At 72.0% G+C, this 115,343-nt stretch carries 97 protein-coding genes, 2 tRNA genes and 1 pseudogene (1 of these 100 running past the window's edge); 46 read left to right on the top strand and 54 right to left on the bottom strand.

Going from position 1 to position 115,343, the window contains the following annotated elements:
- On the top strand, nucleotides 1–62 hold the 3' end of the coding sequence (crgA, locus tag ABZ805_RS06615; protein ID WP_224958829.1) for a cell division protein CrgA. It extends 205 nt beyond the left edge of the window; 62 of the gene's 267 nt are visible here — the last part of the coding sequence; the start codon falls outside the window, past its left edge; the stop codon is at nucleotides 60–62.
- A gap of 137 nt (nucleotides 63–199) precedes the next feature.
- Complete coding sequence (locus tag ABZ805_RS06610) at nucleotides 200–610, top strand: PH domain-containing protein (RefSeq protein WP_358435341.1); 411 nt, start codon at nucleotides 200–202, stop codon at nucleotides 608–610.
- A 3-nt stretch (nucleotides 611–613) separates the two neighbouring features.
- Here ABZ805_RS06610 and ABZ805_RS06605 read toward each other — a convergent pair whose 3' ends face one another.
- Together ABZ805_RS06605 and ABZ805_RS06600 are read right to left on the bottom strand one after the other, a co-directional pair.
- Nucleotides 614–1,522, bottom strand: a complete 909-nt coding sequence (locus tag ABZ805_RS06605; protein WP_358435338.1) for a rhomboid family intramembrane serine protease — start codon at nucleotides 1,520–1,522, stop codon at nucleotides 614–616.
- Nucleotide 1,523: 1 nt separating this feature from the next.
- Nucleotides 1,524–2,078, bottom strand: a complete 555-nt coding sequence (locus ABZ805_RS06600) for a peptidylprolyl isomerase (protein WP_224958834.1) — start codon at nucleotides 2,076–2,078, stop codon at nucleotides 1,524–1,526.
- Nucleotides 2,079–2,204: 126 nt separating this feature from the next.
- Here ABZ805_RS06600 and ABZ805_RS06595 point away from each other — a divergent pair, with 126 nt between their 5' ends.
- A complete protein-coding gene (locus ABZ805_RS06595; protein ID WP_358435334.1) occupies nucleotides 2,205–2,780 on the top strand; it encodes a hypothetical protein in 576 nt (191 codons plus the stop codon).
- Between the two features lie 84 nt (nucleotides 2,781–2,864).
- Nucleotides 2,865–3,365 (top strand): SRPBCC family protein, encoded by a 501-nt coding sequence (locus ABZ805_RS06590; RefSeq protein WP_358435332.1) that lies wholly within the window; start codon nucleotides 2,865–2,867, stop codon nucleotides 3,363–3,365.
- Nucleotides 3,366–3,410: 45 nt separating this feature from the next.
- Here the strand turns inward: ABZ805_RS06590 and ABZ805_RS06585 are convergent, their stop codons facing one another.
- Together ABZ805_RS06585 and ABZ805_RS06580 are read right to left on the bottom strand one after the other, a co-directional pair.
- On the bottom strand, nucleotides 3,411–4,640 hold the full coding sequence (locus ABZ805_RS06585; RefSeq protein WP_358435329.1) for an aromatic acid/H+ symport family MFS transporter: 1,230 nt from the start codon (nucleotides 4,638–4,640) through the stop codon (nucleotides 3,411–3,413).
- A 154-nt stretch (nucleotides 4,641–4,794) separates the two neighbouring features.
- Nucleotides 4,795–5,712, bottom strand: a complete 918-nt coding sequence (locus tag ABZ805_RS06580) for a GntR family transcriptional regulator (RefSeq protein WP_358435327.1) — start codon at nucleotides 5,710–5,712, stop codon at nucleotides 4,795–4,797.
- A 156-nt stretch (nucleotides 5,713–5,868) separates the two neighbouring features.
- Between ABZ805_RS06580 and ABZ805_RS06575 the strand changes: the two genes are divergently transcribed.
- Nucleotides 5,869–7,107 (top strand): FAD-dependent monooxygenase, encoded by a 1,239-nt coding sequence (locus ABZ805_RS06575; protein WP_358435324.1) that lies wholly within the window; start codon nucleotides 5,869–5,871, stop codon nucleotides 7,105–7,107.
- 734 nt (nucleotides 7,108–7,841) lie between these two features.
- Here the strand turns inward: ABZ805_RS06575 and ABZ805_RS06570 are convergent.
- The gene (locus ABZ805_RS06570) at nucleotides 7,842–8,597 is read right to left on the bottom strand and encodes a GntR family transcriptional regulator (RefSeq protein WP_358435321.1); all 756 of its coding nucleotides are present in this window, start codon (nucleotides 8,595–8,597) and stop codon (nucleotides 7,842–7,844) included.
- Between the two features lie 288 nt (nucleotides 8,598–8,885).
- Here ABZ805_RS06570 and ABZ805_RS06565 point away from each other — a divergent pair, with 288 nt between their 5' ends.
- Genes ABZ805_RS06565 through ABZ805_RS06550 form a run of 4 tightly spaced genes read left to right on the top strand, consistent with a single transcriptional unit; the run spans nucleotide 8,886 to nucleotide 12,183 of the window.
- Nucleotides 8,886–9,296, top strand: coding sequence for a hypothetical protein (locus tag ABZ805_RS06565; RefSeq protein WP_358435318.1), 411 nt, complete (start codon nucleotides 8,886–8,888; stop codon nucleotides 9,294–9,296).
- Between the two features lies 1 nt (nucleotide 9,297).
- Nucleotides 9,298–9,705, top strand: a complete 408-nt coding sequence (locus ABZ805_RS06560) for a hypothetical protein (protein ID WP_358435315.1) — start codon at nucleotides 9,298–9,300, stop codon at nucleotides 9,703–9,705.
- A complete protein-coding gene (locus tag ABZ805_RS06555; RefSeq protein WP_358435312.1) occupies nucleotides 9,702–11,060 on the top strand; it encodes a replication initiator in 1,359 nt (452 codons plus the stop codon). The genes ABZ805_RS06560 and ABZ805_RS06555 overlap by 4 nt, the downstream gene beginning before the upstream one ends.
- Nucleotides 11,053–12,183 carry a tyrosine-type recombinase/integrase gene (locus ABZ805_RS06550; RefSeq protein WP_358435310.1) on the top strand — a complete coding sequence of 377 codons (1,131 nt, stop codon included), beginning with the start codon at nucleotides 11,053–11,055 and terminating at the stop codon, nucleotides 12,181–12,183. The genes ABZ805_RS06555 and ABZ805_RS06550 overlap by 8 nt, the downstream gene beginning before the upstream one ends.
- Nucleotides 12,184–12,218: 35 nt before the next feature.
- On the opposite strand, the gene ABZ805_RS06545 is transcribed toward ABZ805_RS06550, so the two are convergent.
- The 11 genes and pseudogenes from ABZ805_RS06545 to dnaA form a co-directional block, all read right to left on the bottom strand.
- Nucleotides 12,219–12,291: transfer RNA gene (locus ABZ805_RS06545), tRNA-Ala, on the bottom strand.
- A 124-nt stretch (nucleotides 12,292–12,415) separates the two neighbouring features.
- Nucleotides 12,416–12,523, bottom strand: a pseudogene (locus ABZ805_RS06540) (DLW-39 family protein); the annotation flags it as partial.
- Between the two features lie 72 nt (nucleotides 12,524–12,595).
- Nucleotides 12,596–12,669 (bottom strand) — tRNA-Ile (locus ABZ805_RS06535).
- Between the two features lie 95 nt (nucleotides 12,670–12,764).
- Nucleotides 12,765–13,562 carry a DUF3566 domain-containing protein gene (locus ABZ805_RS06530; protein ID WP_358435308.1) on the bottom strand — a complete coding sequence of 266 codons (798 nt, stop codon included), beginning with the start codon at nucleotides 13,560–13,562 and terminating at the stop codon, nucleotides 12,765–12,767.
- Nucleotides 13,563–13,594: 32 nt separating this feature from the next.
- Nucleotides 13,595–16,090, bottom strand: coding sequence for a DNA gyrase subunit A (gene gyrA / locus ABZ805_RS06525; RefSeq protein ID WP_358435305.1), 2,496 nt, complete (start codon nucleotides 16,088–16,090; stop codon nucleotides 13,595–13,597).
- Between the two features lie 148 nt (nucleotides 16,091–16,238).
- Nucleotides 16,239–18,212, bottom strand: a complete 1,974-nt coding sequence (gyrB, locus tag ABZ805_RS06520; RefSeq protein WP_358435302.1) for a DNA topoisomerase (ATP-hydrolyzing) subunit B — start codon at nucleotides 18,210–18,212, stop codon at nucleotides 16,239–16,241.
- A 345-nt stretch (nucleotides 18,213–18,557) separates the two neighbouring features.
- Nucleotides 18,558–19,139: a DciA family protein gene (locus ABZ805_RS06515; RefSeq protein WP_358435300.1), complete on the bottom strand. Its 582-nt coding sequence runs from the start codon at nucleotides 19,137–19,139 to the stop codon at nucleotides 18,558–18,560.
- A 102-nt stretch (nucleotides 19,140–19,241) separates the two neighbouring features.
- Nucleotides 19,242–20,417, bottom strand: a complete 1,176-nt coding sequence (recF, locus tag ABZ805_RS06510) for a DNA replication/repair protein RecF (RefSeq protein WP_358435298.1) — start codon at nucleotides 20,415–20,417, stop codon at nucleotides 19,242–19,244.
- A gap of 115 nt (nucleotides 20,418–20,532) precedes the next feature.
- Nucleotides 20,533–21,486 (bottom strand): phosphogluconate dehydrogenase (NAD(+)-dependent, decarboxylating), encoded by a 954-nt coding sequence (gene gnd / locus ABZ805_RS06505; protein WP_358435418.1) that lies wholly within the window; start codon nucleotides 21,484–21,486, stop codon nucleotides 20,533–20,535.
- Between the two features lie 43 nt (nucleotides 21,487–21,529).
- Nucleotides 21,530–22,654 carry a DNA polymerase III subunit beta gene (gene dnaN / locus ABZ805_RS06500; protein ID WP_358435295.1) on the bottom strand — a complete coding sequence of 375 codons (1,125 nt, stop codon included), beginning with the start codon at nucleotides 22,652–22,654 and terminating at the stop codon, nucleotides 21,530–21,532.
- 1,811 nt (nucleotides 22,655–24,465) lie between these two features.
- Nucleotides 24,466–26,340: a chromosomal replication initiator protein DnaA gene (gene dnaA, locus ABZ805_RS06495; RefSeq protein ID WP_358435292.1), complete on the bottom strand. Its 1,875-nt coding sequence runs from the start codon at nucleotides 26,338–26,340 to the stop codon at nucleotides 24,466–24,468.
- Nucleotides 26,341–26,959: 619 nt separating this feature from the next.
- Here dnaA and rpmH point away from each other — a divergent pair.
- From rpmH to ABZ805_RS06455, 8 genes are all read left to right on the top strand, one after another.
- Nucleotides 26,960–27,103 (top strand): 50S ribosomal protein L34, encoded by a 144-nt coding sequence (rpmH, locus tag ABZ805_RS06490; RefSeq protein ID WP_224957024.1) that lies wholly within the window; start codon nucleotides 26,960–26,962, stop codon nucleotides 27,101–27,103.
- A gap of 10 nt (nucleotides 27,104–27,113) precedes the next feature.
- Nucleotides 27,114–27,644 carry a ribonuclease P protein component gene (gene rnpA / locus ABZ805_RS06485; RefSeq protein ID WP_358435288.1) on the top strand — a complete coding sequence of 177 codons (531 nt, stop codon included), beginning with the start codon at nucleotides 27,114–27,116 and terminating at the stop codon, nucleotides 27,642–27,644.
- Between the two features lie 19 nt (nucleotides 27,645–27,663).
- Entirely contained in the window at nucleotides 27,664–27,987 is a 324-nt protein-coding gene (yidD, locus tag ABZ805_RS06480; RefSeq protein WP_358435285.1) for a membrane protein insertion efficiency factor YidD, read from the top strand.
- On the top strand, nucleotides 27,987–29,000 hold the full coding sequence (yidC, locus tag ABZ805_RS06475; RefSeq protein ID WP_358435282.1) for a membrane protein insertase YidC: 1,014 nt from the start codon (nucleotides 27,987–27,989) through the stop codon (nucleotides 28,998–29,000). Before yidD ends, yidC begins: the two co-directional genes overlap by 1 nt.
- A 34-nt stretch (nucleotides 29,001–29,034) precedes the next feature.
- Nucleotides 29,035–29,583: a R3H domain-containing nucleic acid-binding protein gene (locus ABZ805_RS06470; RefSeq protein ID WP_358435279.1), complete on the top strand. Its 549-nt coding sequence runs from the start codon at nucleotides 29,035–29,037 to the stop codon at nucleotides 29,581–29,583.
- A 322-nt stretch (nucleotides 29,584–29,905) separates the two neighbouring features.
- Entirely contained in the window at nucleotides 29,906–30,616 is a 711-nt protein-coding gene (rsmG, locus tag ABZ805_RS06465; RefSeq protein ID WP_358435277.1) for a 16S rRNA (guanine(527)-N(7))-methyltransferase RsmG, read from the top strand.
- Between the two features lie 143 nt (nucleotides 30,617–30,759).
- Nucleotides 30,760–31,617, top strand: coding sequence for a ParA family protein (locus ABZ805_RS06460; protein ID WP_358435274.1), 858 nt, complete (start codon nucleotides 30,760–30,762; stop codon nucleotides 31,615–31,617).
- Entirely contained in the window at nucleotides 31,614–32,639 is a 1,026-nt protein-coding gene (locus ABZ805_RS06455) for a ParB/RepB/Spo0J family partition protein (RefSeq protein WP_358435271.1), read from the top strand. Before ABZ805_RS06460 ends, ABZ805_RS06455 begins: the two co-directional genes overlap by 4 nt.
- A 278-nt stretch (nucleotides 32,640–32,917) precedes the next feature.
- Here the strand turns inward: ABZ805_RS06455 and ABZ805_RS06450 are convergent, their stop codons facing one another.
- Together ABZ805_RS06450 and ABZ805_RS06445 are read right to left on the bottom strand one after the other, a co-directional pair.
- The gene (locus ABZ805_RS06450) at nucleotides 32,918–33,868 is read right to left on the bottom strand and encodes a D-alanine--D-alanine ligase (RefSeq protein ID WP_358435268.1); all 951 of its coding nucleotides are present in this window, start codon (nucleotides 33,866–33,868) and stop codon (nucleotides 32,918–32,920) included.
- An 82-nt stretch (nucleotides 33,869–33,950) separates the two neighbouring features.
- Nucleotides 33,951–35,315, bottom strand: a complete 1,365-nt coding sequence (locus tag ABZ805_RS06445) for a PLP-dependent aminotransferase family protein (RefSeq protein WP_358435265.1) — start codon at nucleotides 35,313–35,315, stop codon at nucleotides 33,951–33,953.
- A 269-nt stretch (nucleotides 35,316–35,584) separates the two neighbouring features.
- Between ABZ805_RS06445 and ABZ805_RS06440 the strand changes: the two genes are divergently transcribed.
- On the top strand, nucleotides 35,585–36,205 hold the full coding sequence (locus ABZ805_RS06440; RefSeq protein ID WP_358435263.1) for a GNAT family N-acetyltransferase: 621 nt from the start codon (nucleotides 35,585–35,587) through the stop codon (nucleotides 36,203–36,205).
- 46 nt (nucleotides 36,206–36,251) lie between these two features.
- Here ABZ805_RS06440 and ABZ805_RS06435 read toward each other — a convergent pair whose 3' ends face one another.
- The 9 genes from ABZ805_RS06435 to ABZ805_RS06395 all read right to left on the bottom strand — a co-directional run bounded on the left by ABZ805_RS06435 (nucleotide 36,252) and on the right by ABZ805_RS06395 (nucleotide 47,450).
- The gene (locus ABZ805_RS06435; RefSeq protein ID WP_358435260.1) at nucleotides 36,252–37,409 is read right to left on the bottom strand and encodes an N-acetylmuramoyl-L-alanine amidase; all 1,158 of its coding nucleotides are present in this window, start codon (nucleotides 37,407–37,409) and stop codon (nucleotides 36,252–36,254) included.
- Between the two features lie 270 nt (nucleotides 37,410–37,679).
- Complete coding sequence (gene trxA, locus ABZ805_RS06430; protein WP_358435257.1) at nucleotides 37,680–38,006, bottom strand: thioredoxin; 327 nt, start codon at nucleotides 38,004–38,006, stop codon at nucleotides 37,680–37,682.
- A 44-nt stretch (nucleotides 38,007–38,050) separates the two neighbouring features.
- On the bottom strand, nucleotides 38,051–39,058 hold the full coding sequence (gene trxB / locus ABZ805_RS06425) for a thioredoxin-disulfide reductase (protein ID WP_358435254.1): 1,008 nt from the start codon (nucleotides 39,056–39,058) through the stop codon (nucleotides 38,051–38,053).
- Between the two features lie 117 nt (nucleotides 39,059–39,175).
- Entirely contained in the window at nucleotides 39,176–40,054 is an 879-nt protein-coding gene (locus tag ABZ805_RS06420) for a hypothetical protein (RefSeq protein ID WP_358435252.1), read from the bottom strand.
- Entirely contained in the window at nucleotides 40,051–40,659 is a 609-nt protein-coding gene (gene sigM, locus ABZ805_RS06415) for an RNA polymerase sigma factor SigM (protein WP_358435250.1), read from the bottom strand. The genes ABZ805_RS06420 and sigM overlap by 4 nt, the downstream gene beginning before the upstream one ends.
- 113 nt (nucleotides 40,660–40,772) lie before the next feature.
- A complete protein-coding gene (locus ABZ805_RS06410; RefSeq protein WP_358435247.1) occupies nucleotides 40,773–42,350 on the bottom strand; it encodes a protein kinase family protein in 1,578 nt (525 codons plus the stop codon).
- A gap of 280 nt (nucleotides 42,351–42,630) precedes the next feature.
- Nucleotides 42,631–44,547, bottom strand: coding sequence for a murein biosynthesis integral membrane protein MurJ (murJ, locus tag ABZ805_RS06405; protein WP_358435244.1), 1,917 nt, complete (start codon nucleotides 44,545–44,547; stop codon nucleotides 42,631–42,633).
- A gap of 72 nt (nucleotides 44,548–44,619) precedes the next feature.
- Nucleotides 44,620–46,899 carry a DUF6049 family protein gene (locus ABZ805_RS06400; protein WP_358435241.1) on the bottom strand — a complete coding sequence of 760 codons (2,280 nt, stop codon included), beginning with the start codon at nucleotides 46,897–46,899 and terminating at the stop codon, nucleotides 44,620–44,622.
- Nucleotides 46,896–47,450 carry an NUDIX hydrolase gene (locus tag ABZ805_RS06395; RefSeq protein ID WP_358435238.1) on the bottom strand — a complete coding sequence of 185 codons (555 nt, stop codon included), beginning with the start codon at nucleotides 47,448–47,450 and terminating at the stop codon, nucleotides 46,896–46,898. Before ABZ805_RS06395 ends, ABZ805_RS06400 begins: the two co-directional genes overlap by 4 nt.
- An 87-nt stretch (nucleotides 47,451–47,537) precedes the next feature.
- Between ABZ805_RS06395 and ABZ805_RS06390 the strand changes: the two genes are divergently transcribed.
- Both ABZ805_RS06390 and ABZ805_RS06385 read left to right on the top strand, forming a co-directional pair.
- On the top strand, nucleotides 47,538–49,130 hold the full coding sequence (locus tag ABZ805_RS06390; protein ID WP_358435235.1) for a CCA tRNA nucleotidyltransferase: 1,593 nt from the start codon (nucleotides 47,538–47,540) through the stop codon (nucleotides 49,128–49,130).
- A gap of 291 nt (nucleotides 49,131–49,421) precedes the next feature.
- A complete protein-coding gene (locus ABZ805_RS06385) occupies nucleotides 49,422–49,994 on the top strand; it encodes a YqgE/AlgH family protein (protein WP_358435232.1) in 573 nt (190 codons plus the stop codon).
- Nucleotides 49,995–50,060: 66 nt separating this feature from the next.
- Here ABZ805_RS06385 and ABZ805_RS06380 read toward each other — a convergent pair whose 3' ends face one another.
- The gene (locus tag ABZ805_RS06380; RefSeq protein ID WP_358435229.1) at nucleotides 50,061–50,456 is read right to left on the bottom strand and encodes an SdpI family protein; all 396 of its coding nucleotides are present in this window, start codon (nucleotides 50,454–50,456) and stop codon (nucleotides 50,061–50,063) included.
- Between the two features lie 226 nt (nucleotides 50,457–50,682).
- Here ABZ805_RS06380 and leuS point away from each other — a divergent pair, with 226 nt between their 5' ends.
- From leuS to ABZ805_RS06365, 3 genes are all read left to right on the top strand, one after another.
- Complete coding sequence (leuS, locus tag ABZ805_RS06375; protein WP_358435226.1) at nucleotides 50,683–53,598, top strand: leucine--tRNA ligase; 2,916 nt, start codon at nucleotides 50,683–50,685, stop codon at nucleotides 53,596–53,598.
- Nucleotides 53,599–53,814: 216 nt separating this feature from the next.
- The gene (locus ABZ805_RS06370; RefSeq protein WP_358435223.1) at nucleotides 53,815–55,779 is read left to right on the top strand and encodes an acyl-CoA dehydrogenase; all 1,965 of its coding nucleotides are present in this window, start codon (nucleotides 53,815–53,817) and stop codon (nucleotides 55,777–55,779) included.
- Between the two features lie 237 nt (nucleotides 55,780–56,016).
- Nucleotides 56,017–56,487: a CAP domain-containing protein gene (locus ABZ805_RS06365; protein WP_358435220.1), complete on the top strand. Its 471-nt coding sequence runs from the start codon at nucleotides 56,017–56,019 to the stop codon at nucleotides 56,485–56,487.
- Nucleotides 56,488–56,856: 369 nt separating this feature from the next.
- Here ABZ805_RS06365 and ABZ805_RS06360 read toward each other — a convergent pair whose 3' ends face one another.
- Both ABZ805_RS06360 and ABZ805_RS06355 read right to left on the bottom strand, forming a co-directional pair.
- Nucleotides 56,857–57,360: a DUF4232 domain-containing protein gene (locus ABZ805_RS06360; protein ID WP_358435217.1), complete on the bottom strand. Its 504-nt coding sequence runs from the start codon at nucleotides 57,358–57,360 to the stop codon at nucleotides 56,857–56,859.
- A gap of 142 nt (nucleotides 57,361–57,502) precedes the next feature.
- Nucleotides 57,503–58,234: a TetR/AcrR family transcriptional regulator gene (locus tag ABZ805_RS06355; protein WP_358435214.1), complete on the bottom strand. Its 732-nt coding sequence runs from the start codon at nucleotides 58,232–58,234 to the stop codon at nucleotides 57,503–57,505.
- A 189-nt stretch (nucleotides 58,235–58,423) separates the two neighbouring features.
- Between ABZ805_RS06355 and ABZ805_RS06350 the strand changes: the two genes are divergently transcribed.
- Nucleotides 58,424–58,747: a mycoredoxin gene (locus ABZ805_RS06350; protein WP_358435211.1), complete on the top strand. Its 324-nt coding sequence runs from the start codon at nucleotides 58,424–58,426 to the stop codon at nucleotides 58,745–58,747.
- Nucleotides 58,748–59,567: 820 nt separating this feature from the next.
- Here ABZ805_RS06350 and ABZ805_RS06345 read toward each other — a convergent pair.
- Nucleotides 59,568–60,197, bottom strand: coding sequence for a hypothetical protein (locus ABZ805_RS06345; RefSeq protein WP_358435208.1), 630 nt, complete (start codon nucleotides 60,195–60,197; stop codon nucleotides 59,568–59,570).
- A gap of 412 nt (nucleotides 60,198–60,609) precedes the next feature.
- Between ABZ805_RS06345 and ABZ805_RS06340 the strand changes: the two genes are divergently transcribed.
- Nucleotides 60,610–62,247 (top strand): putative PEP-binding protein, encoded by a 1,638-nt coding sequence (locus ABZ805_RS06340; RefSeq protein WP_358435205.1) that lies wholly within the window; start codon nucleotides 60,610–60,612, stop codon nucleotides 62,245–62,247.
- Between the two features lie 168 nt (nucleotides 62,248–62,415).
- On the opposite strand, the gene ABZ805_RS06335 is transcribed toward ABZ805_RS06340, so the two are convergent.
- The 7 genes from ABZ805_RS06335 to ABZ805_RS06305 form a co-directional block, all read right to left on the bottom strand.
- Nucleotides 62,416–63,177 (bottom strand): BTAD domain-containing putative transcriptional regulator, encoded by a 762-nt coding sequence (locus ABZ805_RS06335; protein WP_358435202.1) that lies wholly within the window; start codon nucleotides 63,175–63,177, stop codon nucleotides 62,416–62,418.
- Between the two features lie 116 nt (nucleotides 63,178–63,293).
- A complete protein-coding gene (locus ABZ805_RS06330) occupies nucleotides 63,294–64,814 on the bottom strand; it encodes a hypothetical protein (protein ID WP_358435199.1) in 1,521 nt (506 codons plus the stop codon).
- Nucleotides 64,815–65,066: 252 nt separating this feature from the next.
- Entirely contained in the window at nucleotides 65,067–65,231 is a 165-nt protein-coding gene (locus tag ABZ805_RS06325; RefSeq protein ID WP_358435196.1) for a hypothetical protein, read from the bottom strand.
- A gap of 79 nt (nucleotides 65,232–65,310) precedes the next feature.
- Nucleotides 65,311–65,469: a hypothetical protein gene (locus ABZ805_RS06320; protein ID WP_358435194.1), complete on the bottom strand. Its 159-nt coding sequence runs from the start codon at nucleotides 65,467–65,469 to the stop codon at nucleotides 65,311–65,313.
- 126 nt (nucleotides 65,470–65,595) lie between these two features.
- Nucleotides 65,596–65,775, bottom strand: a complete 180-nt coding sequence (locus ABZ805_RS06315) for a hypothetical protein (RefSeq protein ID WP_358435191.1) — start codon at nucleotides 65,773–65,775, stop codon at nucleotides 65,596–65,598.
- A gap of 287 nt (nucleotides 65,776–66,062) precedes the next feature.
- On the bottom strand, nucleotides 66,063–66,743 hold the full coding sequence (locus tag ABZ805_RS06310) for a response regulator transcription factor (protein WP_358435189.1): 681 nt from the start codon (nucleotides 66,741–66,743) through the stop codon (nucleotides 66,063–66,065).
- Nucleotides 66,740–68,035, bottom strand: coding sequence for a DUF5931 domain-containing protein (locus tag ABZ805_RS06305; RefSeq protein WP_358435186.1), 1,296 nt, complete (start codon nucleotides 68,033–68,035; stop codon nucleotides 66,740–66,742). The genes ABZ805_RS06310 and ABZ805_RS06305 overlap by 4 nt, the downstream gene beginning before the upstream one ends.
- A 278-nt stretch (nucleotides 68,036–68,313) precedes the next feature.
- On the opposite strand from ABZ805_RS06305, the gene ABZ805_RS06300 reads away from it, so the two are divergent.
- Nucleotides 68,314–69,510, top strand: coding sequence for a GGDEF domain-containing protein (locus ABZ805_RS06300; RefSeq protein ID WP_358435183.1), 1,197 nt, complete (start codon nucleotides 68,314–68,316; stop codon nucleotides 69,508–69,510).
- A gap of 120 nt (nucleotides 69,511–69,630) precedes the next feature.
- Here ABZ805_RS06300 and ABZ805_RS06295 read toward each other — a convergent pair whose 3' ends face one another.
- Nucleotides 69,631–70,914: an AI-2E family transporter gene (locus tag ABZ805_RS06295; protein WP_358435180.1), complete on the bottom strand. Its 1,284-nt coding sequence runs from the start codon at nucleotides 70,912–70,914 to the stop codon at nucleotides 69,631–69,633.
- Between the two features lie 250 nt (nucleotides 70,915–71,164).
- Between ABZ805_RS06295 and ABZ805_RS06290 the strand changes: the two genes are divergently transcribed.
- On the top strand, nucleotides 71,165–72,217 hold the full coding sequence (locus tag ABZ805_RS06290) for a hypothetical protein (RefSeq protein ID WP_358435176.1): 1,053 nt from the start codon (nucleotides 71,165–71,167) through the stop codon (nucleotides 72,215–72,217).
- 142 nt (nucleotides 72,218–72,359) lie between these two features.
- Nucleotides 72,360–73,721, top strand: a complete 1,362-nt coding sequence (locus ABZ805_RS06285; RefSeq protein ID WP_358435173.1) for a hypothetical protein — start codon at nucleotides 72,360–72,362, stop codon at nucleotides 73,719–73,721.
- 79 nt (nucleotides 73,722–73,800) lie between these two features.
- Here ABZ805_RS06285 and ABZ805_RS06280 read toward each other — a convergent pair whose 3' ends face one another.
- Nucleotides 73,801–75,144, bottom strand: coding sequence for a glycosyltransferase 87 family protein (locus ABZ805_RS06280; protein ID WP_358435170.1), 1,344 nt, complete (start codon nucleotides 75,142–75,144; stop codon nucleotides 73,801–73,803).
- 307 nt (nucleotides 75,145–75,451) lie between these two features.
- Between ABZ805_RS06280 and ABZ805_RS06275 the strand changes: the two genes are divergently transcribed.
- Nucleotides 75,452–76,300 (top strand): diguanylate cyclase, encoded by an 849-nt coding sequence (locus ABZ805_RS06275; RefSeq protein WP_358435167.1) that lies wholly within the window; start codon nucleotides 75,452–75,454, stop codon nucleotides 76,298–76,300.
- 40 nt (nucleotides 76,301–76,340) lie between these two features.
- Here the strand turns inward: ABZ805_RS06275 and ABZ805_RS06270 are convergent, their stop codons facing one another.
- Nucleotides 76,341–77,438 (bottom strand): inositol-3-phosphate synthase, encoded by a 1,098-nt coding sequence (locus ABZ805_RS06270; protein WP_358435164.1) that lies wholly within the window; start codon nucleotides 77,436–77,438, stop codon nucleotides 76,341–76,343.
- Between the two features lie 792 nt (nucleotides 77,439–78,230).
- Here ABZ805_RS06270 and ABZ805_RS06265 point away from each other — a divergent pair.
- From ABZ805_RS06265 to ABZ805_RS06255, 3 genes are all read left to right on the top strand, one after another.
- On the top strand, nucleotides 78,231–78,635 hold the full coding sequence (locus ABZ805_RS06265; protein WP_358435415.1) for a DUF5318 domain-containing protein: 405 nt from the start codon (nucleotides 78,231–78,233) through the stop codon (nucleotides 78,633–78,635).
- Between the two features lie 102 nt (nucleotides 78,636–78,737).
- The gene (locus tag ABZ805_RS06260; protein ID WP_358435161.1) at nucleotides 78,738–82,241 is read left to right on the top strand and encodes a transglycosylase domain-containing protein; all 3,504 of its coding nucleotides are present in this window, start codon (nucleotides 78,738–78,740) and stop codon (nucleotides 82,239–82,241) included.
- Between the two features lie 142 nt (nucleotides 82,242–82,383).
- Complete coding sequence (locus ABZ805_RS06255) at nucleotides 82,384–83,979, top strand: glycosyltransferase 87 family protein (protein WP_358435412.1); 1,596 nt, start codon at nucleotides 82,384–82,386, stop codon at nucleotides 83,977–83,979.
- On the opposite strand, the gene ABZ805_RS06250 is transcribed toward ABZ805_RS06255, so the two are convergent.
- Nucleotides 83,955–85,274, bottom strand: coding sequence for a glycosyltransferase 87 family protein (locus ABZ805_RS06250; protein WP_358435409.1), 1,320 nt, complete (start codon nucleotides 85,272–85,274; stop codon nucleotides 83,955–83,957). The genes ABZ805_RS06255 and ABZ805_RS06250 overlap by 25 nt on opposite strands.
- Nucleotides 85,275–85,397: 123 nt before the next feature.
- A complete protein-coding gene (locus ABZ805_RS06245) occupies nucleotides 85,398–86,168 on the bottom strand; it encodes a deoxyribonuclease IV (RefSeq protein WP_358435159.1) in 771 nt (256 codons plus the stop codon).
- Nucleotides 86,169–86,400: 232 nt separating this feature from the next.
- Here ABZ805_RS06245 and ABZ805_RS06240 point away from each other — a divergent pair, with 232 nt between their 5' ends.
- The 6 genes from ABZ805_RS06240 (at nucleotide 86,401) to dnaB (ending at nucleotide 92,253) form a co-directional block, all read left to right on the top strand.
- The gene (locus tag ABZ805_RS06240) at nucleotides 86,401–87,390 is read left to right on the top strand and encodes a hypothetical protein (protein WP_358435156.1); all 990 of its coding nucleotides are present in this window, start codon (nucleotides 86,401–86,403) and stop codon (nucleotides 87,388–87,390) included.
- A gap of 163 nt (nucleotides 87,391–87,553) precedes the next feature.
- Nucleotides 87,554–87,919: a 30S ribosomal protein S6 gene (gene rpsF / locus ABZ805_RS06235; RefSeq protein WP_224962174.1), complete on the top strand. Its 366-nt coding sequence runs from the start codon at nucleotides 87,554–87,556 to the stop codon at nucleotides 87,917–87,919.
- Nucleotides 87,920–88,018: 99 nt separating this feature from the next.
- Complete coding sequence (locus tag ABZ805_RS06230) at nucleotides 88,019–88,507, top strand: single-stranded DNA-binding protein (RefSeq protein ID WP_358435153.1); 489 nt, start codon at nucleotides 88,019–88,021, stop codon at nucleotides 88,505–88,507.
- 47 nt (nucleotides 88,508–88,554) lie between these two features.
- Nucleotides 88,555–88,794 carry a 30S ribosomal protein S18 gene (gene rpsR, locus ABZ805_RS06225; protein ID WP_184484100.1) on the top strand — a complete coding sequence of 80 codons (240 nt, stop codon included), beginning with the start codon at nucleotides 88,555–88,557 and terminating at the stop codon, nucleotides 88,792–88,794.
- An 88-nt stretch (nucleotides 88,795–88,882) separates the two neighbouring features.
- Nucleotides 88,883–89,335 carry a 50S ribosomal protein L9 gene (gene rplI / locus ABZ805_RS06220; RefSeq protein WP_358435151.1) on the top strand — a complete coding sequence of 151 codons (453 nt, stop codon included), beginning with the start codon at nucleotides 88,883–88,885 and terminating at the stop codon, nucleotides 89,333–89,335.
- Between the two features lie 557 nt (nucleotides 89,336–89,892).
- Nucleotides 89,893–92,253, top strand: a complete 2,361-nt coding sequence (gene dnaB / locus ABZ805_RS06215; protein WP_358435148.1) for a replicative DNA helicase — start codon at nucleotides 89,893–89,895, stop codon at nucleotides 92,251–92,253.
- 26 nt (nucleotides 92,254–92,279) lie between these two features.
- Here the strand turns inward: dnaB and ABZ805_RS06210 are convergent, their stop codons facing one another.
- Genes ABZ805_RS06210 through ABZ805_RS06200 form a run of 3 tightly spaced genes read right to left on the bottom strand, consistent with a single transcriptional unit; the run spans nucleotide 92,280 to nucleotide 94,138 of the window.
- Nucleotides 92,280–93,038 (bottom strand): 2-phosphosulfolactate phosphatase, encoded by a 759-nt coding sequence (locus ABZ805_RS06210; protein ID WP_358435146.1) that lies wholly within the window; start codon nucleotides 93,036–93,038, stop codon nucleotides 92,280–92,282.
- Between the two features lie 55 nt (nucleotides 93,039–93,093).
- Nucleotides 93,094–93,600, bottom strand: coding sequence for a DinB family protein (locus tag ABZ805_RS06205; RefSeq protein ID WP_358435143.1), 507 nt, complete (start codon nucleotides 93,598–93,600; stop codon nucleotides 93,094–93,096).
- A gap of 52 nt (nucleotides 93,601–93,652) precedes the next feature.
- Entirely contained in the window at nucleotides 93,653–94,138 is a 486-nt protein-coding gene (locus ABZ805_RS06200) for a GNAT family N-acetyltransferase (RefSeq protein ID WP_358435141.1), read from the bottom strand.
- Between the two features lie 203 nt (nucleotides 94,139–94,341).
- On the opposite strand from ABZ805_RS06200, the gene ABZ805_RS06195 reads away from it, so the two are divergent.
- Nucleotides 94,342–96,141, top strand: coding sequence for a hypothetical protein (locus tag ABZ805_RS06195; RefSeq protein WP_358435139.1), 1,800 nt, complete (start codon nucleotides 94,342–94,344; stop codon nucleotides 96,139–96,141).
- Between the two features lie 41 nt (nucleotides 96,142–96,182).
- Here the strand turns inward: ABZ805_RS06195 and ABZ805_RS06190 are convergent, their stop codons facing one another.
- Both ABZ805_RS06190 and ABZ805_RS06185 read right to left on the bottom strand, forming a co-directional pair.
- Nucleotides 96,183–97,670, bottom strand: coding sequence for an alpha/beta hydrolase (locus ABZ805_RS06190; protein ID WP_358435136.1), 1,488 nt, complete (start codon nucleotides 97,668–97,670; stop codon nucleotides 96,183–96,185).
- 117 nt (nucleotides 97,671–97,787) lie between these two features.
- On the bottom strand, nucleotides 97,788–98,435 hold the full coding sequence (locus tag ABZ805_RS06185; protein ID WP_358435134.1) for an HAD family phosphatase: 648 nt from the start codon (nucleotides 98,433–98,435) through the stop codon (nucleotides 97,788–97,790).
- A 264-nt stretch (nucleotides 98,436–98,699) separates the two neighbouring features.
- Here ABZ805_RS06185 and ABZ805_RS06180 point away from each other — a divergent pair, with 264 nt between their 5' ends.
- The 4 genes from ABZ805_RS06180 (at nucleotide 98,700) to ABZ805_RS06165 (ending at nucleotide 103,433) form a co-directional block, all read left to right on the top strand.
- Entirely contained in the window at nucleotides 98,700–99,926 is a 1,227-nt protein-coding gene (locus ABZ805_RS06180) for an MFS transporter (protein WP_358435131.1), read from the top strand.
- Nucleotides 99,927–100,179: 253 nt separating this feature from the next.
- The gene (locus tag ABZ805_RS06175; RefSeq protein ID WP_358435128.1) at nucleotides 100,180–102,240 is read left to right on the top strand and encodes a PhoX family phosphatase; all 2,061 of its coding nucleotides are present in this window, start codon (nucleotides 100,180–100,182) and stop codon (nucleotides 102,238–102,240) included.
- A gap of 124 nt (nucleotides 102,241–102,364) precedes the next feature.
- On the top strand, nucleotides 102,365–103,048 hold the full coding sequence (locus ABZ805_RS06170; RefSeq protein ID WP_358435125.1) for an SDR family oxidoreductase: 684 nt from the start codon (nucleotides 102,365–102,367) through the stop codon (nucleotides 103,046–103,048).
- 52 nt (nucleotides 103,049–103,100) lie between these two features.
- Entirely contained in the window at nucleotides 103,101–103,433 is a 333-nt protein-coding gene (locus ABZ805_RS06165; RefSeq protein WP_224960536.1) for a YnfA family protein, read from the top strand.
- A gap of 69 nt (nucleotides 103,434–103,502) precedes the next feature.
- On the opposite strand, the gene ABZ805_RS06160 is transcribed toward ABZ805_RS06165, so the two are convergent.
- Nucleotides 103,503–104,039, bottom strand: coding sequence for an OmpA family protein (locus tag ABZ805_RS06160; protein ID WP_358435122.1), 537 nt, complete (start codon nucleotides 104,037–104,039; stop codon nucleotides 103,503–103,505).
- A gap of 330 nt (nucleotides 104,040–104,369) precedes the next feature.
- On the opposite strand from ABZ805_RS06160, the gene ABZ805_RS06155 reads away from it, so the two are divergent.
- The gene (locus tag ABZ805_RS06155; protein WP_358435119.1) at nucleotides 104,370–106,214 is read left to right on the top strand and encodes an acyl-CoA dehydrogenase; all 1,845 of its coding nucleotides are present in this window, start codon (nucleotides 104,370–104,372) and stop codon (nucleotides 106,212–106,214) included.
- An 81-nt stretch (nucleotides 106,215–106,295) separates the two neighbouring features.
- Here ABZ805_RS06155 and ABZ805_RS06150 read toward each other — a convergent pair whose 3' ends face one another.
- The 5 genes from ABZ805_RS06150 to ABZ805_RS06130 all read right to left on the bottom strand — a co-directional run bounded on the left by ABZ805_RS06150 (nucleotide 106,296) and on the right by ABZ805_RS06130 (nucleotide 113,544).
- Entirely contained in the window at nucleotides 106,296–107,330 is a 1,035-nt protein-coding gene (locus tag ABZ805_RS06150; RefSeq protein WP_358435116.1) for a zinc-dependent alcohol dehydrogenase family protein, read from the bottom strand.
- A 122-nt stretch (nucleotides 107,331–107,452) separates the two neighbouring features.
- Entirely contained in the window at nucleotides 107,453–109,921 is a 2,469-nt protein-coding gene (locus tag ABZ805_RS06145) for a VanW family protein (RefSeq protein ID WP_358435113.1), read from the bottom strand.
- Nucleotides 109,922–110,069: 148 nt separating this feature from the next.
- A complete protein-coding gene (locus ABZ805_RS06140) occupies nucleotides 110,070–110,390 on the bottom strand; it encodes a co-chaperone GroES (RefSeq protein WP_224960526.1) in 321 nt (106 codons plus the stop codon).
- Nucleotides 110,391–110,440: 50 nt separating this feature from the next.
- The gene (locus ABZ805_RS06135) at nucleotides 110,441–112,342 is read right to left on the bottom strand and encodes an NHL domain-containing thioredoxin family protein (protein ID WP_358435110.1); all 1,902 of its coding nucleotides are present in this window, start codon (nucleotides 112,340–112,342) and stop codon (nucleotides 110,441–110,443) included.
- A gap of 635 nt (nucleotides 112,343–112,977) precedes the next feature.
- On the bottom strand, nucleotides 112,978–113,544 hold the full coding sequence (locus ABZ805_RS06130; RefSeq protein WP_358435107.1) for a hypothetical protein: 567 nt from the start codon (nucleotides 113,542–113,544) through the stop codon (nucleotides 112,978–112,980).
- Nucleotides 113,545–113,647: 103 nt separating this feature from the next.
- On the opposite strand from ABZ805_RS06130, the gene ABZ805_RS06125 reads away from it, so the two are divergent.
- Both ABZ805_RS06125 and ABZ805_RS06120 read left to right on the top strand, forming a co-directional pair.
- Nucleotides 113,648–114,469, top strand: a complete 822-nt coding sequence (locus ABZ805_RS06125) for a DUF2243 domain-containing protein (protein ID WP_358435104.1) — start codon at nucleotides 113,648–113,650, stop codon at nucleotides 114,467–114,469.
- Nucleotides 114,466–115,236 carry a cytochrome c oxidase assembly protein gene (locus ABZ805_RS06120; protein WP_358435102.1) on the top strand — a complete coding sequence of 257 codons (771 nt, stop codon included), beginning with the start codon at nucleotides 114,466–114,468 and terminating at the stop codon, nucleotides 115,234–115,236. The genes ABZ805_RS06125 and ABZ805_RS06120 overlap by 4 nt, the downstream gene beginning before the upstream one ends.
- Nucleotides 115,237–115,343 lie beyond the last annotated feature (107 nt).

Genomic DNA, 115,343 nt, shown 5'->3' with positions numbered 1-115,343 from the left:
ACTTCGCGGTCGGGTTCGCGTTCATCATCGTCGGCCTGCTGATGACGATGCGGTGGCGCTGAGGCGCTCCCCCGTCCGGGGCGGTGCGGTTCACGCGCACGGGCGGCCGGGTAGTCGAACCACACGCGTGTAACTCATCCCCAGTGTGGACAACTCCTGTGGATAACTCGGTTCGGCCCAGGTGCGGGACACTGCGGAGGTGGAGGTGAACACCGTGCGCGAGTGGTCCGCTCCCCTGGGCCTGGTCACCTGCGGGTGGGCGTTGGCGGCGTGCAGCGCCGTCTGGTGGTGGCTGTCCGAGACGTCGTCCGACCGCCTGTTCGTCGGGCTGCTCGTGGTGGTGCTGGTCGTCGCCGCGGGCAGCGGCAGCCTGCTGCGCCCTCGGCTGCGCGCCGATCCGTCCGGGATCGCGCTGCGCGGCTTCACCGGCACCAGGCACCACCCGTGGCCGCAGGTGCGGGTCGAGGTGCGGTCGCGGCAGCGCTTCGGCCTGAGCACCTCGACGCTGGAGCTGGACACCGACTCGGGTGAGCTGATCGTCCTCGGGAAGCTGGACCTCGGCGAGGACCCGCGGGACGTGGCCGACGTCCTGGACGCGCTGCGCGGCTGACGCTCAGCCCTGGAAGCAGCGGTCCGCGATGCAGTGGATCGGCCCGAGCGACAGGTCTCGCGTCACCACCGCCACGACCAGCACCAGCAGCAACCCGCCGAGCGCCGCGGCCTGCACCGGCACCCGGCGGTCCCGCGGCGCGTACACCAGCGCCGCGGTCGCGGCCGCGCCCAGCGCCAGCCCGCCGAGGTGCCCGAGCAGCGAGATGCCCGGGATGGAGACGCTCAGCACGATGTTCAGCACGATCACGATGAGCACCGGCCGCAGGCTCACCTTCAGCCGCAGCGCCGCGACGGCGATCCCGCCCATCAGCCCGTAGACCGCGCCGGACGCACCGGCAACCGGCTGGTCGACCGCGCCGAGCAGGAACACCAGTGCGCTGCCGCCGAGCAGCGACAGGAAGTAGACGGCGGTGAAGCGCAACCGCCCCAGCACCTGCTCCAGGTCCCGCCCGATGATCCACAGCGCCACCATGTTCATCAGCAGGTGGATCAGACCGATGTGCAGGAAGCCGGAGCTCACCAGGCGGATCCACTGCCCGCCCGCCACGCCCACCGGCCACAGCGAGAACTGGTAGAAGAGGTCGGATGCCGCGTTGCCCTGGACGCTGCCCGCCTGGAACGCCGTGGCGGCGAACGCCAGCACGTTCAGCACGATGAGGACCGGCACCACGACCGGCTTCGCGCCGATCCGCGCGCCCGCGACGGTCACCGCTTCCCGCCCACCGCGCGAGCTCTGCGCCAGGCAGTCCACGCAGTGGTAGCCGACGGAGGCCTCGCGGAGGCAGTCCGGGCAGGCCGGGCGCTCGCAGCGCGCGCAGCGCAGCCCGGTCGGCCGGTCCGGATGGCGGACGCACCCGGGCAGGGGCGCCGCTTCCTCCGGACCGGCCGGCTGACCGGGTGGAACGCTCATGTCACTCGCCGAGCTCTACGGAGACCTTCTCGATGACGATGTCGGTCAGCGGGCGGTCCTGCGCGCCGGTCGCGGTGTGCGCGATGGCGTCCACGACCTCGCGGGACTCCTGGTCGGCGACCTCGCCGAAGATGGTGTGCTTGTAGTTGAGGTGCGGCGTGCGCGCGACCGTGATGAAGAACTGCGAACCGTTCATGTTCGGCCGGCCCGGGTTCGCCATGCCCAGCACGTACGGCTTGTCGAACTGCAGCTCCGGGTGGAACTCGTCGACGAACTCGTACCCGGGGCCGCCACGGCCGGTGCCGGTCGGGTCCCCGGTCTGGATCATGAAGCCGTCGATGACCCGGTGGAAGATCACGCCGTCGTAGAACGGGCCGGAACGCTCTCCGCGGGCGTTCGGGCTCGTGTACTCCTTGGTTCCTTCGGCGAGCCCCACGAAGTTGCCCACCGTTTTCGGCGCCTGGTTCGGGAAGAGGTTGATCCGGATGTCGCCCTGCGAGGTGTGCAGGGTCGCGGTCACGGTCTTCCCGACGAGCGATCCGTTGTCTTCAGCCACACGCCCATCCTGCCATCGGAAAGCGGGAACCACGTGCCTGGGTGCAGTATTGGTGGTGATCGTCGCGTGCCGGATACGGTTCGGCACGGCAGGACGACCGGTGAACGCCGGCCAAGGAGGCACACGATGGACGAGGTGGAGGCGATGGCCCGAACTGGAGAGAACGTGGGCAGGGCGGTCGGCACGGGGGTGCGCACCGCGCGCGAGAGTGCCGTCCGAGCGACCAAGTACGGTCGCGCCGCGACCAAGCAGGCGATCGCCCGCGCGGAGCAGGAGCTGACCGAACGCGGTCTGGCTCCGGAGCACCTGCCCGAACTGCTCGCCCAGAAGGCCACCGGGCTCTCCCGCGATGACCTCGCCGAGCGCGGCCGCAAGGCCCGCAAGCAGTGGGAGAAGACCCGCAAGGACTGGGACAAGAAGACCGCGAAGTCCCGCAAGCGGCTGACGAAGAACGCCGAGCAAGCCCGCAAGGAGCTCGCGAAGAACGCCGAGCAGGCGCGCAAGGAGCTCGCGGCCCGCATCGACCCGGCGCCGAAGTCGCGCCGCAAGTGGCCGTGGGTGCTGCTGGTGCTGGCCGCGGTCGGCGGGGTGGCCGTGGTGGCGCTGTCGCGCCGCCCGGAGGAGCTGCCGATCGCCGAGGCCGAGGACTTCCCGACCCACGAGGACGGGTTCCCCGAGGCGCGTCCCGACTCGGATCGCTGAGCACGTGCCGACGCGGCGGTGCCCTCCGGGGTGCCGCCGCGTTCGCGTCTCCGCACCCCGCCCGTGCGGCGTACTGTTGATCTAGTGACTCATGACGACACCCCCCGGTTGGAACTGCACCACTCGACCTCCGTCGCCGCCGCGCCGGAGCAGATCTACCCGCTGATCAGCGATATCACCCGGTACGGCGAGTGGAGTCCGGAGAGCGCCGGCGGCGAATGGCTGTCCGGCACCCCCGGCGCGGTCGGTTCCCGGTTCCGCGGGGACAACGACAACGGCGAACGCACCTGGTCCAGCGAGTGCGAGGTGCTCGCCGCCGAGCCCGGCCGCCGCTTCGCGTTCGGCGTGCTGCCCGGTTCCGAGCGGCCGGACAACTCCGTGTGGTCCTTCGAGGTCGAGCCGGAGGGCTCGGGTTCCCGGCTCACCCAGCGGTACGTGATGCAGGTGCTGCCCGGGCCGATCCAGGAGTTCCTCTCCCAGCAGGAGGACGGCGGTGCCCAGTTCGTCGAGCACCGCACCGAGCAGCTGAAGGACGCGCTGCGCCAGACCGTCGACGGCATCAAGCAGGCCGCCGAGCGGGGCTGAGCAGGCACCGGTGGCGCCGTGCGGGAGCGGCGCCACCGCGTCCCGTCAGGCGGACCGCTCGGTGTCGGTCCCCCCGACCAGCGCGATCCCGATGGCACCGAGCACGCCCACGGCGGCGAACGCGTAGAAGCCCCACGGGTAGGCGACCCCCGCGGTGAGCAGCGCGCCGCCGAGCAGCGGCCCGCAGATCGCGCCGAGCCGCCCGACCCCGGCCGACCAGCCGAGCCCGGTGGCGCGGTTCGCCGCCGGGTACAACCGGCCCACGTAGGCGTAGACGAGCACCTGCGCGCTGAACACGAAGCAGCCGGCCACGAACACCGCCGCGTACACGCCGACCTCGGGCAGCCGGATGCTCAGCACCGACAGGAACAGCGCCGCCGCGGCGAACCAGCCGATCGTCACCGGCCCGATGCGCCTGCGGTCGGCGACGACGCCCGCGACGACCAGCCCGAGGACCGCTCCCAGGTTCAGCGTCAGCAGCAGTCCCAGCGCGGCGCCGAGCGGGTACCCGGCGACCCGCATGATCTCGGGCAGCCAGGTGTTGAGGCCGTACACCAGCATCAGGCCCATGAACGACGTCACCCAGAACGCGAGGGTGGGGCGCGCGAACCCGTCGCGGAACAGCCCGCGCACCGCGCTCAGCCCGCCGCGGAGGCCCGCGTTCTCGGCGTCCACCGCCTCGAACTGCCGGGACTCCGGCAGGTAGCGGATCATCAGCGGCACCAGGACCAGCGCCGGTCCCCCGCCGAGCAGGAACATCCACGGCCAGCCCAGGGTGGGCAGCACCAGGATGCCCAGCACCGCGGTGAGGATGGCGCCGGCGTGGTAACCGGTCATGACGGTGGTGGTGGCGCCGCCGTTGCGCCCGGGCTTCGAGTACTCGGTGACCAGCGCGATGGCGATCGGCACGCAACCGCCGAGCCCCAAGCCCGCCAGGAAGCGCAGCAGCGAGAACACCAGCACCGAGGGCGCCACGGCGCACACCGTGGTGAACAGCGAGAAGCTGATCACCGAGAAGATCAGCGCCGCCCGCCTGCCGACGACGTCGGTGAGGGTGCCGATGGCGAGCGCCCCGATCGCCATGCCGAGCAGCCCCAGCGTGGAGGCCAGCGAGGCCGTCGTCGGGGTCAGGCCCCACACGTGCTGGTCCAGCAGCACCGGCAGCACGCTGCCCAGGACGACCAGGTCGAACCCGTCCAGCAGCACCGCGCACCAGCACAGCGGCACGACCCAGCGCGCGCTCGCGGCGGGTCCGGCCTCGTTCGCGACAGCCACGTCGGCCTCCTAAACGATCTTCCGGTGCTGTTGCCGACGCATAGTGCCCGCCTGCGCGCGGCGCATCGCTCCCCGGCTTCCGCTCACCGAAAAGGAGCAGTCGAAGCGGCCGGCGGACCGGGCCGCGACTGCGGCGATCAGCCCGCGGCGCTGCTCATCTCCCGGCGACCAGGGCGGCGAAACCGTCGAGGTGCCGGGCGAGGCCGTACTCGAACAGCTCCGCCAGGTCGTCGGCGGCGCCCTCGGGGACCGCCGCCAGCAGCGGGAACCGGGTGCCGTCGACCGCGAGCCCCGCCCGGGACCGCTGCGCGCTCCGCCACCGGCCGAGCGGGAGGCCGGTGCGCTGCTCCGCGTCGGTCTCCGCCGCCATCGAGGAAGCGGAGGCGAGCACCAGCGAGTGCAGCGCCAGCGCCTCGTGCAGCCGGGTCCGCGGCGGCAGCCCGAGCTCGGCGAGCACGCCGAGGATCCACTCGGTGTGCGCCATGAGGTGCGGCGCGAAGGACGGCCGGGTGAGCGAGATCGCCCTGGGCAGCCAGAGGTGCGCGCGGCAGAGCTCCCACTCGGCGCGGGCGGCGAGCTCCAGCTTCGCGCGCCAGCCCGGCGGGCCGGTCGCGGGCAGCGGGCACCCGGCGAAAGCGCGGTCGGCCATCCGCGCCACGAGCTCCTCCTTGTCGGCGACGACGCGGTACAGCGACATCGGGCCGATCCCGAGCTGGGCGGCGAGCCGCCGCATCGACACCGCGTCGAGCCCCTCCGCGTCGGCGATCGCGATGGCCGCGTCCAGCACCGTCGCCCGCCTCGCGTGCGCGCGGCGCTCCGGGGCCGCGGGAGCGGCAACCGCGCGGGCGCTCACCACCGTGCCCGCGCCGACCTTCGGCTCCACCAGGCCCTCCTCTCGCAGCAGCGCGGCCGCGCGGGTGGCGGTGGCGATGGCGACCCCCCACCGCTGCGCGAGCTGCCGGATGGAGGGCACCCGGTCCCCCGGGCGCAGCTCGCCGGAGCGGATCCGGGCCCGCACCTCCCCCGCGATGACCCGGTACGGCGGTCTCGCTCCCCGCCCCGTCGATGCCACATCGCCCTCCCCCGCGCCTCGCACGCCCGTCACCGTACTAGGTCACTTCATGGTCCGGGTCAGTGCACTTCTCCGCCTGGAAGCGCGTGAATTCGCCGTTGTCCGCGTTAAGTTGGCGCCTGATCGATACACCGTACGCATTCGAGGAGAACACCCATGCGCAACCACACCGTCCTCATCGCCGGGGCCGGGATCGCCGGACCGGCGCTGGCGCACCAGCTGCACCGGTACGGCTTCCGACCGACCGTCGTGGAGCGCGCCGCCGCTCCCCGCTCCGGCGGCCACATCGTCGACGTCCGGGGCACCGCCCGGACCGTCGTCGAGCGGATGGGCCTCGTCCCCCGGATCCGCCAGGCGCACACCGGCGCGCGGGGCATGGCGTTCGTCGGCGCGGACGGGAAGCGCGTCGCCGAGCTGGGCACCGACGTGTTCGGGCACTCCGGCGGGCCCGTCGCCGAGTTCGCGCTCCGCCGCACCGACCTCGCCCGGATCCTGCACGAGGACGTCCGGGACGACGTCGAGCACGTCTTCGGCGACTCGATCACCGGCGTCGACCAGCGCGAGGGCTGCGTCCGGGTCACCTTCGCCTCCGGCGGGACGCGGGAGTTCGGGCTGCTGATCGGCGCGGACGGCGTCCACTCGGGCGTCCGCGAACTGGTCTTCGGTCCCGAGGAGCGGTACCTGCACGACCTGGGCTGCGCGGTGGCGCAGTTCTCGACGCGGACCGAGCTGGACCTCGAAGGTTGGCAGCTGATGCACACCGCCGTCGCGGGCGGCGGGCGCCCGGGACGCACGGCGGGGCTCGTGCCGCTGCCCGAGCCGGGGCGGGTGCTGGCCGGGTTCTTCTGGCGCTCGGCCCCCGACCCGGGGCTGCGGCACGACACCGCCGCGCAGCGGGACCTGGTGGCACGCACTTTCGCCGGGGACGGCTGGCGGGTCCCGGAAATGCTGGCCGCGCTGCCCGGCGCGACGGACTTCTACTTCGACCGCATCGGGCAGGTCCGGGTGAACGGCTGGGCGCGCGGTCGGACCGCGCTGCTCGGCGACGCGGCGTACTGCGCCTCGCCGATGTCGGGGATCGGCACCAGCCTCGCGCTGGTCGGGGCGCACGTGCTGGCCGGGGAGCTCGCGGCCGCCGACGGCGACCACCACCGCGCCTACCCGAGCTACGAGCGGGCGATGCGCGAGTTCGTCGACCGGGCCCACGCGTTCGCCCAGGGCGCCGGGGAGGGTGGCCTGATGCCCGAGTCGCGGCGGCAGCTGCGGATGCGCAACCGCTCGGTCCGGCTGGTGCGGCACCTGCCGAGGCGCCTGGTGGCCCGGGGCATGGAGCGGGTCGCGAACTCCGTCGAGCTCCGGGACTACCCGCAACGGGCGCTGCGCCGAGTGGCGTGATCCGGGCATGAAAAAAGACCAGGTCCATCGACCTGGTCTTGCGGGGTGGAGACGAGGGGAATCGAACCCCTAACCCCCGCCTTGCAAAGGCGCGCCGACCGGGGCGGCTACCAGGTGCGGAACTGGGTTCGCCCTGGTCAGCGCGTCAGGTGATACCGGTCGTTTGTTGTTGTTAGTGGTCGCTTACGGCTGCCATGTGCCCCGGCCGTGCCCCGTGCGCGTCCGGGGCTTTGGGGTCTCCACGTACGGGGCTGCTGCCCTCATCCCGTCGACCTGGCGAAGCCCGATCAGGTCGTGTCAAGGGTGCAACATCCGCTGTCACGCGACGTGCGCCACCAAGCTTGCACCCTTGACGCGGCCTGATAGCCCTTGTGGAGGTCGTCGGGATGAGGGCACCCGGCACCGCCTCACAACCGCAGCTAGCGTGCAAGCCCCCTCCATCCTGTTGGCCTGCCGTCCGGCGAGGACATCCTTCCTTCGACTCGCCGCGCCGCTGACGGTTCGTGCGCTCTTGCTCGGGTTCGTGGTCCCCGGCCACCTGCCTTCCATCTTGCGCCCCGGACGCCGGGGGTCGCCGGGACCGGCCGCCAGGCCGCATGCCCGGCGCGCCCCCGGCTTGGCCGGGGCTGGCATACAGCAGGCAGGCGGCCCCGGAGGGGCCGCCCTTGATTGAGTAGAGAAACTTTGAACACGTGCGCCACATGGCCCTGACCAGCGACGTAGGCGGGATCATCCTAATCGGACTCTTCGACCGGGATGCGGTAGACGAGTTCGTACCGGTCGCTGGGCACGACGATGTCGCACGTTTCGAGGGGTGTCTCAGCCTCGAAGTGCGTCCGGAGGATGGCGAACACCTGCACGTTCTCGGGAATGCCCAACTGCTCGGCTTCGTGATCACGTGCGGTGCGTGCGGTCACGTTCTCATCAACGTGGGTTGCCCGGCGTCCGATGTGGTCCATCCTCGCGATGACACCGACGACGGGTCCTTCTTCAGGAAGCTCGATATCGGTTCCGCCGGTGATGCTGAGCGGTTCGTACGAGGTCGAGACCTGGATGGGCTTGCCGTCGGCGAAGTACCGGTAGCTGGTCCGCATGACCTGGTCACCAGGGGTGATCTTCAGACGCTCGGCAACGACGGGGCTAGCGCTCTCCCGTACGGTCTCAAACTCCCAGTCAGCACGCTTGCCCGCCGAAGAGGCATCGGACGCGAACGGGGGTTGAGCCTGCCGCCTGTACCGGTTGCCCGTACGGCGGCGCAGCGGCTCCCCGACTCGCACGAAGCTGCCCTTGCCGGGGTGGCTGTAGATCAGCCCTTCGGTCCGCAGTACGCCGATCGCCATCTTGGCGACGGTGCGCGACACGTCATGAGCCGCCATCAGCTCTGACTCGGAGGGGATCTTGGCCCCTGAAGCAAGGCGCCCGTCAAGGATCTGCTGACGGAGTTCGTCGGCGATCTGAAGGTAAGCCGGTTTGCCCTCGAAGTTGACCATTACCCCTCCTTTCGGCCTGGTGTACCTGCTACATCCTGTCAGGTTCCAAGCCCGTTCGGCACCGCCCCTTGTGAGCACCGCCTATACCTAGTACATTAGGTGTATCAGGCAAGAGGGTAAGCCTGCAAACAGCAAAAAGCCCCCAACGGCGGCAACCGTTGAGGGCTTGAGACTCAGGTGGGCGGCAACCCACAGAGCCGATACGCACGTAGCAAGTGCCCGTTGAGGGTATCGCGTGTTGGCGTCGTGTGGCTAGTCCGCCCGCCGGTGATCAGCCGGAGGTGTGGCGTGACTGCTGTGTTGGAGAGGTCGGCCGGTCCGTCGTTGACGGAGGTCGAGTACGTGACGTCTTTTCGGTTCACCGACGTGTCCCCTCGTTCGGGACGTGCGTTCGGGCGGACCTTGTTCCGGGACCTGCCGGAATTCATGCAGGACATCGTGGAAGACCTGGGTGTGCGCCCGGCGGAGTGGGACGCGCTGGTCCGCGAGGGCGCGGCGGTCGAGGTGACCGGCGGCGGCCGGTACGGCATCCCGCGTCGTGCGGCGTCGGTGCTCCGTCGGATGACCTGGAACGGCAAGCCTCGTTCGGCGCGAGCGTGCCCGGACTGCGACGGAACGTGCGTGGACATCGACCCGGACGGCTCGGTCACCGGCGTGGTCGGTACGCCGATGATCTGCTCTTGCACGGGGGTGTACTGAGATGGCGCCCCGTATGGAGCCGTTCCGGTTCGGTGACGAGAACCCGTTGACCGGTACGCCGTTCTACCGCTGCTGGTTCCGTGACCTGCCCGCATCGGTGTGCGACGTGGTCGAAACCCGGTTGGGGATGAACCGGGAGTTCTGGTCCGGGCTGGTCGAGACCGGCGACATGCCGGAGTTCGTCGACCCGGACGAAGTGCACTACCGCGACACCGCCTCTCCCCCGGTCGGTGAGCCGTTCCGGTTGGACGGGGCCAACCCGCTGAACGGGAAGCGCTACGCGCATTCGCTGTACCGGGAACTGCCCGCCGACGCGGCCCTGACCGTGACCGGGATGTGGGGCTATACCTCGGAATCGTGGGATGAGTTTGTCACCGACGAGTTCCCCATCCCGGTGGTGATCGCATGACCGCCACTGTGGACACGCGGGCGTTGGTCGGGTCGCCGCTCTCGGAGGAGCAGCGGTTCGACATTCACGCGCGTGGCTTGCGGGGCAAGGGGTTCCGGGAACTTGTGCGGTCGGTGCGCGGCTGCTCGAAGCCGGTGTGGCTGGCCGGGTCGTGGCGCGTCGAACAGCCCGGCGGACAGGCCGCGGTCGTGCTGGATGAGCGCACCGGCGGCATCGCGGTCTCGTGCAACAACCGCCGTGAATCCGTCTGCCCATCGTGCGCGGCCCGCTACGCCGGGGACGCCTTCCAGCTCGTGCGGGCTGGGCTCTCCGGTGGGAAGGGGGTACCGGAGACCGTGGAGCAGAACCCGCGTCTGTTCGTGACGCTGACCGCCCCGTCATTCGGGCCGGTCCACACCCGTTCGACCACCCCGCGCGGACGGGTCCGCCGGTGCCGGTGCGGCGAGTCCCATCACGAGGCCGATTCCCGCATCGGCGGGCCTGTGGAACCGGACTCGTACGACTACACCGGCGCGGTGGTGTGGAACGCGCACGCCGGGGCGTTGTGGCACCGGTTCCGCCTCGCGCTCTCCCGTCTGATCGCGGCCTCGCTCGGCATCCGGGTCACCGATATCCCGGCCACGTTCCGGGTCTCCTACTCGAAGGTCGCCGAGTACCAGCGGCGCGGCCTGGTGCACTTCCACGCCGTAATCCGTCTCGACGGGCCCGCCGGACCACATAGCCGGCATCCCGCCGGGATCACCACGGACACGCTCGCCGACTGCATCCGAACCGCTGCCGCCTGCTCGTCGGTGGAGGTAGAGGCCACCGACACCCACGGGCCGGTCACCGTCGCCTGGGGCGAACAGGTCCAGATCGACCCCATCACCAGTGATCCCGAGAGCGAGGAAGGCGCTTCGGGGCTGGGGTCGAAGGTCGCCGGGTACATCGCGAAGTACGCCACCAAGGGCACCGGGGCCACCGCGGGCACCGATACCCGCATCCGCAACGAAACCCACATCGAAGAACTGCCGGTCTCCACGCACCACCGGGCGATGATCCGCACCGCCTGGCAACTCGGCTACCGCAGGTGGGCGCACATGCTCGGCTTCGGCGGCCACTTCCTGACCAAGTCCAAGGAGTACTCCACCACCTTCACCGCACTACGCGGCACCCGCGCCGAACACCAGCGCGCCGCGCACCTCGACGCGCTCGGCATCGCCGACACCGACGACGTCGTGATCGTCAACGACTGGGCATTCACCGGCATCGGCTGGCGCAACCAGGCAGAACGCGAGATCGCCGAAGCCGTCCGCGACAGTCACCAGTACAACCGCCACCGCTACGCCGCCGATGGCGGTGACGAACGTGGCTGACATCGACGACCGCTGGCACCGGAAAGGCCCTGACGGCGCCCAGCACCGCACCGACCGCTACGGCGTCGGCGCACGCTGGCTCCTGCGCTGGCGGGAACCGGACGGCACCCAACGCAAGAAGTCCTTCCGCCGCAAGACCGACGCTGAGCAGTACGCCACCACCGTCGAACACGGCATGATGTCGGGCTCCTACATCTCCCCCGGCGCCGGGAAGATAACCGTCGGCGAGTGGACAGCGCAGTGGCTCACCGCGCAAGCCCACGTCAAGCCGACCAGCCGGAACCGCTCGGAAGGGATCGTGCGGACGCATGTCCTGCCCAAGTGGGAGCGGGTGCGTCTCTCGGACGTGAGTCACGCGGCGGTTCAGGGCTGGATCGGCGAACTCGGTGCGGGCCTGGCTCCCGCGTCGGTGGCGAAGGTGCATCGCGTGTTCTCGCAGGTGATGGGCTGGGCGGTTCGGAACGGTCGGCTTGCCAGCAACCCGGCGGAGGGCGTGAACCTGCCTCGCGTGGTCACGACGGACCACCGCTACCTGAACCATGACCAGGTGGCACGCCTCGCCGATGCCTGCGAACCGAACGGGCTGGTGATCCGGCTCCTTGCCTACACCGGCTTGCGATGGGGTGAGATGGCGGCACTGCGCACGGCGAACGTGGACCTAGATCGCCGCCGCATCCGTGTCGCTCAGTCGGTGACGGAAGTAAGCGGGCGCTTGGAGTGGGGAACGCCGAAGAACCATGAACGACGCTCTGTCCCGCTCCCCCGCTTCCTCGCCGATCAGCTCGCGAAGCACCTGGGGGGCAAGGCCGCTGACGATCTCGTGTTCGCCTCGCCCAAGGGTGGCGTGCTGCGGGTGCGGAACTTCCGCCGTGCGGTGTTCGATCGGGCCGTTCGCGAGGTCGGTCCCGCCGGGTTCCACCCGCACGAACTTCGACACACGGCGGCTTCGCTGGCCATCGCGTCCGGCGCGGATGTGAAGCTCGTTCAGCAGATGCTCGGGCACAAGTCCGCGACGATGACGCTGGACCTCTATGGCCACCTGTTCCCGGACCGGCTGGACGACCTGGCCGACCGCATGGACGCGGCCGTGAGTGCCCCGGATGTGCCCCAGAGTGGATCATGAAAAAAGACCAGGTGCTGTGACCTGGTCTTTCGCGGTGGAGACGAGGGGAATCGAACCCCTAACCCCCGCCTTGCAAAGGCGGTGCTCTGCCAATTGAGCTACGTCCCCGTTCGGCGCCTCAGCGCCTGGCCGCCGGTGCCCGGTGCTCCCGGTCCGATGTCCGCTCAGCGGAGGTTCGGCGCGAGCTCCCGGGCGACGACCGGATGGGCCGGAGTTCGGCTCACACCTCGCCGGCGGTGGCCTCGCGCCAGAGGTCGGCCTCGGCCTTGGCTGCGCGGTTGCGGCGGACGACGAACAGAACGGCACCGGCAACGACGGCGAGTGCGAGAAGCTTCTTCATTTCCGGTCGCCTCCTAGAACGGGGCACCCGCAGAACCGCGGGCATCGGGAGAACATCCTTGAACAGGAAGGGTGGGCCTAGAAGGACTTGAACCTTCGACCTCTTCGTTATCAGCGAAGCGCTCTAACCGCCTGAGCTATAGGCCCTTGGTGTGACTCGAAGATTACACGACCGCGGAGCGAGTCCACGCAGGGGGGTCCCGGCGGGGTGGCGACCGGTTCCGGCCGCCACCCCGGTCCGGTCACTCCCGCTCGGACAGCGTGACTTCCACGCCCCCGGCGAAGTCGGCGGCCACGTTGTAGATGAACGCGCTCACCGTCGCCAGCGCCGTGAACAGCACGATGTTGATCGCCCCGATGATGGAGGCGACGCCGAACACGCGGCCCGCGCTGATCAGTTCTTCGCTGGCGGCGTCCTCCGGCGAGGTGAGCTCGGTGAACGTGCCGTTCAGCGAGTCCCACACCCCCATGCCGTCGAGCACCCCGTAGAGCACGGCGACCGCGATCATCCAGACGAAGAACATCGCGACGCTGAGCACCAGTGCCAGCTTCAGCACCGACCACGGGTCGAGCCGCTTGACCTGGAGGCTCGCCCGTCGCGGTCCCCGGCTGGGCCTGCGGGCGCTGGTGGACTGCGCGCCCGGCCGTGCGGCCGCGCCGAAGTTCACCGCGGTGCGCCCGTCAGCGCCCTGCTTCGGGATCTCGGTCCGCACGGTCTCCTGGTCGTACCCCGGCTTCGGGATGCCCTGGGTCTGCGCGGTGTCGAGCCCGGACTGGGATTCGTCGGAGCTGTCGGCCCCGGCCCCGCTGCGCTGCCACGGCGGCGGCGTCTCGGTGCCCTCGAAGGTCTCCGAACCGTTCGGCGTCGAGCTCGCCTCGCCGTTGCCGTCGGCCGCGGTCGACGTGTCGCCGTCGCCCTCGGTCGCAGCGGTCTGCCCGGTCATCACCGAGGTGTGCTGGGAGTTCTGGCCGTTGGTCGGTTCGGCATCCTGGTCACCCGGGTGCCCGTCCGGACGCTCCGGCTTCTCGGAAGATGTCACGAGAGATCCTTCATGATCGTCATCGGCGGTCGCTACTTCGTCGGCTCAGGCCCGGCGGCGTCCGGATCGGCGGCCTCGTCGGCGCTGCGCGCGATGGCCACCACCGAAGTCCCGTCGCCCAGGTTCATCAGACGCACCCCCTTCGTCTGCCTGCCTGCCTTGCGCACCTCCTTGGCGGTGGTCCGAATGACGCCGCCGGTGGAAGTGATCGCGTAGAGCTCATCGTCCAGGTCGACGATGAGCGCCCCGACAAGCCTCCCACGTTTGCGGTCGTACTGAACGGTGAGCACACCCTTGCCGCCGCGGCCCTGGACCGGGTAGTCGTCGATCTCCGTCCGCTTGGCGTAACCGCCGTCGGTGGCGACCAGGACGAACCGGCCGGCCCGGACGACGCCCATCGCGAGCAGTTCGTCGCCGGCGTTGAACCGCATGCCGAGCACGCCTGAGGTGGCGCGTCCCATGGGGCGCAGCGCCTCGTCGGTGGCGTGGAACCGGATCGACTGGCCTTCGGCGGAGACCAGCAGCAGGTCGTCCTCCTCGGAGCACAGCACCGCGCCGACCAGCTCGTCCTCGTCCTTCAGGTTCACCCCGATGAGTCCACCCGAACGGTTCGAGTCGAAGTCGGTGAGCCGCGACTTCTTCACCAGGCCCGCCTTGGTGGCCAGCACCAGGTACGGGGCGGCGGTGTAGTCCTTGATCTGCATGACCTGGGCGATGTGCTCGTCCGGCTGGAAGGCGAGCAGGTTCGCCACGTGCTGGCCGCGGGCGGTGCGGTTCGCCTCGGGCAGCTCGTAGGCCTTCGCCCGGTACACCCGGCCCTTGTTCGTGAAGAACAGCATCCAGTCGTGCGTGGAGCAGACGAAGAAGTGCGAGACGATGTCGTCCTGCTTGAGCTGCGCGCCCTGCACGCCCTTGCCGCCGCGCTTCTGCGCGCGGTACAGGTCGGTGCGGGTCCGCTTCGCGTAGCCGGTGCGGGTGATCGTGACGACGACGTCCTCGTCGGCGATGAGGTCCTCCATCGAGACCTCGCCCTCGTAGGGCACGATCTTGGTGCGGCGGTCCTCGCCGTACTTCTCGACGATCTCCATGAGCTCGTCGCGGATGATCTGCCGCTGGCGCTCCGGCTTCTCGAGGATGTCCTTGTAGTCCTCGATCTCCAGCTCCAGCTCGGCGAGCCGATCGGTGATCTTCTGGCGCTCCAGCGCGGCGAGCCGCCGCAGCTGCATCTCCAGGATCGCGTCGGCCTGCACCTCGTCGACGTCGAGCAGCCCGATCAGCCCGGTTCGCGCCTCGTCCACGGTCGGCGACCGGCGGATCAGCGCGATCACCGCGTCCAGCGCGTCCAGCGCCTTGACCAGGCCGCGCAGCACGTGGGCGCGCTCCTCGGCCTTGCGCAACCGGAAGCGGGTGCGCCGGACGATGACCTCGATCTGGTGCGTGACGTAGTACCGGATCACCTGGTCGAGGCGCAGCGTGCGCGGCACGCCCTCGACCAGCGCCAGCATGTTCACGCCGAACGTGGTCTGCAGCTGGGTGTGCTTGTAGAGGTTGTTCAGCACCACCTTCGGGATCGCGTCCCGCTTCAAGGTGACGACGATGCGCATGCCGCGGCGGCTGTTGGACTCGTCGGCGATGTCCGAGATGCCGGTGAGCTTGCCGTCGCGGTGCATGGCCGCGATGTTCTCGATCAAGTTGTCCGGGTTGACCTGGTAGGGCAGCTCGGTGACGACCAGCGAGGTGCGGCCCTTCGCGTCCTCCTCGACGGAGACGACGGAGCGCATCTTGATGGAGCCGCGGCCGGTGCGGTACGCGTCCGCGATGGCGTTGGTACCGAGGATCAGCGCCCTGGTCGGGAAGTCCGGCCCCTTGATCCGCTTGATCAGCTCTTCGAGGAGCGTCTCGTCGTCGACCTCGGGGTTCTCCAGCAGGTAGACCACGCCGTCGGCGACTTCCCGCAGGTTGTGCGGCGGGATGTTCGTCGCCATCCCGACCGCGATGCCGCTACCGCCGTTGACCAGCAGGTTCGGGATGCGGGCCGGGAGGACATCCGGCTCCTGGGTCCGACCGTCGTAGTTGTCGGAGAAGTCGACGGTGTCCTCTTCGATGTCGGCGAGCATGTGCATCGCCAACGGCTTCAACCGCGACTCGGTGTACCGCATGGCGGCCGCCGGGTCGTTGCCCGGCGAACCGAAGTTGCCCTGCCCGTCGATCAGCGGGTGCCGCATCGCCCACGGCTGCGCCAGCCGCACCAGGGTGTCGTAGATCGCCGAGTCGCCGTGCGGGTGGTAGTTGCCCATCACCTCGCCGACGACGCGGGAGCACTTCACGTAGCCCCGGTCCGGGCGGAACCCGGAGTCGTACATCGCGTACAGCACGCGGCGGTGCACCGGCTTGAGGCCGTCCCGCACGTCCGGCAGGGCGCGCGCGACGATGACGCTCATCGCGTAGTTGATGTAGGAGTTCTGCATCTCCTGCTGGATGTCGACCGGTTCTACGCGGCCGTGTTCCGGCGGCAGGATTTCCGTCACGAGTGGAGGTTCCTTTCAGGCGGGTGGGGCGGGTTCCCGCGCCGGCGCGACGCGGGCGAGCCTCCGCGGAGCTCGCCCGGGTCGCGGCGTGCCGGGCGCGTCGGCCCGGCGACGGCGGTCGGTCCCGTCCGTGCTGGCGGGTCCGGGATCAGACGTCGAGGAAGCCGACGTCCTTGGCGTTGCGCACGATGAACGAGCGGCGCGCTTCGACGTCCTCGCCCATGAGCACGCTGAACAGCTCGTCGGCGGTCGCGGCGTCGTCCAGCGAGACCTGCATGAGCAGCCGGGTGTCCGGGTCCATGGTGGTCTCCCACAGCTCCTGCGGGTTCATCTCGCCGAGGCCCTTGTAGCGCTGGATGCCGTCGTCCTTCGGCAGCTTGCGGCCGGCCGCCGCACCCGCCTCCAGCAGGCCGTCGCGCTCGCGGTCGGAGTAGGCGAACTCCGGCTCCGAGCGCGGCCACTTGATCTTGTAGAGCGGCGGGCGGGCCAGGTAGACGTGCCCGTTCTCGATCAGCGGGCGCATGAACCGGAACAGCAGGGTGAGCAGCAGGGTCCGGATGTGCTGGCCGTCGACGTCGGCGTCGGCCATCAGCACGATCTTGTGGTACCGCAGCTTCGACAGGTCGAACTCGTCGTGGATGCCGGTGCCCAGCGCGGTGATGATCGACTGGACCTCGTTGTTCTTGAGGACCTTGTCGATCCGCGCCTTCTCCACGTTGATGATCTTGCCTCGGATCGGCAGGATCGCCTGGAAGCGCGACTCCCGGCCGTCCTTCGCCGAACCGCCCGCGGAGTCGCCCTCCACGATGTAGAGCTCGCACTCGTCGGGCTGGTTGGACTGGCAGTCCTTCAGCTTGCCGGGCAGGCCGCCGATGTCCATCGCGCTCTTGCGCCGGACCAGCTCCTTCGCCCGCCGGGCCGCCATCCGCGCCTGCGCCGAGCCGACCGCCTTGTTGATGATCGTCTTGGCGTCGGCGGGGTTGCGCTCGAACCAGTCGTTGAGCCACTCGAAGGACGCCGTCTGCACGAACGACTTGACCTCGGTGTTGCCCAGCTTCGTCTTCGTCTGGCCCTCGAACTGCGGCTCCCGGACCTTCACCGACACGATCGCGGCGAGGCCTTCGCGGACGTCGTCGCCGGTGAGGCTGCCGTCCTTCTCCTTGAGGAGCTTCTTCTCCTTCGCGTAGGCGTTGACCACGCGGGTCAGCGCCGAGCGGAAGCCCTCCTCGTGGGTACCGCCCTCGTGCGTGTTGATCGTGTTCGCGAAGGTGTAGACCGACTGGTTGTAGCCGGAGTTCCACTGCATCGCGACCTCGACCTCGACGCCGGTGCCGGAGGCGCTGAAGGCGACGGCCTTCTTGTGGATCGGCTCCTTCGTCGCGTTGATGTGCTTGACGAAGTCCTCGAGCCCGCCCGGGTAGTGGAAGGTCCGCTCCTTCGCGCGCGCCACCTGGCCGCCCGCGTCCTCGCCGGACTCGTCCTCGTCGGCGATGCGCTCGTCGCGCAGCACGATGGTCAGCCCCTTGTTCAGGAACGCCATCTCCTGCAGGCGCCGGGACACCGTCTCCGCGTTGTAGCGGGTGGTCTCGAAGATGTTCGGGTCCGCCCAGAAGGTGATCGAGGTACCGGTGCGCTTGGTGCCCTCGCCCTTCTTCACGTCGCTGACCGGCTTGGAGTCCTCGTACCGCTGGCGCCACACGCTGCCGTCGCGGTAGATCTCCGCTTCCAGCGCGGACGAGAGGGCGTTCACCACCGACACGCCGACGCCGTGCAGACCACCGGAGACGGCGTAGGAGTCGCCGCCGAACTTGCCGCCCGCGTGCAGCACGGTGAGCACGACCTCCAAGGTCGGCTTCTTCTCCACGGGGTGCATGTCCACCGGGATGCCGCGGCCGTCGTCGGTGACGCGGACCCCGCCGTCGGCCAGCAGGGTCACCTCGACGGTCGTCGCGTAACCGGCCATCGCCTCGTCGACGGAGTTGTCCACCACCTCCCACACGAGGTGGTGCAGGCCGCGCTCACCGGTGGAACCGATGTACATGCCGGGACGCTTGCGGACGGCTTCCAAGCCCTCAAGCACGGTGATGGACGACGCGCTGTATTCGTTCTTCTTCGATGCCACGGGCCTCGGTGTCTCCTCGAACCGGCAATGTGTCTGGGTGGCCCGGCCGCGTCGGCGACCGCCTGCGGCGCCCGCGCACGGGCGCCGACCACGGCGGGCGCGGCTCGTCGTCCGGTCCTGGGAACGGCCGCGACCGGCGGTCGGAGCGCGGTGCGGACGTGCGGACCGGGCGTCCGGCGGCGCAGGACGCCGCACCCACCCCGACGATTCTACTGGGTGTCCCCGACAGGAGTGCGGCAAGGACACCCCTGAATTCCTCACAGAGCCGAGAACTCGGATCGGGACACCATCCGAGACCCGCGAGCGCGTCCGCGCGGCTCCTGCGCGGGCTCGTCGAGCCTCGGCTCAGCCGTAGGTGTCCCGCGGCCCGCGGCCCGGGACGTGCCGGGGTCCGTGCCGCCAGCTCGGCGCCGCAGGCCCCTGCACCTTGATCTTGCGGACCACGCCCTTGCCGACCCCGTCGGCGATGCGCTGCAGGATCTGCCGCTGCAGCAGGCGCAGCTGGGTGGCCCACGCCGTCGACTCGGCCTGCACCGTCAGCTCCCCGTCGGAGAGCGCGACCGGCTTCGTGTGCTCGGCGATGTCCCCGCCGACCAGGCCGTTCCACCGCGCGAACACCTGACCGCCGGAGAGCCGGTCGTTCCAGCCGTGCTCGGTGGCCAGCCGGGAGGCCAGCCTGCCCAGCGGCTGCGGGTCGCGTTCGTCCGCACCCGGCCCCGACCAGCGGCGCCGCCGCCGGGAGCCACCCGAGCCGAGCACGCTGCGCCGGGTGCGGCGCTGCGCCTTCGACTTCTCCTTCGCCGCCTGCAGCGCGGCCCGCGCCAGATCCGATCCGTGCAGCTCAGCGCCGTCCGAACCGGTCGCGGGAAGGTCCGCCGGACCGGTCGCGGCGGTGTCCGCTCGCTCCGCGCGCTCGCCCGATGTCATCGAGTTATCCACACCATCCACAGCCTTATCCCCAGTTGTGGGTAACTCCGGGGGATGACGTTCACCCTGCGTGTGCCGCGCGCACCGGAGGCGACCGGGAGCTCACTCGACACGGCGCACCTCCCCGTCGCGGACGTCGAAGCGGGTGCCCTTCAGCTCCTCGGGCACGTCCTCCCCCACCGCCGCGGTGACCAGCACCTGCTCGGCACCGCCGACCAGTTCGGCCAGCCGCGAACGGCGCCGCCGGTCCAGCTCCGCGAACACGTCGTCCAGGATCAGCACCGGCTCGGCGCCATCCTCGGTGAGCAGGTGGTACGAAGCCAGCCGCAACGCCAGCACGAACGACCACGATTCGCCGTGGCTCGCATAGCCCTTCGCGGGCAGCTCGCCGAGCACCAGTTCCAGGTCGTCGCGGTGCGGCCCGACCAGCGACACCCCGCGCTCCAGTTCCTGCGGCCGCACCCGTTCCAGCTCCGCGAGCAGCGCGGACTCCAGCTCGGCCCGGTCGGCGCGCTCACCCTGCGGCACCCCGTACCCGGCGGGCAGCGAGTCGCCGAGGCTGCTGCGGTAGCGCACGTCCGCGACCCGCCCGGACGGCGCGCTGTCCGTCCCGGTCTCCGCCACGCTGGCATAAGAGCTGGTCACGTGCGGGGCTAGGTCCGCCACCAGGTCCAGCCGGGCCGCCAGCAGCTCGGCGCCGTGCGCCGCGAGGTGCCCGTCCCAGACCTCCAGGGTCCGCAGGTCCGGCGCCGGACCACCCCGGCGCGCCGCGCCCGCCGACTTCAGCAGCGCGCTGCGCTGCCGCAGCACCCGCTCGTAGTCCGAGCGCACTCCCGCGTACCGCGGCGACCGCGACACCAGCAGTTCGTCCAGGAACCGGCGCCGCTCCCCCGGGTCCCCGCGCACCACCGCCAGGTCCTCCGGCGCGAACAGCACGGTGCGCAGGATGCCCAGCACGTCGCGCGGTTTGCCCGGGGCGCCGCGGTTGATCCGCGCCCGGTTCGCCTTGCCCGGCGTGATCTCCAGGTCGACCAGCAGCTCCCGGCCGCCGTTGACGACCGCAGCGCGCACGAACGCGCGCTGCGCGCCGTAGCGCACCAGCGGCGCATCGCCGGACACCCGGTGCGACCCGAGCGTGGCGACGTAGCCCAGCGCCTCGACCAGGTTCGTCTTGCCCTGGCCGTTGGACCCGACCAGCACGCTCGCCCCCGGCTCGAAGGCCAGGTCGGCCTGCGGCCACGAGCGGAAGTCGGTCACTTGCAGATGTCGGACGTACACAGCGCTCCACGGGATCTGGTCGCGCGGACGGCACCCGCACGACCGGGCGCGCGGTGAGGTGACCCGCGCGGAGTCACCTCACCGACATGTCACCTTGTCGACACGGCGACCCGGATCAGCCCTCGTTGGTCTCCACCGCGTGCCCGCCGAACTGGTTGCGCAGCGCGGCCACGGCCTTCATCGCGGGCGAGTCGTCCTGGCGGGAGGCGAACCGGGCGTAGAGCGCGGCGGTCATCACCGGGGTCGGCACCGCGTGGCGCACCGACTCCTCCACCGTCCAGCGGCCTTCGCCGGAGTCGGAGACGTAACCGCGCAGCTTCTGCAGCTCCGGGTCGTCGTCCATCGCGCGCACCAGCAGGTCCAGCAGCCAGGACCGGACCACGGTTCCCCGGCTCCAGGCCTTGATCGTCGCGGGCACGTCGGTCACCACGTCGGAGGCGGCGAGCAGCTCGAAGCCCTCGGCGTAGGCCTGCATCAGGCCGTACTCGATGCCGTTGTGCACCATCTTCGCGTAGTGCCCGGCGCCGACCGGCCCGGCGTGCGCGAAGCCCTCCGCGCGGGGGCCCTCCGGCCGCAGCGCGTCGAAGATCGGCATGGCGCGCTCGATGTCGGCGGTGTCGCCGCCCGCCATCAGCCCGTAGCCGTTGGTCGCGCCCCACACGCCGCCGGACACGCCGACGTCGACGTACTTCACGCCGTGCTCGGCGAGCAGCGCCGCGTTCGCCTGGTCCTCGGTGAACTTGGAGTTCCCGCCTTCGATGACCAGGTCACCCGCGGAGAGCACCTCGGCGAGCGCCTCGATGGTCTGCTTGGTGGGCTCGCCGTGCGGGACCATGATCCACACGATCCGCGGGCCGGTCAGCCCGCCCGCCAGGTCGGCGATCGAGGCGACGTCGCTGACCTCTTGGTTCCGGTCGTAGCCGATGACCTCGTGCCCGGCGGCCCGCAGCCGCTCGCGCATGTTGAAACCCATTCGGCCGAGACCCACAAGTCCCAGTTGCACCGGATCTTCCCCTTCGAGACTGGTTGTTGCCCGGGCCGGCCGTTCGGACGCGGCCCGGTGCCGCACGTGATCGGCGCCCGGGCGGATCGCGGCGGGCACCGGGACCACCTCAGCCCGGCAAGCGCACCGGCATCAGCAGGTAGAGGTAGCCCTCGACCACCTCACCATCCTCCCCGACCGGCTTCAGCAGCGCGGGGCGGTTGGATGTGGTGAACAGCATCTGGGCGCGGTCGGTCTTGAGCGCGCCCAGGCCGTCGAGCAGGTACGTCGGGTTGAAGGCGATGGTCAGGCCCTCGCCGTCGAGCTCGACGGGGAGCTCCTCTTCGGCGCTGCCCTCGTCATCGCCACCGGCGGTGAGCCGCAGGCCGGAGTCGGAGAACTCCAGCCGCACCTGGGTGCCGCGCTCGGCGACCAGCGACACGCGCTTGATCGCCTCGACAAGCGGGGCCACGTCGATGATCGCGGTGGCCGCGGTCTCGGACGGCAGCAGCTGGCGGTACTTCGGGAACTCCGCGTCCAGCAGCCGGGTGGTGTTCCGCCGGGTCGAGCCGGACAGGCCGAGCAGGCCGTCGCCGGACGCCAGCGAGATCTCCACCTTGGCGCCGGAGCCGCCGAGGGTCTTCGCGGACTCGGCGAGCGTCTTGGCCGGGACGAGGATCGCGGTGTCGGCGATCGACTCGTCCGGCTCCCAGGTGAACTCGCGCATCGCGAGCCGGAACCGGTCGGTGGCGACCATCGTCAGCCGGTCCGCGTTGATCTCCATGCGGACGCCGGTGAGCATCGGCAGCGTGTCGTCCCGGCCGGCGGCGACCGCGACCTGGGCGACGGCGGCCGAGAACAGGTCGCCGGGGACGGCACCCGCGCGCTCCGGCATCGCCGGGAGCTCGGGGTAGTCCTCGACCGGCATGGTCGGCAGGCTGAACCGCGAGCTGCCGCAGGTGATCGTCACCCGCGAGCCGTCCACGGTGATCTCGACGGGCCGGTTCGGCAGCGACTTGGTGATGTCGGCCAGCAACCGCCCGGAGACCAGGGTCTTGCCGGTGGAGTCGATGGAGGCCTCGGTGGTGACCTGGGCGGAGACCTCGTAGTCGAAACCGGAGATGGTCAGCGCTTCGCCGGAGCTCGCGTCCAGCAGCACCCCGCCCAGCACCGGAACCGGCGGCCGCGACGGCAGGCTGCGCGCGACCCAGGCGACGGCGTCGGCAAGACCGTCACGTTCCACGCGGATCTTCATCGATGTCCTTTCGGTTTCGGCCGAAGCCGGGTGCCGGGGAGAACGCTGCCGGCGCCGTGGGGGCGGCCGGTTCCGGGAGTGCTGTCGGTGCGGGGCTGTCGAGGTCGGTGTCCCGTTGCGTCGCCCGGGGTGCGCGACCGGAGGGCGGCACCTGGCGCGGGGCGCATCGGAACCCGTCCCACGAGAGGCCACGAGCACGCGGCTCCGGATCGGCCGTCGCGGGAGTTCCACCGTAGAGCGTTCGTCGCGATCGCCGCATCCGGGTCCTGGCTCTCGAAGCGTTCGTTCCGGGCCACCTCGCCGCGGTTGTCCACTTGTCCACCGCCCCTCTCTCTTCTTTTTTTCTTCATTCAAAAGAAAAGAAAGAGAGCAGTAGTAGTAAGGGTTGTGGGTTGTGGGGATAACCCCCGTTTTGGCTGTTCACGACACCTGGACAGCTGTGGATGGGGACTGGGGGTAACCGGTGGATGGGCTGAACGAGTCGTGGACAACTTCTGACCGACCCGAAGTTGTCCACATCGAGGCCATGTTGTCCACACCGCCATCCACAGCTGAACCCCCAGTTGTACCCAGCCCCTGCGGATGAGGGCTCCCTTTTCGGGCCTCCACCGATCGGGGTGTGGGCAGATCTGTGGGTTTCCTGTGTCCAACCGGGGTACGGCCTGTGGGCAGGTCGGCGATGGTTGTGCACAGGCTGTGCACGGATTGGGGAAAACTCCAGCTCAGGCCTGGGGATGGCGAAGCTGTGGACAGGTCGGCCTCGCGGCGGGTTTTTTGCCGGGGGTGAGGGCAAGGCCACTGCCCCTGTGCAGAAAAGTCCGCGCGATCCACAGCCCGATCCACCGGTTCGAGGCGCTCCGGTGGCCGACGCGGAGCTCGCAGGGGCGTTGGAGCGGCGAAATCCGTGCGGTGGGCGACCGGTTGTGCGCAGAGCGAGCGGAATTCGAGTTCTCCACAGGCTGTGCACGGCCGCCGGCACGCTCCCGAGGCGCGTCGCGACCGGATCCGGGTGCGGATTTTTCTGCGAGCGGCGGGTGCCGGGAGCCGACCGGTGCGGCAGAAAGGTTCGGCGAGCGGCTCGCGGTGGTCGCCGACCGGGGAGGTGCGGTGGTCCCGGCCGCGGACCGCGGCAGCGCGGTGCGGTCCGCCGCGGTGCCGCGAACGCCGCGACGCGGCGGACCGGTGATGGTGCGGCCACTGGTGGCGGCCGGCAGTGGCGGCAGCGCGATCGGGCGGTCGGCTTCGGCGCGGAAAGTCCGGTGCGCAGGTCCGAGGCGGAGGGCCTGGTGGGCAGGATCCGGCGCGGAGGGCCCGGTGAGATGCGGTGATCGAGCGCGGGGCCCGCGGGCCGGAGCAGCGGTCGCGCTGGTGCCCGGTGGGTCGGCCCGCGGAGATCTCGCGGGATCTTTCTGGCGCGGTAGCCGGGTCGGGTCCCCGGGGTGGGACAGAAAGGTTCCGCGCGTTCGGCCGGGAGGCCGGGTCCGGTCGCCGCCAGGTGGACCGGGCGTCCGGAACGGCCGGAGACGCGGTGCGAGCGGTGCGAGCGGTGCGAGCGGATCAAGCGCGGCGCCCCGGTCACCCCCGGGCTTCGCGCGCTACCGGGCGCGGACCGTCCACTCCCCCGTCCCCGCCGTCCCCAGCCGAGGGGTCGCCGGCCCGCCGATGTCGGCAGCGCCGACGAACCGCCCGCACCGCAGCGACTACCGGCCACTCGCTAATACGATTGAAACGTACGCCTCAGCAACAGGACGCAGCACGACCAAGTCGATCAGAGAGTCGCCTGACCTGCGTGAATGTCGGAAGGGGCGACCTCAGCCGCGAGACTGCTGCTTGATCCGGGACGTCAGTTCCTGCACCTGGTCGTACACCCGGCGCCGCTCGGCCATCTCCTTGCGGATCTTCTTGTCCGCGTGCATGACCGTCGTGTGGTCCCGGCCGCCGAAGCTCTGCCCGATCTTCGGCAGCGAGGAATCGGTGAGCTCCCGGCACAGGTACATCGCGATCTGCCGCGCCTGCGCGAGCGCCTTCGTCTTCCCCGGCCCGCACAGGTCGTCGATCGTCACCGCGAAGTACTCGGCGGTGACGCCCATGATGGTCGGCGCCGTGATCTCGGGCGTAGCCGAATCGGGGATCAGGTCGCGCAGCACGATCTCCGCCAGCTGCACGTCCACCGGCTGCCGGTTCAACGAGGCGAACGCCGTCACCCGGATCAGCGCGCCTTCGAGCTCCCGGATGTTCCGCTCGATGCGGGCGGCGATGAACTCCAGCACCTCGGCGGGGGCCGCCATCCGGTCCTGCGCCGCCTTCTTCCGGAGGATCGCGATCCGCGTCTCCAGCTCGGGAGGCTGGATGTCGGTGATCAGGCCCCACTCGAACCGGGTGCGCAGCCGGTCCTCCAGCGTGCGCAGCCCCTTCGGCGGGCGGTCCGAGGACACCACGATCTGCTTGTTCGAATTGTGCAGCGTGTTGAAGGTGTGGAAGAACTCCTCCTGGGTGCCTTCCTTGCCCTCCAAGAACTGGATGTCATCGACCAGCAGCACGTCCACGTCGCGGTAGCGGCGCTGGAACGCCACCTGCCGGTCGTCGCGCAGCGAGTTGATGAAGTCGTTCGTGAACTCCTCGGTGGACACGTAGCGCACCCGCATCCCCGGGAACAGCCGCTGCGTGTAGTGCCCCACCGCGTGCAGCAGGTGCGTCTTGCCGAGCCCGGACTCGCCCCAGATGAACAGCGGGTTGTACGCGCGCGCCGGTGCCTCCGCCGCCGCCACCGCGGCCGCGTGCGCGAACCGGTTGGACGCGCCGATCACGAAGGTGTCGAAGGTGTACTTCGCGTTCAACCTGGTCTGCGAGGTCGGCGGGCCGTTCTTCGGTGCGGTGAACGGCTGGCCCTGCTGGTGCTGCTCGGTGTGCTGGCCGCGGCCGAAGGTCGGCCACACGTTCGCCTCGGTCGGAGTCGTGTCCTCCTGGTCGGCGGACTCGTCCTCGACGTCGGCCTCGTGGTCCTGGTCGGCGGGGGATTCCGGCGCCGACGGCCACTTCTGCTCCGGGGCGCGTTCCGGTTCCGGCTGGTAGTCGGCGTACTGCTGCTCGGAGCCGTACTGCGGTTCCGGCGCGTACGCGGTCTCCGGAGCGCCCCGGGAGTCCAGGGAGTACGGCACTTCCGGCGGGTACGAGGTCTGGTGGGAGTACTGCGCACCGACCTGCTCGTTCGGCAGCGAGCCGCTGATCGAACCGCCGTGCGCGCCGTTGCCGAACGCCTCCGGCCGCCGCGGCTGCGCCGAGTAGTTCGACGGTCCGGTCGCGATGTACGGGGAGGAGTCGTAGGCGATGCCGAACGTCGTGGGCCGCTCCGCGGGTTCGCCCGTGCGGGCCGGTGGCTCCGGGCGGGCCTCGGGAGCGGCGATCGGGCGGGTCGGCGCGGGTACCGCGGTGTCCACCTTGACGGCGAGCGACACCTCGCGGCCCAGCCGGCGGGACAGCGCGTCGGTGATCGGATCGCGCAGGGCGCGCTCGATCGCTTCCTTCGCGAAATCACTGGGGGCGGCTAGCAGTGCCGTACCATCCAGCAGGCCGATCGGGCGGGTCACGCGCATCCACGCGCGTTGTTGCGGCGACAGCGTGCCCGAGGACAACTCCAGCACCACTTCGTCCCAGACCCGACCAAGCTCGGTTTGGTGGTCGGTCACCCCTGCGCTCCCCTCACCGGCACGTGACCCGCACCGTTGACTCCCACACCTCGGCAAGTGCGGCGTCGCCGGCGCGGGGTGATGAACTCGCTCCGCGCACGCCCGGACAAGGTGTCCACAGAGTTATCCACAGCTGTGCATGAAGGTACGGCAGCGAACCTCGGACGTCCCCCCTGGGTCCCCGCCGGTACCTGCGATCCTGGTGGTGCCCTTGCGCGCCGCATCGATGCGCAGTGCGGACGGCTCCCACGCCGCCGGGCGCGCATCGCAGAAGGGACAACCTAACAAGGTCGAGATCGCCTCACAAGGCGGGTGGTCCCAGCCGTCCGGGACCGCACCGGCGCTGCTGAGACCCCCGGTGACCGAGCATCCGGGCAGGTGGCGTAGCCTCGTGCAGTCCCCCGCCGCACGAGCGGGAATGTCGCCGCGCTTGGATTTCGGCTGAAGTCCCGGCGCAGCGCGCGAGGCGCCGCCGGTGCCGCCGCGTGCAGACTCCCCTCGTACCACCGGGGGGTGAGCTCGACACGATGGCCGCTACGGCGGGCGGGGACATCTTGACCGAGCCATCGGGCCGAGCACGTGCCTGTTCCAACGGGCCTGAAGTAACGGGAGATCCACCGTGAGCAAGGGCAAGCGCACCTTCCAACCGAACAACCGTCGCCGTGCCCGCAAGCACGGGTTCCGGCTGCGCATGCGCACCCGCGCCGGTCGCGCCATCGTGTCCGCGCGTCGCCGCAGGGGCCGTGCCTCGCTGACCGCCTGATCATCGGTTCGTGCTGCCCGCGGCCGCCCGGCTGACCTCCAGCCAGGACTTTCGCCTGGCGGTCCGTCGTGGCCGCCGTGCGGGGCGCGCCCGATTGGTGGTGCACCTGCTGGTGCCGAACGCGGCGCCCCGGACCGAGGTCCGCGGCGCCGCTCCTGAGCACGTCCACCAGGTGAACCGCGCAGGCGTGGACCGGCACGACGGGACCACGGCGGCGCACCCCGCGGCCGACGAGCTAGCGGGGCGCGCCGAACCGAACCAGGGACCGCGGCCGGACTCGGACATCGAACCCACTCGGGACATCGGGGAACCGGCCCGCGTGGGTTTTGTCGTGAGCAAGGCCGTGGGCAACGCGGTGCTGCGGCACCGCGTGACCAGGCGGCTCCGGCACCTGATGCGGGACCGCCTCGCCGTGCTGCCCGCTGGCACACTGGTGGTGGTGCGCGCACTCCCCCCGGCCGCGACCGCATCGAGCAGTGATCTCGGGTCGGACCTCGACGCGGCGCTGCGCAAGCTGCGCGTGGCGCGCGGCGGTCCGTAGATGGCGCTGGAGGTCCCGGATGTCGGACACGCTGGACAGCGGTGAGCGGGTTCGTCCGAGCCCGGCCGCGTGGCTGCTGCTCGGCCCGGTGCACGTCTACCGGAAGATCATCTCGCCGCTGCTGCCCCCGACCTGCCGGTTCTACCCGAGCTGCAGCGCTTACGCGGTCGAGGCGCTGACGGTGCACGGAGCGTTCTACGGCAGCTGGCTCACCGTGCGGCGGTTGTTGCGCTGCGGCCCCTGGCACCCTGGCGGCTTCGACTACGTCCCACCCCGGCGGGACCGCTCCGGCGGGACGGTGGCCGAGCCGGGCGCAGCGCCCCGACCCCCCGCGGAGGACTAGTGCTCGACTTCATCAACTACCCGGTCTCGGCGATCCTCTGGTTCTGGCACGAGGTCTTCGGCTTCGTGCTGGACCCGGCCAGCGGGTACGCCTGGGCGCTGTCCGTGGTCTTCCTCGTCTTCACCCTGCGCGCGCTGCTGTTCAAGCCGTTCGTGCACCAGGTGCGTTCGATGAAGAAGATGCAGGAGTTCGCTCCGCAGGTCCGCGCGCTCCAGGAGAAGCACGGGCACGACAAGCAGCAGCTCGCGCAGGAGATGCAGAAGCTCCAGCAGGAGCAGGGCTTCAACCCGATCTCCGGCTGCCTGCCGATGCTGGTGCAGGTGCCGGTCTTCTTCGGCCTGTTCCACGTGCTCAACGGGTTCCGCCCCGGGGCACCTTCGAACTTCGTGTTCGGTCCCGAGGACGTCGCCTCCTTCGTCTCCGCCGACCTGTTCGGCGCGAAGCTGTCGAACACGATCAGCCAGGCTCCGGACGTGCTCGCGAGCTTCGGCACGGACCGCCTGTCGATGCTCCTGGTCGGGGTGCCGCTGATGGTCGCCGCGGCCATCGCCACCCACTTCACCTCCCGGCACTCGGTGCAGCGCCAGACGCCGGAGGCGGCGGCGAACCCGCAGACCGAGATCATGAACCGGATGGTGCTCTGGGTCTTCCCGATGTTCGCCATCATCGGCGGCCCGTTCCTGCCGCTGGCGATCCTGCTCTACTGGCTGGCCAACAACTTCTGGACCCTGGGGCAGCAGCGGATCGTCTACAGCCGCATCGACCGCGAGGAAGCGGCGGCCGCGCCGGCGGTCGTAGACGGCGCCACCGTCACCGCGCCGACCGCCGAGACCGCCGAGACCGCGGCGCTCGAGGCGAAACCGGCCGCCGCGGAAGCGGACGAGCCCGCGGCCCAGGACGCGACCGAGGCCCCCTCCCCCGCGCGCCCGGCCGCCGACGCAGACCAACCCGGTGATGCTCCCGGGGTGTTCGAAGACCGTTCCCGCGACAGTCGGCCGGACGAGTCCCGCTGACCGACGTCGCGTACCCCTGGAGAGGAGACGCCCAGTGTCTGAAACCGTGCAGGAGCCGACCAAGGTCGAGGAGTCGGCGGAGTCCACGCCGAACGCCGACCAGGAGCGCAGCAATACCGAGACGCTGCTCGTCCAGGAGGGCGACGTGGCCGGTGACTACCTGGAGCGGCTGCTCGACCTGCTGGACTACGACGGGGACATCGACCTCGACGTGGAGGCCGGTCGTGCGGTGGTGAGCATCGACGGCGGTAGCGACCTGGAGCACCTGGTCGGGTCGCGCGGTCAGGTGCTGGAGGCGCTGCAAGAGCTGACCCGGCTCGCCGTGCAGCAGGACACCGGAGTGCGCAGCCGGCTGATGCTGGACGTGGCCGGCTGGCGCGCGGGCCGTCGCGAGGAGCTCACCAACCTCGGTCGCACGACCGCGGAAGAGGTGCTGTCCTCCGGCGAGGAGACCCGCCTCCGTCCGATGACCCCGTTCGAGCGGAAGATCATCCACGACGCCGTCGCGGCGGTCGACGGAGTGCACAGCGAGAGCGAAGGCGAAGAGCCGAGCCGCAAGGTCGTCGTCTACAAGTCGAACTGACCTCCCCTCCCCCGCGACGCGCGGGATGGACCAAGGCGCCCGGTCGGGATCTCCCGGCCGGGCGCCTTCGCGTTCGGCGGATGTTCCACGTGGCACCAGGCATCGCGAACCCGTCGTGTTTCACGTGAAACCAGGCGCGGGAGCAAGACCGACTTCGGGCTGAGATGATGATGTGGGCCGCGCGGACCGCCTGATCCGAGTCCGCGTTTCACGTGAAACCAGCGCGCCGATCATCGAGCCCGTTCCACGTGAAACAACTCCGTACCGACTTGGTGGACGCGCCCCCGTTTCACGTGAAACAACGACAGCAGGGTGGAAGACTGTGACCGCAGCAGAAGGTGATCCGATCCCGGTTCCGGCGGCCGCGCAAGCGATCTTCGGTGATCGTCTTCCGGGGGCGGAGCGGTTCGCGACGATGCTCGCCGAGGAAGGCGTGCGGCGAGGATTGATCGGTCCGCGGGAACTCCCCCGGATCTGGGACCGCCATCTGTTGAACTCCGCGGTACTCGCGGAGTTGCTGCCACCGAATTGCCGTGTCGTGGACGTAGGCTCAGGGGCGGGGCTGCCGGGCATTCCGCTGGCGATCGCTTGCCCCGATGTCGAGCTGGTTCTGCTGGAGCCGATGGCTCGACGAGTGGCCTGGCTGCGGGAAGTCGTCGAGGAACTGGATCTCTCCGTCGAGGTGGTGCGTGGGCGTGCCGAGGAAGGCCCGGTACGTGATCGGCTCGCCGATCAGGACGTGGTCACCGCGCGCGCCGTGGCGCCGCTGGAACGGCTCTCGGCCTGGTGCCTCCCCCTGTTGCGTCCCGGCGGGCGGATGCTCGCGTTGAAGGGATCGACCGCGGCGGAAGAGCTGGAACGCGATGCGGACGCCGTCCGGGCGGCGGGTGGCAGCCCCGGTGAAGTGTTGTCGTGCGGCGACAACGTGCTCGATGTGCCGACGACGGTCGTCGTCGTGGAGCGGGTATCCCAGAAAGCGCCCGGTCGGCGTCGTGACGGCGGCCGTAGAGCGAGGAAGGATCGTGGACGGTGACGGAGTCGAACGGAGCGGATCGTGTTTCACGTGAAACGAAGGGGCGCGTGATGGGTTCCATGCGTTTTCCTTCTGGCGCGGAAGAACGCGGTCAGCAAGCGAGTGAAGCCTTCCCGGCGGACGGCGTGGGCTGGACTCCGATCATGGAAGAGGCTCAGCGCGCGACCCGGGTGCTGCACCCCGAGACGATGCAGCTCCCCCGCCCGGATCGGCGGCGCATCCTCACCGTCGCCAACCAGAAGGGCGGCGTCGGCAAGACGACGAGCACGGTGAACCTCGCCGCCGGACTGGCGGTGCAGGGGCTGAAGGTGCTCGTGATCGACCTCGACCCGCAGGGGAACGCCAGCACCGCGCTCGGCGTGGACCACCGGTCCGGTGTCCCCTCGGTGTACGAGGTGCTGCTCGGCGAGATCAGCATCGCGGACGCCGCGGCGCAGAGCACCGAATCGCCGAACCTGTACTGCGTGCCGGCGACGCTCGACCTGGCTGGCTCGGAGATCGAGCTGGTGTCGATGGTCGCCCGCGAGGGGCGGCTCAAGGAGGCGCTGAAGTCCGAGGCGATCGAGCAGATCGCCCCCGACTACGTCTTCATCGATTGCCCGCCGTCGCTCGGCCTGCTCACGGTGAACGCGATGGTGGCCGCGCACGAGGTGCTGATCCCGATCCAGTGCGAGTACTACGCGCTGGAGGGTCTCGGGCAGCTGCTGCGCAACATCGAGCTGGTGCAGGCGCACCTGAACCCGGCGCTGTGGGTGTCGACGATCCTGCTGACGATGTACGACGGCCGCACCAAGCTGGCGGACCAGGTGACGAACGAGGTGCGCAGCCACTTCGGCGAGCTGACGCTGCGGACGGTCATCCCGCGCAGCGTGAAGATCTCCGAAGCGCCCGGGTTCGGCAAGACGGTGCTGAACTACGATCCCGGTTCGCGGGGTTCGATGAGCTACCTGGATGCGGCGAAGGAGATCGCCGAGCGGGGTGTGGAGAGGAAGACGGCATGACCGAACGCAAGGGTGGTCTGGGGCGAGGCCTCGCGGCGCTGATCCCGAGCGGTCCTCCCGCGGAGAGCGGCGGCGGCTCCACCGGAGTCTCCGTGCGCGGCGCCGGCTTCACCCCACCCCCCTCCCCCGCCCCGGGGGACGGCGCGAGCGCGCCGGAGCCGGTTTCACGTGAAACCGGCGGCGGAACGGTGGCGGGTGCGACCTACCGGGAGGTCGTGACCGCGTCCATCACGCCGAACCCGCGGCAGCCGCGGCAGGTCTTCGACGAGGAGGCGCTGTCCGAGCTGGAGCACTCGATCCGCGAGTTCGGCCTGATGCAGCCGATCGTGGTGCGGGAGATCGAGTCCGGCCAGTACGAGCTCATCATGGGCGAGCGCCGCTGGCGCGCGTCGCAGCGAGCCGGGCTGGAGGTCATTCCCGCGATCGTCCGCGAGACGGCGGATGACGCGCTGCTGCGGGACGCCCTGCTGGAGAACATCCACCGGGTGCAGCTGAACCCGCTCGAAGAGGCGGCCGCGTACCAGCAGCTGCTGGACGAGTTCGACGTGACGCACGACGAGCTGGCGGAGCGGATCGGTCGCAGCCGTCCGGTCATCACGAACACGATCCGCCTGCTCCGGCTGCCGATGCCGGTGCAGCGCCGGGTCGCTGCCGGGGTGCTCTCGGCGGGGCACGCGCGGGCGTTGCTCGCTCTGGACGACGCGGGCGGCCAGGAGGAGTTGGCGTCGCGGATCATCGCCGAGGGGTTGTCCGTGCGGGCGACCGAGGAGGCGGTGACGCTCAAGAAGAGCGAGGGGCCGGCGAAGCAGAAGGCGGCGCCGCGGAAGCAGCTGCAGTCCCCCGGCTTGCAGGGGTTGGCGGAGAAGCTGTCCGATCGCTTCGACACCAAGGTCAAGGTCGATCTGGGCAAGCGGAAGGGCCGGATCGTCGTGGAGTTCGGTTCGGTGGACGACTTGGAGCGGCTGGCCGAGTTGTTGTTGCCGGGAGAGGCCGACAAGCTCCGCGAAATCCGGGAGGGATGACACCGGGGTCTTTCGTCACGGTGACGATCACCGTTTTGGGCGATATGACCGGATAGTCGAACGGTCACCGCTGACCCCGATCCCCCGGCACGGCGGGCCCCGGAATTGCTCGGGGCCGCAGCCGATCACTCCGACTCCGCGTACTCCGACGCGGCGGTCGGGACCTGAACGAAGAAGAGCCGCCGATGTCGCAACATCGGCGGCTCCTGCTTTCAACGGCGGATCTCCCGCGAACTCATCGAGCGAGAGACGTTCGCCGTTTCACGTGAAACATGCGCTCAGTTCCCGCGTGCGATCGCCTTCTCCACCAGTCCGGCGAACACCTCGCCGAGCGATCGGTCCGCGGCCTCCACGGCCATCGGGAACAGCGAGGTCTCCGTCAGGCCCGGCGACACGTTCACTTCGAGGAAGTGCGGCACCCCGTCCTGGTCGATGATCGCGTCGGTGCGGGACACGTCGCGCAGCCCGAGCAGGCGGTGCGCCGCGACCGCCAGCTCGCCCGCGCGGGCGGCGACGTCCGGCGCCAGGTCGGCGGGAGCCTCGTAGCTGGTGAGCCCCGCGGTGTAGCGAGCGGTGTAGTCGTACACGCCGTCGGCCGCCTCGATCCGCACCGCGGGCAGCGCCTCCGGTCCGTCCGCGGTGTCGACGACGCTGATCGCGACCTCGACGCCTTCCACGAACCGCTCGACGAGCACGGTGTCGCCGTAGGCCAGCGCGCCCACCATCGCCGAGGGCAGCTCCGAGGCATCCCGGACGACCCGGGCGCCGAGCGCCGACCCGCCCTGGTCCGGCTTCAGCATCAGCGGCAGGCCGAGCTTGGCCACCAGCGCGTCCAGCACCGCCTGCGCGCCGAGCTCGCGGAACGTGGCGTGCGGCAGCACCACCCAGTCCGGCGTGCTCAGGCCGGCGCGGGCCAGTTCGGCCTTGGCGGTCGGCTTGTCCCAGGCGCGGCGGCAGGCGCGCGGATCGGTGCCCACGTACGGGACGCCGAGCATGTCCAGCACGGACTGCACCGCGCCGTTCTCCCCTTCGCCGCCGTGCAGCGCGATGACCACGGCATCCGGCCGTTCGTCCTGGACGCGCGCGACGAGGCGGGAGTCGGCGTCCCACTCCCCCACGGTCATTCCGACGGAGCGCAGCGCGGTGGACAACCGCCTCCCGGAGCGCAACGACACCTCGCGCTCGTGCGACAACCCACCGGACAGCACGGCGACCCAACGATCGGACACTGGTCGAACTCCCCTGAAAGTAAGAGTCCACTGCGCACCGAGTGCGCAGTGGACCGATCGAATCGTGCGGCAGGACCCGAGGTTACGCCGTGTCGGGAGAGGGGGCTTCGGGCCCGGACACCGCGCGCTGCGGCACGGTGCCGAAGGTCCGCACCAGCTCCATCTCGTCGGTCAGCGTGTTCGCGAGCCTGCGGACGCCCTCCCGGATGCGTTCCGGCGTCGGGTAGCAGTACGACAGCCGCATCTGCCGGGAGCCCAGCGAGTCCGCGTAGAAGCCGGTGCCGGACGCGTAGGCGACTCGCTGCGTCACGGCGCGCGGCAGCATCGCCTTGGTGTCCACGCCTTCCGGCGCGGTGAGCCACACGTAGAACCCGCCGTCCGGCTTGGTCCAGGTGCAGCCTTCCGGCATGTGCTGTTCGAGCGCGCCGAGCATCGCGTCGCGGCGCTCCCGGTACTGCTCGCGGAAGGTCTTGATCTGGCCCTTCCAGTCGTGTGTGGCGAGGTAGCGGGACACGATCATCTGGTTCAGCGTGGGCGGGCACAGCGTCGCCGACTCGGCGGCGAGGACCAGCTTCTCCCGCACCGCGTGCGGGGCGAGCACCCAGCCGACGCGGAGCCCGGAGGCGAAGGTCTTGGAGAACGAGCCCAGGTAGACCACGTTGTCCGGGTCGAGGCTGCGCAGCGCCGGGTAGATCTGCCCCTCGAAGCCGAGCAGGCCGTACGGGTTGTCCTCCAGCACCAGGATGTCGTGCCGGCGGCAGATCTCGAGGATCTCGGCGCGGCGCTCCACGGCGAGCGTGACGCCGCCGGGGTTGTGGAAGTTCGGAATGGTGTAGAGGAACTTGATGCGCTCCCCGCGCGCGGTGACCTCGGCGATCGCGTGCCGCAGCGCCTCGGGCTGCAGGCCGTCGTCGTCCATCGCCACGTGCACGACCTTGGCCTGGTAGGCGGCGAAGGAACCGAGCGCGCCGACGTAGGACGGTCCTTCGGCGAGGACGACGTCGCCCGGGTCGCAGAACAGCCTGGTCACCATGTCCAGGGCCATCTGGGAGCCGACGGTGACCATCACGTCGTCCGGGTGACCGTTGATCCCCTCGGCGGCCATGATCTCGCAGATCTGCTCGCGCAGTTCCGGCACGCCGTGCGCGGAGCCGTACTGCAGCGCGGCCTGGCCGTCGACGGCGATGAGCCGGGAGACCTCGGCGGCGAGCGAGTCCAGCGGCAGGGCGGCGAGGTTCGGCATCCCGCCGGCGAGCGAGACGACCTCGGGGCGGCTCGCCACGGCGAACAGTGCCCGGATCTCCGATGCGGTCATGCCTGCGGTGCGCTGGGCGTAGCGGTCGCGGTGCGCGTCGAGGTTGCGCGCCGCTCCTGCCTGCTGCACCGCTGCCTCCTGCTGGGGGCCGGGCTGCTGCTGATCGGTCGGGTTGCTGCCGTGATCGGACATTCCGCGCTCCGGTGGATCGGGTGTGCGCTGTAGTGATCGTCTCCTGTTACCGCTAGGTGACGGTCGCGCGAGTCTATCTGTGCTATCGCGTCCGGCGGTGGCTTGTGTAACGGGCGCCTCGCACAAACCGGCTTGACGGTAACCCATCTCACCATTTCGGGGGACGCTGGGAAGGACGAGATGCTTCCGGCGGTCGGTGGCGTCGGCTTATCCTTGCGGCAGCCCCACCTGCCGTGCGTGGGTTCTGGCGGATTGCAGGGGAGGTCAGGGTGTCGCGACGCGTCGTAGGCGTCACGCTGGACAACCTCGACCACTTGCCACCGAAGTGCCGTCGCTGCGTGTTCTGGGAACTCGCGCCGCACATCCGGGAGCAGGCCGAGGAGTTCGGCGAGACCGGTCTCGAGAAGGAGGCCTGGGTCTCCAACGTGCTGCTGGACTGGGGGTCCTGCGGTCGGGTGCTCTACGTCGACGACGTACCCGCCGGTTACGCGCTGTACGCCCCGCCCGCCGCCGTGCCGCGGGCCTCGGCGTTCCCGTCCGGTCCGGTCAGCGCGGACGCGGTGCTGCTCACCTCGCTGCGGGTGATGCCGGACTTCGAGGACGGCGGCCTGGGCCGGGTACTGCTGCAGAACGTGGCGAAGGACCTGACGAAGCGCGGCGTCCGCGCGATCGAGGCGTTCGGGGACCTGCACGAAGAGGCCGACAGCTGCGTGGTCCCCGCGGGGTTCCTGCAGCAGGTCGGGTTCAAGACGGTCCGCCAGCACCCGAAGTGGCCGCGGTTGCGGCTGGAGCTGCGCACCGCGATCTCCTGGAAGGAAGACGTCGAAGCGGCCCTGGAACGGCTGCTCAGCACGGTGTCGGTGAAAACGGCGGAGCCGGCCCTCGGGTGAGCCGTCGAGCCCGGTGTCGCGACCGGCTCCGCGCTGCGAACGGTGCTCAGGCGCCTTCGGCGCGGGTGAGCTCGTGCCGGAGCAGGTCGTCGAAGGTGAAGGTGCCCGTCGGCTGGTCGTCCTTGCCGAGCAGGTAGAGCCGCTTCACCGCGACCAGCAGGCCCTCGGCGATGATGTCCCGGAACGCGGGGTCGAGCAGCCGCCGCCGGTCCTCCGGGTTGGTCAGGTAGCCGATTTCGGTGCGCACTGCGGGCATCCGGGTGAGGCGCAGGACTTCCCACGTCTTCGGGTGGATGCGGCAGTCGAGCATGCCGGTGCGCGCCACGATCTCGCGCTGCAGGAACCCGGCCAGCGCCTCCCCCACCGTGGACGTGGTGCCGTTGCCGGTGCCGAAGTGGAAGCTGGCGACGCCCTGGGCGGCCGGAGCCGGGTTGGCGTCCATGTGCAGCGACAGGAACAGGTCGGCGCCCGCCTCGTTCGCGAAGCTCGCCCGGTCCGCTTCCGGCGGGCAGGAGTGCGGCCCGCGGGTGATCAGCGCTTCCATGCCGGTGGCGACCATGCGGCCTTCGAGCCTGCGCGCCAGGTCCCAGGCGATGTCGGCCTCGTTGACGCCGCCGACGGCGACGCCGCGGTCGGTGCCGCCGTGCCCGGGGTCCAGCACGATGCGCTTGCCGCGCAGCAGCGGACCGGCGCGGCGCACCTTCTCCTGTTCCCGCAGGTAGACGGGACGACCACCGCGGACCTTGGGGGCGAGCTGCTTGAGCGCCCGCAGCGTGCCCGGGCCGCAGATGCCGTCGGCGTTGAGCCCGTAGTCCCGCTGGAAGCTGCGCAGCGCGTGCTCGGTCTGCCAGCCGAAGATGCCGTCGGGCCTGCCCGCGTCGAAGCCGAGTTCCAGCAGCCGCTCCTGCAGCGCGAACACGTCGTCGCCGCTGATCGGCTTGGACACCAGGTAGGCCAGCGAGCGGTCACCGAGCCGCCAGCGCGCGTCGATCAGCGCGCGGTACGTGGCGGGGCCGACGACGCCGTCGGTGATCAGCCCGCGTCGCTGCTGGAAGAGGCGCACCGCGTGTTCCACCGCTGCGTCGAAGTGCGCGGGACCGGAAGCGGTTCCGTTTGGGGGGGCCGGTAGGAGACCCAGCGCAGCAAGGGTGTTCCTGATCTCGGCAACGGCCGGACCGACGTCACCGCGGTGGAGCAGCTGCATGCACTCCTCGCTCGATTCAGGCGCCGGACGGATCCCGGCGCGTAGGACGGTCGTACTCCCCCGAATGTCCACTTTTGGGTGGAAGGGTTCGGATGCGAACCCATCGGCTCATTGTGCCTTGCCTGCATTGCAGCGGCGCTGCGGGCCGCTCGCAGCGCGCTGCGCACGGCGTGACCTCGCGCCTACCGGCGAGAACGACGAAACCCCGCGCGCCTCCGCACGAGGGCGGGGCGGGCGGGGTTCCGGCCGGTGCGACGGGTCAGCGACGCGTCACAGGTAGTCCTCCAGGTCGGACAGCAGCGCGGCCTTCGGCTTGGCGCCGACGATCTGCTTGACCGGCTCACCCTTCGAGAACAGCAGCAGGGTGGGCACGCTCATCACCTGGTAGTCGCGGGCGATCGACGGGTTCTTGTCGATGTCCAGCTTGGCGACCGTGATGCCCGGGTTCTCGGCGGCGATCTCTTCCAGGACGGGCGCGACCATCTTGCACGGGCCGCACCAGGTCGCCCAGAAGTCGACGAGAACGGGCTGGTCGCTGCCCAGCACGTCGGTCTTGAACGAGTCGGCGTCGACGGTCACGGTGTTGTTCCCGGCCATGTTCATCTCCCTCGGTGGAAATCAGCTGTCGGTGGCGCGTTGGCTCAGCGCGCTGCCGCGGTCTCGGCGGCCGGCGCGTAGCCGCCGCCCTCGTGCTCGGGCGCGACGTGCGCGGCCTCGCTCATCTCGTTCTCGGCGAGCCACCGCTCCGCGTCCATCGCCGCCGAGCAGCCGGAGCCCGCGGCGGTGATGGCCTGCCGGTAGGTGTGGTCGACGAGGTCGCCCGCGGCGAACACGCCGGGGATGCCGGTGCGGGTCGTGGGCTGCTGCACGGCGACGTAGCCCTCGTCGTCCACCTCGACCTGGTCGCGCACGAGTTCGCTGCGCGGGTCGTGGCCGATGGCGACGAACATGCCGGTCACGTCCAGCTGAGATTCCTCGCCGGTGCTCGTGTCCAGCAGCTTCAGACCGGTGACGGAGCTGTCGCCCAGCACCTCGGTCACCGCGGCGTTCGTGCGCCAGCGGATCTTCTCGTTGGCCTTGGCCCGCTCCAGCATGATCTTGGAGGCGCGGAACTCGTCGCGGCGGTGGATGATCGTCACCGAGTCGGCGAACTTGGTGAGGAACGTGGCCTCCTCCATCGCCGAGTCGCCGCCGCCGATCACGGCGATGTGCTGCTCGCGGAAGAAGAAGCCGTCGCAGGTGGCGCAGGAGGACACGCCGCGGCCGAGGAGCTTCTCCTCGCCGGGGATGCCCAGGTAGCGGGCGGCGGCGCCCATCGCCAGGACGATCGCCTTGGCGCGGTACTCGACGCCGTTGGCGGTGACCTTCTTCACCTCGCCTGCGAGGTCGATGTGCTCGACGTCCTCGGCGCGCAGCTCACCTCCGAACCGCTTCGCCTGCTCCCGCATCTGCTCCATGAGCTCGGGGCCCATGATGCCGTCCCGGAAACCCGGGTAGTTCTCCACTTCGGTGGTCGTCATCAGCGCGCCACCGAACTGCGTGCCCTCGAAGACCAGTGGCTCCAGCTCGGCCCGCGCGGCGTACACCGCGGCGGTGTAGCCCGCAGGGCCGGAGCCCACGATGATGAGGTTGCGGACGTCGTCGCTCACCGCGCCCCTTTCGTTGTCGCGTGCCGCCCGCCGCGCAGGACGCGCGAGCGTATCCGGGTCAACGCGATCCTAAGCGCCTGTGTTCCCGGCGCCGTCGGCCGTGACGAGCGCGACTCCTCAGCGTCCGCCGAGGGTGCTGTCCGAGATCGTCGCGGCCTGGTTCGGCCCGCACTCCTGGCCGACGATGAGGATGCGGAACTTCCCGATGCCGCCGCCGGGCAGCACCAGCGCCCGCGCCGGCTTGCCGTCGATGGTGACGTCCCGGGCGCCGAGCGGATTCCCGCTGGTGACGCCGTTGGCCTGCAGGCAGCCGAGCAGGCGCGCCGGATCGGTGAGCTCCCCGTACTGCTCGGAGGAGAGCGCAGGGCCGAGCTGGCTCGCGGGCAGCGTGTCGCCGCCGCGCAGCGCCAGCGGTGGCGGGCCGTCCGCGGCGGGCGTGCCCTCCGGCCGACCGGCCTGCGGGGTGCCGCCGTCCGGGGAACCACCGCCCAGGGTGGACGTGCCCAGCACGACGATCCCGGTGACGGCCGCGGCGGCGGTGATCAGGCCCGTCGTCCAGCCGACGCGCTTGCGCCTGCGGGCGCGGGCGGCCGCGAGGTCGAGCACGGGGGCCGGTTCCGGCGTGGCCGGTTCGGGCCGGGCGTTCCCGGACCAGGATGCCGCGAATCCGGCTGCCTCGGGTGCCGGTGCGGTGTCCGCCGGCCATGCGTCGAGTTCGGCGCGCAGCGCGTCGTCGAGCCTGGCCGCGACGTCCGCGGGCATCGCGGGCGACGGGACCTCCGGCGCCGGTTCCTTGAGGTCTTCGAGACCGCGGAGGTCGGAGGCGGTCGCGTCCAGCGCGGCGAGCAGCGCGCTCGCCTCCGGATCTTCCCGGAGGCGCGGCAGCAGCTGCTCGGCCGTCTCCGGATCCAGCGCACCCGCGTGCAGGTCCGCCACCAGATCCAGCGACCACGGCGGGCCTTGCGGCGTGTCGGGGCGCCGTTCTTCGCCGCTCATCGTCCCTCCCGTCGACGCTTGGCGTTGGCGTCATCTGGGACGTTCGCATCCGCACTCGGGTTCCGCAGGTGCCCCAGAAGTTTCGCCAGCTTCACCCGCCCGCGGGCGCAGCGGCTCTTCACGGTGCCCTCGGCGATGCCGAGCGCGGCCGCCGTGTCGGTCACCGAGTAGCCCTCGACGTCGACGAGGACGATCGGGGCGCGCTGCTCCTCCGGGAGGGCGGCCAGCGCTTCCTGCACGGCCATCCGGGTGTCCTGCTCCTCGATCGCGTCGCGCGGAACGGCCGGCTCGGCCGGTCCGGTGTCGGGTAACGGCACCGTCGGTCTCGCTTGGCGGCGCCGGATGCGGTCCAGGCAGGCGTTCACCACGATCCGGTGCAACCAGGTGGTGACCTGCGATTCGGCCCGGAACGATCCGGCGTTGCGGAAAGCGGAGATCATCGCGTCCTGCAGCGCGTCGGAGGCCTCCTCGTGATCGCGCATCGTCCGCAGCGCGACCGCCCACAACCGGTCCCGGTGCTTGCGGAAGAGCGCGGCGAACGCGTCACGATCGCCGTTGACGTGCGCCGCGAGGAGCTCGGCGTCCGTTCTCTCGGGGGCAGACACGGTTCAGCACTCTACTGATCGTGATACCGCCCACGAGCACCGCGCCGCGGCGGTGCGCTCCCGCGCGGGACCGGGATCGTGGCGATCCCGCGCGGGCCGAGCAGCGCGCCAGGTCAGGCGGCCGAGCCGGAGAGGGTGATCTCGTTGATCCGGCTCTGGAACTTGCCCCCGGACGGGGCGAGCTGGGTCAGCCACACGATCACGTGCTGGGTGGGCTGCGCCGCTTCGATCGGGATGGTGGTCTGCCCCGCGGACAACGTCTGCTGGCCGATCACCTTGCTGGAGTTCAGGTCGGGGCTGGTGCCGTCCGCCGCGCGGATCTCCACCACGGTCCCCGCGCTGGGCGAGTCGATGACCACTTCGCGCAGCGTCGTCGGCGACGCGAAGGTGAGCACGGCGCCCGTGCCCGTCTTGAACCCGCCGCCGAGCTGGTCGTTGTAGGAGTCGGTGGCCCAGGAGGTCGCCGGGTCGCCGTCGTACAGGTTGCCGAGCTTGCCGGGGCTGTCCGGCGTCTGCTCCACCACGAACGGGGAGCCGCCGGTGACCTTGACCGGGACGGACTGCTCCGGCGTGGGCGCGGGCTGCTGGTTGCCGTCCTCCAGGGTCACGGACGGGCCTTCGGCCTCCTGGTTGCCCGCGACCAGGCCGATCAGGTTCGCGACGATCCAGCCGACGACGAGCAGGGTGGCCACGGCGAGCGCGCCGACGCTGATCGCCAGCTTCTTGCGCTTCACCTCGTCCGGCTTGGGGTCCTGGGTGCTCCAGACCTCGTTGCTCTCCCGCGCGCCGCCGCCCGCCGGGGCGGACTGCATGACCGCGGTGGAGTTGTCCTCCTCGAAGGTGGCGTGCTGTTCGAGCACCCGGAGCACGGCGGCCCCGGTGCGGACGCCGCCGGTGGTGCCGTGCGTGTCGGGGCTGCCGAGGGCGCGCAGCGCGACCGTGGACAGCTCCAGCGGCACGGTGGGGCGCAGCGTGCGCGGCGCGACGATGGTGCCGTCCGGCCCGGTCGGCGCGGTCGGCAGCCCGTCGGGGGCCGCGTCCAGCGCCCAGCGCCCGGTCAGCAGCAGGTACAGCACGGCACCGAGACCGCGCACGTCGTCGCTGGAGCTCGCGGTGGACAGCGGTCCGGGGAAGGCCATCCGGACTTCGCCCTCCGGCGTCACCCGGATCCGCTGCGGGTGGTCCGCGCCGAGCACCAGCCCGGCGTGGTGGGCGGCCTCGACCGCCGCGGCCAGCGGCTGCAGCACCCGCGCCGCGGTACCCGGCGACAGCGGTCCCTCGGAGACGAGTTCGATCAGGTCGGTCCCGTGGGTCCACTCGGCGATGACGACGCCGAGCACCCCCTGCGGGTCGCCCGGTGCGGGCGTGACGACGTCGAGCACCCGCGCGACGCCGACGTGGTTGAAGGTGCTGGCGTGCATCGCGCGTTCCAGCGTGCGCCGCGCGCTCGACGCCGCGTCCGAGTGGGAGCGGTCCCCGGTCAGGATGGTCAGCGCGACGTCGCGTCCGAGCACACCGTCCTTGGCCCGCCACAGCTGCGCGTCGCACCGGGGATCCGCGCCGACCTTCTCCAGCAGGCGGTATCGGCCGTGGTCGAGTACCGCCCCGGGGGTCAGCTGTTCGGCGTCGTCCGCCGTCGAATCGCCCGCGTCACGTTCCGGCATCGCTTGCCTGGTCGGTTTGCTGCTCACCTTCCCTCTCCCGCTCCTCCCGCTCCAGCCGGGGGGCACTGAACACCCCCTCCCCACGGGAGAAGACTTCCGCTCCGAGGGTACGTGACGCCAATGTCAACGACGACGCAGCAGAGCGGTGAGCCGCCCGATCGCAGGCCGCAGTTCCCGCACCCGGAGCAACACCGCCGGTGCGAGGGCCGCGTGCTCCCTGGTCGGCCTCGGTCGAGCCGGGTCGGCGGCCGCCTCCCCACCGGGCGGTTCGAGGTCCGGAACCGCCCGGGGATCGGCGCCGCCGGGATCAGCGGCGGCCCAGCATCGCGTTGAGCTTGCCGATCGCGGGCTCCAGCTCCCGGACCCGGAGCAGCGCCATCAGGCCGAAGGTGATCGCGAAGCCGACGATCGTGCCCGCGAGCAGCTGCAGCCAGCCCGTTCCCGACCCGGCCTCGCCGGGGATCAGGGCGTCCACGCCGAGCACGACGCCCCAGGTCGCGAGGCCGCCGAGGACCGAAGCCAGCAGCGTCTTGCCGAGCGTGGTCAGGAAGACGCGACCTTCGAGCCGCCCGAGCCGGTGGCGCAACCAGACCTCGCCGACCACCCAGCCGACCACGAAGCTGAACGAGTTGATGAACACCAAGGCGTACAGGACCATCTCGGGGTCCTCGATCAGGCCGCACAGCAGCGCCAGCCCGACCTTGACGACGGTCATCACGACCATGATCAGCGTCGGCGTCCGGGCGTCCTTCAGCGCGTAGAACACCCGCATCTGCATCATCGTGATCGCGTAGGGCAGCACGCCGAACGCGGACACGGCCAGCGCGATGCCGATCTGCCCGGCATCGCCGCTGCTCTTGCCGACCGAGAACAGCGCCAGCGCCAGCGGGAGCCCGATGGCGCTCATGACCCCGCTGATCGGGAGCAGCGTGACCGTGGACAGCCGGTTGCCCAGGGACAGGTCGGAGACGACCTTCGGGTAGTCGTGGTCGGCGGCGGCCCCGCTCATCCGCGGCAGGATCGCGGTCATCACGGAGAACCCGATGACGCCGTACGGGAGCTGCAGCAGCATCCACACGTAGTTGTACATCGACCACACGACGGCCCTGGTGCCGACGCCGCTCATCACCATCAGGCCGATCTGGCTGACGCCGACGTAGGCCAGCATCCACAGCGCGAGGCCGCCGAACTCGTTGAGCCGCGGATCCCAGCCCCACCGCCAGCGGAACCGGAATCCGGTGCGGCGCAGCGCCGGTACCTGGATGAACGCCTGCGCGACGACGCCGAGGGTCACGCCGATGCCCAGCGTCATCAGGTGCGCGTCCGTCATCCGGACCGGGTTGATGGTGAGCTCGCCGGGCAGCGCGTAGTAGACGCAGATCGTGCCGATCACCACGAGGTTGTTGACGACGGGAGCCCAGGCCGGCGGGCTGAAGATCTGCTTGGCCTGCAGGATCGCGCTCATCAGCGCGCTGATCCCGTAGAACAGGATCTGCGGCAGCAGCAGGTAGGCGAACGCGGTGGCCAGCTCGGGATTGGCGTTGCCGCCGTCCCGGACGTACAGCCACACCAGCACCGGCGCCGCGACGACGGCGAGCGCGGTGCCGACCAGCAGCATCACCGCCGACAACGTCAGCAACCGCTGGATGTAGGACTCGCCGCCGTCGGAGTCCGACTTCTGCGCGCGCACCAGGACGGGGACGATGACGCTGGTCAGCACCCCGCCGATCAGCAGCTCGAACACGCTGTTCGGGAGGTTGTTCGCGACGGTGAAGGAGTCGTTCTCGACACCGAAGCCGATGATCAGCGCGAGCAGGATCTTCCAGCCGAAGCCGGTGATCCTGCTGATGAGGGTGGCGATCGCCATCGAACCGCTGGCGCGCAGCAGCGACTTCCCGCCGCCACCGCCGCCACCGCCGGTGGGGCGCAGCACGCGGGTCTGCTCCGCCGCCTGCTCGGCGGCCTGGTCGAGGCCGGGCTCGGGCAGCACCGCCGGGATGGGCTGCGTCTCGGCGGCGTGCCAGCCGGGCTGCGGGGCGCGGTGCGGCCCGGTCCCGGCGGGCACCGGCTGCGCGACCTGCTGCCGCGAGACCGGCGGCCCACCCGGTTCGACGCGCGGGATCTGCCGCGTCCGATCGTCGGCGGGAGGCGTGGGCCCGCCCGCGCCGGGACCGCCCGGTCCCGCCGGGTGCCGCCGTGCTTCCGCGTCGCTGTCTCGGTTCACTGCCTGTGCCCTTCACTCACCGCCTGTGCCGGCTCGCGGGGTGTCACTCCCGCGGGTGGCCGGACCAGGATGTCAGCTCGGACTGCGGTCACTTTCGGTGGTGCTGCCGGAGACCGCGGTGGACTCGGCGGCGGGCGCCTCGCCCCCGCCGGGGGCGGACCCGCCGTCGGAGCGCTCCGCCGGACCCGCGGTTCCCGCGGCCGCGGCCAGCCGGGCCCGGCGCGCCCGCAACCTGCGCAGGATGCGCCGCCCGGACAGGACCACCAGCAGCGCGCTGGCGATCGCGGTGAGCCCGACGGTGAACGGGTCGTAGGTGTAGGACTGCAGCTGGATGCGCTTCGCGGTGCCCAGCTTCGTCCCGGCCTCGGTCGTGACCGCCACGTCGACGGTGAACTGGCCCGCCCGGTGCACCTCGGTCTCCAGCCGGAAGTGCCGCCGCCCCTGCGCGGGCACCCGGATGACGCCGAGGTCGCGGGTCTCCAGCCCGGCCGTCGCGGGGATGCGCAGCCGCACCGAGACGGTCACCGGCAAGTCGTTGGTGACGGTCATCGGGATCGGCGCGTTCGACGCGGTGAGCGTGATCTTGCCGGCGAACTCGTCGAGCCGGACCTGCGAGAGCACCCCGTCGAGGGTGTCGGTGGCGACCCGCACCCAGTGCCGGGCCGCGCCCGGGTCGTCGCGCCAAGCGCTGGAGGCGCCGCGCAGCAGCCCGTTGCGCAGCGGCGTGGTGAGCGCCGCCCGGTCCAGGTCGGTCGCCGGGTCCTTCTCGCTGGAGCGGTAGAGGTCGCCGACCTTGTAGTTCTGCTCGGCGAGCTGGTCCAGCACCGGCTGCGGGATCTCCTCGGCGGCGTTCTCCGCCGGGTACGACGGCTGCGACACCGGGAGCTCCGAGGTGCTCTGCTCCGCCTCGCCGTCGCGCTCGGGCAGGCCCGCGGGCCGCACGTACCCGGCTTCGGTGAGTCCGCGCAGCCCGTCGAGCAGCGACCGCACGTCGTCCCCGCTGAGGTTCCAGCGCCGCGGCGGCGCCAGCACCGAGGTCGCGCCGTCCTGGGTGCCGAGGGTGGCGCGGAAGGCGAGCGCGCCGAGCGCGTTCTGCACGCTGGCGGTGCCGCCGCCCTCCGGCGACATCGCCGTCGTCTCGCGCGGGCCGCCGAAGTTCGGGTCCAGCGCCTCGGACAGCAGCGGGTCGATCGGCATCGCCGTCGGCCCGTCCTCGAACAGCCGGGACGGGGCGGGCGAGCCGGTGGACACCGAGGCCGGGTCGACCAGCACCGTGTCGATGCCGAGGTCGGTGAGCCTGCGGGTGAACGGCTCGTCCACCGCGCCTTCGATGGGCCACAGCACGCTGCGCCGCGGTTCGGTGGTCAGCACCTGCTTCACCAGGCCGGCGCCGTCCAGCGATCCCTTGATCAGGTCGGGCAGCCCGGCGTGCTCCAGCGCGAGCAGGTCGGAGTCGGCGTAGGGCAGCGCGAGCACGCACCGCCCGGAGGTCGCCTCGCGCAGCTTGTTCAGCCACAGCTGCGCCGAAGCCGCCCCGGTCCCCTCCTGCGTCCCGCCGTCGGCGCTGCGCACCTGGTAGCCGCGGGTCATGGCCTGCACGGTGGCCAGCAGATCGGGGTCGACGGCGAAGCACAGCCCGTTGCCCAGCGGCGATCCGGCGCCCGCGCCGTCCACCACGCCCTGCACCAGGTCGTAGAGCCTGCCGCCGGGGGTGAGCGAGGCGGCGAGCGAGTCGTCGGCGAGCACCGAGCGCTGGTCCGGTGTGCCCTCCTGCCGCATCCGCGGGTAGTCGACGATCGGCAGCAGCATCGTGATCGGCGCCGGCTGCGCCGGTTTCGCGGGCGGGGCGCCGGGCGGGGCGAGCACCGGCAGCAGGAAGCGCGACTCGCCGATGCGCGCGCGACCGCCGCCGTCGGGCTGCCCGTTCACGTTGACCAGCAGCGGGAACGAACCGGATTCGGCGATCTGCAGCGAGTCCGGTCCGGTGAGCGGCACCTTCAGCTCGAACGGGGCCTCCTGCCCCGGAGCGAGGGTGTCGATCAGCGGCCGGAAGCTGGTCTCGTTGACCGTGGCGGCGTTGCCGCGCAGCGCGTCCTGCACGGCGGGCTCCGACTGGGTCGGGTAGCCGCGCTGCACGCGGGCCTCGATGCCGTTGATCGTGCTGCCGGACCGGTTGGTGATCCGGCCGCTGATGCTCACTTCACCGGTCGTGCCCGACACCACCGATGGAGTGACTTTGGTCACTTCGAGCTGGGCCGCATTGGACCCCTGCGCGCTCGCCGTGCGGGCCGCGACGATCGGAATCCCGCTGATCAGCAGGACCGCGACCACGGCGGCTAGCAGACACCTCACCCCGGCTCCGTTCCCGTGTTCCGGGGAGTCGTGCTCCCCTGCTCGTCCGCGCCCGGCTGGGGATCTCCGAGCAGCGCGAGCGCGTGCCGCACCAGACGCCGTTCGTCGGCGTAGGCCAGCACCTCGTCCAGTTCACCTAGCGGCACCCAAGCCACCTCGGTGACCTCCACGTCCTCGTCGGAAAGTTCTCCGCCGACCGCGTCCAGCAGGAAGTGGTGCACCGTCTTGTGCACGCGCCGGTCACCGGCGACGAACCAGTAGTCGATCGTGCCGATCGCCACCGTCACCCGTCCGATGATCCCCGTCTCTTCCGCGACCTCGCGCACCGCGGTCTGCTCCGGCGTCTCACCAGGCTCGATGTGGCCCTTCGGCAACGACCACAGCAGTCGCCCCCTGCGGTCGGCCCTCCCGATGATCGCAGCGAGCCGTTCGGGCTCGGCGACCACCAGCCCTCCGGCGGAGGTTTCGTCCACGGTCCGCAGCCGTCGGCGCCGGCGGCGGTTCCGGCGCCCCGGCTGTGCGCCGCCGGAGCGGCCGGGCGACGGAGGCATGCGGCCGATGGTAATGCGATCAGCGATCGCACCGGTGGTCGAAGCGGCCCCGGAGATCGCTCGCTGAGCAGCCGATATCCTCTCCCCGTGGCCCCTTCGACGCGTGACGCCCCGGACGAGACCGACCTGCGCGCCAGCGAGCGCGAGGCCCCGCGCGGAGCGGACGAGACGCCCCAGCGCACCGCGCCCGAGGCGACCCGGCGCACCGCGGCCGGGACGAACCAGCGCACCGCGCTCGCGACGACACCGCGCACCGCCGTCGCGGAGCTGATCGAGGTCGCCCCGGTCGCCGCGGAGCTCGCCGAGCGGTTCGCCGCCGCGGGCCACCGGCTGTACCTCGTGGGCGGCAGCGTCCGGGACGCCCTGCTGGGCAGGCTGGGCACCGACCTGGACTTCACCACCGCGGCCCGCCCGGAGCAGGTGCGCGAGCTGCTCGACGGGTGGGCGGAGACCGTCTGGGACACCGGCATCGAGTTCGGCACCCTCGGCGCCTACAAGCGCGGCACCACGGTGGAGATCACCACGTTCCGCGCCGACAGCTACGACCGCGTCACCCGCAACCCGGAGGTGGCGTTCGGCGACACCATCGAGGGCGACCTGCTGCGCCGCGACTTCACGGTGAACGCGATGGCCGTCGAGCTCGGCGCCCGCGAGTTCGTGGACCTGCACGGCGGCATCGACGACCTGGCCCGCGGCAGGCTGGACACGCCCGCCACCCCGCAGGAGTCGTTCGCCGACGACCCGCTGCGGATGCTGCGCGCCGCCCGGTTCGCCGCCCAGCTCGGCTTCGAACCGGCGGAGCGGGTGCTGGCCGCGATGCGCGAGATGGCCGACGAGCTGGCCCGCATCACCCCGGAGCGGATCCAGGCCGAGCTGTCGAAGCTGCTGTGCGGCCGGTTCCCGCGCAAGGGCGTGGAGCTGCTGGTGGACACCGGGCTGGCGGAGCACGTGCTGCCCGAGGTCGCGGCGATGCGGTTGGAGATCGACGAGCACCACCAGCACAAGGACGTCTACGAGCACTCGCTGGTCGTGCTGGAGCAGGCCATCGACCTGGAGCAGGCGGCCGACCCGGACGGCGAGCCGGACCTGGTGCTGCGGCTGGCGGCGCTGCTGCACGACATCGGCAAGCCGGGCACCCGGCGGTTCGAGCCGGGCGGCGGGGTCAGCTTCCACCACCACGAGGTGGTCGGCGCCAAGATGGCGCGCAAGCGGCTGCGGGCGCTGCGCTACTCGAAGGAGATCATCGGCCAGGTCTGCGAGCTGGTGTACCTGCACCTGCGCTTCCACGGCTACGGCGACGGGCAGTGGACGGATTCGGCGGTGCGCCGGTACGTGACGGACGCGGGTCCGCTGCTCTCCCGGCTGCACAAGCTGGTGCGGGCCGACTGCACGACGCGGAACAAGCGGAAGGCGAACGCGCTGCAGCGCTCCTACGACGACCTCGAGGAGCGCATCGACCGGATCGCGGCCGAGGAGGACCTGGCGCGGGTGCGCCCGGACCTGGACGGCAACGAGATCATGCGGCTGCTGGGGCTGCCGCCCGGCCCGCTGGTGGGCCGGGCGTGGAAGCACCTGAAGGACACCCGGCTGGACCGCGGCCCGATGGAGCACGAGGACGCCGTCGCCGAGCTGTACCGCTGGGCCGCCGAACAGGGCATCGAGGTCTCCGGCGAGGCCTGATCCGCGGGCTGCGCGGCGGTGCGCGCGGGAGGTTGGCGCGGAGTGGGGTTCGCGACTCCGCCGATCGCCCGCCGCGGCAGCCGTCGAGCGCGGTCGCCTCGACATTCGGCGAGGACCGCTCGCATCGCCCCTGGTCAGAACGTTCTATTAATACTCGGACGAGATTACTGACCAGGGATGATTCGGTGGTCGCAACCAGCAGGGGTGCTCCGGCGGTCCCAGCGGCCGGATTTCGGCCGCGTTCGCGGCACGGTCACGCCGCGAGGGGCTCCGCTCTGCGATCATGCGGGAGTGGAATCAGACGCGGAGGTGGAGCCGGGGACGCTGCTGGTGGCTGCTCCGCAGCTGCTCGACGTGAACTTCCGCCGGACGGTGGTCTACATCATCCACCACCGGAGCGAAGGCACCCTCGGCGTCATCCTCAACCGGCCCAGCGAGGTCGCGGTCAGCGACGTGCTGCCGCAGTGGGCGCCGCACGCCAGCGAACCGCCCTCGCTGTACGTGGGCGGTCCGGTGGAGCAGCGCACCGCGATCTGCCTCGCCGCGCTGCGCGCCGGTGAGGACGTCCGGCGGATCAGCGGCATGGTCGGGGTGCGCGGGCCGGTCGGGCTCGTCGACCTCGACGGCGATCCGGAGGACCTGGTGCCGCGCGCCCGCGGACTGCGCTTCTTCGCCGGCTACGCCGGGTGGGACGCCAAGCAGCTCGCCGGGGAGATCGAGCGCGGCGACTGGCTCGTGGTGCCCGCGCTGCCCGACGACGTGATCGTGGCGCCGGGCGCGGACCTGTGGGGCCGGGTGCTGCGCCGGCAGAGCACCCCGCTCGCCTTCCTCGCCACCCATCCCGGCGACGTGAAGCTCAACTAGCCCCGGACACGACGAACGCCCGCGGACCGAGTTCCGCGGGCGTTCCGAACGTCGAGGTCGGCGGGGTCAGCCGCAGCAGCCGCCGGGGCAGCCGCCGCAGCCCGCGGCCACCGGGGCCGGGATCGCCTCGGCCGCGCGGTTGCCCAGCACGCCGCCGACGACCATCAGCGCGAACGCGCCCGCGATGCCGAGCACCGCGACGACGACCGCGCTGGTCACCGTGCTCAGCAGCGGCTCGGACACACCGGCCAGGACCGCCACGGCGCCACCGGCGAGCATCGCGGGCGCCGCGACCCGGTTGCCGAGTTCGAAGGCCTCTTCGCTGCGCAGCGTCGCCGGGGTGCGGACCCCCACGTAGCGGTTCGGCGGCAGCTGGCTCCGCAGTCCGCGCCACCCGATGAACACCAGCGCGGCGCCGAGTACGACGAGCAGCGCGCACAAGACCATCTGCACAGCAATCACCTGGACAGGGTACGACCGGCCCGGTCCCGGCATCCGCGCGCTACCCGGTGGGGTTCGCTGGATCACACGGCGGACCGGGGTTCCGATCGGCGGCGCTGCCCGGATCTTCCGGCCACCGGCGACCCGCCGCGCGCCTTCCGGGCGGGCCTGCGGAAAAGCGGTCGAGGGCGGGCGGCACACTGGGGGTGTGCGATCCGCGCGGTGAGCAGGGAAGGAAACGCGGTTGATGAGCGGCCAGGCAGCAGGTGCGACGAGCGAGCCGACGAGCACGTCGGGCGGGGGTGAGGAGACGCCCCGGTTCCGCTACACCGCGGAGACGGCGGCGCAGGTCGAGCAGCGCTGGCAGCAGCGCTGGGAGGAGCTCGGCACCTTCCACGCGCCGAACCCGGCCGGGCCGCTGAGCACCGGTGCCGAACTGGACGCGGCGAACAAGCTGTTCATCCAGGACATGTTCCCGTACCCCTCCGGTTCGGGGCTGCACGTCGGGCACCCGCTGGGCTTCATCGGCACCGACGTCTACGCCCGCTTCCACCGGATGCTGGGCCGCAACGTGCTGCACACGATGGGCTTCGACTCGTTCGGCCTGCCCGCCGAGCAGTACGCGGTGCAGACCGGCACGCACCCGCGCACCACGACCGAGCAGAACATCGAGCGCTACCTGCGCCAGATCCGCCGGCTGGGCCTGGGCCACGACGAGCGCCGCCGCATCGCCACCACCGACATCGAGTTCTACAAGTGGACCCAGTGGATCTTCCTGCAGGTGTTCCACGCCTGGTACGACCCGGACGCGGACGGCGGCAAGGGCCGGGCGCGGCGGATCTCCGAGCTGGAGCAGGAGTTCGCCGACGGCGTGCGCAGCACCCCGGACGGGCGTCCCTGGGCCGAGCTGGACCGCACCGAGCGGCGCGAGCTGGTCGACTCCTACCGGCTGGCCTACCTGTCCGAGGCGCCGGTGAACTGGGCGCCCGGCCTGGGCACCGTGGTGGCGAACGAGGAGGTCACGGCCGACGGCCTGACCGAGCGCGGCAACTTCCCGGTGTTCCGCCGCAACCTCAAGCAGTGGATGATGCGGATCACCGCCTACTCCGACCGCCTGGTGGACGACCTGGACCGGCTGGACTGGCCGGACAAGGTCAAGAGCATGCAGCGGAACTGGATCGGCCGCTCGCAGGGTGCCAACGTCACCTTCGCGCTGGACGGTTCCGCCGAGCGCGTCGAGGTGTTCACCACCCGCCCGGACACCCTGTTCGGCGTCACCTACCTGGTGCTGGCCCCGGAACACCCGCTGGTCGACGAGCTCACCGCCGCCGAGTGGCCGGAGGGCACCCGCGACGGCTGGACCGGCGGTGCCCCCACCCCGGCGCAGGCCGTCGCCGACTACCGCCGCACCGCGTCGACGAAGTCCGACCTGGACCGCCAGGAGAACAAGGACAAGACCGGCGTGTTCACCGGGGCGTGGGCCACCAACCCGGTCAACGGCAGCCGCATCCCGGTGTTCATCGCGGACTACGTGCTGATGGGCTACGGCACCGGCGCGATCATGGCGGTGCCCGGCGAGGACACCCGCGACTGGGACTTCGCGCAGGCCTTCGAGCTGCCGGTGGTGCGCACCGTGCAGCCCACCGCGGACCACGTCGACGGTGCGTTCACCGGTGACGGGCCGCGGATCAACTCCGCGAACCCGGCGGCCGGGCTGGACCTGGACGGGCTGGACCTGGACGAGGCCAAGCGCACCGTCGTCGACTGGCTGGCCGAGCGCGGCCACGGCACCGGCACCGTGCAGTACAAGCTGCGGGACTGGCTGTTCGCCCGGCAGCGCTACTGGGGCGAGCCGTTCCCCATCGTCTACGGCGAGGACGGCGAGCCGCTGGGCGTGCCGGAGAGCTCGCTGCCGGTGGTGCTGCCCGAGGTCGCGGACTACTCGCCGCGCACCTTCGACCCGCAGGACGCCGACAGCAGCCCCGAGCCGCCGCTGGCGAAGGCCACCGAGTGGGCCGAGGTGGAGCTGGACCTGGGCGATGGCCTCAAGCAGTACCGCCGCGACACCAACGTGATGCCGCAGTGGGCCGGTTCCTGCTGGTACCAGCTGCGCTACGTCGACCCGGTGAACGACTCCGAGTTCGTCGACCCCGCCAACGAGCGGTACTGGATGGGTCCGCGCCCGGCGAGCCACGGCGCGACCGACCCGGGCGGGCTGGACCTGTACGTCGGCGGCGTGGAGCACGCGGTGCTGCACCTGCTGTACTCCCGGTTCTGGCACAAGGTGCTGTTCGACCTGGGCTTCGTGAGCTCGGAGGAGCCGTACCGGCGGCTGTACAACCAGGGCTACATCCAGGCGTTCGCCTACACCGACGCGCGCGGCGTGTACGTGCCCGCCGAGCAGGTCGAGGAGCGGGACGGGAAGTTCTTCTTCGACGGCGAGGAGGTGCGCCGCGAGTACGGGAAGATGGGCAAGAGCCTGAAGAACTCCGTCTCCCCGGACGAGATGGCGGACGCCTACGGCGCCGACACGCTGCGGCTGTACGAGATGGCGATGGGCCCGCTGGACACCTCGCGGCCGTGGGCGACGAAGGACGTCGTCGGCTCGCACCGGTTCCTGCAGCGGTTGTGGCGCAACGTCGTGGACGAGACGACCGGCGAGCTGCGCGTCACCGAGGAGCAGCCGGACGACGAGGTGCTGCGCGCCCTGCACAAGACGATCGAGGGCGTCCGGGAGGACTTCGACGCGCTGCGGTTCAACACCGCGGTGGCGAAGCTGATCGAGCTGAACAACCGGGTCACCAAGGCGTACTCGGGTGCGGCGGGCACGCCGCGCGCGGTGGTGGAGCCGCTGGTGCTGATGGCCGCGCCGCTGACGCCGCACCTGGCGGAGGAGCTGTGGCAGCGGCTGGGCCACGGCGAGAGCCTGGCGCACGGTCCGTTCCCGGTGGCCGACGAGCGGTACCTGGTGGAGGACACCGCCGAGTACCCGATCCAGATCAACGGCAAGGTCCGCTCCCGCATCGTGGTGCCCGCGTCGGCGGGCCAGGACGAGGTGCGCGCGGCGGCGATGGCCGACGAGAAGGTGGTCGCGGCGCTGGACGGCAAGGAGCCGCGCAAGGTGATCGTGGTGCCGGGCCGGCTGGTCAACGTCGTGGCCTGATCCCGTTCCGCACGAGCGGCCCGCTCCCCCGTTCCCGGGTGGGCGGGCCGTTTCGCGTCCGCCCGGCGTGTCGGCGCGGTGGTGCGCGGCGGCTCCTCGGCAGGATCGGGAACCGCGGCCCGCGTCACGGGCGTGGTGGCGAGCGAGGTCACATGGTCGAGTTACTGACGAGTAACTAAGCTCGGCGCCGACGGCACCAGACCTGTGGAGGCTGGCATGGACATCCCGAAGACCCCCGACCGGTTCGACGCGACCGAACTGGCGACGCTGCTCGACGGGCGCTGGGCGGGAGTCCGCGCCAAGGTGCGCGAAGCCCTGGAGGGCACCGAACTCCCGCCCGGCGACCACCTCGACACCGAGGCGCACCGCGCGCAGACCCTCGAACAGCTGCACCTGCTGGTCAAGAGCGGCATCCCCGAGATCGGATTCCCCGTCGCCCAGGGCGGTGCGGGCGACGTCGGCGGCTCCGTCGTCTCGCTGGAGATGCTCGCCGGGAACCTGTCGCTCATGGTCAAGTCCGGCGTGCAGTGGGGCCTGTTCGGCGGTGCGGTCCAGGCGCTCGGCACCGAGCGCCACCACGAGCGCTACCTGCCCTCGATCATGAACCTGGACCTGCCGGGCTGCTTCGCCATGACCGAGACCGGCCACGGCTCGGACGTGCAGCACCTGCGCACCACCGCCACCTACGACCCGGCGACCGAGGAATTCGTCGTGCACACCCCGCACGAGTCGGCGCGCAAGGAGTACATCGGCAACGCCGCCCGCGACGGGCGGATGGCGGTGGTGTTCGCCCAGCTCATCACCGGTGGCGAGCAGCACGGCGTGCACGCGCTGCTGGTACCGATCCGGGACGAGCAGGGTGCGCCGATGCCGGGCGTGCACCTGTCCGACTGCGGCCGCAAGGCCGGGCTCAACGGCGTCGACAACGGGCGGATCACCTTCGACCAGGTGCGGGTCCCGCGCGAGTCGCTGCTCAACCGCTACGGCGACGTGGCCGCCGACGGCACCTACCGCAGCCCGATCGAGAGCACCGGCAAGCGGTTCTTCACCATGCTCGGCACCCTCATCCGCGGCCGGATCTCGGTGGCGGGGACCGCGGGCAGCGCCGCGAAGCTCGCGCTGGAGATCGCGCTGCGCTACGCCACCGCGCGCAGGCAGTTCGACCGGCCGGGCACCTCGGAGGAGACCGTGGTGCTCGACTACCTCGCGCACCAGCGCAAGCTGCTGCCCGCGCTGGCGAAGTCCTACGCGCTGCACTTCGCGCAGGAGCAGCTGGTGCAGACGCTGCACGACGTCTCGACCTCCGGCGACGAGCGCGCGCAGCGCGAGCTGGAATCCCGCGCGGCCGGGCTCAAGGCGGTGACCACCTGGCACGCGACGCACACCATCCAGACCGCGCGCGAGGCCTGCGGCGGCGCCGGCTACCTGGCGGAGAACCAGCTGCCGCAGCTCAAGGCGGACACCGACGTGTTCACCACCTTCGAGGGCGACAACACGGTGCTGCTGCAGCTGGTCGCGAAGGGGCTGCTCACCGACTACAAGGACCAGTTCGACGAGCTCGGCACCGTCGGCATGGCCCGCTTCGTCGCCGACCAGTTCGTCGGCACCGTCATCGAGCGCACCGCGGCGAAGTCGCTGGTGCAGCGCCTGATCGACGCGGCGCAGCGGGACGACGAGGACGCGGTGTTCGACCGCGGCTGGCAGCTGAAGCTGTTCGACGAGCGGGAGCGGCACGTGCTCGACGGGCTCGCCCGCAGGCTGCGCCGCGCCGCGGGCAAGGACGCCGACCCGTTCGCGGTGTTCAACAACGCGCAGGACCACGTGCTGCGGGCCGCGCGGGTGCACATCGACCGGGTCGTGCTGGAGGCGTTCGTCGAGGGCATCGAGCGGTGCGGCGACGCCTCGACGGCGCGGCTGCTGGAGCGGGTGTGCGACCTCTACGTGCTCAGCACGATCGAGGAGGACCGCGCCTGGTTCCTGGAGCACGAGCGGATCACGCCGCGGCGCGCGAAGGCGGTGACCGAGGCGGTGAACGGGCTCTGCCAGGGCCTGCGGCCGCACGCGGTCGAGCTGGTGGAGGCGTTCGGGCTGCCCCGCCAGTGGCTGACCGCGCCGATCGCGACGGGAGCGGAGGACGCGCGGCAGGACGCGCAGCGCGCGCACGACCGCACCCTCGGCTGATCTTCCGGAACCGGCGGCCCGCTCGACCTCGCGGTCGGGCGGGCCGCCGTCGCGCGGGCCCCTCAATTTCCGGGTCTTCGTGGATCCGACACTGCCGCGTGGTGAATCAGAGGAATTGACCTACGCCCATGTGGGTTAAAAGATCGACAGAAATTTGAGCACGGATAGTGTCTTGATCTGTGCTCTGGCGCACATATAACGGAACTATCTCACTCGCCTTGGGTAGCTTTCGGCCCCATGGCATGGACCAATTCGCAACGTTCCGTAATCGCGTCGGGCCTCGCGGCGGTGGCGCTCGGGGCCGGGCTCGCGGTTCCGGCACACGCGTTCGCCGCCGACACCGGAGAGCAGCAGCGCGTCGTCCAGCTGGTGAACGACCAGCGGGCGAGCGCCGGTTGCGGGCCGGTCACCGAAGACCAGCGGCTCACCGAGGCCGCCAACGCCCACAGCTCCGACATGACCGCCCGCGGCTACTTCTCGCACACCACGCCGGACGGCGTCACCTTCGACCAGCGGATCAAGAAGGCGGGTCACCCGTCCCCCGGCGCCGAGAACATCGCGCAAGGACAGCGCAGCGCCGACCAGGTCATGGATTCCTGGATGAACTCCGCGGGCCACAAGCGGAACATCCTGAACTGCTCGCTCAAGACCATCGGCGTCGGCGTCGACACCGGCGGCTGGGCCTGGACCCAGGACTTCGGCTACTGAGCCGACGATCCTGTCCGATTCGGACCGGAATCCGCACCACCCCGAAGAATGCGGCCCGATCGGTCCGAATCGCCGAGACCCCGGTGGGGACCGGGAAATAGGGGTGTCACACGGCGCGGCCGGGGAACCGATCCCCTCTCCCGGTTCCCCGGCCCCGCTCCTCTTGTTCCGCCGGACCGACCCCGGTTCGCTCCGAGCCCGGTCCGGCGGAACCTCGGCGGCGTTCTCGCTGCGGGATCGCGTCTCCGCCACGGGCGGCGACGCCGTCCTCGCGGGAACGCCGCCGAGAACCCGCAGGTGGCCCGGTGGTCGCTGCTCAGCGGTGTGGCCGCCGGAAGAGCGAGCGCACCCGCCGCCCGCGGGGCTTCGTCAGCTCACCGCGGGGCCGATGTTGCCGAGGTGGAGGGGGCCGTCGATCGCGCTCGGCCAGTCGACGTTGATCCCGCCGCCCTGGGGCAGGTTGAGCTGGGCCGTCGTGACCGGGGTCGGGTCGGAGGACTCCGGCGGGGCCGACACGTAGGCGACGCCGGGGTGCTGCTCGTCGATCGTGTACCGCTCCGCGGAACCCGGCTCGGGGCTGACCACCTCGACGGGCTGCTGCGCCTCGCCGTCGAAGAAGATCAGGGACGACGGCGCGCCCTCGACCTCGCAGGACACCCCCGGCTTCGCCTCGAAGGTGATCGCGAACAGCCGCCCGTCGTCCGGCGCGTGGCCCTCCGCCGCCGAGACGGTCAGGTCCCCCGGCGTGCACCAGGGGTACTCGGGGGCGTCCGCGGCGGCGGCCGCGCCCGCGGTGAGCAGCGCACCCCCGCCGACCAGGGCGCTGAGCGCGGTCGCGGTGGCGATGCGGCGGAACTTCGCAGTGCTGAGCACGTGGTGCCTCCTGGTGGTCGTCGTGCCTTCCTCGACCCTCAAGACGCGCCACGACGGCCGAGGATGTCCCCGGCCGAGCAGAAGTGAGATCCCGGACCGGCGGGCAACCGGATCGTGCCGCGCAGCGTCCTGGACCGCCGGATCACCCGATGCCGATCTCCGCGGCGAGCTCGTCGAGCTGCGACTCGTACAACCGGTCCGAGTTGACCAGCGCGAACGGGAACCGCCCGAACACCTCCAGCGCCACGTGCCCGTACAACCGCACCCACCAGCGCAGCAGCACGAACACCGCATCGGTGTCGTACGCGCTCTCGGGGACGTCCGCGGCGAAGGCGTGCGCGAGCTCCTGCCGGCTAGCGGAGAGCTCGGCCTGCAGGTCCGCCGGAGCGGCGTCGTGCCGCACCAGCGTCGTCGCCTCGGCCATCAGCGGCCCGATGACGCTCATGAACGCCGTGCCGAACCGGTCGTCCGATCGCTCGACCCCCGCCGCACCGCCGCCGGGCTCCGCGGTTTCGTCGGTCCGCGTCGCGAACACGAGCGCGAACTCCTTGGGGTGTGCCAGCGCCCAGCTGCGGAACCCGCGGCAGACCGCGTTGAGCTTCCCGCGGAAATCGGCCGGATCGACCTGCCCCAGCCGGTCGTTGAGCTCGTCCACCAGGTCGGTGCAGATGTCGTCGCCGAGCCGCCGCAGCAGGTCTTCCCGCGAGTCGTAGTAGCGGTACAGCGCGGGCGCCGTGATGCCGAGCTCGCGGGCGATGGCGCGCAACGTCACCGCGTCCCGCCCCTGCGCGATGAGCAGGGCCCGCGCGTGTTCGCGGATCTCCCGATCGGTGGCCGCACGGATGCGTTCGCGCCGAGTGCCCTGGCTCGTCATGCGGTGGCTCCATCGAGTGCTGCCGCCGGTGCTGCGCTGCGGCGCGGATCGGGGATGTCCCGGGCACCGTAACGGGTCGTACCGGCCGGACCGGCGGACCGCCCGTTTCGGTGATCAGGAATAAGCCGAGCGGCGGTGGCGTTCTCGGATCGAAGGCCAGTGGATCACCGGAGCAGGGAGGTGCGGCCGATGGGCGCCGCGGAGCTGATCGTCTACACCCGGCCGGGTTGCCCGTTCTGCACGTCGCTGCGGGCCGGACTGCGGCGCGAAGGCCTGGAGTACCGGGACGTCGACATCTGGCAGGAGCAGGGCGCGGCCGAGGTGGTCCGGTCGATCGCCGACGGCAACGAGACCGTGCCGACGGTCGTGCTGGGCGACTGGACGGCGGTGAACCCGTCGGCGTCGCAGGTGCTCGGCGCGGTGCGCGAGCACGCCCCCGAACTGCTGCCGGAGCAGAAGCCCGGGCCCGTCGCGGGCGCCCTGAACGCGCTGGGGATCAAGCGGGACCGCTGACCGGGAGAGCCTCCCGGCGCGGGGCGCGGCGCGGGCCGGGGAAGTGGACCAGGGCCGGCCGCACGGGGGGCGTCACGGCCGGCTCCTGGGGGTTGTGATCGCCGGTGGCGCGATACCGGCGAGCAGCAACTCACCCAGTCTGACGCGTGGCTGCGCCGCGCGGATGCCACTTGGTCGAGAACTACCCCCGAAAGGGTGGGAGCGCTCCCATGTTCGGTGGTTCGAGTTGCGCCGAATGCCGGGCGGTGGACGAGATCCGGGTCGTCGTGGGCCATCACGGGTCGCGTTGCCGATTTGTCGACATGTCTCCGTCTCGATTCGTTGATAGTCGATTCGGCGACTGCTCGACACGTCTCCTGCTCGGTCCGGTCCCGGTTCGGCGCCGCTCCGAGCGGTACGCCGCGTCGATCGACCCCTGCGCCGCTGAACCTGCGCCGCTGAACCGGCTCACCGGGCGCTGTCCGTCGGACCCTGCCCGGCGGGCACCGCTCGCCGGGCTCTGCTCAGCGGAGATCGCCTATCGGGCACTGCCTGATCGGGCACTGCCTGATCGGGCACTGCCTGATCGGGCACTGCCTGATCGGGCACTGCCTGATCGGGCACTGCCTGATCGGGCAACCGCCTGACCGGAGCTCGCTTCGGGTCGGCTCGACTTCGATTCGACTCCGCTTCCGGCCCCGCGCCCGGCCCTGCTCCCGATCGCGCTTCCCGTCGAGCCGCCCTCTCGCGGCGGAGCCGCGTCGCCGTGGCGGTGTGGTGACCGCAGTGTCGACACGGCGACATGTCGGCACGCTGACATGTCGCCGTGTCCGCACCGCGGTCACGCCGCCGCGGCTCGCTCCCCCACCGGCCACGCGGAACGGGGCGACGGCGCCAGCCCGGTCCCGAAGTCCTGCCTGCCGTCCTCGACCCGGCGCAGCGCGACCACCAGCGCCGCGACCACCAGCGCGGCGACGAGCTCGGGGGCAGCGGCAACGGGCAGTGGCCCGGCGGGCGCGATCGCGGCGAGCACGGCGAGGCCGACCCCGATCAGCGCGGCAACGCCGGCGCCTCCCCGCGCCGCGTCGGGCTCGACGACGATGCGGCTGGAACCGCCGGGAACACCGGAGCCGTCGGAGGGACCCGCCTCGCCGGCCGACCCGGATTCGCGAGCGGAAGCCGGTCCGCGAGCGGAACGGTGCGCGCCGCGGTCGGGGTCCGCGTCGTCGCGCACCTCCCCCGAAGACGGGGCAGCCCCGGCCGCGTGCGCGGCCGGGGTCTGCGTGGGTTCGGCGAAGCTGGTGTCGACGGGCTCGCCGGGGATCGGTGCGCCGCCGGTGCGGATCGCCGCGAGGAGCGGAATCCGGTCGGGCGCGGCCGGTCGGGCCCGTCTGCTGCCGATGGGTGACGGTCGGTCGGGTGGCGCGGCGAGGACGCCGCCGGTCGGTGTGGTGCGTTCCCCAGTGCTCACGGTTTCACCTTCGGTGTTCGTCGTGGTTTCCCCAGATGACGTTGCGCGCTGCGCGGCCGGACCGCGAAGCTGCTCCCCGAGCACGCCGAATTCGGTCCCGGGTTCGGCGAGCAGCGCGGTGATCCGGTTGCTCGGATCGGTGTGCTCGGCGAGGTCGGAAACGGGGCCTGCGATCGTGCGTGCTGTGCGCTGTGTTGCCATGAGCACACTCTGTCGGCCGAAGGGGTCCGGCGTAATCCGTATGGCTACTCATCGGTTACTCATCGGTCAGCTGAATCGCTGCTCCGTACGGGTACGTATCGGGGCGCGAATTCACCTGGCGTGCCCGTTCCAGCGGGGCATTTCCAGGCCGATCGGATGAGCCCTGCCTACGATCGAGGAGAGGCCGCAAGAGAAGGGTATGGTCTAGACCATGTCGCTGTTCACTGGTGTCGGAGTCAGCTCCGGCCGAGCATCCGGCCCGGTCGCCAGGGTCGCCGAAGCCCTCCCCGAACCGGCCGCGACCCCGGCACCCGCCGACGCCGCGGCCGAAGCGCGCCGGATCCGCCCGGCCGCCGAAGCCGTCGCGAACCGGCTCTTCGAGCGCGCCGGAGTCGTCGGTGGCGAAGCCAAGGCCGTGCTGGAGACCACCGCCGCCATGGCGCTGGACCCGGCGCTGCTGTCGCAGGCCGAACAACTCGTCACCAACAACGCGCTCCCCGCGCCGCGCGCCGTGCACGAAGCCGCCAACGGCTTCGCCGACGCGCTGCGCAACGCGGGCGGCTACCTCGCTGAACGCGTCCGGGACATCCACGACGTGCGGGACCGCGTCATCGCCGAGCTGCTCGGCGCCACCCCGCCCGGCGTGCCCGACCTGGACCGGCCGAGCGTGCTGCTCGCCCGCGACCTCGCACCCGCCGACACCGCCGACCTCGACCCGCGGCTGGTGCTCGCGCTGGTCACCGAGGAAGGCGGGCCGACCAGCCACACCGCGATCCTGGCCCGCGCGCTGGGCATCCCCGCCGTCGTGGCGGCCCGCGGCATCCTCGCCGCGGCGCCCGTCGTCGGCGTGCTCGTGGACGGCGACACCGGCAGCGTCGAAACCTCCGGTGAAACGGTGCGCACCCAGGCCGCCGAGCGCGGGCAGGGCGTCGACTGGAACGGCACCGGCGGCACGGCCGACGGGCACGCCGTGTCCGTCGTCGCCAACGTCGGTTCGGCCGCCGACGCGCGGCTCGCGGTGGACGCCGGGGCGCAGGGCGTGGGCCTGTTCCGCACCGAGTTCTGCTACCTCGGCGCGGACGAGGAACCCGACGTGCGCACCCAGCGCGCCGCCTACGCCGACGTGCTCTCCCCGTTCGAGGGCAGGCCCGTCGTGGTGCGGACCCTCGACGCGGGCGCGGACAAGCCGCTGTCCTTCCTGGACATGGGCGCCGAGCCGAACCCGGCGCTGGGCGTGCGCGGGGTGCGGGTCTGCTTCGAGCGGCCCGGCGTGCTGGACCGGCAGCTGGAGGCCATCGCCGGTGCCGAGCAGGACTCCGGCGCGAAGGTCTCCGTGATGGCGCCGATGGTCGCCACCGCCGACGAAGCGGCCTGGTTCGCCGACCGGGTGCGGGCCGCGGGCCTCGGCCGGGCCGGGGTGATGATCGAGGTCCCGGCCGCCGCGCTCACCGCGGACGAAGTGCTCGACGCCGTCGACTTCGTCAGCGTCGGCACCAACGACCTCGCGCAGTACGTGTTCGCCGCCGACCGGATGTCCGGCGCGCTCGCCGGGCTGAACGACCCGTGGCAGCCCGCGCTGCTGCGGCTGGTCGCGCTGATCGGGCAGGCCGGGCACCGGCTCGGCAAGCCCGTCGGCGTCTGCGGCGAGGCCGCGTCCGACCCGCTGCTGGCGGGCGTGCTCGCCGGGCTCGGCGTCAGCAGCCTGTCGATGGGCGCCGCCGCGGTGCCCGCCGTCGGTGCCGCGCTCGCCGCGCACCCGCTGGTCGCGTACCAGAAGGCCGCCGAGGAGGCGAAGAACGCGCCGAACGCCGCGCGCGCCCGCGAAGCCGCGTTCGCCACCCTGCAATAGCCCCGGAACGGCATCGCCGGGGTGGGGCGCGCCGCCGCACCCCACCCCGGTCACCGGCCGCGTCCCGGTGGGGCAGTACCGGGGCGCGGCCGGCGCGCCGGGCGGCGAGCTCCATCCCCAGCGGAGCCCGTCGCCCGCGGACACCGCACGGGTGCCCGGGTTCCCCCGTCAGGCCCGCACGTGGTCGCCGAGCACCGGGCGCACCAGCTCCCGCAGCCGCCGCGACGGCTCGATGCCCAGCTCCCGGTCCAGCAGCTGCTCGTACCGCCGGTAGTGGCGCAGCGCCTGCGCCGGGTTCGACTGCTTGAGCAGCACCTCGACCACCGCGCAGTGCGCGGTCTCGCGGAACGGTTCGACGACGGTCGCGGCCTGCGCCACCTCCAGCGCGGTCGCCAGCTGGCTCGACTGCACCAGCCGTTCCGCGGCGATCTCCAGCGCGTGCACCTGCAGCTGCTGCAGGCGCTCCCGCTCGGCCAGCACCCAGTCCTCGTACCAGCCGGGCAGCAGCTGGTCCTGCCGGGCGAGGGTGTGCCCGATCGCCGCCCAGTCGGCCACCGGTTCCTGCCGCAGCAGCCGCTCCCCCGTGGACGTCAGCTCGTGCACGTCCACCGAGACCTGCTCGCCCAGCCCGATCTCGGGGCCGCCGCCGACGATCGCCCCCTGCACCCGCCTGCGCACCCGCCACAGCGTGGTCCGCAGGTTCGCCAGCGCGCTCTGGTCGTCGTTGCCCGGCCACAGCGTGCCCGCCACGAGGTCGCGCTGCGTCCGCCCGCGCAGCGCCAGCAGGGCCAGCAGGCGCTGCCCGTTGCTGGATACGGCCACTCCCGCACCGTCGCACCGCAGCGACCACCCGCCCAGCAAGGTCAGCTGCAGCCGCGGTGCGGCTTGCGGTCTCGGGAGCGGGATCGGGCGCGCAGGTCCCTCGCTCATGGTTCCCCCCTTGTTCCGGCCAAGACGGGCCACACGCAGGCATGACCCGTCACCGGTGGCGTCGTGGCGGTGACGGCGCGCCGTTACACGATTACCCGGGGTGAGGTCCGCGGCGCTCACGAGAGGCGGAAACCCAGCCGGTCGCGGGTCGTCGGAGCGCGGTGCCGCGGCACGTACCGCGGGTGCTTCTTGCGGTACCAGGCGCCGATCTTGCGGCTGGTGCGGACGGCGAACGCGATGCCCCCGAGCCACGGCAGCAGCAGCACGAACATGGACAGCACCGCCAGCACCCCGGCCAGCGGATGACCGTTCGCGAACCCGGCGGCCCCGCTGAGCCAGTAGTCCTGCCCGCGCTCCAACGCCGTGCCCAGGTACCGCGGTATCCGCACGAACAGCAGCAGCACCGCGAGGAACAGCACCGGCACCACCACCGCCACCCAGCAGGTGACCAGCAGCCGCACCCGCGGGCGCAGCGCCTCCCCGGCGGATTCCCCCGGCTGCTGCTTGCCCAGCGCCTTGCGCACCATCGGCCGCACCAGCCCGAACAGGTTCGGCACGCCCACCAGATCGCCGAGGATGTAGTAGCCGTCCATCCGGATCAGCGGCAGCAGCTGCTGCAGCATCTGCATGTGGCTGAGCACGATGAACACCGCCAGCGGCGGGAAGTGCGTCGCCCAGAACAGCCCGGCCACCGCCAGGATGTAGATCGCGTTGAAGTACAGCCCGCCCAGGTCGGTGCGCAGCCGGCCCGCCCGGGTCAGCCGGTAGGCGTCGGTGACGTTGGTGAAGAACGCCGGGAAGATCAGCAGGATGCCGACGCCGATCGCCCCCGGCCGCCCACCGCCGTAGTGGCAGGCCGCGGCGTGCCCGGTCTCGTGGAACAGCGTGGAGCTGATCAGCAGCACGATCAGGAGCAGCACCTGCAGCGGATCGCCGACCGCCGAGTGGAACGCCGGGTCCAGCGAGCCGGAAGCCACCAGCACCACGTCCGCCACGAGCATCCCGGCCAGCACCGCCACCACCAGGACCGGTTGGAACAGCGGCGCGAGCACCGCGGCCAGCGGACGCACCACCTTCGCGGGCAGCAGCACGCCGCGCAGCGCCAGCGCCAGCAGCGGATCGGCGCGCGGCGCGTTCCCCACCGGTTCGTCCAGCGCGGCCACGCCGAGCGCGTGCAGCTTCTCGGCGACCAGGTAGCCGATGCCGAGCGGCGAGATCTCCCGGCCCGCGGCGGCGCTGACCCGCGCGGCGATCTCCCGGAGGTCGCGCCGGCCGTCGATGTGCGTGGCCACCTCGTAGAGCAGCTCGGACACCAGCACCATCTGCCCGTCGGCGCGGGCGATGAGGAAGCGCGGATCGGTGTACCCGGCGCCTTCGTAGCGGCCGCACAGCGAGACGCCCGCGGCGAGCTGCGGGACCGCGTGCTCGTCGACCTCGGCGGGCTCGGGTGCCTGCGGCTCCGGTGCCGGGGGTCCGGATGTCTGCGGTCCGGATGCCTGCGGTTCGGGCGTCCGCGGTTCGGGAGCCCGGGGTTCGGGAGCCTGGGGTTCGGGAGCCCGGGGTGCCGATGCCCGAGGTACCGGAGTCCAGGGTGCGCCTGCCCGGGATCCGGACGTCGGGGCTGCGGGTGTCGGCACCCCGGATGTCGGGGATCCGGCCGTCGGGGACCCGGGAGCCCCGGGCTCGGCTGGTGGCGCCTCCCGGCGGCCGGTCGGCGCGGGCGTCGCGGGCGAGCCGGAGCGGCGTCGGCTCCGCGGGGTGGACGAGGCGGGCTCGGCGGGTGCACCCGGCCCGACCTGGGTGGTTTCTGACATGGTTCCCCTCCAGGAAAACCGGCCGGGGACGGGAAAACCCCGTCCCCGGCCGGCCGGCACGTCCGATATCCGCTTTTACTCCACGTTCGTGTACTGGCCGACGATCGCCGCGGCGTCGCCGCCGAGGCTGACCGCGACGCCGACGTTCACCGGCACGACCGTGGTGACGTCGACGAGGCTGGTGGCCTCGCGGCGGGGCAGCAGCTCGGCCGACTGGTCGGCCAGCTCGAGTTCGTTCATGTCTTCTCCTTCTAGGTGGTGTCCGGTCGCGCGCCGCCGGTGTTCAACGGCGCGCGACCGGGAACTCGGTCAGGAAGGGTCACTTCTGGCCGAGGTCGATGTCCTGGTTGGCGAGCGCCACGGCGTTGCACTCGCCGCTGAGGGCGACCGCGGTGTTGGTGGCGTAGACGTCGGCCAAGTTCAGGCTGCCCAGGGCCTCGCGGGCGGGCAGCAGCTCAGCGAAGGTCTCGAAGTTCACGATGTGCTCCAAGGTGTAGAGATGGGTGCAAGACGGTCGCGGCGGCGTCGCCGCGGGAGATGACCCCGATATCCCCCATCGGGGTCACCTGGGCGGTCCGGATCAGGACCTGGTCAGTGGCTGGGATCAGCCCTTCTGGCCGAGGTCGATGTCCTGGCTGGCCACCGCCACGGCGTTGCCCTCACCGCTGATGGCGACCGCGGTGTTGGTCGCGTACAGGTCGGCGAAGTTGAAGGAACCGAGGGCCTCGCGCGTCGGCAGCAGCTCGGCGGACACTTCCAGCTCGGAGATCTCGAAAACGTTCACGGTCGTACTCCTCATCGAGTTGATGAACTTTCGAACCGCGGCCTCTTGCGCCGCTGGCCGGAAGTACGCCAGACCCGGCGTCACCGGTCCGTCACCCGCCCGTCACGGTGCGCGGCCGGCACCCGCTCGGGCGACCGGTGGCGCCCAGCCCGTCACCTGCGGTGAAACCGCGCGTTGTGCAGCGGGAAGGCCGTTCGGGGGCTGGACGCGAAACGACCCGGAGACCGATGTGGTCGCCGGGTCGGGTGAATCGGGGTGGATCTTGCGGGCGGGCTTCCCGCGGGGCGTCAGCCGGGCTCGGCGCCCGTTTCGCCGTCGGCGTCGAGGCCGTGCTCGATGGCGTAGCGGGCCAGCTCGACCCGGTTGTGCAGCTGCAGCTTGCGGAGCGTGGACTGCACGTGGTTCTCCACGGTGCGGTGCGAGATGACCAGCTTGTTCGCGATCTGCCGCGCGGTGAGGCCCTTCGCGACCTGCCGCAGCACCTCGGTCTCGCGGTCGGTGAGCTGCGGGGCCTGCGATTCGGCGCCCGGCGACACCGCCATCCGCCGGTACTCGCCCAGCACCAGCCCGGCGAGGCCCGCGGTGAACACGGCGTCCCCGGCGGCGGTGCGGCGGACCGCGTCCACCAGCTCGTCCACCGAGGCGGACTTGACCAGGTAGCCGGAGGCGCCCGCCTTCACCGCCTCCAGCACGTCGCTGTGCTCCCCGCTGGCCGACAGCACCAGCACCCGGGTCCCGGGGATCTCCTGGGTGATCTGCCGGGACGCGTCGACGCCGGAGGTGTCGCCGAGGTTCAGGTCCATCAGCACCACGTCGGGGCGCACGGTGCGGGCGATCCGCAGCGCGGACACGGCGTCCCCGCTGGTGGCCCGGATCTCGAAGCCGCGTTCGGCGAGATCCCGGGACACCCCGTCGCGCCACATCGGATGGTCGTCCACCACCATCACCGACACGTGCGGCTCGGTCATCCTTCTCCTCCTCCGCGCGGTGCCGGGTCGGCATCCCGGTCGTCCGCTCGTTCCGCGTCCGCGGCGAGCGGGGCCGGGTGCGCCGTCCGCCGGGGGAACATCTTCTCGGCCACCGATCGCGCGCGGCCGCCCGCCCCTGCGGGGGCCGAGTGCGGGTGCGGTAACCGGATCTCCCACTCGGTGCCTTCTCCCGGGGTGGTGTCCAGGGAGATCGTGCCGCCCCAGTGCCGGACCCGGCCGCGGATCGACTGGGCGACGCCCATCCGGCCCTCCGCGGCTGCCTCGGCCAGCCTGCCCTCGGCGATGCCCGGGCCGTCGTCCCGGACACTGATCACGATCTCGTCCGGCAGCTCTTCGAGCAAGACCCAAGCGCGCGCATCCGGGCCCGCGTGCCGCTCCACGTTCTCCAGCGCCTCCCGCACGATCAGCAGCACGTCGGAGCCCATCGGCTCGGGCAGCCGGACGTCGGTGGCGGGGACGGACACCTGCACCTTGCCGGTGCGCAGCACCTGGAGGCGGGCGACCAGGTCGACCTCGCCCTCCGCGTCGTGCTCGGGCGGGGCGGTGGCGACCAGCGAGCGCAGCGCGATCTCCTGCTCCCCGGCGAGGTGGGCGAGCTCGGCGGCCTCCCCGCCGAGCTCCACGCCGCGGTTGCGCACCCGCGCCAGCACCTGCAGCACGCTGTCGTGGATGGAGCGGGCCAGCCGTTCCCGCTCGGCGGTCGCGGCCTCCGCGCGCAACGCCTGGCTGAGCCGTTCGGTGGAGCGCCGGGCGGTGTCCGCGGCCAGCCCGAACAGCATGCCCGCGCCGATCAGCAGCACCGCGTCCTGGAACATCAGCGGCGTGTAGAGGTCCCGGATCGCGAAGTTGATCAGCGCGGAGATCGCGCCGGAGATACCGCCGCCGATCCAGCCCCACTGCACGCCGGCCAGCGTCACCATCGACGGCTGCCACATGCTGATCACCGACGGGGCGAGCTCCCGCATCTGCTCCTCGGTCATGATCAGCTCGTTGCCGAGGAACAGCACCGAGATCAGCACCTGGTCCACGAGCACCAGCGCGTTCGTCCGGCCGTCCCGCACCCGGAACCGCCACACGGTGAACACGGTCCAGCCGATCATGATGACGATCTCGAGCACCGCGAGCGCGGGGCGCTGGTAAGCGGGGAACTGGATCGCGAACCACAGCACCGCGTACACGAGTCCGACTGATCGGAAGAAGTTGTGCGCGCGCCACAACGGCGACCGCCCATCGGCGATCCGAACGCTCTGCGGCGCGGTGTTCTTCGGCATCACGGCTGTTCCCTCCCGATCGACCATCCTGCCGTATCGATCGAGTTCCGTGAGCCGACGATCGGTGAACACGCTCGGTGTTTGTCGTCACCGAGCGGATCTACCCGAATGGACCCGAGAGCCGGGTTTCCCCGGAAGATCGAGTTATGCCAGGCTCAGGAGTAGTAACCGATCCGGTACTTGGCTGAAGCGAGACACCGCCATTCGCGCGTTTTCGGAAAAGTCGACCGGATCAAGGACCGCTCGCCCGTCCGGGCGAGGAAGAGACGTGAGGAATCATGGCGCCGTGGCCCTTGTGGCGGCTCCGGGCACCCGCACTGATCCACGTGCTGCTCACCCAGGCCGCCGCCATCGGCCTGGTCCTCCCGGTGGTGCTGCTGAACTCGCCGCCGACGCCCACCCAGTGGTTCCGGTTCGCCATGCTCGGCGGGACCGCGGCCGCCGTCATCATCGCGACCTCGGTGACCATCCACCTGCGCAGCGGGGTGCGCCGCGACCCGTGGACGGTCCACATGGCCTACCTGGCGGCGGGTGGGCTGGTGCTGCCGCCGAACCTGCTGGTCCTGCTGCTGCTGGGCCCGGCGCTGCACGGGGTGCTGGAGGCGCGGCCGGACCCGCACCGCTGGCTGTTCGTCACGGCGTCGACGACGTTGGCGGTGTTCGCGGCCCGCTGGGTCGTCGGCTGGGAGAACCCGCGGTGGGACCCGGCGGTGATCGTGCTGGCCGGGACGACGCTGCTGGCGGTGCGGGCGCTGCTGGTGGGGATCGGGCTGCGGCTGCGCGATCCGGGGGCGCCGCGCGAGGACGTGGTGGGCGAGCCGATCGACGTGCTGCTCGGCATCGTGGCGGCCTGCTTCGGCGGCGTGCTGGGGATGGCGGTGCTGCAGCAGCCGGAGGTCGCGGTGCTGGGCGGGCCGATGCTGGCGCTGCTGGACCTGGCGGGCCAGCTGCCGCACTGGCGGCGGTCGGCGCAGCGCGACGGCAAGACCGGGCTGGCGAACGCGCTGCACTGGGACCGGATCGCGCGGGCGGAGTTGCGGCGGGCGAGCGCCCGGGACCGCGGTGCCGCGCTGCTGCTGCTGGACCTGGACCACTTCAAGCGGGTCAACGACGAGGTGGGGCACCTCGCGGGGGACGCGGTGCTGGCGGCGGTCGCGGTGATGCTGCGGGACAGCGTGCGCAAGGAGGACCTGGTCGGCCGGTTCGGCGGCGAGGAGTTCGTGGTGCTGCTCCCGCACGCCTGCCCGGAGGTGGCGCACGCGGTGGCCGAGCGGGTCCGGTTGTCGGTGGCGGCGCTGTCGGTGCCGACCCGCGACACCCTGGGGCGGCCGCGCGAGCTGACCGGGGTGACGGTGAGCGTGGGGGTGTCGACGACGGCGCGGTTCGGCTACGAGCTGCCGGATCTGCTGGTGGCCGCGGATGCGGCGTTGCTGACGGCGAAATCGTCGGGCCGGAATGCGGTGACGTTCGCCTGAGCGCGGATTCCGCTCGGCATTCGCGACGGGATTTCGGGATCTCCCGGAACGGGTCCGGGCCGGCGGGGAGCACCCCTTTCCGGCCCGGTCTCGTTTCGATTTTCGGTTGTTCGCGCGCGGTCAGCGGGAATCGGAATCGGGACCAGGCGAGTCCGCGGGACCACCGTTCGCGGATTTCCCGCCCGCGTCGTCCGCCGCGCGGTGCGAACCCGTGCCGGTGGACTTCCCCGCGCCGCTCGCCTGCTGCGCGTCCGCCTCGTTCCCGGCCGATTCCGGATTCGCCGGTGGTTCCGCCTCGTGCGGATCGGTTCCCGTCACCGGCGTCTCCGCGTCCTCGCCCGCCGTCAGCGAACGGATCGCCGAGTTCAGCACCGCCACCACCGGCACCGCCAGCAGCGCCCCGACGATTCCGCCGACCACCACGCCGGCGCTGATCGCCAGCACCACCGCCAGCGCGTGGACCTGCACCGCGCGGCCCAGCAGCAGCGGCTGCAGGATGTGCCCCTCCACCTGCTGGACCAGCAGCACGACCAGCACCACCAGCAGCGCGTTCACCCAGCCGCTGGTCACCAGCGCCACCAGCACCGCGACCGAACCGGAGGCCACCGCGCCGATGATCGGCACGAACCCGCCGAGGAACACCAGCGCGGACAGCGGCAGCGCCAGCGGCACCCCGATGATCGTCAGCCCGATCCCGATGCCCACCGCATCGGCGACCGCGACCAGCGCCGTCGCCCGCACGTACCCGACCAGGGAGGCGAACCCGCGGATGCCCGCCACGTCCACCCGGCCCCGCACGTGCGACGGCACCAGGCCGATCAGGAACAGCCACACCCGGCGGCCGTCGTGCAGGAAGAAGATCAGCGTGAACAGCGCCAGCACCAGGCCGGTGAGGAAGTTGCCGAACGTGGACGCCGTGGACAGCGCACCGCTGGTCAGCGCCGCCTGGTTCTCCTGCAGCCAGCGGGCGGCCTGCCCCAGGTACTCGTCGATCTGCTCCTCGCGCAGGTGCAGCGGCCCCTGCAACAGCCAGCCGCGGATCTGCCCGAGGCTGCGCAGGATCTCCCGCTGCAGCTCGGGGAACCCGTTGATGAACGCGTTGATCACGAAGGTGAGCACGCCGCCGACCAGCGCCAGGCCGCCGACGAGCACCACCGCCGTCGCGATCGCCCGCGGCACCCGCCGCCGCGCCAGCCAGGACACCGCCGGGGCCAGCAGCGCCGCCAGCAGCAGTGCGATGGCCACCGGGATGACCACCACGTAGAGCCTGCCGAGCGCCAGGCTCAGCACGTACACCGTGCCGAGCACCACCAGCAGGCGCCAGCACACGGCTGCCGTCACTCGCAGTACCCGCGGCACGTGGGTGGAGGCGTCCTCCGTTGGGGCGATCTTCGCGTTGGTCACCACGCCACCGTAGCCGTGACCATGCGGTTCCCGGTGGGGTCGGCGCGATCACGCATCCGCGGACGCCGGCAGGCCCGTGTCACCCGATACGGGGGCGTTCCGCGAGATCACTACCTCTGCGGCCCACCTGCTGACAGAGTGCCCGTCGGCAGTGCACGTCGATCAAGCCGCCGAACGGTCCAACCGGACCGGTCGAACGGAGGGTCGTTGAGCGGACATGCAGCCCCGACGGAAAGTGGAACCGGACCAGATGCCGGACAGTCTCCGAACAGCAGGCGGTAGCCGCGGTTGGCGGCTGCTGGCTCGCGCGCTGGTCGTCGCCGGTGCCGCGGCCGCGGGCAGTTCGGTGGGCTGGTTCGCCGGGAACGCCGGCGCGGACGCGCTGGTCGACCCGCCCGCCGCCGAAGGCGCGCACGAGTCCACATCGGACGGCACTGTCGACCTCGCGCCCGTGCGGGACGCCATCGCGCCGGAGCACCGCGCGACGCCGAACTCCGACGAGGGTGCGCCGTCCGCCGCCCACCGGGTGAGCACCGCCGTGCACCACATCGCCGCACCGCTGGCCCGCGCCGCGGACATCCCGGACGCCGACTCCGGCACCGGCACCGCACCGCGGCCGGGTTCCTCCGAAGTGGACGGTCCGGACCCCGGTCGGTTCGCCCTCGACGAACTCGCCCCGCACCACCTCGTCGGCCGGGTGGCCGAGGCACGACCGGTGTCGACCGCGCTGGACGGCGCGGGCTCGCTGCTGCGCCCGGTGCGCGGCGCGCTGACCCCGGGCCCCGGTGCCGACCGCCCCGTTCCGCCGCTGGCGGAGCTGACCCGGCCGATCACCGACGGGCTCGGCGCGCTGACCGCCCCGCTGCGGGACGCCATCGCCCCGGGCACGCCCGCGCCTCCCGCGCCGCTGCCGTCCCCGGGACCCGCCCCCGTCGAGCAGCCGCTCCCGAACCCGCTCGCTCCGGCGGCCGAGGCACCGCGGGCACCGGCGGTCTCCGCTGCCGAAGCGGCCGATGCTCCGGCCCCGGTCACCGCGCACGACGCGGGCGACGCGAGCTTCCGCGCGCCCGCCGAACCCGGCCACCGCGAGCCGTGGTCCCCGGACGGGACCGTCCCGGTGCCGCCCGCGACGGGCGGCGCGACCGGGCACACCTCCGACGGCGGCGCGGGCAACGGCGGTCTCGGCATGACCTGGCCGCTGCCCGCCGACTCGGCCGACCGCGCCGCGCTGAGCTCTCCCGGCCGATCGGATTCCGTGCTCAACGGCACCTTCGCGCCGTCCCCCGGCACCACCCCCGACTGAGCGGTGCGCCGCGGCGACGCTCGCCGCGCTCTGCGACGCACTCGTACCACCGCCGCCGGATCGTGATCGACGCATCCGAGGACGGCGCCGCTCGAACCATTGCTTTCCCCGCCCGAACGGGGAAATATCCGAAGGAGACCGCATGCAGACTTGGGCGAAGCGCGGCGTGCGTGCCGCGCTGGTCACCGGTGGTGTGCTGGCCGTGGGAACCACGATGGCCGCAGCCGAAGGCACCGGCCCGTCCCGGCCTTCCGGAGACGGGAACCACGGCAGCCTGGGTACCCGATTCGACACCGCAGATCCGGAACGGGGAGATTCCGTGTTGCCCGCGTTCGACGCCGACGGCTCCCGGCCGCAGCTGGGCGAAGCGTTCGCGTCGTACCGGAACGCCGACACCGGCCGCTACCGGGCACTGGTGCTCACCGGGAAGATCGACCCGGTGCGCGACCTGCTCCCCGCCGTCGAGCACGACATGACGCAGGAGATCCCGGTCCTGCGCGACCTGGACCCGGCGCGGCCGGACATGCAGCTCGCGGGCTGGGTCGGCGACCCGGCGACCGCGCGGCCGGCGCCGGGCGACGGACGGCACAGCCTCCGCCGCGGCGCCGAGGTGCGCACCCCCGCCGAGGGCTTCCACCGCTCGCTGAGCTGGGCGGGCCCGATCGGCGACATCGTCCGCGGCGGCCCCGGCCTCCCGGCCGAGGCGCAGGTGCCGGAGGTGACCGGCGAGCTGATCATCCCGCTGGCCGACCCGGCCACCGTGGACCCCGAGGACGGCATCGTCGCCCTGTGGGGCGGCGCGCTCGGCGCGGACGGGGCGGAGCGGTCCGCCGCGCCCGCCGCGCTCGGCACCGGACTGCTGGACGCCGCCGGCGTGGACCTCACCTCCGGTGAGCTGCCCGGTCCGGACGTCCGGCTGCACGAGGTCCCGCCGTCGCTGCTCGCGGCCGCCCTGGCCGAGCGGCCGCACGTGCCCGCGGCCCGCGCCGACCAGCTGGCGCTGGAGGTCCCGGGCGAGCACCTGGACCACCCGCAGGTGCCGCCCGCGCTGTCCGGTCCGCTCGCGCTGGAGCGCGACGGCGGGTCGCCGCTGCAGGCGCCGCTGCCGCTCGGCGGTGAGCTGAACGCGTTCGGCGGCGGGCAGCTCAGCGGCCCCACCGCCGGCGGGCTCACCGGGGCGCCGGCCGAGGTCGGTCCGCAGACCGACGACCGGCCCACCGTGTCGTTCCTGGCGGCGATCCCCCGGTTCAGCACGACCCCGGAGGACGTTCCGGTGCAGGTGGAGGTGCTCGACGAGCTCGACGCCACCACTCCGGAGCGGGACCGGATCCTGGCCAGCCCGCTGCCGCCGGAGCCGCGGGCCGCCGAGCCGGTCGGCATCGAACTGCCGGTGCTCGGCGCTCCGCCCTCGATCAACGCGGCGCAGGGGCACACGGTCCCGATCCCGGGCATCGCCGCCCAGCCGCGCGGCCTCGACGACACCGTCGAGTTCCAGCGCATCTGACGCACCGCACCGCGGCGACGAGAACGGCCGCCGGACCCCAGTGGTCCGGCGGCCGTTCCGCGTTCGGGGGCCTGCGCGATCAGGCGGGAGTGGAGGACACCCGGGGTTCGTCGTCGGGTTCGATGGTCCGCTTCCCGAGCCGGTGGGTGCGCCACAGGCCGTAGGCGTAGTAGGCCAGCAGCGCCAGCCCTAGGTACACGTACGCGTTGCCGACGAGGTGCTCCAGCGGGTTCCAGTGCAGTTCCCGCCCCTTGCCCTGCGGCACCTTCCACATCGGCCCGAGCGTGCACAGCGAGGCCGCCAGCCCGGAGATCATCAGCAGTCCCCAGTCGGCCCGCCGCACCGCGGCACCCGCCAGCAGCACCACCGCCGGAATCGCCCACACCCAGTGGTGCGACCAGGAGATCGGCGAGATCAGCAGCGACAGCAGCCCGTTGAGCGTCACCGCCATCGGCAGGTCCTGCTGCCGCAGCGCGTGCACCATGCCCGCGATGGCCAGCGCCAGCACCACCAGCGTCACCAGCACGAGCACCATCGGCACGTTCCCGACGCCGAGCTTCGTCAGCGCCGACCGCAGCGACTGGTTGCCCGCGTACACCGAGGCGTTGCCGGTGAAGGTGGGGCCGAAGGACACGTTGCCGGTGGCCATCACCTCCTGCGTCCAGTACTTCCTGGTGCCGTCGAAGGCCAGCACGAGTCCGATGAGGACGGTCCCGGCGAAGCCGAGCGCCGCCATCGCGATCGGCTTGAAGTCCTTGCGCAGCAGGAAGAACAGCAGGAACGCGGCCGGGGTGAGCTTGATCCCGGCGGCGATGCCGATCAGCAGCCCGCGCGGGTACGGCGTCTTCTGCCCCGGCCCGGTGCGCCACAGGCAGTCGACCGCGACCAGCGCCATCAGCACCAGGTTGATCTGCGCGTAGGTCAGCGTCTCCATGACCGGTTCGGACAGCGTCGCCAGCGGCAGCACCACGCCGGTCCACAGCACGACCCGGTCCCGCTGCCCGCGCAGGAACGTGGAGGCCCCGAGCACCAGGTACAGCGTCACCAGCAGCGCCACGTGCGACACCAGCATGATGATCGACACGGCCACCAGCTTGGAGACCAGTCCGAGCGGGGCGAACAGGATCGCCGCGAACGGCGGGTAGATGAACGGCAGCTTCAGCCCGGACTGCGTGGCGGGCAGCGGGCCGTACATGTCCTTGCCCTGGAGCCACGCGCGGGCGCCGAGCCGGTAGACCTCGCCGTCGATGTGGTCGTGCGGGCTGATCGTGGAGACCAGCAGCACGGCGAGCAGTTCGGCGACGCCGATCGCGATCAGCAGCCTGCGGTTCTCCCTGGCGAGGTCGCGGATCACCTCGCCGAAGGGTCGTCGCGTCGCGTCATCCGGTCCGCTCACCGCCACGAGGGTCACCGTCCTGGTCATCGATGCGGGGGTGCCGCCGAGCGCCGACGGCCGTGGCCCAGCGTAGAGGCAGCCCTTGATCGGGCCGGAGCCCGGCGGAACCGGAGCGGCTCGCAGGGCGCACCGCAGTCGAAGATCATCCGCCTTATGGACCCGTCGTTTCCCGCATCGGGTGGCGCTTCGGACTTGACCCGGGTAGTTGCTGACGCAGCGTTATTCGCGCTCCGTAAATACCACCATTACGGGTGGTAGTGATGCTCTTGAATTCAGACCTCTCAGCAGAGGAGAGTCCAGTTGACTGCTCCGTTTGGTGGGGAGGAGGGGCCGAATGAGTGTCCTGGACGTGACCGCGCCATCCCAGCTGCCGCCGATCTGGGACGAGCTGATCACCGGATTGACCGTGGGCGTGCTGCTCACGGACGAGCGCGGCCAGGTGCTCGCCACCAACGACGTCGCCGCGGACCTCATGCAACTGACGAAGTCCGATCTGCTCACCGGTGCGAGACCCAGCGGCTGGAAGGTGCGCGACGACACCGGTGCCGCGATGCCGGACTGGTCCGAGCTGGCCGGGCAGGTGCTGCGCGCGGGTTCGCCGCTGTCCACCCCGATGGTCGTCGAGCGCGGCGGTCACCCCACGCGGCTGTGGGCTGACTACCACGCGGTGCGCGCCCAGGGGAAGCGGCGCGTGCTGATCCTGCTGCAGGCCGTGCAGACCGACGTCTCGCACAGCCGCGGCCTGCTCGACCCGCTGACCGGGCTCCCCGGCCGGGCGCTGCTGCTGGACCGCCTGGAGCAGTCCCTGGTGCGCGCCCGCACCCGCGGGATGCTCACCACGCTGGTGCTGCTCGACGTGCACCGGCTGGCCGCGTTCAACACCGAGCACGGCTTCGCCAGGGGCGACGAGCTGCTCGGCACCCTCGCGGGCCGCCTGCGGCAGGGCATGTCCGACGAGCACACCGTCGCCCGCTACGGCGGCGACGAGTTCGCACTGGTCGCCGACCACCCGAACGGCAACGGCGAGGCCATCGCCCAGCAGGCCCGCCGGATGGCGAGCTGGCCGATGCGGATCGGGCCCACCAGGGTCCGGCCGAACCTGCGGGTCTCCTGGGTGACCACCAACGGCAACGCCACCGCGCACGCCGTGCTCTCCCGCGCCGAGCAGCAGCTCCAGCGCTGAACGTCCCCGCCGGGCCCGAGGCCTGGCGGGGACCGTCGCGTCAGCTCTCGACGTCGCCCGAGATGAAGTCCTCCACGGCCTGGTAGGCCGCCGAGTCCGAGTACTGCTCCGGCGGCGACTTCATGAAGTACGAGGACGCGGACAGGATCGGGCCGCCGATGCCGCGGTCCTTCGCGATCTTGGCGGCGCGCAGCGCGTCGATGATGATCCCCGCCGAGTTCGGCGAGTCCCACACCTCCAGCTTGTACTCCAGGTTCAGCGGCACGTCGCCGAACGCGCGCCCCTCCAACCGGATGTAGGCCCACTTGCGGTCGTCCAGCCACGGCACGTGGTCCGACGGGCCGATGTGCACGTTCCGCTTGCCCAGGTCGCGGTCGACCTGCGAGGTGACCGACTGGGTCTTGGACTTCTTCTTGGACTCGAGGCGCTCGAGCTCCTTCATGTTCAGGAAGTCCATGTTGCCGCCGACGTTGAGCTGCATCGTGCGGTCCACGTGCACGCCGCGGTCCTCGAACAGCTTCGTCAGCACGCGGTGCGTGATGGTGGCGCCGACCTGCGACTTGATGTCGTCGCCGACGATCGGCACGCCCGCCTCGGTGAACTTCGCGGCCCACTCCGGGTCGGAGGCGATGAACACGGGCAGCGCGTTCACGAACGCCACCCCGGCGTCCAGCGCGGCCTGCGCGTAGAACTTGCCCGCGTCGTCGGAGCCGACCGGCAGGTAGGACACCAGCACGTCGACCTCGGCGTCGCGCAGCGCCTGCGCCACGTCGACCGGGGCCTCGTCGGACTCGTCGATCACCTCGCGGTAGAACCGGCCGAGCCCGTCGAGGGTGTGGCCGCGCTGCACCTGGACGCCCAGCGGCGGGACGTCGGCGATCTTGATGGTGTTGTTCTCGCTGGCCACGATGGCCTCGGAGAGGTCCCTGCCGACCTTCTTGGCGTCCACGTCGAACGCGGCCACGAACTGCACGTCGCGCACGTGGTAGTCGCCGAACTGGACGTGCATCAGGCCGGGAACCCGGGTGTCCGGGTCGGCGTCGGCGTAGTACTGGACGCCCTGCACCAGCGATGCCGCGCAGTTGCCCACGCCGGCGATCGCCACTCGAACCGCGCCCTCGCGGCGGTCTGTGCTCATGGCAGGGTCCTCCTTGTAGGTCATGTGTCGTCGTCCTTCTTCCCGCTCGCCGGTGCCCCGGGGTTCCCGGGGTCGCGCGAGCAGCCGGATCGGCCGGATCAGGCCCGGCCGGGCCGTGGTCTGGGAGTGGCCCGTCGCGCGGATGCTGCGCGCGGGTCGCGGCGGGGGTGCGGCGACGTCGGCGTCCCCCGCCTGGGCAAGCCGACGACCGGTGTCGACCGGTCACCGCGGGCTCCCGCTGCCCGCGACTCCCGGGACGTGCACCGGTGTCCTCTTCGACAACCACCGGACCGGACGCGCTGTTCCCGCGGATCCGGCGAGTTCGCCGCGCTGCGCCCGAATGGTCCGATCAGCGACGTGGGGCCGGTCACGTTCCGGCGGCGCGGCCCGGCGCGCAGCTCGCGAGCGGTCCGTTTGGTCCCGAGACCATCGGTGCCGCCGGATTTCAAGATCAACCCGGGGTGCGGTGGCGTCCCGGCCGTCCGGTAGAACATCTCGCAGCGAGCTCCCCGGCCACCTCGGTCGCCGTGCGGAGATCGTCGCAGTTCCGACCCGGTGCGCCGGGCCCGCTGCGGGAAGCCGGGCATGGCGAGTTCGCGCATCCGCACCTCCCGCGCCCGAGCCGTCCCCAGCCGTACTTGCCCGAGAAAGGAGTATATCTTCGGCGCTTCCCCGGTCAGCGCAGGTAGAGACCAACCACGCTGCTCACGACACCGCAGGTCACGCGACGGAAACGGGCGCTGCCCCTAACGGCGCATGGAGCACCGGCACCGGACACGTACCCTGTTCCTCGTGCGGACCCAACGGCAAGTGGTGGATTACGCGTTGCAGCGCAGGTCGCTGCTGGCGCAGGTCCACGCTGGCCGAGTCGGGGTGATGGAGGTCTGCGACGCGAACCCGTACCTGTTGCGGGCGGCGAAGTACCACGGCGAGCCCAGCGAAGTGACCTGTCCGGTGTGCCGGAAGGAACCGCTCACGCTGGTGTCGTGGATCTTCGGCGAAGAACTGAAGCACGCATCGGGGTCCGCCCGCGGTCCCGATGAGCTGGAACGGTTGGCGGCCTCGATCGCGGAGTTCACCGTGCACGTCGTCGAAGTCTGTCGGACGTGCAGTTGGAACCACCTGGTGCAGTCGTACGTCCTCGGAACCGGTGACTTGAACAACCGCCGCCCCCGGCGCAAGACTGCGGCCGAGTGAACCGGCCGTGAGAACGAGCAGCACCGCCCCGCGCGAAGCGGGGCCACCCCGACGTGAATGCATCACCTGGCGTCGCACGACGCCTGTCCTGGAGGCCAACTCGTGAACGACGAGCGTGACGACCCAGCTCGTGGCCGCCACTCCCGGCAGCCCGACGGTCGCAACCCCGGTCCCCCCGACGACCGGGCCACGCCCCCCTCGTCCCGGCAGCAGGGTCCGCGTCCGCAGGGCCCACCGCCCCCGGGCGGTACTCCGCCGGGCGGTCGGCCTGCCGGACCGCAGAACCCCGCGAACCAGCCGCCCGGTGGGCAGCGTCCGGGGGCGCAGCAGCGTCCGCCGGGTCCGCCGCCGGGCGCTCCGCAGAACCCGCCGCCGCAGAACCCCGGCCAGCAGAACGCCGGCCCGCAGAACCCGGGCCAGCAGCGCCCCGCCGGGCCGCCGCCCGGTCCGGGCGCGGGTCCGTGGCCCGGTGAGGGGACGCGCCAGCAGCAGCCCCCGCAGGGCCGTGCGCGGCAGGGCGGCGACCAGCCGAACTGGCCGGGCGAGGGCCCGCGCGGTGACCAGGACGCCGAGGCGCCGTCCGAGAAGACCGGGGCGTGGGTGCCGTCGTTCGACGACGAGGACGACGCCCCGACCGGGAAGCGCGCCGCCGACTCCGGCGGTGGTCGCAAGCTCGACCTGCCGACCTCGTTCACCAAGCAGCCGCCGCCCGCCGCGGACCAGCGCACCCAGCGCCAGCCCGGTGCAGGTCAACAGGCTCCGGGTCAGCAGGGCCCAGGCCAGCAGGGCCCGGGACAGCAGGCTCCGGGCCAGCAGGGAGCCGCGCAGCAGGGCGGTCCCGCGACCCCGGACGAGCAGCACACCCAGCAGTTCGGGCCGCCGCAGCGACCCGGCCAGCAGCCCACCCGCCAGGTGCCCCCGCCGCCGCCCGGTGGCCAGAGCACCCGGCAGGTCCCGCAGCCCGGTGGCAGGCCCGCACCCGGTGCGGTCCCGCCCGGTGAGCGGCCGACCGAGAACATCCCGCAGACCCCCGGGGACGGCAAGGACCAGGGCCGCGGTCGCGGCCGCGGTGGTGCCGTGGCCGGTGGAGTCGTCGGCGGCGTGGCCGGTGCGGCCGCGCTCGGCGGTGCGGCCGCCGCCGCGGGCGGTGGCGCGGCAGGTGCCGGCGCAGCGGGCGCGGCAGGAGCGGGAGCGGCGGGTGCCGCCGGTGGCGCGAACGGTGATGCGCCGCGCGAGCCGCAGCTGCTCACCCACGAGGCCACGCAGAGCTCGTACGACTACTACTCGACGAACGACGCGTACTCCGACGACGGCCGCTACGACGACTACGACGACGGGTACGACGACGGCTACGGGAACCGCGGACATGGTGACGACGGATTCGGCCCCGACGACGAGCCGCTCGACCCGGATGACGAGTTGAGCGCCCGCAAGGCGAAGCGGAAGAAGATCTGGCGGCGCATCCGCCGCACCTGCTACGTGGCCGCCGGGGTGATGCTGCTGCTCGGCATCGGGACGTTCGCCTGGGGCTACACCATGTGGGAGGTCCCGAACCCGGAGGAGATCGCCAGCCGCACCGAGCAGACGATCATCATCAACTCCGCGGACGGCAAGGAGCTGACCCGGGTGGAACCCGAGGGCGGTTCCAAGACGATGATCCGGGACCTGGACGAAGAGGTCTCGAAGCCGATGCGCGACGCCACGGTCGCCGCGGAGGACGCGTCCTTCTACACCAACCCGGGCTTCTCCATCCGAGGCATCCTGGTCGCGGTGTACAACCAGATCGGCGGTGGCGCCGGTGGTGGTTCCACGCTGACCCAGCAGTACGTGAAGCTGGCGCTGGACCAGGACGAGTACTCGATCACCCGGAAGATCAAGGAAGTCGTCGTCGCCTACAAGGTGACCAACCAGCAGTCGAAGGACGACATCCTCAAGGCCTACCTGAACACCGCGTACTACGGCCGCGGTGCGAACGGCATCCACTCGGCGGCGGAGGCCTACTTCGGCAAGCTGCCGAAGGACCTGGACCCGAGCGAGGCCGCGGTCCTGGCCGGCATGGTGCAGCGCCCCACCGACAACGACCCCCGGGTCGACCCGGAGCAGGGGCAGTGGCGCTGGGAGTACGTGGCCGACCAGATGCTGAAGAACAACTTCGTCAGCAAGGACGTCCGCGCGAGCATGCAGCTGCCCGTCACCCGGGAGCGCGATGCGTGGAAGAGCAAGCCGGAGGGCAACGCCTCCCAGCTGCACATCCGCAAGCAGGTCCTCGCGGAGCTGGAGCGCGAGGGCTACAACGAGCAGGCGCTGACCCTCGGCGGCTACACGATCACCACGAACATCGACTCGAACGCGCAGCGGATGGCCGAGGACGCGGTCCGGAAGGTGACGCAGGGCCAGCCGCAGAACCTGCGCACCTCGCTGGTCGCGGTCGACCCGAAGACCGGTGGAGTCCGGGCCTACTACGGCGGCGGTGACCAGGTGTACTTCGACTACGCCGCCTCGCCGCAGCCGCCGGGTTCGTCGTTCAAGCCGTTCGTGGTGATGGCCGGTCTGGAGAAGGACTACGGCATCGGCGAGTACTACGACGGCAGCGACCACCAGCCGATCCTGGGCACCACGTTCGGCAACGCGCCGGGCTCGGTGTGCGACGACCCGAAGCACTGCGGTGTCCGCGAGGCCATGAACAAGTCGGTGAACACCGTGTTCGTGAACATGGCCGCGAAGTTCCGCACCACGGCGGTGCGGGAGGCCGCGATCCAGGCGGGCGTCCCGGCCGAGTACGACGGCGAGCCGACGCTGCAGAACAAGGACGGCGGCGTCGACGCCGGTATCGCGCTGGGCGCCTACCCGGTGCGGGCGATCGACATGGCGGCCTCGTACGCGACCTTCGCGAACGAGGGCAAGCAGGTCCACCCGCAGTTCGTGTCGAAGATCCAGAACGCGGTGAAGACCGAGGAGTTCGCGCCGGAGCCGTCCAAGCCGGCCTTCTCCGACAGCGCCTCCGAGAGCAAGAACCTCGCCGCGAACGTCATCCAGTCGATGATCGGCGTGGCCGAGCACTCGAAGCTGCCGCTGGACAAGGACCGGCCGGTGGCCGCGAAGACCGGTACCCACCAGTACTTCGACACCGAGAAGAACCAGAACGCGTGGATGATCGGCGCCACGCCGCAGCTGTCCACCGCGGTCGGCATGCTCGCCGACGAGGACGGCAAGCCGGTGCCGGTGGAGCAGTCCAACGGGAAGATCATCTACGGCAGTGGCCTGCCCGGCGACATCTGGCAGGAATTCATGAACGAGTACCACAAGAACCTGCCGGTGGAGCAGTTCCCGAAGGCCAGCCCGATCGGCCAGTTCGAGCAGAAGCTCCCGCCGCAGCCGACGACGACGAGCGAGCCCCCGCCGCCGCCGACGACCTCGGAGCTGCCGCCGCCCACGTCCGAACAGCCGACCACCAGCGAGAGCGAGACGTCGGAGAGCGAGTCCGAGGGTTCCGACCCGTCCGACAACTGCGGCTTGTTCGGCTGCCCGCCGGGGCAGGGCGACGACGACGATGACGGGCCCGGCGGCAACGCCGTCGGACCGACCCGCGGACGCGACGGAGAATGATCCCGGCCCGCACCGGGCGGCGCGCGACGCCGCCCGGTGCGGGCGTGGGAGAACCGTCCGCACGTCGTAGCATCCGGGCGTGTCCACGAAGCCCGAGCACGCCGGTCCCGAGCCCGAGGAGCCCGACAAGGTGAGCGCGGCAGTGGACGGCGACTCGCTGGACGCGGCGGACCGGATCGCACCGACCTGGACCGAACCGGTCGCCGCGGCGGCCTCCCGCCCCTTCGGCGGCCCGCTGGGCAGGCACGCGCAGGTCGGCAGGCAGTGGTTCTGGACCCCGCTGCGCGTGCTGCTGCTGCTGGCGATGATCACGCTCGCCGCGGCCTGGTTGTTCAAGGCGCCCTGCCTGCAGACCTACGACACCTCGCAGGGCACCCAGCTGGACTGGCGGGCGAACCGCCAGTACACGGCGATGTGCTACTCCGACATCATCCCCCGCTTCGGCATGGGCGACCTCGCCCCCGACGGGGTGTTCCCGTACAAGACGCCGTGGACCGCAGCGCCCGGGACACCGCCGGAAGAGCAGCACTACATGGAGTACCCGGTGGTCACCGGGGTGTTCCAGTGGATCAACGCGAAGATCACCGATGGCTGGTCGACGCTGTCCGCGCTGGGCTGGCTGCCCCCGGTGATGATCACCGTCCTGTACTTCAACGTCACCGCGTTCTGGCTCACCGCGGCCTGGCTCGTCGTGGTGTGGTCCGCGATGCGGCTCGCCGCGCGCCGCACCTGGGACGCGGCGCTGGTCGCGCTGAGCCCGCTGGTGTTCGTGCACGCCTTCACCAACTTCGACGCCATCAGCGCCGCGCTCGCCACCACCGGGCTGCTGGCCTGGGCGAAGCGACGACCGTGGCTCGCCGGGGTGCTGATCGGGCTCGGCGGCGCGGCGAAGCTGTACCCGCTGCTGCTGCTCGGTCCGCTGCTCGTGCTGTGCCTGCGGGCGGGACGCCTGCGCGACGGCGGACGCGCGCTCGCCGGGGCCGCGGTCGCCTGGCTGGTGGTGAACCTGCCGATCCTGCTGCTGTACCCGGTCGGCTGGGGCGAGTTCTACCGGCTCAACACCACGCGCGGGGCCGATCCGGATTCGCTGTACAACGCGCTCGCCCACTTCACCGGCTGGGCCGGGTTCGACGGGCAGCTCGCCGCGGGGCAGTCGCCGGTGGTGCTCAACTCGGTGGCGCTGGGGCTGTTCGTGCTGGCCTGCGCCGCGATCGGCTGGCTCGCGCTGGCCGCGCCGGTGCGCCCCCGGCTGGTGCAGCTGTGCTTCCTGGTGGTCGCCGCGTTCCTGCTGACGAACAAGGTGTGGAGCCCGCAGTACTCGTTGTGGCTGGTGCCGCTGGCGGTGCTCGCGGTGCCGCGCTGGCGGTGGCTGCTGAGCTGGATGGTCGTGGACGCGGCGATGTGGGCGCCGCGGATGTACTACTACCTGGGCACCGGCAACAAGGGGCTGCCGGAGGGCTGGTTCCTGGGCGCGGTGCTGGTCCGCGACCTGCTGGTGGTCGCGCTGTGCGCGCTCGTGGTGCACGAGGTGCTGCACCCGGCCGCGGACCGGGTGCGCCGCGCGCTCGGCCCCGCGGGCTCGCACGGGGCGGACGCGGTGGACGACCCGTCCGGCGGATTCCTCGACGACGCCCCGGACCGCGTCGTGCTGCCCTGGCCGCGCGGCGCCGCGCGCCGGATGGGCGGCTGGCTGCGGACCGTCGGGCCCGGGGTTCAGCGCGGCGAACGCGCGAGCTGAACCGTCCGCTCCACATCGGACTCCGGCGGCGATTCGTCCTCGTCCACCGTGGACGTCGACCGGAGAAACGCCGGGAACAGGCCGACCAGCAGCGCGGCGCGCCCCCACACCCCGATCATCAGGGCTTGGGCGGTGAACCCGTCGTCGATCCCGCCGCCCTCGCCCAGCCAGCGGAAGATGCTGATGCCCATCGCGAGGTCCGCCACCAGGTACGCCACCACCCAGCCCCAGCGCACCCGCAGCAGCACGAAGAACGGCAGCAGCCACAGCACGTACTGCGGCGAGTGCACCTTGTGCAGCAGCAGGAATCCGCACAGCACCGCCGCCGACACCTGGATCCACGGGTAGGTGCCGGTGCGCCGCCGCAGCCACTCGCCCGCCGCGCACGCCGCCGCGAACGACAGCAGCACCGCCACCGGCGAGACCACGCCCATCACCTGCTGGAACCCGTCGGCGTCGGCGAAGCCGCGGGAACCCCAGTACCAGATGGAGTTCGTGCTCAGGTCCACCTTCCGCGCGGACTGGAACTCGAACGACGCCCACCAGCCCTCGAAACCGGCCAGCGCGAACGGCAGGTTCACCAGCACCACGGTCCCCGCCGCAGCGCCGAGCACCGCCAGCGCGCCGCGCACGTCGCGCCGCCTCCCGGCGGGCAGCTCCGCACCACCGCGACCACCGGTGAGCACGTGCAGCGCCAGCGGCAGCACGAACAACCCCGGGTAGACCTTGAACGCGAACCCGGCTCCCAGCAGCACCGCGCCCCAGACGCCGCGGGTGCGCAACGGCGCTCCCCCGCGGTGCACCACGTACACCGCGGCCACCGCGCACGCCACCACCGGCAGGTCCCAGTTGTGGAACGCGTACAGCACCAGCGGCGGGCTCAACGCCCACAGCAGCGCCCGGTGCCCGCTCAACCGGCCCAGCCACCACGCCACCGCCACCCCGAACGGCGCCATCAGCAGCGCCGACGCGGCGAGGAACCCGGCGTCGGTGTGCACGGCCAGCGCGCCCAGCCAGATCAGCAGGCCGGACAGCACCGGGTACTCGACGACGCCGCCGTGCAGCGAACCGTCCTCGTCGATGCCGCCGTGCACGTACGGGAAGACGTGCCGGTCGATGTCCCGGCCCACCCACAGGTTCTGCACGTCGGAGTAGCAGACCTCCGAGTACGCGCGTTCCTGGTAGGCCGGTTCCGAACGGCCCCACTGGTCGAACTCGGGTCCGGTGCAGCGGGCCTTGTTCGCCCAGCCCGCGGCCAGCGCCAGCGCGGTGAGCAGGCACAGCAGCCCGAGCATCCCGGCGGTGAGGTGCCGCCCCGCGCGGCCCGGAACGGGCCGGGAACCGGCGAGCTGCTCGCGCATCGGCGTCCTCCCTGCCGGGCCCTCGCTGTCCGCGCCGACCCTAGCCGCCGGTGCGGATCACCCGCGCACCTTGTCCCGCAGGAAGCCGATGTCCGCGGCCTGCCCGTCGCCGGGGGTCTCCACCACGACCGGCGCTCCGGCGGTCTCGCACACCGCGACCAGCGCGTCCGGGTCGATCTCGCCCGCGCCGATGTTCGCGTGCCGGTCCCGGGAGGAGCCGAACGCGTCGCGGGAGTCGTTGAGGTGCACCAGGTCGATCCGCCCGGTGATGCCCTTGACCCGCTCCGCGATGCCCGGCAGCTCCTCGCCCGCCGCGTGCGCGTGGCAGGTGTCCAGGCAGAACCCGGCGCCGAACTCGCCGACCGCGTCCCACAACCGGGAGAGCACGTCGAAGCGGCGCGCCATCGCGTTCGCCCCGCCCGCGGTGTTCTCGATCAGCACCGGCACCGCGAACCCGCCCTCGTCGGCCTGGCGCTCGAACAGCTTGCGCCAGTTCGCGATGCCCTCGGCCGGGTCGTCGTCCTTGGTGACGTGCCCGCCGTGCACCACCAGGCCGCGGGCACCGACCTCGGCGGCCGCCTTCGCCTGCTGCGCCACGGCCTTGCGGGACGGGATGCGGATGCGGTTGTTCAACGACGCCACGTTGATCACGTACGGCGAGTGGATGAACACCGCGAGCTCGCCGTCGCGCAGCTCCGCGGCCTGCGGGTGCGGCTTCGGGGCCTTCCAGCCCTGCGGGTCGGACAGGAAGAACTGCACGACGTCCGCGCCCCGTTCCTGGGCCGCGGTGATCGGATCGTCGTCCCAGACATGAGCACCGATGAGCATGTCCGCAGGGTAGTCACCCGCCGGTCGGCCCGTGCCGCGCGGCGGGCCCGCCCGACCCGTCCGGCGCTGCTCCGAAGCGGTGGCGCAATCGGGTTCTCAATCGTTCAGGTTTCCCAAGATGCGGATTTGGCGAAGTTTTCGTGTGCGGGCCGTCACCACTTGCCAGTGGGACACGTTATTTTCCTTAGAAGTGGTGAACGGGGATCACGGGGCCGTGCAGCGGGGAGGAACCATGAGTGACGAAGCCATGCGTCCAGGCGAAGGCACGAAACCGCAGGTGAATCCGCTGCTGCGCCGTGCGGCGCGCACCGGGTTCGGCCGGGTGCTGGCCGCCGGGACCGTCGGTGCCTTCGTCACCGCGAGCAGCCTGCTCGGCGCGGGGACCGCGAGCGCCGCGGGTTCCGTCGTCCTCGACCAGTGCGCGGGCACCACCGAATCGAGCGAGTACGGCCAGACCATCCTCGCCTCGCCGAACACGCTGGACGCGAAGGTGCGGCAGGGGACGCTGCTCGTCTTCCCGTTCGGCTTCGACGTCGCCGACCAGGCCGTGCAGGAGTTCAAGAGCGGCGGGTCGATCACGCTGGGCACCGTCACCGAGGAGAAGCAGAAGTTCTCCGGCAAGACCCTCGCCCAGGAGTTCACCCCGCGCATCGACGGCCTGGCCGCGCTGCAGGGCCGCGGCGCCGAGGTGAGCAAGCACGTCCGCAACCTCGCCGCCCTCGGCTGCCTCGGCGCGAGCGTCACCGGGCACGAGAAGCCCGCCCCGCCGCCGCCCGCGCCCGAACCGGACCCCAGCGAGCAGCCCGCACCGCCGACGAACACGGCGCCCGCGCCGCCGAGCACCGGCGTGCAGCCGGCGCCCGGCACCACCGCTCCCGGTGTGCCCGGGTACCCGACCGGCGCCCCCGTCCTCGTCGCGCCGCCCGGCTACGCCACGGGCGCGCCCGGCCTGCCCGGCCAGCTGCCGCCGTGGGCGCAGGCCCAGTTCGGCGCCGCCCCCGGCTTCTCGCCGAACATCGGCGACCTGCGGGAACAGGCCGCCGCGAAGGAGCGCGAGCAGGCCGAGCAGGCGGCGCGCGACGAGGTCCGGGCCGCGGGCAAGGCCGAGGCGCTGCCGATGAGCCAGGGCGACCGGGTGGCGTTGCCGGTGCTCATCGCCGCGATCTCGCTCGCCGGGGTCACCGCGGCCCTGGTCCGCACCTGGGTGCTGCGCCGCGCCTGATCGCCGGCGGCGAGCCGCCCGCGCCGCACCTGATCGCCCGCGGCGCGGTGGTACCCACCTCACCGGACCGTCGGACCTGGTTGCTAGCCTTGCCGGGTTCGTGAAGGACCCTCCTGCCACGGAAAGTCCGTGGCCGTGAGTCCACAGGAGGTGAGTGGTCTTCATGCGTCATTACGAGCTCATGGTCATCCTCGACCCGAGCCTGGACGAGCGCACCGTGCCTCAGTCCCTGGAAAACTTCCTCAAGGTCATCCGCAACGACGGTGGCAGCGTCGAGAAGCTCGATGTGTGGGGCCGTCGCCGGCTCGCCTTCGAGATCGAGAAGCAGGCCGAGGGCATCTACGTCGTCGTGGACATCAACAGCGAGCCCGCCTCGATCAAGGAGCTGGACCGCCAGCTGAACCTGAACGAGACGATCCTGCGCACCAAGGTGCAGCGGCGCGTCGCCGAACCGCGCAAGGAGGCCCGCGTGGCCCGCGCGGCCGCGAAGGCGACCAAGCACGCCAACCGCTCCGAGGCCTCGGCCTGAGCGACCGCGACCGGATCAGTCCGGTCCGTTGGCGGCGATCCGCACTTCAGGTGACCCGCATTTCAAGAGACCCCGCATGTCAAGGACGGAGTCCAGGCGATGGCCGGTGAAACGGTAATCACGGTGGTCGGCAACCTCACCGCCGACCCGGAGCTGCGCTTCACACCTTCCGGTGCAGCCGTGGCGAACTTCACGATCGCCTCGACGCCGCGCACCTTCGACCGCCAGTCCGGCGAGTGGAAGGACGGCGAAGCGCTGTTCCTGCGCTGCAACATCTGGCGCCAGGCCGCGGAGAACGTGGCCGAGACGCTGACCCGCGGCATGCGGGTCGTTGCGCAGGGCAGGTTGCGCCAGCGTTCCTTCGAGACGAAGGAAGGCGAGAAGCGCACCGTCGTCGAGCTCGAGGTCGACGAGATCGGGCCCTCCCTGAGGTACGCGACCGCCAAGGTGAACAAGGTCAGCCGCGGTGGCGGCGGCGGTGGTTTCGGTGGTGGCGGCGGCCAGTCCGCGCCTGCCGACGACCCGTGGGGTTCGGCTCCCCCCGCCGGTTCTTCCGGCGGCGGGTTCAGCGACGAACCGCCGTTCTGACGCCCGCGCGCTCACTCGACTCGAATTAGCTTTCCAGGAGGAAGACCATGGCCAAGGCGCCTGTGCGCAAGCCTAAGAAGAAGGTCTGCGTGTTCTGCAAGGACCGCGCTGCGCAGAGCATCGACTACAAGGACACGACGCTGCTGCGCAAGTACATCTCGGACCGCGGCAAGATCCGCGCCCGTCGGGTGACCGGCAACTGCAGCCAGCACCAGCGCGACGTCGCCATCGCGGTGAAGAACGCCCGCGAGATGGCGCTGCTGCCCTACACCTCGACCGCCCGCTGATTCGAGACCGCTCGTCCGGCCCGCGCTGCTCCGGCGCGCGGTCCCGGATGTCCGCGGTCTCGTGAGAGACGCTAGAAGGAGACACGTCGTGAAGATCATTCTGACTGCTGACGTGACCGGCCTGGGCGAGTCGGGTGACATCGTCGAGGTCAAGGACGGCTACGCGCGCAACCTGCTGCTGCCGCGCGGCCTGGCCATCGTCGCCACCAAGGGCGCGCAGAAGCAGATCGAGACGATCCGCCGCACCCAGGAGGCGCGCCGGGTCCGCGACCTGGAGCACGCCCAGGAGCTGAAGGCGCAGCTGCAGGACCTCGGTCCGGTCACGCTGAACGCCAAGGTCTCGGCGCAGGGCAAGCTGTTCGGTTCGATCACCGCCGCCGATGTCGTGGCAGCGGTGCGCAAGGCCGGTGGCCCGAACCTGGACAAGCGCACGGTGGACCTGCGCGGTCACATCAAGGCCCTCGGCAAGCACGGGGTCGACGTCCGGCTGCACCCCGACGTCAAGGCGTCGGTGAACGTCCAGGTGTCGGCCGCGAGCTGACCCGGTACGCGTTCGTTCGGCGGGAGTCCGGGCTTCCCGGGCTTCCGCCGATGCGTCCGGCCGCCGCGCTGGAGCGTTCGGCGCCGGTGGGTTCCGCTGTCCGGCGGGCGGCGATGATCACCCGTTCGCCAGCTTGACGGTGACGGAACTCGTTCGTGCGCCGTCGACTTCGACACGCCGAACGAGCAGTTTCCCCGCGACACGCCGCGGGTTTTTCAACAGATTTCTCCACAAGCAGTCCACAAGGGCTGACCTGTGCTTTTCGGATGATCTTGGTCGGTTGTCCCCAGGTTGTCCCCATCTGTTCCGCCGAGTTGTACACAGGTATCCGCGACTTGTCCCCAGCTGTCCACAGGTTGTCCCGATAGTTGTCCACAGCTCGGTTTGCCTGGTCCATGCGAGCGATCTAGCTTCCCCCACGCGCCCGCGCGTGACGGATCGTGATCGGCCGGTGCGTTCCGGCCGGCTCCCGCACCGGGGACGCCGTCGTGGATCGCGCGACCAATAAGGCCGCCCGCAGCGGTGGCGGGTGACGGTGTCGGAGGTGACGGGTACCCGTGGCGTTGGCAGACGAACGAGGCGCACAGCCCGCGTCGAACGGGGACTCCGGCTTCGAACGCCAGCCCCCGCAGGACTTGGCCGCGGAGCAGTCCGTGCTCGGCGGCATGATGCTCAGCAAGGACGCCATCGCCGACGTCGTCGAGGTGCTGACCCCGAACGACTTCTACCGGCCCGCGCACCAGTCCATCTACAACTGCGTCCTCGACCTGTACGGCCGCGGCGAACCCGCGGACGCGATCACCGTGTCCGCCGAGCTCGAACGCCGCCAGGAGCTGCAGCGCATCGGCGGCGCCCCCTACATGCACACGCTGATCGCCAGCGTGCCGACCGCGGCGAACGCCGGCTACTACGCCGAGATCGTCGCGGAGAAGGCGGTGCTGCGGCGCCTGGTCGAAGCGGGCACCCGGATCGTGCAGCTCGGCTACCACGGTGCCGAGGGCTCCGCGATCGAAGAGGTCGTGGACCGGGCGCAGGCCGCCATCTACGACGTCACCGAGCGCCGCACCAGCGAGGACTACGCCGCGCTGGAGGACCTGCTGCAGCCGACGATGGACGAGATCGACGCCATCGCCTCCCGCGGCGGCGAGTCCCAGGGCATCCCCACCGGTTTCGTCGACCTCGACGAGGTCACCAACGGGCTGCACGGCGGACAGATGATCATCGTCGCGGCGCGACCGGGTGTCGGCAAGGCGCTCGCGCTGGACACCCCGCTGCCCACCCCCGGCGGCTGGACCACGATGGGCGAGGTCGCCGTCGGCGACGAGCTGATCGGGCTGTCCGGGCAGCCCATCCGGGTGGTGCGCGCGACCGAGGTGCTCACCGACCGCCCCTGCTTCGAAGTCGAGTTCTCCGACGGCGGCGTCCTCGTCGCCGACGCCCAGCACCAGTGGCGGCTCTCCGACGGTCAGGTCCGCACCACCGCCGAACTCGCCGCCGCAGGCACCGACCACGAACTCCCCGCGCACACCGGCCTCCGGCTGCCGCAGCGCGAGCTGCCCGTCGCGCCGTACGCGCTCGGCGTGTGGCTCGCCGCGGGCGACGAGTCCGGGCAGGTGCGCGGCGCGCCGGAACTGCTGGAGCAGGCCGGTCTCGCGCACGCCGCCGAACCCGCGGACGCCGAGGTCACCACCGTCGGCGCCGTCGTCGAATACCCGGCCGAGGAGGGCGCCGCGGAGCCGGACGCCCCGAAGCCCGAGTTCGGCGTGGACATCCCCGCCGCGCTCGCCCGGTTCGGTTCCTGGGACGACCACGACCTGCCACCCGCGTACCTGCGCGCCAGCGAGGAGCAGCGCCGCGCGCTGCTGGCCGGGCTGCTCGACGCCGCCGGTTCCGTCGACGCCGACGGCAGGCTGCGGCTGGAGATCAGCGAGCCGCTGTCGGTGCGGGTGCGGGAGCTGCTGCTCGGCCTCGGCTACACCTGCGGCGCCCGGATCGCCGACTCCGCACCCGGCGGTTTCGACCGGGTGGCGATCGTGTTCGACAGCGGACCGGACGAGGTGTTCCGGCTGCCCGCGAAGAACTCGGAGCACAAGGAAGCCAGGCAGGACCGCGTCGAGCCGCCGCGCCGCATCGTCGCCCTCCGCGAAGTGCCGAGCGTGCCGGTGCGCTGCGTCGAGGTCGACGCCCCCGACCACCTGTACCTCGCGGGCCGCGGCATGGTGCCCACGCACAACTCCACGCTGGGCCTGGACTTCGCCCGCACCGCGTCGATCAAGCACGGCCTGGCCAGCGTCATCTTCTCGCTGGAAATGGGCAAGACCGAGATCGTGATGCGCATGCTCTCCGCGGAGGCCCGCATCCGGCTCGGCGACATGCGCGGTGGCCGCATGACCGACGACGACTGGACGCGGCTCGCGCGGCGGATGAGCGAGATCAGCGAAGCGCCGCTGTACGTGGACGACTCGCCGAACCTCACCATGATGGAGATCCGGGCGAAGGCCCGGCGGCTCAAGCAGCGCGCCGACATCCAGCTGGTCGTCGTGGACTACCTGCAGCTGATGACCTCCGGCAAGCGCGTCGAATCCCGGCAGCAGGAGGTCTCGGAGTTCTCCCGAAACCTCAAGCTGCTCGCCAAGGAGCTGGAAGTCCCCGTCGTCGCGATCTCCCAGCTGAACCGAGGTCCCGAACAGCGCACCGACAAGCGCCCGCAGCTCTCGGACCTGCGTGAATCCGGTTCCCTGGAGCAGGACGCGGACATGGTGATCCTGATCAACCGGCCGGACGCGTTCGAACGCGACGACCCCCGGATGGGCGAGGCCGACCTGATCCTGGCCAAGCACCGCGCCGGCCCCCAGGCCACCATCACCGTCGCCCACCAGCTGCACTACAGCCGCTTCGTCGACATGGCCCCGGAATAGGGCGTGCCGCACCGGCGGCGGCCGGATCAGGCCGCGGTGAAGCTCTCCTCGCGGAGGAGGGGCACCGCGATGCTCGCATCGACCTCGGCGGCGATCTCGACGTCGTCGGCGAAGCCCCCGTCGACGAGTTCCCGCCCGCTCGCGCTCGCGCGCAACCGCGCGGGCAGGTCACCGGCGACCGCGCGGTGGGCGGCGGCCGCGGAGAACGCCTCGGGTGAGAACGACCCGAAGCCCTGCGCGTCGAGCGCGGCGAGGTAGGCACCGGCACCCCAGAGGTCCTCGACGGCAGGGCGCAACGAACCGTCCGGCCAGCGCTCACCAGCGGCGATGACCGACACGGACGCTCCGCGCACCGCGGCGAGCCGGTTCCTCGTCCACTCCGCGGCGGCGGTGGCGTTGCGCAGGCTGACGCCGATCAGGGTCGTGCCGGTCGCGGCGACGTCCTGCGCGATCGTCGATCCGTTCGGCGACGGGAGGACGAGCCTGCGGACCGGGCCGGCGGCTCGGATGGTCCCGGCGGAGAGGCTGATCCGCCCCGGCCGCGCCGCCGACCGGCCCACGGCCAGCACGGCGTCGCGGTCCTGCGCGAACCGCTCGGCGCGCTCGTCCCGCCAGCGGAAGGGGAAGACCTCGATCCCCCGGTCGACCGCGACGGTCAGCGCGGTGGTGAAGGACAGCACGTCGACGACGGCGACCAGGTCGGATGCCCCGGCCAAGGTCTCGGCGCCGACCGGCCCCCAGTCGAACCGGGCCGACCAGGGCTCCTGCGCGTGCGGATTCGCCATGCAGCGGACGATAACGAGGACACCTCGCTCGCGAGCGGCGTTCCGGAATGGCCGGTCAGGCGCCGGTGGTGCCGTCGATCGCTTCGCGGAGGAGGTCGGCGTGGCCGTTGTGCCGGGCGTACTCGTGGATCAGGTGCAGCAGCACCAGGCGCAGCGAGACGTCGGTGCCGGAGCGCGGGTCGCGGGCCACGACGTCGAGGGACTCGGCTTCGCGCTCGATGCGGCGGGAGTGCTCGACCTCGGCGCGCCACGCGGCGAACGCCTCCGCCCCGGTGCACCCGCTCGGGTCGTAGGCGGCCTGGAAGTCGCCGTCGGCGGACCACACCAGCGGGACGGCCTCGCCCGCGATGGTGCGGCGGAACCAGGCCCGCTCGACCTCGGCCAGGTGTCGCAGCAGGCCGAGCAGGCTCAGCTCGGACGGCGGGGACGCCCGCCTGCGCAGCTCCTCGTCCGCGAGGCCGTCGCACTTCATCGCCAGCGTCGCCCGGTGGAAGTCCAGGTAGGCGCGCAGCATCGGTCGTTCGGCGCCGGTCGTCGGCGGGGCGGGACGTTCGGCGGGCACGAGCACTCCTGGATCAGGACGAGGGATCAGAACCGGGGATCAGAACCGGGGATCAGAACGGGCAGTACATGACGTGCAGGCCGATCCGGCCCAGCTCGGGGTGCTCGAACGCGCCGGGCACGGTGCCGATCACCGCGAAGCCGAGCCGCTCGTAGAGCGCGACGGCCGACCGGTTCGACTCGACGACCGCGTTGAACTGCATCCCCGCGTAGCCGGCGCCGCGCGCCCAGGACAGGGCGTCCCCGCACAGCCCGCCGCCGACGCCTCGGCCGCGCGCCTCCGCGGCGACCATGAAGCTCGCGGTGGACACGTGCGCGCCCGGTCCTGCCCGGTTCGGCCCCATCTTGGCGGTGCCCAGCACCCGCCCGTCGACCTCGGCGACGGTGGTGCGGCCCGGCGGCCGTTCCAGCCAGAGCTCGCGGGCCTGCTCGGCGGACAGGTCCCGCTCGTAGCAGAACGTCTCGCCCGCGCGCGCCACCTCGCGGAGGATCGGCCACACCTCGGGCCAGTCGGCCTCGACGAACTCCCGGATCCGCATGCGGCGAACGCTAGTGCGGCCCGGGTGGGTGAACAATCGGTTTTCCGCCGCTCGTCCGATCGCCGTGACCTCGGACGACCGCGCCGCGGGCGAACACCGGGCGCACCGGGCCGACACGCCGGGGCACGCGCTGCCGGAGTGATCAACGTCCGCTCCCTACCCTCGATGCACATCCGGTACCGGTCGCGGCGAAGGGCGAACTGATGCGCACCGTTTTCCTGCACGGTGAGGTGGACGGCTTCGCCGCCTCCGCCGCCGCGCTGTCCGAGCGGTTCGGTGCGCGCCCCGACGCGCCCGACCTGCTCGGCGTGCTGCTGCGGGACAAGTGCGCGCGGGACGGGCTGCTCGCCCGCTGGACCGCGCCCGACCTGGTGCGGGTGCTCACCGAGGTGGTGCCCCGGCACCTGGTGCTGCCCCGCTGGGCGGCGGTGCCGGAGCTGCTGCACGAGTGGGTGGACTTCCTCGCCGGGGAACGGCTGCTGATGGCCGGCAGCGATCCGGTGTCCGCGCTGCACGCGGCGATCGACGAGGCCCGGCCCGCCTTCCTGGCGGCGATGGCCGAACCGGCCGAGTGGGGGCCGGAGAAGTTCTGGTCGCTGGCCGCTCGGGAGCACGGCGTCGACCTCGGCGCGGAAGGCGCGTTCGCCCGGTTCGTCGCCGCGGTGGACGACGGCGAGATCGAGCTGGACCGGGCCGTGCTGCGCACCGTCGAAGAACGGGCCGACCGGGAACCGCTGCCCGTCCCGGTGCACTGGCTGCCACCGATGCGCATCCCCGACGGTGCGACGCCGGACGCCGAAGCGGCGGGCACTCCGATCATCGCGCGGATGGCCGCGCTGCTGCGCTGGACCGGCACCGGCCGCGAGCTCGGCGACGGGGCGGAACTGGCCGCGGCGCTGGACTGCGAGCCGGACCTGGCACCGGCCACCGCGGCGTGGGCGGACCGCGCGCACCTGGTGCGGGTCCTCGACGGCCGGGTGGTGCGCAGCGCGATCAGCACCCCGCTGCTGGCCGAACCGGGCGTGCTGTGGACGCGGCTCTGGCAGTCGTTCGTGCTGCTCGACGAGGTCGGCGGGGCGGACGCCGAGCTGCTGGACGGGCTGCTCGACGGAGAGGACGCGTTCCCGGAAGTGGTGCAGGCGGTGCTCAGCGCGCTCTACACCGACACCGGCGCGGTGCCGGTCGAGCAGGTGGTGGGCCTGGTGCTGCACGCGATCACCGACCGGGCCGACGCGCGGCCCGCGGTGGCGCGCGTGGTGGACCGGGTGCTGCGGCTCTGGGAACCGCTGGGCGTGCTGCGCCGCTACCGCACCGAGCTGCCGGAACTGCTGGAGCGGATCGAGGCGTTCGCGCCCGGCTCGGCGGACCGGACGGTGGTGGAGCTGCTGCCGCTGGGCGTGTGGGCCGCGCACGGCTCGCTGCGCGGGTACGGGTTCATCGCCCCGACGCTGGAGGAGGCGGTGGCGCTGCCCGCCGAGGTGGTGGTGCTCGCGCTGCCGGGCGGCCCGCCGGACGTGGTGGGCGAGGTCGTCGCGGGCTGGGTCGGGCTCCGCGGCCGGGCGGCGGCCGCCGTGGAACTCGCCGACCTGCTGCGCCGCGTCGACGACCCCGAGGTGCGGCTCGGCGCGCTGTGGCTGCTGGAGCACACCGGCGACGAAGGCGTGGCCGCGGTGCGCGGGCTGCGCGAGGACCCGGTGTGCGGGCCCGCCGCCCGGATGTGGCTGCGGGTGCGGCCGACCGAGCGGGACGTGGAGCTGCGCGACGGGGACGAGCTGGTGGTGGCGCTGGACGCGATGGCGGTGACCGCGCGCGAGGACTCGGCCGCGTTCCTCGCCGACTTCCGGACCCGCACCACCCCGGACCAGCTGGCGGTCCTCGACGGGATCGCCCGGACCGGGGACGCGCGGGCCGACGTGGTGCTCGGCGTCGTCGCCGCCGAGCACCCCGACGAGCAGGTGTCCACCGCGGCCCGGGAACGCCTGGACCGCTTGAACACCGCCTGATCCGGCCTGGCGGTCCACCCGCCCGGCCGGACCGGGGACGATCAGCCGGCGGCCGGGCAGGACAGGTCCTGGGCCGGGCGCTCCCCGGCCACGAGGAACGTGGTGGCCACGTCCAGCACGCAGGCGTTGCCGCCGAGCACGTAGGCGCCGTGCCCGGCCTCGTCGGCGCTGACCAGCCGTGCGCGGTCGCCGAACTTCTCCCGGAGCAGCTCGCCGCCGCGGTGCGGGGTGACCGGGTCGCGGCGGTTCTGCACGATGAGCACGTTCTCCGGCCCGTCGGCGCGGACCGGCACCCGCGGTTCGGCGGGCTCGTGCGCCCAGAACGCGCAGGGCAGCACGTTCGCGGCGGCCGCGCCGAACAGCGGGAACTCCGCCCGGTCCGCGGCCACGTCGCGCCGGTAGGTCTCGACGTCCTCCGGCCAGGGGACGTCGTTGCAGGTCACCGCGAGGAACACCGACAGCGAGTTGTCCAACGCCGAGGTGTCCGATCCGGCGAGTTGCTGCGCGCGCACCGCGCCCTCGTCGGAGTCGCGCAGCGACTGCCAGAGCTGCGCGGTCCGGCCGTAGGTCGATTCGGCGTACAGCCCGACGAAGGTGGCCAGCCGGAACTGCGCCCCGTCCACCCCGGCGAACGGGTGGGCGTCGAGGCGTTCGGCGAGGTCGAAGTAGGTGCGCCGCACCTCCTCCGGCGTGCCGCCGAGGCCGTAGGAGTCGCCGCGCTGCGCGACCCACGCCGCGAAGTCCGGGAAGGCCTGCTCGGCGCCGAGCGCGAACCGGCGCATCCCGTCCCGGTCCAGCGCGGTGTCGCCGATGTTGCTGTCCAGCACCACCCGGTCGGCCCGCTCCGGGAACATCGAGGCGTACGCGGCGCCCAGCGCGGAACCGTAGGACGCGCCGTAGAAGCTCGCCTGCTCCTCGCCGAGCGCGGCCCGGATCCGGTCCAGGTCGCGCGCCATGTTCGCGGTGGTGAGGCTGCTCAGCCGCCCGTCGTCGTGCTGGTCGCACTGCTCTGCGATGACGCGCACCTCCTCGGCCCGCTCGGTGACCGGGGCGTCGTCCGCCGCGTACGGCGGGATGTTCCCGTAGCGCGCCTGCTCGTCGGTGAAGCCGCAGCTCACCGGGGAGGAGTGGCCCACTCCCCTGGTGTCCATCCCGATCAGGTCGTAGGAGTCCAGCACGCTCGCGGGCAGACCCCGGCTCGCCAGATCGGCGCCGAAGGACAGCCCGGAGCCGCCGGGCCCGCCGGGGTTGAGCAGCAGCACGCCGCGCCGCTGCTCGGGGTGCTGGCTGGCCAGCCGCGAGATCGTGAGGTCGAGCTGCGCGCCGTCCGGGTCGGAGTAGTCCACCGGCACCGGCACCACGGCGCACTGCACCGGTAGCGGGTCGGTCACCACGTCCGCCGGGCACGGCCCCCACTCCAGCTCCGGCGCGGTGTTCTCGGCCGACGCCGGTACCGCCAGCAGCGAGCCCGCGAGGCCCGCCGCGATCAGCGCGGCCGCACTCCGGGCCGCGCTCCGCTTGAGATCCATGTCCTGCCCCTCATCCCTCGGTGTTCTCCCGAGAGCACTCAACGGCGTGTCCCAGGGGCAGGGTCAACGGGTCGGGGGCGGAGTTGCTCCGTTCGGCCGCGGGCGCTCGGCCGGTGGTCAGCCGAGTTCGTCGAGGGCGGCGGGGAGTTCGGTGATGTCGCCGAGCACGCGGTGCGCGCCGGCGAGGGCGTCCTCGGCGGGCGGGAAGTGCGCGTTGGGCACCGCGAACACGGTGGCTCCGGAGGCGGTGGCGGCGCGCAGCCCGTTGCTGGAGTCCTCGACGGCGGCGCAGTCGGCGGCGGAGGTGCCGAGCAGCCGCGCGGCCTCCAGGTACACGTCGGGCGCGGGTTTGCCCCTGCCGACCTGCTCGCTGGAGAGGGTGGCGCCGACGGTGAGGCCGGTGCTGTCCAGGAACGCCTGGATGATCCGCGGCGGTGCGGAGCTGGCGATGGCGGTGGGGAACCGCTCGGCGACGCGCCGCAGGGTGTCGGCGGCGCCGGGCAGCACGGGCGCGTCCGCGGCGTAGACGCGGGCCATCTCGGCGATGACCCGCTCGGCGGCGTCGTCGGCGGTGAGCTGCGCGCCGAGGTCGTCGACGAGGTAGCGGGCCCACTCCGGGGTGCTCATGCCCTGCATGGCCCGGGTCGCGTCGTCGGTCCACCGGCCGCCGTGGGCGGCGACGACGTCGCGGCGGATCCGGTCCCAGAGTTGTTCGGAGTCGACGAGGACGCCGTCGAGGTCGAAGAGCACGGCTGCGGGAGTCACGTCGCCGATCGTAGGAGCCGGGGCGCGGGCGCGTCCCGCTCGGTGGTGCGGCGGTGGTGCAGGAGTGGTGCGGCGGTGGCGCGCCGGGCGGGTTGCTCCGGTCGCGGCGTCGCACTGCTGCGGATGGAGCCGTCCGGGCTGTGTGCCTGCTCATGACGGCTGGCCGGAGAACCACCAGAAAGTTAGCATTGCGAACGAACTACCCGGTGGGCGGCACGCGCGAGGCGGAACGGCTCACCCCGAGATGCTGAGGAGTGGCGGCCGATGAGCGGCACGCACGACGTCCGGTTGCTGGACGTCTTCAAGGGCCAGCCGAAAGCGGTGTGGATCACCGCGTTCGCCGCGGTCATCGCTTTCATGGGCATCGGCCTGGTCGACCCGATCCTGCTGTCCATCGCCCAAGCCCTGAACGCCGGACCCGAGCAGGTCACCCTGCTGTTCTCGTCCTACCTGGGCGTGCAGGTGGTGGCGATGCTCGTGACCGGCGCGTTCAGCGCCCGCTTCGGGCCGAAGCGCACCGTCGTCACCGGACTGGTGCTGATCGTGCTGGCCACGCTGGCCTGCGCGGTCGCCGGTTCCATCGGGCAGCTGGTGGCGCTGCGCGCGGTGTGGGGCCTGGGCAACGCGTTCTTCATCGCCACCGCGCTGTCGGTGATCGTCGGCGCGGCCAGCGGCGGCCAGCAGGCCGCGATCCTGCTCTACGAGGCGGCGCTCGGCATCGGCCTGTCCACCGGGCCGCTGCTCGGCGCCCTGCTGGGCGACATCTCCTGGCGCGGGCCGTTCGCGGGCACCGCGGTGCTGATGGCGATCGCGCTGGTGCTCTCGGCGGGCTTCCTGCCCGCCGACGACAAGGACCCGGCGACGCGGCCGAAGGTGCGGCTGCTCGACCCGCTGCGCGCCCTCGGGCACGGCGGCCTGCTGCGCACCGCGCTGGGGTCCGCGTTCTACACGGCCGCGTTCTTCGTGGTGCTCGCGTGGGCGCCGTTCGTGCTGGAGTTCGGGGCGATCGCGGTCGGCCTGGTGTTCTTCGGCTGGGGCCTGTGCGTGGCGGTGGCGGGCGTGACGCTCGCGCCGAAGCTCGCCGCCCGGTTCGGCGACGCGGGCGGCACGGTGCTCGCGGTGCTGCTGTACGCGGTGCTGCTGCTGGTGATGGCGGTCGGGTCGAAGCCGGTCGTGGTGGTGGCGGTGATCCTCAGCGGTATCGCCTCCGGGCTGCTGAACACGCTGTTCACCGGGACCGCGATGAGCGTCAGCGACGCGCCGCGCTCGGTGGCCAGCGCCGGTTACAACTTCTGCCGCTGGTTCGGCGGCGCGGTCGCGGCGACGCTGGTCGGGCACGTGGCGGACTGGTTCGGTTCGCCGCACGCGCCGTTCGCGGTGGCCGCGGTGCTGTGCGTGGTCTCGGCGGGCCTGCTGCTGGTGGACCTGCGCAAGCGGACCGATCCGCACCGCGTCCCGGCCGAGGCGGCCGTCGTCGGCGAGGAGTTCTGACCACCGGCTGAGCAGCGGACCGCTCGCACCACCTCGGGTGGGCGAGCGGTCCGCTCGCGTCGCGGGCCGTGCCGCCGGATTCCCCTTGCGGAGGGTGATGGGGTGCCGCGGTCCAGCGGTGCGGTGGAAGGGCTCCAACGGGTGTCCGACGACCGAGCGTCATGAGTTCGGGTGCTGTTCACCTGCACGTCCAGGGGACCTCGCCTGATCGGCATAGCGTCCAGGTGTTCCTGACTGACACCTGGAGGTCCGTGTGTCCACCCGACCGGACGGCGGGCGGGTCGTCCCGCTGCCACTGCTGTCGAACCACTCCGCGCGCCGGGCGTCGGCCACCTGCAAGTACCGCTGCGGCAACGCCTGCGCGCACGACGCGCCGAACACCTCGGGCAACGGCTACTTCGGCGACGTCGTGGCGAGCGTCCTCGACCGCCGCGGCGCGCTCAAGGCGGGCGGCGTGCTGGCGCTGGCCATCGGTGGCGCTTCCGCGCTGTCCGGCACGGCCGCGGCGGCTCCCGCGCAGGCCGCGCACCCCACCGGCCGGCCGGTGCCGGGGACCGACTTCGCGCCGGTCGCGCCGAACCAGGAGGACCGCATCACGGTCCCCGAGGGCTACGCGCAGGGCATCGTGATCCGCTGGGGCGATCCGCTCGTCGACGGCGCCCCCGAGTTCGACTTCCACCACCAGTCGGCGGCGGCGCAGGAGCAGCAGTTCGGCTACAACAACGACTTCGCCGGGTTCGTCCCGCTGGACGGCAGCGGCAGGCGCGGGCTGCTCGTGGTCAACCACGAGTACACCACCGAGTCGCACATGTTCCCGGACTACGACGAGGAGAACCCCACCGAGGAGCAGGCCCGCATCGCCTGGGCCGCGCACGGCCTGTCCGTCGTGGAGGTCGCGAAGGAGCGCGGCGCGGGCCTGGTCGCCCGGCGCGGCCGGTACAACCGCCGCATCACGCTGAACACCGAGTTCGAGGTGCGCGGTCCGGCCGCGGGCAGCGACTTCCTCAAGACCTCCGCCGACCCGACCGGCACCCGGGTGCTCGGCACCCAGAACAACTGCGCGGGCGGCGTCACCCCGTGGGGCACGATCCTGTCCGGCGAGGAGAACTTCCACCAGTACTTCGGCCACTCCGAGCTGATCACCGAGCCGGTCGCGGCGGAGCGCTACCGGCGCTACGTCATCGGCACCGGCGAGACCGACCGCAAGTGGGAGCGCTTCGACCGCCGCTGGGACGTGTCGCAGGAGCCGAACGAGCCGCACCGCTTCGGCTGGGTCGTGGAGATCGACCCGAACGACCCGACGTCCACCCCGGTCAAGCACACCGCGCTGGGCCGGTTCAAGCACGAGGGCGCCACCATCCAGATCGCCGAGGACGGCCGGGTGGTCGCCTACTCCGGGGACGACGAGCGCTTCGAGTACATCTACAAGTTCGTCTCGAACGGCCGGTACAAGCCGGGCCGCAGCGCGCACGCGCGGCGGCACAACTCGGCGCTGCTCGACGACGGCACGCTCTACGTGGCGCGGTTCCGCGGCAACAGCCCGGCCGAGGAGATCGACGGTTCGGGCGCGCTGCCCGCCGACGGCCGCTTCGACGGCACCGGTGAGTGGTTGAAGCTGGTCAGCGGGAACGAGTCCTTCGTGCCCGGCTTCACCGCGGAAGAGGTCTACGTGTTCACCCGGCTCGCCGCCGACGCGCTCGGCGCGACGAAGATGGACCGGCCGGAGGACATCGAGCCGAACCCGGTGAACGGCCGCGTGTACTGCGCGCTGACGAACAACAGCAACCGCGGCTCCGCGGACAACGCCCCGGTCGACGAGGCCAACCCGCGGGTCGGCAACAAGCACGGGCACATCCTGGAGTTCGCCGACGACACCGCGGGCACCCGGTTCCGCTGGAACCTGCTGCTGGTGTGCGGCGACCCGAACGATCCGGGCACCTACTTCGGCGGCTTCGACAAGGCGCAGGTCAGCCCGATCTCCTGCCCGGACAACGTCACCTTCGACCGGTTCGGGAACCTGTGGATCACCACCGACGGCAACGAGCTCGGCTCGAACGACGGGCTGTTCGCGGTGCCGGTGGACGGGCCGGAGCGCGGCAAGGTGAAGCAGTTCCTGACCGTGCCGGTGGGCGCGGAGACCTGCGGGCCGGTGGTCCTCGACGACCTGGTCACGGTCAACGTGCAGCACCCCGGTGAGGACGCCGAGGACGCCCAGCACCCCACGTCGCACTGGCCGGACGGCGGCACCTCGCAGCCGCGGCCGTCGGTGGCGGTGGTGTGGCGCGAGGACGGTGGTGCGATCGGCGTGCGCTGATCGCATCCGCGAGCGCGGGGGCCTTCCGAACACGGGAGGCCCTCGTTGCGCTCTCCCCCGGCATGCCCGCCCACCGGGCGCCCGGGCCATCGTGCGCGCGCGTGCGACGGATACGATTCAGACCATGTCTGAACGTCCGATCGCCCTGGTCACGGGTGCTTCCCGCGGCATCGGGGCGGCCACCGCCCGTGCCCTGTCCGAGACCCACGACGTGCTGCTCGGCGGCCGGGACGGCGCGGCGCTGCAGGAGTTGGCGGCGGAGATCGACGGGGCCCGTCCGTGGCCGGTGGAGCTGACCGATCCGGACGCGGTGGCGGCGGCGGTGCAGGACGTGGCGCGGCTGGACGTGCTGGTGCACAGCGCGGGTCTGGTGGAGCTCGGCGCGGTGTCGGACGTGTCGGTGGACTCGTGGCGGCGGACGTTCGAGCTGAACCTGTTCGCGGTCACCGAGCTCACCCGCCTGCTGCTGCCCGCGCTGCGCGCGTCCGCCGGGCACGTGGTGCTGATCAACTCGGGTTCGGGGCTGAACGCCAAGCCGAACTGGGGTTCCTACGCGGCGAGCAAGTTCGCGCTGCGCGCCTTCGCCGACGTGCTGCGCGCCGAGGAGGCCGCGAACGGCGTCCGGGTGACCTCGGTGTTCCCCGGCCGCGTGGACACGGACATGCAGCGCGGCATCGTCGCCGCCGAGGGCGGCGAGTACCGGCCGGAGCGCTTCCTGACGCCGGAGTCGGTCGCGGGCCCGGTCTGCACCGCGGTGCGCGCCACCGCCGACGCCCACCTCACCGAACTGGTCGTCCGCCCCTCCTGACCCGGCCGCGGTCGCGCGGAGCGGCGCTGCCGGTCCGGGCTAGCGTGCCCGGGTGACCGTGCTCCGTTCGATCGTGCTGTTCGCGCTCGCCGCCGTCGCCGAGATCGGTGGTGCCTGGCTGGTCTGGCAGGGGGTGCGCGAGCACAAGGGCCTGCTGTGGATGGGCGCCGGCGTGCTCGCGCTGGGCGCCTACGGGTTCGTCGCCACCTTGCAGCCGGACGCGAACTTCGGCCGCATCCTCGCCGCCTACGGCGGGGTGTTCGTGGCGGGTTCGCTGGCGTGGGGCGTGCTGCTGGACGGGTTCCGGCCGGATCGCTGGGACCTGGCGGGTGCGGCGCTGTGCCTGGTCGGCGTCGCCGTGATCATGTACGCCCCGCGCGGCTGAGCCGGGTGCGGACGCGCGAACGGGAGGGAGCCGACGGGCGTCCCTCCCGTTCCTGGTCGATCGTCGCCGCTACTGGACGCTGATCGTCGCGTGCCGGTCCTGCTCGGTGCCGCCTTCCGCGGTGCCCTTGCCGACGACCTCCAGGCGTTCCTGGGGCACGCCCGCCTCGGTGAACTTGTCGGCTACGGCCTGCGCGCGCTGCTGGGACAGCTCTTGGTCGGTCGGCGACGGGTTGCCGGTGTCGGCGACGTAGCCGGTGACGGTGAACTTCAGCTCCTGCGGTGCCGACTTCGCCAGTTCGGCGGCCTTCGTCGCGGTCTGCTCGCCCTGCTGGGTGAGCTTCGCGCTGTCGGCGTCGAAGGTGATCGGGCTCTGCTTCAGGGCCTCGTCGATCTGCTGCTGCAGCGCGGCCTTCGCGGCCGCGGGGTCCGGTGCGGCCGGCGGCTGCTGCTCCGGCTGCTGTTGCTGCTGCTGGGCGGGCGGTGCCGGTGGCACCTCGCCCTCCTGGCCGCCCTGGCCCTGGTGGTCGCCGCCGCCGGAGCAGCCTGCGAGGAGCGCGACGAGCGCGGCCGCCGCCACGCCGTAGGGGGCTGTTCTTCGATCCATGCCGACCTCCGCGAATCGGGCTCGCCGGGCGCGGCGCGCGTGGGTGCGCCCGGTGCGTGGGTCCCTCCATTGGATGTCGAGGTGGAGATCCGGGCAGGTCGGGCTCGCGGGTCCCACGCGATCGCGTGAAGCCGTCCGGGTTGCGCGATCGGCCGCGCGTCGGGCGAGATGCCCGGTTCGACGCATGTCACAGGGCCTTCCCGGTGGTTTCCGGCCCACCCGCTCGACAGAAGTTACTGCGGGGTAATACTCTGGAGTTACCGACGAGTAAGGCCATGTCCGGAGAGCGGGGCCGGCTCGGATCATCAGTGCGGAGAGGGAGCCTGCGAAATGGGCCACTACAAGAGCAACGTCCGCGACCTCGAATTCAACCTGTTCGAGCTCTTCAAGGTGCAGGACCGGCTCGGCACCGGGGCGTTCGAGCAGTCCGACGAGGACACCGTGCGCGGTGTGCTCAGCGAGCTCAACGCGCTCGCCACCGGACCGCTCGCCGAGTCCTTCGCGGAGGGCGACCGCACTCCGGCGAAGTTCGACCCGAAGACCCACTCGGTCACGCTGCCGGAGTCGTTCAAGAAGTCCTACCAGCAGATCCAGGACGGCGAGTGGTGGCGGCTGGGCCTGGCCGACGAGATCGGCGGCTACGGCATCCCGCCGACCGTGCAGTGGGCGACCTCCGAGCTGATCCTCGGCGCCAACCCGGCCGTGTACATGTACATGGCGGGCCCGCAGTTCGCCGGGATCGTGCACAAGAACGGCACCGAGGAGCAGCGCGCCTGGGCCGAGCTGATGATCGAGCGCGGCTGGGGCGCCACCATGGTGCTGACCGAGCCGGACGCGGGTTCCGACGTCGGCTCCGGCCGCACCAAGGCCGTCAAGCAGGCCGACGGCAGCTGGCACCTCGACGGCGTGAAGCGGTTCATCACCTCCGCCGACCAGGACATGACCGAGAACATCATGCACATGGTGCTGGCCCGCCCCGAGGGCGACGGCGTGGAGAGCAAGCCCGGCACCAAGGGCCTCAGCCTGTTCCTGGTGCCCAAGTTCCACTTCGACGCCACCACCGGTGAGCCGGGCGAGCGCAACGGCGCCTTCGTCACCAACGTCGAGCACAAGATGGGCCTGAACGCCTCCGCCACCTGCGAGCTGACCTTCGGCCAGCACGGCACGCCCGCGCAGGGCTGGCTGCTCGGCGAGGTGCACGACGGCATCGCGCAGATGTTCCAGGTCATCGAGTACGCCCGGATGATGGTCGGCACCAAGGCCATCGCCACCCTGTCCACCGGTTACCTCAACGCGCTGGAGTACGCCAAGGAGCGCGTGCAGGGCGCCGACCTGACCAGGGCCACCGACAAGACCGCCCCGCGCGTCACCATCACCAACCACCCCGACGTGCGCCGCATCCTGCTGCTGCAGAAGGCGTACGCGGAGGGCCTGCGCGCGGTGTACCTGTACACGGCGACCTACCAGGACCAGATCGCCCAGGGCAAGTCCACCGGCGAGGACGTGACGCTGGCCGAGCAGGTCAACGACCTGCTGCTGCCGATCGTGAAGGGCGTCGGCTCGGAGCGGGCGTACGAGAACCTGACGCTGTCGCTGCAGACCCTCGGCGGCTCCGGCTACCTGCAGGACTACCCGATCGAGCAGTACATCCGGGACGCCAAGATCGACAGCCTGTACGAGGGCACCACCGCGATCCAGGCGCAGGACTTCTTCTTCCGCAAGATCGTCCGCAACAACGGCGCAGCGCTGGGCCACCTCGCCGCCGAGGTGCAGAAGTCGCTGGAGGCCGAGGGCGCGGACGACCGGCTCAAGGAGGAGCGCGCGCTGGTCGCGAAGGCGCTGGACGACGCGCAGGGCACCCTGGGCGCGGTCTTCGGCTTCCTGACCTCCGCGCAGGAGGACGTGAACAACATCTACAAGGTCGGCCAGCACGCCGTCACCGTGCTGATGAGCATGGGCGACCTGCTCATCGGCTGGCTGCTGCTGCGCCAGGCCGAGATCGCGCTCGCCGCGCTGGACGCGGGCGCCTCGGCGAAGGACCAGCCCTTCTACCAGGGCAAGGTCGCGGTGGCCCGCTTCTTCGCGAAGAACGTGCTGCCGGAGCTGACCGGCCGCCGCAAGATCGTGGAGAACGCGGACAACTCCATCATGGAGCTGGACGAGTCGGTGTTCTGATCCGGCGCTGGACCGGCGCGGGCGTCCCCTTCGGTGGTGGGGGCGCCCGCGCCCGTTTTCACGACCGGGCGGTTCCCCCGGTCAGACCCGCACCAGCGCTTTGAGCGCCTTCCGGTCGGCCATCGCCCGGTAGGCGTCCGGCACCCCGTCCAGGTCGGTGACGTGGTCGAACACCCGGCCCGGCCGGACCGCGCCGGAGAGCACGTCCGGCAGCAGCTCCTCGACGTAGGCGCGCGCCGGGCACACGCCACCCCCGATCCGCACGTTGCGCATGAACAGCTCCCGCAGGTCCAGGCCGCCGCCCTCCTGCGGGACGCCGACGTAGCCGATCGCGCCGCCGTCGCGGACCAGGCGGGTCGCGGTCGCCATCGACTCGGCCGTGCCCACGCACTCCAGCACCGAGCGCACCCCTTCGCCGCCGGTCAGGTCCCGCACCCGCTGCACGGCCTCGTCGCCGCGCTCCGGCACCACGTCGGTCGCGCCGAACTCGCGGGCCAGCTCGGTGCGGTCCTGGTGCCTGCCCATGATGATCAGCTGGTCGGCGCCGAGCCGGGCCGCCGCCAGCACCCCGCACAGGCCGACGGCCCCGTCACCGACCACGGCCACCGAACCGCCCCGCCGCACACCGGCGGACACCGCGGCGTGGTGGCCCGTCGGGAACACGTCGGCCAGGGTGAGCAGTGACGGCAGCAGCGGATCGTCCTGCTGCACCGGCAGCGGCACCAAGGTCCCGTCCGCGTGCGGCACCCGCACCGCCTCGCCCTGCGCACCGTCCTCGCCGGGGGCGCCGTACACCCCGCCCGACGGGCAGGACGTCTGCAGCGACTCCCGGCAGAACTCGCAGGTGCCGTCGGAGAAGGTGAACGGCGAGACGACCAGGTCGCCCGGCCGCACCGAGCGCACCTCGGACCCGACCTCCTCGACCACGCCGAGGAACTCGTGGCCGATCCGCTTCCCGTCCTCGTCGCGCTCCATGCCCTTGTACGGCCACAGGTCGCTGCCGCACACGCAGGTCAGCACCACCCGCACGACCGCGTCCGTCGGCTCCCGCAGCGCCGCGTCCGGTACCTCTTCCACGTGCACGTCGCCCGCGCCGCGGATCACGGTGGCTCGCATCGATGGCTCCCAGTGTCGGGTTCGTCGTTCCCCCGCCGGGTGCCCGGCCGCGGCGCGATCGATGCCTCCGAACGCGGACGAGGCCCCTCCCGGAACCGGGAGGGGCCTCGTCGGTGCTGCGATCAGGGGGCCGGCGGTGCGCCGCAGTGGATGATCGGCTGCGGGTTGTAGACCGTCTTGCTCGGCTTCTCCTTCTTCACGTTCCCGTTGCGCACGTCGGTCAACGTGCGGGTGTCGGTGACGGTGAAGCCGCCGTTGCCCTTGCTGGGGCTGCACGGCTCGCCCGGCGGCACGATCTTCTCGTGCGGGGGCTTCTCGTTGGTGCGCGGACCGGTCTCGGAACCCACGTCGTACTGCTTGGTGCCCCAGAACTTCACCGTGATCGACGACGGCGTCCACTCCGTGGTGATCATGATGCCGCTGTCGAGGGTGTTCTTGAACTTCACGTCGATGACGCTGCTGCCGTCCGGGTTCTGGAACACCGTGGCCTCGCGGCCCGCCGGGTAGCGGCTGATGTAGTAGCTGTGCTCCTTGTGCTCCACGTCCTGCACGCCCGCGAAGTACGAGGCGTTGAACAGCGTGGTCGCGAACTGCGAGATGCCGCCGCCGACCGCCTTCGCCGGACGGCCGTCCTCGATGATCCCGGACTCCACGTAGCCCTGCGCGGTGCCGCGCGGACCGGTGTGGCCGTTGAGGCTGAACGTCTCGCCCGGCTTGATCACCGCGCCGTTGACCTGCTCGGCGGTGCGCCGGATGTTCACCCCGGAGGCCGTTTCGAAGCCGCCGGTCTGGAACTCGCTGATGACTTCCTTGATGCCGAGGCCGTTGGCCTGGTCGGTGCTGAACGCGGGCGGCTGCTGCTCGTAGACGGCCTGCAGCGTGCGGTCCTGCTTCTTGCGGGCCACGTCCAGCAGCTTCTCGAAGCTCTTGTCCCAGTTCACACCGCGGCCCTCCAGCGAGGGGCGCACCACGGGGCGGCCGCCTTCGAGGGCCACTTCGGCGTCCTTGGCCGGCTTCATCGTGTCGAGCAGCTGCGGCTCGACCCCGCCGATCACCGTCGGCAGGTCGAGGTGCGAGCGGAGCCCGCCCTTGCCGTCCGACTCGAAGCGCAGCGCGGCGGCGACCGTCTCCGGCGCGAGCGCGGCGTCGTGGCCCTCGCCCTTGATCGCGATCGGGCCGGACACCGCGGGCTCGGCCACGTTCCGCAGCGCCTGGTGCACGCCGTCGGAGGTGGTGCGCACCGCCTGCTCGGTGAACGGCACCTGGACCGCGCCGCCCTTCGCCCAGTCGGCCATCACCTGGTCGGCGGCGACCTGCACGTCCACCGAACGACCGGTGACCGGCTCGACCGCGACCGGGGTGGTGCCCTCGAACTTGATGGTGCCTTCGGAGGCCGGGCGCTCCAGGCGCGGCTTGACCTGCTCCAGCGCGGCCACGACCTGCTGCTCGTCGCCGTGGCTGACCGGGGAGATCTCGCGGCTGGTGAACAGCGAGGCGATCCGGGTGAACGGGTTCAGCGGCTGCGACCCGGCCTGCTCGATGGTGGCCGGCCAGTCCATCGTCAGCCCGGACTGCTCCGGGGAGATGGTGGCGGTGGCGTCCCCGGCCTGCAGCTGCACCGGCTGCTGCAGGTTCGGGCCGAGCTCCTCGCGCAGCTTGCGCTCCGCCGCGGCCGGGGTGAGGCCCCCGACGTGCACGTCGGCGACGGTGGTGCCGCGCGGCACGGTGCCGCTGCTGAACGTCAGGTCGCCCACGTAGAGCAGCAGCAGGACACCGGCGGCGATCCCGGCCACGATGCCGCCGCGGATCAGCTTGCGGCGGTCCTTGGGGCCGCTCTGCTCCGGCGGGTCCTCGGCGAAGCCGCCGCCGATCCCGCCCGCGAATCCGGCGGCCGACGGCGAGTTCGCGTCGACGGGGACCTTCGGGATGTTCTGGGTGCGCTCCGAGTCGACCTCGGGGTACGAGATCTGCTGGGTGGGCGGCGGGGCGAACGAGCCGCCCGCGGCCTGCACCGTCGGCTCCTGGCCGCTCACCGCCGGGTGCACGCTCGTCGTCTCGGACGAGCCGAGGAAACCGGGGGCGCCGAGGAAGTCCGTGGGCGAGGCGTAGGTGCCGCCGCTCTCGGCGGGGACCTTCGGGATGGTCTGGGTGCGCTCGGCGTCGTCCTCCGGCGGCTCCTGGCCGAGGCGCTGCGTGCCGTCGGCGGCCGCCTGCTGGGACAGCGGGCGGGTGCCGCGCTCGGCCGGGTCGACGGCGTCCGCCGAGCTACCGGACCGAGCCGACTCCGCCGTCGAGCTCGTCGACGTGGGCTGGGCTGATCCGGGCTGGGCTGATCCGGACTGCGCCGATCCGGACTGGGCCGATGCCGACCCCGTCGACGCGGATCCGGCCGCGGCGAGCTGCTCCGCGGAGATCTGCGCGGTCCGCTCCGCGGCGGACTCCGCCGGTGCTCCTGGGGCCGGGGTGCTCGGCCGCGTGGCGTCCGCGGCGGACCCGCCCGATGCGCCGGGCCGCTCCGCCGGTCCGGGGGCGTCGCCCGCCGGTTTCCGGTTCGGATCGTCCCCGGATGAGACGTCGTAGTTTTCCGGCACCGCTTCCCCTTCATCGGTTCGGTCGTGCGGTGGGGTACATCAGCGAACAGGCGCCGGGGTCGTCCGTCAAGGACGCCTTGCCCGCCTCACCCCGACAGCGGCGGCACCTGGGAGGGGTGCCGGTCGCGGCTCGCGGTGGATCAGTGGCTCACAGGTACAGGCCGGTGCCCTGTTCGATCTGCTCGCTGGCCACGGCGTGCAGGTCGCGCTCCCGCATCACCAGGTAGGGCTGGCCCTGCACTTCGACCTCGAACTGCTCCTCGGGGTTGAACAGCACCTGGTCGCCGACCTTCACGGCCCGCACGTGGCTGCCCACCCCGAAGACCTCGCCCCAGAGCAGCCGCTTGGCCACCTGGGCGGTCGCCGGAATCACGATGCCGCCGCTGCTGCGGCGTTCGCCGGATTCCGCAGAGACCCGCACCATGACCCGGTCATGCAGCATCTGGATCTCGAGCTTGGCATCGGTCACCCGAAAAGTTTACGTGCCCGCCCCGACGCGCCTGCCGCGCAGGGGGCCGCTCAGGCGCCTGCGTCCATCCCGCCCAGCACCAGCGGCAGCCGGTGTGGGCCGCCCGGCGCAACGCGCACCGGCACTCCCCAGTCCTGCCTGGTCAGGTTGCAGGTGGGGTGTTCGACGGCGGGGTCGTCGGTGCAGCTGGCGGCCTGCGCGACGACGTGCAGCACGCCGTGCTCGATGCCGTCGGCGAGCACCAGCCGCCGTTCCAGGTCGGTTCCGGTGCCTGCGCCTTCGGCCAGCAGTTCCGGCGGGGTCGAGGTGATCTCCAGCCGGGTGGAGGGCCCGTAGCGGTCGTCGAGCTTGCTGCCCGGCGGCGGGGTGAACACCACGGCGAGCTGCACCTCGCCGCCGCCGATCTCGGTGGCGGGGCGGGTGACCTGCTGCGATGCGCCTTCGACGAGTTTCGCGGTGACACCGGGCGGCACCGGCCGCTCCAGCCGGTGTGCGGCGGAGGCCACCACCACCAGCTCCCCGTCGACCACGGCCGCACCGGACGGTTCGGCGAGGTGGGTGGCGAGCGTGCCGACCTCGTTCGATGCCGGATCGTAACGTCGGAGGGCGCCGTTGTAGGTGTCGCAGACGGCGACCGACCCGTCGGGCAGCACCGCCACCCCCAGCGGGTGCTGCAGCAGCGCGCGGTCCGCGGGCCCGTCGGCGTGCCCGAAGTCGAACAGCCCGGTGCCGATCGCGGTCCGCACCCGGAACCCGGTGCCGTCCGGTTCGACCCAGCGCAGCGCGGAGGTCTCCGAGTCGGCGAGCCACAACCGGTCGCCGCCGTCGGCGAGGCCGGAGGGCTGGGCGAAGAACGCCTCGGCCGCGTCCCCGTCGCGCAGGCCCTCCACGGTGGTGCCCGCGAAGCGGCGGACCCGCCCGGTGCGCGGGTCGAACAGCCCGAGCGTGTGGTTGCCCGCCATCGCGATGACGACGCCGCCCGCCGGTTCCCACCAGGCGACGTCCCACGGGCTGGTCAGCGGGGTGTCCGTCCCCGGGCCCCCGTCCGCGCCGTCGCGCCACTGCTCGCCGGTGCCCGCGATGGTCGTGACGTGCCCGTCGGCGAGCCGCACGCCGCGCAGCAGGTGGTTCACCGTGTCGGCGACGACCAGGTCGTAGCCGGCTTCGGCGGCGACCGCCTCGGGCAGCACCGCGATCCCGGCGGGTTCGGCGAAGGCGGCCTCGTCGGGGCCGCCGTCGCGGGCGCCGCGCTCGCCGCTGCCGATGCGGCGCAGCACCGTCTCGCCGTCGCGGTCGAACTCGACCAGCGAGTGGTTCGCGGAGTCCGAGACCAGCACGGTGCCCGGGCCGGCGGCGATCTTCGCGGGGAAGCGCAGCTCGGTGGCGGCGGGTTCCGGCGGCACGTAGGGGCCGTCGCCGCGGTGCAGGGTGCCCTTGGCGTCGTGCTCGGCGACGAGTTCGCGCAGCACGCTGCGCAGCGCGTCCACGTGGCCCTCACCGGCGGCGACGTGCACGAGGTAGCCCTCGGGGTCGACCACGGCCAGCGTCGGCCACGCCTTGACGGCGTAGTTCTGCCAGGTCGACAGCTCCGGGTCGTCGAGCACCGGGTGGTGCACCGAGTAGCGCTCGACGGCGGCGAGCAGCGCGTCCGGGTCGGCTTCGTGCTCGAACTTCGGCGAGTGCACCCCGACGGTGACGAGCTCGTCGGCGAACTCCTGCTCCAACGGGCGGAGTTCGTCGATGACGTGCAGGCAGTTGATGCAGCAGAACGTCCAGAAGTCCAGCAGCACGATCTTGCCGCGCAGGTCGGAGAGGAGGACCTCCCGGCCGCCGGTGTTCAGCCACTGCCGCCCGGTCAGCTCGGGCGCGCGGACGCGGGTGCGGAGGTGCGACGCGGTGCTCACGTGCGGAGTCAACAACAGTCCGCCGGGACGCTGTTCCCGCGTCCACATGGTGGGAGGCGGGTGCGGGTGGGGAATTCCGGGAGCTCCTGCGCGCTTGATCTCCGGTGCGCGGACCGCGCCGGGAGCGTTCGGGAGGAGAGGTTCACCGGGGCGCTGGGCCCGGGAATTGGAAAGCCCCGCGGTGCTGCCAGGTCGGGGGTCCGACAGCACCGCGGGGTCACCATCCATATCGGCGGCACCCCCGGCGTTGTTACACACCGACTCGTGTGTGATCCATGTCACGCGAATGTGGGTGGTGCCGGAACCACCCATGTCGGTGCCGGAACCGGTTTGACCAGCGCGGACGGTCACCGCGGCCGCGTTTCGCGGCGGCTCGCGACATCCGCGCCGGCGCGGAAACGGTCCGGCGGGGAAACGGTCGCGCAAGACCGCCCAGCGCGGGACGGCGCCGCGGGAACGGGCGCGAGATCACCCACCGCGGGACGGCGCCGCGGGAACGGGCGCGAGATCACCCACCGCGGGACGGCATCGCGGGAACGGCCCGGCGAGACGCCCCACCGCATGAACGGCCCGGCGAGGAACAGCCCGCCGCGGACACGACCACCACACGCCCCAGCGCGGACACGACCTAGCGCGGACAGCGCGGACACGACCCACCGCGGAACGACCCACCGCGGAACGACCTAGCGGCGGCCCGCCCGGTCGAGCTCGCGCAGCACCGTCTTGCGAGCCCGGTGGGCGCGCTCGTGCCGCGCGGCGGCCGCCGCCTCGCGCGGGGGCAGGTCGCGGGCGCGCCGCGCGGCCTCCCGGGCGGGGAGCTCGTCGAGCTCGGCGGACCTGCGGGCGGACCGGGCGGCGGGCGGGTTCGCGGCGAACTGCTCGCCCCGGCGGGACGCCGCCCGCTTGGCGCGCCGGGTCTCGCGGCGCTCGCGCGGTGACAGCTCCGCCCAGGCGTCCGCCGGCAGGTACCGCTCGGTGGTGCCGTCGTGGCGGGCCCGCGCCGAGCCCGACTCGGTCTGCCAGCGCTCGTCGGTCCACCGCTCCAGGTCCCGCTGCGCGCGGGTGCGCCGCCCCGGATGCCGGTAGCCGCCGCCGTGCCGCTCGTACCGCTGCGCGAGGAGCTGGCTCTTGCGCGCCGACCACTGCCCGGGAGCGCCGCCGTCGCCGGAGGCCTTCAGCTCCTCCTTCAACCGCTCCCGCAGCCCGGGGTCCGTGTAGTCGCGCTCGTAGTCCGCACTGCTCTTGCCCATGCCAGGTCGGCTACCCGCGCCCGCCGTCGCCACGCGCGGTTGCGCGCCCCGCCGGCCGGGGAACACCGCCGGGAAGGATCGGCGACTGGGGGATGACATGGGGATGGGGAGTGCGCGCGATGCCGAGGCGGACACCGGACCCGGGCCGTTCCGGTTACCGGGAGTCGTGCTCGGGATCGGGCTCGGCGGATTCGTCGACGGCTTCCTGCTGTACCGGCTGCTGCGCTGGCACCGCGCGCCGGGCGGGCCCGGTTCGGAGATGAACACGGCGCGGGACGCGGTGCTGCACGCGGCCTGCTGGCTCGCGGTGCTGGGCGGGCTGGCGCTGCTGCACTCGCGGGTCACCCGCAGGCGGCGCCGGGTGTGGGGTTCGCGGGTGCTGTGGGGCTGGGTCCTCGTCGGCTGGGGTTCGTTCGACCTGGTCGAGGGCGTGCTGGACCACCACCTGCTGGGCGTCCACCACGTCCGCGGCGGGCCCGGCCGGGCGTGGTGGGACCTGGGCTTCCTCGCCCTCGGCGCACTGCTGGTCGTGGCCGGATACCTGCTGCAGCGCGGCGGCGGCGCGCAAGGCGGTCGTGCACAGCGCGGCGGTGCGCAGAGCGGTGGTGCGCAGAGCGGCGGCGCGCAGCGCGGTGGTGACAGTGGTGTGCGTGGCAGTGGTGTGCAGCGCGGTCGTGCGCCAGGAAGTGGTGCGCAGCGCGGTGGCGCGTACGGAAACGGTGCGCGCGGCACTGGCACGCGGCGCGGCGGCACGCGGTGTGGTCGTGCGCGAGGCGGTCGTGCGCAGCGCGGTGGTGCGCAACGCGGCGGCACGCGGCGCGGCGGCGTGCGGTGCGGTGGTGCGCGCGGAAGTGGTGCGCGCGGCACCGGTGCGCAGCGCGACGGCGCGCAGGACGGCGCGCAGGGCGGTGGTGGTGCTCGATGAGCCACGACGTGCACGCGGCCGGTGCGCTGCCGTCCGTGCTCGCGCTGGTGCTGGTCGGTGCCGGGTACCTCCGGCTGGCCGGGCTGGCCCGCCGCCGCAATCCGGGGCGCGGCTGGTGCCGGTGGCGCACCGCCTGCTTCGCCACCGGTCTCGGGGTGCTGGCGGTGGCGCTGCTGCCGCCGGTCGCGAGCTTCGCGGGTGGGGACTTCCGCGGGAACGTGGTGCAGCACCTGCTGATCGGCATGTACGCCCCGCTCGGGCTGGCGCTGGGCGCCCCGGTGACGTTGCTGCTGCGCACCGCTCCGCCGTGGTTCGGCCGGCGGCTGACCGCGGTGCTGCGCAGCGGGCCGGTGCGGGTGCTGAACCGGCCCGAGGTCGCGCTGCTGCTGTCCGCGGGTGGTCTGGTGCTGCTGTACACGACCCCGCTGCACGAGGTGGGCGAGCACCCGGTCGGGCACTGGCTGCTGTTCGCGCACTTCCTGCTGGCCGGCTACCTGTTCGTGCACGTCATCGCTGGTCCGGACCCGGCGCCGGACCGGCCGCCGGTGCGCGTCCGGCTGGTGTTCCTGGGCTGCGCCATCGCGGTGCACGCGATCATCGCGCAGCTGATGTACGGCGGGTGGACGGCGGTGCAGGGTCCCGCCGTCGAGGTGCGCGGTGGCGCGGAGCTCTTGTACTACGCCGGGGACGTCGCCCAGCTCCTGCTCGCCGCCGTCCTGGTCGCGACCTGGCAGCCCGAGCGGACGCGCGCGCGGCGGGCGGCGTAGCGCGGTGGGGGGCCCGCCCCCCCCCGCCCGGGGCCCGCCCCCCGCACAGCGAGGGGGCAGAGGGGTGTAGGGCAGGGCCGCCCCCCCGCCCAGCCCGAGAAGGGCGG

This window comes from Saccharopolyspora sp. NPDC047091 (assembly GCF_040643635.1).
Taxonomy (GTDB): domain Bacteria; phylum Actinomycetota; class Actinomycetes; order Mycobacteriales; family Pseudonocardiaceae; genus Saccharopolyspora_C.
Note: the sequence above shows the minus strand (reverse complement) of the source record. Positions and strands in the feature narration are given on the sequence as shown.

Excerpts from the sequence above, each read along its gene's own strand:
- ABZ805_RS06605 (WP_358435338.1), bottom strand. The coding sequence starts at position 1,522 with ATGAGCGTTCCACCCGGTCAGCCGGCCGGTCCGGAGGAAGCGGCGCCC.
- ABZ805_RS06595 (WP_358435334.1), top strand. The coding sequence starts at position 2,205 with ATGGACGAGGTGGAGGCGATGGCCCGAACTGGAGAGAACGTGGGCAGG.
- ABZ805_RS06575 (WP_358435324.1), top strand. The coding sequence starts at position 5,869 with ATGCGCAACCACACCGTCCTCATCGCCGGGGCCGGGATCGCCGGACCG.
- ABZ805_RS06570 (WP_358435321.1), bottom strand. The coding sequence starts at position 8,597 with ATGGTCAACTTCGAGGGCAAACCGGCTTACCTTCAGATCGCCGACGAA.
- ABZ805_RS06560 (WP_358435315.1), top strand. The coding sequence starts at position 9,298 with ATGGCGCCCCGTATGGAGCCGTTCCGGTTCGGTGACGAGAACCCGTTG.
- ABZ805_RS06555 (WP_358435312.1), top strand. The coding sequence starts at position 9,702 with ATGACCGCCACTGTGGACACGCGGGCGTTGGTCGGGTCGCCGCTCTCG.
- ABZ805_RS06515 (WP_358435300.1), bottom strand. The coding sequence starts at position 19,139 with ATGACATCGGGCGAGCGCGCGGAGCGAGCGGACACCGCCGCGACCGGT.
- dnaN (WP_358435295.1), bottom strand. The coding sequence starts at position 22,654 with ATGAAGATCCGCGTGGAACGTGACGGTCTTGCCGACGCCGTCGCCTGG.
- yidD (WP_358435285.1), top strand. The coding sequence starts at position 27,664 with ATGTCGGACACGCTGGACAGCGGTGAGCGGGTTCGTCCGAGCCCGGCC.
- ABZ805_RS06460 (WP_358435274.1), top strand. The coding sequence starts at position 30,760 with ATGGAAGAGGCTCAGCGCGCGACCCGGGTGCTGCACCCCGAGACGATG.
- ABZ805_RS06455 (WP_358435271.1), top strand. The coding sequence starts at position 31,614 with ATGACCGAACGCAAGGGTGGTCTGGGGCGAGGCCTCGCGGCGCTGATC.
- ABZ805_RS06445 (WP_358435265.1), bottom strand. The coding sequence starts at position 35,315 with ATGTCCGATCACGGCAGCAACCCGACCGATCAGCAGCAGCCCGGCCCC.
- ABZ805_RS06435 (WP_358435260.1), bottom strand. The coding sequence starts at position 37,409 with ATGCAGCTGCTCCACCGCGGTGACGTCGGTCCGGCCGTTGCCGAGATC.
- trxA (WP_358435257.1), bottom strand. The coding sequence starts at position 38,006 with ATGGCCGGGAACAACACCGTGACCGTCGACGCCGACTCGTTCAAGACC.
- ABZ805_RS06420 (WP_358435252.1), bottom strand. The coding sequence starts at position 40,054 with ATGAGCGGCGAAGAACGGCGCCCCGACACGCCGCAAGGCCCGCCGTGG.
- ABZ805_RS06395 (WP_358435238.1), bottom strand. The coding sequence starts at position 47,450 with ATGCCTCCGTCGCCCGGCCGCTCCGGCGGCGCACAGCCGGGGCGCCGG.
- leuS (WP_358435226.1), top strand. The coding sequence starts at position 50,683 with ATGAGCGGCCAGGCAGCAGGTGCGACGAGCGAGCCGACGAGCACGTCG.
- ABZ805_RS06370 (WP_358435223.1), top strand. The coding sequence starts at position 53,815 with ATGGACATCCCGAAGACCCCCGACCGGTTCGACGCGACCGAACTGGCG.
- ABZ805_RS06365 (WP_358435220.1), top strand. The coding sequence starts at position 56,017 with ATGGCATGGACCAATTCGCAACGTTCCGTAATCGCGTCGGGCCTCGCG.
- ABZ805_RS06355 (WP_358435214.1), bottom strand. The coding sequence starts at position 58,234 with ATGACGAGCCAGGGCACTCGGCGCGAACGCATCCGTGCGGCCACCGAT.
- ABZ805_RS06350 (WP_358435211.1), top strand. The coding sequence starts at position 58,424 with ATGGGCGCCGCGGAGCTGATCGTCTACACCCGGCCGGGTTGCCCGTTC.
- ABZ805_RS06340 (WP_358435205.1), top strand. The coding sequence starts at position 60,610 with ATGTCGCTGTTCACTGGTGTCGGAGTCAGCTCCGGCCGAGCATCCGGC.
- ABZ805_RS06335 (WP_358435202.1), bottom strand. The coding sequence starts at position 63,177 with ATGAGCGAGGGACCTGCGCGCCCGATCCCGCTCCCGAGACCGCAAGCC.
- ABZ805_RS06325 (WP_358435196.1), bottom strand. The coding sequence starts at position 65,231 with ATGAACGAACTCGAGCTGGCCGACCAGTCGGCCGAGCTGCTGCCCCGC.
- ABZ805_RS06310 (WP_358435189.1), bottom strand. The coding sequence starts at position 66,743 with ATGACCGAGCCGCACGTGTCGGTGATGGTGGTGGACGACCATCCGATG.
- ABZ805_RS06305 (WP_358435186.1), bottom strand. The coding sequence starts at position 68,035 with ATGCCGAAGAACACCGCGCCGCAGAGCGTTCGGATCGCCGATGGGCGG.
- ABZ805_RS06300 (WP_358435183.1), top strand. The coding sequence starts at position 68,314 with ATGGCGCCGTGGCCCTTGTGGCGGCTCCGGGCACCCGCACTGATCCAC.
- ABZ805_RS06290 (WP_358435176.1), top strand. The coding sequence starts at position 71,165 with ATGCCGGACAGTCTCCGAACAGCAGGCGGTAGCCGCGGTTGGCGGCTG.
- ABZ805_RS06285 (WP_358435173.1), top strand. The coding sequence starts at position 72,360 with ATGCAGACTTGGGCGAAGCGCGGCGTGCGTGCCGCGCTGGTCACCGGT.
- ABZ805_RS06280 (WP_358435170.1), bottom strand. The coding sequence starts at position 75,144 with ATGACCAGGACGGTGACCCTCGTGGCGGTGAGCGGACCGGATGACGCG.
- ABZ805_RS06275 (WP_358435167.1), top strand. The coding sequence starts at position 75,452 with ATGAGTGTCCTGGACGTGACCGCGCCATCCCAGCTGCCGCCGATCTGG.
- ABZ805_RS06270 (WP_358435164.1), bottom strand. The coding sequence starts at position 77,438 with ATGAGCACAGACCGCCGCGAGGGCGCGGTTCGAGTGGCGATCGCCGGC.
- ABZ805_RS06250 (WP_358435409.1), bottom strand. The coding sequence starts at position 85,274 with ATGCTCGGGCTGCTGTGCCTGCTCACCGCGCTGGCGCTGGCCGCGGGC.
- ABZ805_RS06245 (WP_358435159.1), bottom strand. The coding sequence starts at position 86,168 with ATGCTCATCGGTGCTCATGTCTGGGACGACGATCCGATCACCGCGGCC.
- ABZ805_RS06240 (WP_358435156.1), top strand. The coding sequence starts at position 86,401 with ATGAGTGACGAAGCCATGCGTCCAGGCGAAGGCACGAAACCGCAGGTG.
- rpsF (WP_224962174.1), top strand. The coding sequence starts at position 87,554 with ATGCGTCATTACGAGCTCATGGTCATCCTCGACCCGAGCCTGGACGAG.
- ABZ805_RS06230 (WP_358435153.1), top strand. The coding sequence starts at position 88,019 with ATGGCCGGTGAAACGGTAATCACGGTGGTCGGCAACCTCACCGCCGAC.
- rpsR (WP_184484100.1), top strand. The coding sequence starts at position 88,555 with ATGGCCAAGGCGCCTGTGCGCAAGCCTAAGAAGAAGGTCTGCGTGTTC.
- ABZ805_RS06210 (WP_358435146.1), bottom strand. The coding sequence starts at position 93,038 with ATGGCGAATCCGCACGCGCAGGAGCCCTGGTCGGCCCGGTTCGACTGG.
- ABZ805_RS06200 (WP_358435141.1), bottom strand. The coding sequence starts at position 94,138 with ATGCGGATCCGGGAGTTCGTCGAGGCCGACTGGCCCGAGGTGTGGCCG.
- ABZ805_RS06195 (WP_358435139.1), top strand. The coding sequence starts at position 94,342 with ATGCGCACCGTTTTCCTGCACGGTGAGGTGGACGGCTTCGCCGCCTCC.
- ABZ805_RS06190 (WP_358435136.1), bottom strand. The coding sequence starts at position 97,670 with ATGGATCTCAAGCGGAGCGCGGCCCGGAGTGCGGCCGCGCTGATCGCG.
- ABZ805_RS06180 (WP_358435131.1), top strand. The coding sequence starts at position 98,700 with ATGAGCGGCACGCACGACGTCCGGTTGCTGGACGTCTTCAAGGGCCAG.
- ABZ805_RS06170 (WP_358435125.1), top strand. The coding sequence starts at position 102,365 with ATGTCTGAACGTCCGATCGCCCTGGTCACGGGTGCTTCCCGCGGCATC.
- ABZ805_RS06160 (WP_358435122.1), bottom strand. The coding sequence starts at position 104,039 with ATGGATCGAAGAACAGCCCCCTACGGCGTGGCGGCGGCCGCGCTCGTC.
- ABZ805_RS06155 (WP_358435119.1), top strand. The coding sequence starts at position 104,370 with ATGGGCCACTACAAGAGCAACGTCCGCGACCTCGAATTCAACCTGTTC.
- ABZ805_RS06150 (WP_358435116.1), bottom strand. The coding sequence starts at position 107,330 with ATGCGAGCCACCGTGATCCGCGGCGCGGGCGACGTGCACGTGGAAGAG.
- ABZ805_RS06135 (WP_358435110.1), bottom strand. The coding sequence starts at position 112,342 with ATGTGGACGCGGGAACAGCGTCCCGGCGGACTGTTGTTGACTCCGCAC.
- ABZ805_RS06130 (WP_358435107.1), bottom strand. The coding sequence starts at position 113,544 with ATGGGCAAGAGCAGTGCGGACTACGAGCGCGACTACACGGACCCCGGG.
- ABZ805_RS06125 (WP_358435104.1), top strand. The coding sequence starts at position 113,648 with ATGGGGAGTGCGCGCGATGCCGAGGCGGACACCGGACCCGGGCCGTTC.
- ABZ805_RS06120 (WP_358435102.1), top strand. The coding sequence starts at position 114,466 with ATGAGCCACGACGTGCACGCGGCCGGTGCGCTGCCGTCCGTGCTCGCG.